Consider the following 95,932-nt stretch of genomic DNA (forward strand, 5'->3'; position numbering starts at 1 on the left):
CGAGAGTAGGGAACTGCCAGGCATCAAATAACGCAAGAGCCCATCCTCACGGATGGGCTTTTTGCATTTCTGCGCTAAACGATTTCTCTGCAAACATAATGCAATCAAGCATTAATGCTTTTCTCGCTATCCAGCCAGCCGATACAATCGGTGCCTTAAAATACTAACCATAACCAGGCCAGCCTTGTGAATATTCTGTATGTGACCCTTCGTAAAAATCGTATGAGCCTTCGCGAGCTTAAGAGCGGCAAAGAAGTCGTAGGCCACGGCAACTTCAGTAATGAACGTATACTTATCGGCGCTTTCTTTGCCGCAGAAAAAGTATTACGCGATCTGGTTGTTCAGGTTAAGCCAGCGGGCTTACTGTACCGGCTTTTCAAATGGCCGCGCTATGATATGGTTATCGATGCGCTGGAGATGAACGAAGGGGGTTTATCGCAGGTAGAAGAGCGCGCCATAATGGAAATGGCGGCAGGCGCAATGTCGATGAAATACCGACAAATGGTCGTCGCCTGTGCAACTCAGCCGCGAACCGATGATGAGGTTAAGGCATTACTTGCGCTAAGCCAGAATTAGCATTGATAGCGAAGATGCAACAGCGGATAAGGCCTGCCTTCGCTGTCCTTTTCGCTGCGCCCCGTTACACAGAACCCCATTTTTAGATAGAAGCCTGTTGCCTGCGCATTCTGTTCGTTAACGTCTGTTGTGAGCTGCGGTGCGAGCGCGCGCGCATGCGTAATCAACAAACGGCCCACCCCGGCGCCACGAAAATCCGGGTCGACGAAAAGCGCTTCAAGATGCTGTTCTGCCAAAAGCATAAATCCCACGGGAAGATCATCAGCCGTTACCGCCACCCAAAGCGGAGCATCCGGCAGAAAAGCCCTTACCTGCTTTTCAATAGCAATACGGTCCGCCGCCTGTAGAAAGTCGTGCGTAGCATCGACCGAACGACACCATATATCTCCCAGCGCCTGGCTTTCTTCCCGTCTGGCACGGCGTATCTTTATCATCCTCACTCCTGCTATTTGCTTTTTTGTTCTAACCTTTCCCGGTTCTTGAAACTTTCTCACCTTCAGCATGCAGCCTCGACATTCAGGCTGAACCTGGTTATTGTCAGCTATCTGGATGTCTAAACGTTTAAACGTATGCAGTGAGGATATAAGGTTATGCCTATTCGGGTACCTGATGAGTTACCAGCCGTCAATTTCCTGCGTCAGGAAAATGTCTTTGTGATGACCACATCACGCGCCATCAACCAGGAAATTCGTCCGCTTAAGGTACTGATACTTAATCTGATGCCGAAAAAGATTGAGACAGAAAATCAGTTCCTGCGTCTGCTCTCTAACTCCCCGTTGCAGTTGGATATTCAGCTTTTGCGTATTGATAGCCGCGAGTCGCGCAACACGCCGGCTGAACACCTGAATAACTTTTATTGCAATTTTGAGGACGTCTGCGACCAGAACTTCGACGGACTGATTGTTACCGGCGCGCCGCTGGGCCTGGTAGAGTTTAATGATGTCGCTTACTGGCCGCAAATACAGCAGGTGCTGGAGTGGGCGAAGGATCACGTTACCTCGACGCTGTTCGTCTGCTGGGCAGTACAGGCGGCATTGAATATTCTCTACGGTATTCCGAAGCAAACCCGGAAAGAGAAGCTTTCTGGCGTTTATGAGCATCACATCACACAGCCGCACGCTCTGCTGACCAAAGGTTTTGATGACACCTTCCTTGCGCCGCATTCGCGCTATGCTGACTTCCCGGCTTCCCTTATACGCGACTACACCGATCTCGATATACTCGCCGAATCGGAAGAGGGGGATGCCTACCTGTTCGCCAGCAAAGATAAACGCATCGCCTTTGTTACCGGTCATCCGGAATATGACGCCGGTACGCTCGCCAGCGAATATTTTCGTGATGTCGAGGCAGGTCTGGATCCGCAGGTGCCCTACAACTATTTCCCGAACAACGATCCGCAAAACAAGCCCCGCGCAACCTGGCGCAGCCATGGGAATCTGCTCTTCACCAACTGGCTTAATTATTTTGTTTACCAGATCACGCCATACGATCTTCGCCATATGAATCCTACCCTGGATTAAGCGATTCAGCCTGCCAACCTAAGCGCCTCCGGGCGCTTTTTTTATTTTAAAATTCAGCCCGTTTTCACCATTCATTTTAAATCTTTAATAATCAAACGCTTATTAGATATTTCTTATTAAAATGGAAATAGTTTTTGATTTTGAAAATAGATTGATTACTCTTACTTCTGCTGAACGAAAAACGCCCATCTTTGGTTTCGTTCGCGATCGCTTCTTTCTTTCCCGGATCAACAAAGAGGATCGCAGTCATGAATCAGCAGGCTACCACCACTGAACTGGCATTCAGCCAGCCATTTAACGAGCAGGAGCGACAAATCCTGACGCCTGACGCCGTTGAGTTTTTAACCGAACTGGTTACCCGTTTCACTGCGCAGCGCAACAAACTGTTGGCCGCGCGGGCGCAGGTACAGGCGGAAATCGATAGCGGAACATTGCCGGATTTTATTTCGGAAACCACTTCCATAAGAGAAGGCGACTGGAAAATACGCGGTATTCCTGATGACTTACAGGATCGTCGCGTTGAGATCACCGGCCCGGTAGAACGCAAGATGGTGATCAACGCTCTGAACGCGAATGTGAAGGTGTTCATGGCCGATTTCGAAGATTCGCTGGCGCCGAACTGGGAGAAAGTGATCGACGGACAAATTAACCTGCGCGATGCGGTTAACGGCACCATTACCTGGACTAACGAAGCGGGGAAAATCTATCAGCTTAAGCCTAATCCCGCCGTATTAATCTGCCGCGTCCGTGGCCTGCATTTGCCTGAAAAACATGTAACCTGGCGTGGCGAAGCGATTCCCGGCAGCCTGTTCGATTTCGCCCTCTACTTTTTCCACAATCACAAAACCCTGCTTGCCAAAGGCAGCGGTCCCTATTTTTATCTGCCAAAAACGCAGTCCTGGCAGGAGGCGGCCTGGTGGAGTGAAGTGTTCAGTTATGCCGAGACGCGCTTCAGCCTGCCGCGCGGCACCATCAAAGCCACGCTGCTGATTGAAACGCTGCCGGCGGTTTTCCAGATGGATGAGATCCTGCATGCTCTGCGCGACCACATCGTGGGCCTGAACTGCGGCCGCTGGGACTACATTTTCAGCTACATAAAAACGTTGAAAAATCACCCCGACCGCGTTCTGCCGGACCGCCAGAGCGTGACGATGGAGAAACCTTTCCTCAACGCCTACTCACGCCTGCTTATCAAAACCTGCCATCGCCGCGGCGCTTTCGCAATGGGCGGTATGGCGGCGTTTATCCCCAGCAAAGATACCCAGCGTAATAACTGGGTGCTGAATAAAGTGAAGGCCGATAAAGAGCTTGAAGCGGCTAACGGGCACGATGGCACCTGGATAGCGCATCCGGGCCTGGGCGATACGGTCATGGCGGTTTTCGACAGGGCGCTTGGCGAACATAAAAATCAGCTGCACATCACCCGCGAAGACGATGCGCCCATTACCGCTGAAGCGTTGCTGGCGCCCTGTGAAGGCGAACGTACGGAAGAGGGTATGCGCGCCAATATCCGCGTTGCGGTGCAATACATTGAAGCCTGGATCTCCGGCAACGGCTGCGTGCCGATTTACGGCCTGATGGAAGACGCCGCCACGGCGGAAATCTCCCGCACCTCAATCTGGCAATGGATCCACCATCAAAAAACCTTAAGCAACGGCAAGCCGGTAACAAAAGATCTTTTCCGCCAGATGCTTGCCGAAGAAATGCAGGTTATCCAGGAAGAGCTGGGCGAACAGCGCTTCAGCCACGGCCGCTTCGTGGAGGCCGCGCGCCTGATGGAGCAGATCACCACCTCGGATGAGCTTATCGATTTCCTCACTCTGCCAGGCTACCGCCTGTTGGCCTGACCCTACGCCACGCTAAAAATAAGGAGCATCTGCCTATGAAAACGACACGTACCCAACAAATCGAGCAGTTGAAACAGGAATGGCGGCAGCCGCGCTGGGATGGCATCCACCGTCCTTACAGCGCAGAAGAGGTGGTAAAACTGCGCGGTTCGGTAAACCCGGAATGTACGCTGGCGCAGCTTGGCGCGGCGAAAATGTGGCGTTTGCTGCACGGCGAGTCAAAAAAGGGCTACATCAACAGCCTTGGCGCCCTGACTGGCGGCCAGGCGTTGCAGCAGGCTAAAGCGGGCATTGAAGCAGTCTATCTTTCAGGCTGGCAGGTAGCGGCGGATGCAAACCTGGCCTCCAGCATGTACCCGGATCAATCGCTTTATCCGGCGAATTCCGTGCCATGCGTGGTTGAGCGGATCAACAACACGTTTCGTCGGGCGGATCAGATCCAGTGGTCCGCGGGCATCGAACCGGGGGATCCGCGTTATGTCGACTACTTTTTACCGATCGTGGCAGATGCCGAAGCGGGTTTTGGCGGCGTGTTAAACGCTTTCGAGTTGATGAAATCGATGATTGAAGCTGGCGCGGCGGCCGTCCATTTTGAAGATCAGCTCGCCTCGGTGAAGAAGTGCGGCCATATGGGCGGAAAAGTACTGGTGCCGACGCAGGAAGCTATCCAGAAGCTGGTGGCGGCGCGTCTGGCGGCAGATGTCATGGGCGTGCCGACGCTTTTAATTGCCCGTACCGACGCTGACGCGGCAGATCTCATCACCTCTGACTGCGACCCGTACGACAGCGAATTTATTACCGGCGAGCGTACCAGCGAAGGCTTTTACCGCACCCGCGCAGGCGTGGAGCAGGCCATCAGCCGGGGCCTGGCATATGCCCCTTATGCTGACCTGGTATGGTGTGAAACCTCCACGCCGGATCTTAACCAGGCGAAGCGTTTCGCCGACGCGATTCATGCCCGCTTCCCGGGTAAATTGCTCGCCTACAACTGTTCCCCTTCGTTTAACTGGCAGAAAAAGCTGGATGATAAAACGATCGCCAGCTTCCAGCAGCAACTGGCGGATATGGGTTACAAATACCAGTTCATCACGCTCGCCGGCATTCATAGCATGTGGTTCAACATGTTTGACCTTGCACATGCCTATGCGCAGGGGGAAGGGATGAAACACTATGTGGAAAAGGTACAGCAACCCGAGTTCGCGGCGGGAAAAGAAGGGTACACCTTTGTTTCTCACCAGCAGGAGGGGGGCACCGGCTATTTCGATAGCGTGACGACCATCATTCAGGGCGGCGCGTCGTCGGTCACTGCACTGACGGGATCAACCGAAGAAGCGCAATTCTGAAGCGCGCGCGCCAGCCTGCGCGGTGGGTAAGCGTAACCGCCGCCCGCCGTGCTTGCTGTTGCCACCGGCCTGTAGCGCCTTTCTCCTGACAGGGAAAGGCGCACGCCGTCACCAAGCCTGTCTTCCAACCCGGAGCCTGCCTATGCCGCGCGGACTGGAATTGCTTGTCGCACAAACTATCTTGCAGGGGTTCGACGCCCAGTACGGGCGCTTTCTGGAAGTCACCTCCGGCGCGCAGCAGCGCTTCGAGCAGGCCGACTGGCACGCAGTCCAGCAGGCGATGAAGCAGCGCATCCATCTGTACGATCATCATGTTGGGCTGGTGGTGGAGCAGCTTAAATGTATCACTGAGGGAAAAGGCGCCGACGCCGCTTTTCTGCTGCGCGTAAAGCAACACTATACCGCGCTGCTGCCCGATTACCCGCGCTTTGAAATCGCCGAAAGCTTTTTCAACTCCGTTTACTGCCGCCTTTTTGACCATCGCTCGCTCAGCCCCGAGCGGCTGTTTATCTTCAGCTCGCAGCCCGAGCGGCGTTTTCGCGCTATTCCCCGCCCGCTGGCGAAAGATTACTTCCCCCGTCAGGGGTGGCGGGAACTGCTCACCACGCTGCTTAGCGACTTGCCGCTGCGCCTGCGCTGGCAGGATCTGGCGCGCGACGTGGAGTACATCATTAAGCACCTGACCGAAACACTGGGTTCGCAGATGCTGGAAAAAGTCCACTTACAGGTGGCGAACGAGCTTTTTTATCGCAATAAGGCGGCCTGGCTGGTGGGCAAGCTGGTGCTGCCCGGCGGCAGGCTACCGTTTTTGCTGCCCCTTCACCGTTCGGATGAGGGCGAACTGTTTGTCGATACCTGTCTGACCACCAGCGCCGAAGCGAGCATTGTTTTCGGCTTCGCCCGCTCCTATTTCATGGTCTATGCGCCGCTGCCCGCCGCGCTGGTGGAGTGGCTGCGCGACATCCTGCCGGGTAAAAGCACCGCTGAGCTTTATATGGCGATAGGCTGCCAGAAACATGGCAAAACCGAGAGCTACCGCGAGTATCTCAACTACGTCACCCGCACCGACGAGCAGTTTATCGAAGCGCCGGGCATTCGCGGCATGGTGATGCTGGTCTTTACGCTTCCCGGGTTCGATCGGGTTTTTAAAGTGATTAAAGACCGCTTCGCGCCGCAAAAGGAGATGAGCGAGGCGCATGTGCGCGCCTGCTATCAGTTGGTCAAAGAGCACGATCGCGTCGGGCGCATGGCTGATACGCAGGAGTTCGAAAACTTCGTGCTGGATAAAAGACAGATAAGCCCGCCGCTGCTGGCGCTGTTGCAGCAGGAGGCGCCGCGTAAGCTTACGGACACCGGCGACCGGCTAATCATCAGCCATCTTTATATTGAACGACGCATGGTGCCGCTAAATCTTTGGCTCGAACAGGCCAAAGGCCAGCAGCTGCGCGACGCGGTGGAAGAATACGGCAACGCCATCCGACAGCTGGCCGCCGCAAACATCTTCCCGGGCGACATGCTGTTTAAAAATTTCGGCGTCACGCGCCACGGAAGGGTTGTGTTCTACGATTACGACGAGATTTGCTACATGACGGAAGTGAATTTCCGGGATATTCCGCCGCCGCGCTACCCGGAAGATGAGCTGAGCGCCGAGCCCTGGTACAGCGTGGCGCCGGGTGATGTCTTTCCCGAGGAGTTTCGCCACTGGCTTTGCGCCGACCCGCAAATCGGCCCGCTTTTTGAAGAGATGCACAGCGAGCTTTTCAGCGCCGCTTACTGGCGCTCCTTACAGGCGCGCATTCGCGAAGGGCATGTGGAGGATGTCTATGCTTACCGCAAACGCCAGCGCTTTTGCATGCGGCAATAAAAGCAACGCGGCACATTTCAGGTCGCCGCGTTTCGCGCTCTTCGTTAACGCACGCCGCCATAGGCCAGCGTCACTTCTTTGGCGGCTTTAATTACCAGCGCGCCCAGCTCCGTTACGCGGTCGTCGGTAATACGGGAAACCGGGCCGGAAATAGAGATAGCGGCGAACGCCTCGTGATGCTCGTCGTAGATGCAGGCCGCCACGCAGCGCAGCCCCAGCGCATGTTCTTCATCATCAAACGAATAGCCGCGCTTACGGGTCTGCGCTAAATCTTCTTTCAGATGCAGCGGCGAAACCAGCGTCGCGTGGGTGTAAGTATGCAGCCCCTGGCGGTGCAGCAGGCGGGTAACCTCATCATCGCTCAGCTGTGACAAAAACGCCTTGCCCGCGCCAGAGGCGTGCATTGGCAGTTTGCCGCCGATAGGCGCAGACATGCGCATCAATTGGGTACACTGCACCTGGTCGATAATAATCGCCTGATGATCGTTTTTATCCAGCACCGCGAGGTTCACCGTTTCGCCGGAGCTTTCCATCAATTTGCGCAGAATGGGATGCACGATGGCGAGCAGGTTGCGGCTTTGCAAAAAGCTACTGCCGACAATAAACGCGTGCGCGCCGATAGCCCAGTGGCCGAGGTCGCCAACCTGTCGTACAAAGCCCAGCTGTTGCATGGTGGTAAGCAGCCGGTGAGTGGTGGAATTGGGCAGGCCTGCCTGCTGGGCAAGTTCCGTTAATGCTACGCTGCCCTGTGATTCGGCGATCCATTCCAGTAATTTCAGCCCGCGCGTCAACGACTGCACCTGGCCGGTAGCCTGCGGCGCGGCGGCAGCGGCGGCGGCGCGGGGTTTCTTGCCGCGTTTAGCGGGAACAGCAGCGACCATGGCGGCCTCCTTTTCTGTATCGTGGAAATAATTTTCGTTTTATTTGCCGATAATGCAACCGCTGCGCCACTCATCGGAGGAGTGGATAGTGAACATGTCTCAAGTTGCCTTCGCTCGCCTTTTCCGCCCTGGCGGTTTATGCCAGTATGGTCTGCTGGCCTTTTGGGCCTCTGTGTGTAGCCGGGAGTGAATGTGAGTAGCAAAGTTGAGAAGCTGCGCCAGCAGCTAGCCGAACGTATTCTGGTGCTCGATGGCGGCATGGGCACCATGATCCAGAGTTACCGTCTGGAAGAGCAGGATTATCGCGGCGAGCGGTTCGCCGACTGGCCGTGCGATTTAAAAGGCAATAACGACCTGCTGGTGCTGACCAAACCAGAAACCATCGCCGCCATTCACTACGCCTACTTTGAGGCGGGCGCGGATATCGTTGAGACAAACACGTTCAACTCAACGACCATCGCCATGGCCGATTACCAGATGGAGTCGCTGTCGGCGGAAATTAACTTTGCCGCGGCAAAGCTCGCCCGCGCCTGCGCCGACGAATGGACGGCGCGCACGCCGGAAAAACCGCGCTACGTCGCAGGCGTCCTCGGCCCGACCAACCGCACCGCATCTATCTCCCCGGACGTTAACGACCCGGCTTACCGCAACGTGACTTTCGATCAGCTGGTGGAAGCCTACCGCGAATCCACCCGCGCGCTGGTGGAAGGCGGTTCAGATCTGATCCTCATCGAGACGGTTTTCGATACCCTTAACGCCAAAGCCGCCATCTTCGCTGTGAAAGCGGAGTTCGAGGCGCTGGGCGTTGATCTGCCGATCATGATCTCCGGCACCATTACTGACGCCTCCGGGCGTACCCTTTCGGGCCAGACGACGGAAGCGTTTTATAACTCTCTGCGCCACGCCGACGCGCTCTCTTTCGGCCTTAACTGCGCCCTGGGGCCGGACGAACTGCGACAGTACGTGGCGGAACTTTCGCGTATTGCGGAGTGCTACGTCACCGCTCACCCCAACGCCGGCCTGCCGAACGCATTCGGCGAATACGACCTTGATGCCGACGTGATGGCCGGGCAAATCCGCGAATGGGCGGAGTCGGGCTTTCTGAACATTGTCGGCGGCTGCTGCGGCACCACGCCTGAACACATCGCCGCCATGAGCCGCGCGGTGGAAGGTTTACCGCCGCGCAAGTTGCCGGAGATTCCAGTTGCCTGCCGCCTGGCGGGCCTGGAGCCGCTCAACATTGGCGACGACTCGCTGTTTGTGAACGTAGGCGAGCGCACCAACGTCACCGGCTCCGCTAAGTTCAAGCGCCTTATCAAAGAAGAGAAGTACAGCGAAGCGCTGGACGTGGCGCGCCAGCAGGTGGAAAACGGCGCGCAAATCATCGACATCAATATGGATGAGGGGATGCTCGACGCCGAAGCGGCGATGGTGCGTTTTCTCAACCTGATTGCCGGCGAGCCGGATATCGCCCGCGTGCCGATCATGATTGACTCCTCAAAATGGGAGGTCATCGAAAAGGGCCTTAAATGCATTCAGGGCAAAGGCATTGTTAACTCCATCTCCATGAAAGAGGGGATTGAGACCTTTACCCATCACGCGAAGCTGGTGCGTCGTTACGGCGCGGCGGTGGTGGTGATGGCCTTTGACGAAGTGGGCCAGGCCGATACCCGCGAGCGCAAAATCGAAATTTGCCGCCGGGCATACAGGATCCTCACCGAAGAGGTAGGCTTTCCGCCGGAAGACATTATCTTTGACCCGAATATTTTCGCCGTGGCGACGGGCATTGAAGAGCACAACAACTACGCCCAGGACTTTATCGGCGCCTGCGAAGACATTAAGCGCGAGTTGCCGCATGCGTTAATTTCCGGCGGCGTGTCGAACGTGTCGTTCTCATTTCGCGGCAATGACCCGGTGCGCGAGGCCATCCACGCGGTGTTCCTTTACTACGCCATCCGTAACGGCATGGATATGGGCATCGTCAACGCCGGCCAGCTGGCGATATACGACGACCTGCCCGCCGAACTGCGTGACGCGGTGGAAGATGTCATCCTCAACCGCCGCGCCGACGGCACCGAGCGGCTGCTGGAGCTGGCCGAAAAATACCGTGGCAGCAAAACCGACGAGGGGGCGAATGCCCAGCAGGCGGAATGGCGCTCGTGGGACGTGAAGAAGCGCCTCGAATATTCGCTGGTGAAAGGCATTACCGAGTTTATCGAGCAGGATACCGAAGAAGCGCGCCAGCAGGCGGCTCGCCCCATTGAAGTGATAGAAGGGCCGCTGATGGACGGCATGAATGTGGTCGGCGATCTCTTCGGCGAAGGGAAAATGTTCCTGCCGCAGGTGGTGAAATCCGCCCGCGTAATGAAGCAGGCGGTGGCTTACCTTGAGCCGTACATTCAGGCCAGTAAAGAGGTGGGCAAGAGCAACGGAAAAATCGTTCTCGCTACCGTCAAAGGCGACGTGCACGACATTGGCAAAAATATCGTCGGCGTGGTTTTGCAGTGTAATAATTACGAAATCATCGATCTCGGCGTGATGGTGCCGATGGATAAAATCCTCAAAACCGCGCGTGAAGAGAATGCCGATATTATCGGCCTTTCCGGGCTGATTACGCCGTCGCTTGATGAGATGGTGAACGTCGCCAAAGAGATGGAGCGTCAGGGCTTTACGTTGCCGCTGTTGATTGGCGGCGCCACCACCTCCAAGGCCCATACGGCGGTGAAAATTGAGCAGAACTACAGCGGCCCGACGGTTTATGTGCAGAATGCCTCGCGCACGGTTGGCGTGGTTTCGTCGCTGCTCTCCGACACCCTGCGCGACGACTTTGTCGCTCGTACCCGTAAGGAGTATGAAACCGTGCGTATCCAACATGGCCGTAAAAAGCCCCGTACTCCGCCGGTTACGCTTGCCGCCGCGCGGGAAAACGATCTCGCTTTCGACTGGGAAAGCTACACGCCGCCCGTAGCGCACCGGCTGGGCGTGCAGGAAGTGACCGCCAGCATCGAAACGCTGCGCAATTACATCGACTGGACGCCCTTCTTCATGACCTGGTCGCTGGCCGGCAAATACCCGCGCATTCTGGAAGATGAGGTGGTAGGCGTTGAGGCGCAGCGCCTGTTTAAAGACGCCAACGACATGCTCGACCAGCTCAGCGCGGACAAAGCGCTGAACCCACGCGGCGTGGTGGGGCTTTTCCCGGCGAACCGCGTGCTGGACGACGTGGAAATTTACCGCGACGAAACGCGCACCCACGTCCTGGCGGTAAGCCATCATCTGCGCCAGCAAACGGAAAAAGTCGGTTTCGCCAACTATTGCCTCGCTGATTTCGTCGCCCCCAAACGCAGCGGCAAAGCGGACTACATTGGCGCTTTCGCCGTGACCGGCGGGCTGGAAGAAGATGCGCTGGCGCAAGCCTATGACGCGCAGCATGACGATTACAACAAAATCATGGTCAAAGCGGTGGCGGACCGTCTGGCGGAAGCCTTCGCTGAATATCTGCATGAGCGCGTGCGTAAGGTCTACTGGGGCTATGCGCCCAATGAAAACCTCAGCAACGAGGAGCTCATCCGCGAAAACTACCAGGGCATTCGCCCGGCGCCCGGCTATCCCGCCTGCCCGGATCACACCGAGAAAGCGGCCATCTGGGCGCTGCTGGATGTGGAAACCCATATCGGCATGAAGCTGACCGAGTCTTACGCCATGTGGCCGGGCGCGTCAGTTTCCGGCTGGTACTTCAGTCATCCGGACAGCAAGTATTTCGCCGTCGCGCAAATCCAGCGCGATCAGGTAGACGATTACGCGCAGCGCAAAGGCATGAGCGTGACGGAAGTGGAGCGCTGGCTTGCGCCTAACCTGGGGTACGATGCGGATTAACCGCGCAGTTTTCGCAAGGCGTGCAACAAAACGTCATAAATCTGCCACACTTAACTAAAACCCGCCGGGTGCCTGCGCCCGGCCTTTTACGGGCGTTTCAGCCCGCTGTCATCAACTGATAACGCAATCCCTTTCCCTCGGCGGGAAGGGTGGTGCGGTTTTTCCCTCTTCCAGCCGCACCTCAGTTCGCTAAGGAAAACGTCAAACTATAAGGAGAAGCCGTGTTAACGCTGTTACACCTGCTGTCTGCGGTGGCGCTGTTGGTATGGGGCACCCACATTGTACGTACCGGCGTAATGCGCGTCTTTGGCGCGCGGTTAAGAACCGTGCTGAGCAAAAGCGTGGAGAAAAAACCGCTCGCCTTCTGTGCGGGCATTGGCGTGACTGCGCTGGTGCAGAGCAGCAACGCCACTACCATGCTTGTCACCTCTTTTGTCGCCCAGGATCTGGTGGCGCTGACGCCTGCGCTGGTGATTGTGCTGGGGGCCGACGTGGGGACCGCGCTGATGGCGCGGGTACTGACTTTCGACCTCTCCTGGCTTTCGCCGCTGCTGATTTTTGTCGGCGTTATCTTCTTTTTAAGCCGCAAGCAAACCCGGGCGGGGCAACTCGGGCGCGTCGCTATTGGCCTTGGGCTGATTTTGCAGGCGCTGGAGCTTATCGTGCAGGCGGTCACGCCGATCACCGAAGCCTCTGGCGTTAAGGTTATCTTCGCTTCACTCACCGGCGATATCATGCTTGATGCGCTGATAGGCGCGGTGTTCGCCATTATCAGCTATTCAAGCCTTGCCGCCGTGCTGCTGACCGCCACCTTAACCGCCACAGGCGTTATTCCTTTTGATGTGGCGCTTTGCCTGGTCATTGGCGCGAACCTGGGTTCAGGCCTGCTGGCTATGCTCAACAACAGCGCTGCGAACGCCGCCGCCCGGCGTGTGGCGCTCGGCAGCCTGCTGTTCAAGCTGGTGGGCAGCCTGCTGGTATTGCCGTTTGTGCATCTTATCGCCGCATGGCTTGATAAAATCTCGCTGCCGGAATCGGAGCTGGTCATCTATTTCCACGTTTTCTACAACCTCATTCGCTGCCTGGTGATGGTGCCATTCGCCAGGATGATGGCGAGTTTTTGCCAGCGGATGATTAAAGATGACCCGCAAACCGATGCGCGCCTGAAGCCGCGCCACCTTGATACCAGCGCGCTGGATACGCCAGCGTTGGGTCTTGCCAACGCGGCGCGGGAGACGCTGCGCATGGGCGACGCGCTGGAGCATATGCTGGAGCTTTACGGCAAAGTGATGCACGGCGAGCCGCGCCAGGAAAAAGAGCTGCGTAAGATTGCCGATGATGTGGATGTGCTTTACACCGCCATCAAGCTCTACCTGGCGCGTATGCCGAAAGAAGATTTGCCGGAAGCGGAAGCCAAACGCTGGGCGGAGATTATCGAGATGTCGCTGAACCTTGATCAGGCGGCGGATATTCTTGAAAGAATGGGCAGCGAAGTCGCGGATAAATCGCTCGCCGCGCGTCGCGCTTTTTCACCGGAAGGCATTAAGGAGCTGGACACGCTGCTTAATCAGCTTACCGCCAACCTCAAGCTCAGCCTGTCGGTCTTTTTCTCCGGCGATGTGCCGAGCGCCCGCCGTTTGCGCCGCTACAAGCACCGCTTTCGCATTCTTAACCGCCGCTATTCGCACGCGCACGTTGACAGGCTGCATCAGCAAAACGTGCAGAGCATCGAAACCAGTTCGTTGCACCTGAGCCTGCTTGGCGATATGAAGCGGCTTAACTCGCTGTTCTGCGCGGTGGCTTACAGCGTGCTGGAACAGCCGGACGACGATGACGAGCGAGTGGAATAACGCATTAGCGTTTGATGGTTAACCCGGGATCCAACGCTTTCACCACCGCCAGGGTGGTTTTACGCGTTGGGTTTCCTTTGTCGCTGAAAGAAGCGAATAACCTCTCACCTGTAGGCTATTAACAATTTGCTTGCTGCTATTAAGGCGAAAGCACGATTTACCGGAAAGCAACTCGCAAAGCGCGCGCTGGCTTCGTGACAACACGGCCCTCAAACTTTACTTTCTGATACAGCGCAAAACCTGAAGCGCCGGGAATGGGAAAATCCGTGCAGTACCGCAGATCAAAGGAGGCATCGTGCGCACCACAGTTCCGGTTATCACTGCTGCCCGCAGCCCGCTGGAAATAAAAATGACAAGTCACGCCAGAAGGCAAGAAAACGAATCCTCCGTCGTGTCTGACGGTATAAGCCAGCAAGAAAAAGGTCAGCATCATACCGAAGCAGAACGTCGGGAATATCAGCAGACCTTCAAAGCCATTAACCACTTTATTGAGGAGCATGGCGCGTTTAGTGAGTTTCAACGGTCATTCTGATGGAACCGTTCCGGCTATATCAGAACGAAGGGGCAGGCAAGCACGCTTACCCTTATTTTATTATTATTCAACAGCCTGTCGCTAATACTCTTCGGCATGTGCTGGTTGTGCCCGTGGTTGACAGGACACTTTTGCCCGGTACCCCGTTGTCGGCAAAAATATGTACTCTGGTTGAGATTGCAGGGCGCGCTTATGTGGCGATGACGCCTGTGATGGCGGGCGTGCCAATTAAGGAAGTTGGCGGTGAAGTTTTTGATTTTGCGCACTCTCGACAACCATTACGCGATGCAGTCGATTTTTTGCTTAATGGCTACTGATCTGTAGCCATTTTTTAGCGACCACGCGGCATGTGAATGCAAAGGTTATTACCTTCGCCCGCGCACTGGCGTGCTGGCGGACCAGGAGAAGGTGGACTCGCTGTCAGGCTTGTAAGCCTGCTGCTTCTTTATTTTGCGCGCCTGCTTCGCTGCTTGCTCGCGCTGCGCCATCAGTTTGTCGATGTACTCTTTCTTAACGTGATTCGCTTCGGAGTTGGTCAGCGGGCGACCATGGGCGATGCGGGCTCTGTCGAGCAGCGTTTTTAATTCCCGTTGTTCGCTTTCGGTCATCTCTTTTTGCGTCAGTCTGGCGGTGGACATGGCGGCTACCTCTCTGGAAAAGGACATTCAGTGTACGCGCTCGCGGTCAAAAACGCAGTGACGAGCCCGCTGAAATAAAAATGCCGGGCAGGTCCCGGCATTGTGAATTAATTTTCCTGCGCGGTTTCCCGCTTGCGCTTTTCTACCGGCTTCCCGGACCAGTAACCCGCCAGCAGCGAGCCTGAAAGGTTGTGCCATACCGAGAAGAGCGCGCCGGGCAGGGCAGCCAGCGGCGAGAAATAGATTTTACCGAGCGCGGCCGCAAGCCCGGAGTTCTGCATGCCGACTTCAATCGCCAGCGTGCGGCAGGTGGATTCGTCAAAGCCGAACAGCCGCCCGCCCCAGTAGCCGCCGAGCAACCCAATGCTGTTGTGCAGGATCACTGCCACTATCACCATCAACCCAACGGAAGCGATATGCGAAGCGGAACCCGCCACCACGGCGCTGATTATCGCCAGGATGCAAACCATCGAGAACGCTGGCAGGTAGGGCTCTACCGTTTTCACCCATCGCGGGAAGAGGTGGTGCACCACCAGACCCAGCGCAATCGGGATCACCACAATTTGCAGAATGCTGAGCAGCATGCCCATCACATCCACCTGGATATGCGCATCCACATAAAGGCGCGTCAGCAGCGGCGTGGCGAAGACGCCTACCAGCGTGGACACAGACGAAATGGTTACCGAAAGCGCCACGTCGCCCTTCGCCAGATAGATCATCACGTTGGACGCCGTGCCGCTCGCCACGCTGCCTACCAGCACCATGCCGGCGGAAAGATCGGGCGGCATATGAAACAGCATCGCCAGCAGCCAGGCAGCCAGCGGCATAACCAGATAGTGGAGAAAAATGCCTGCCGCCACCGGCGCGGGGCGCGACAGCACGCGTTTGAAGTCATCCAGCCTCAGGTGTACGCCCATGCCGAACATGATGAGCATGAGCAGCGTGCTGACCCAGGGGCCGATGGGCGTAAAGGTGGAAGGGGTGTAATAAGCCATAACCGAGAGCAGCAGCGCCCAGAGCGGGAACAGCCGCGTAAATGTTGCGAGCATGATGGTTCTTTTCCTTGCAGGTTGCGTCGTTGTGTTTCCCCTGCCGCTGTGAGCGCGGCGTTGCGTTATCGCTATACGGGGATAAAAGCCGGGAGCATGCCCGGCCATAGGTATTGTGTATCGTGCAAGGAAACGTTATTCAATAAAATTATCAGTTCCGCGGCGATTTCAAGGGTAATTCCGCTATACGCACGCGCTTGCATACTTCATGGCCGCGCCCGCGCTTAACGAAATTTCACTTAAGGTGTTTTCGTTTTTTAGTTTGCTCAGAAGCCTGCCATGACACTTACGATGTTTCTGTGGGAAACAGGGCTTTACTGCCAGAACGCAGAAACAGCGTATTTAAAAGCGCGGATAAAAAGCCGTTATTCGGCGCGTTTCACACTCTCCCAGCTAAGTCCGAAACGCGCCAGGTATTTGCGCAAGCGATCGGCATCGTTAGGGTTTGTCTTTTTTTGCCGCGAGACGGCGAAAAGCTCCCGTCCCGCTTGCGAAAGCGAGTCGCAGCGGCGACAGACGGCAATCACCGCCGCCAGCTGGTCCTGGTCGAAGAGATCAAGGGTCGCCGGGTCGAGGGGAAGATCAACACCGCCGGGCGTAGCGCGCCAGTTTTGCTGCAACCGCTGCACTTCTTCCGCCACCACCGCTTGCGTAATGCGTCCCTGGTCCGCCAGCGTCGCCATGCGCGCTACCGACGCGCCCAGTTCGCGGAAGTTGCCCGGCCAGCGCGCCTGGGGCGAGCAGGCAAAGTCGAGGTATTGCTCGCGGGCGGGTTTATCGAAGCGGATTAGCGATTGCTGTTCGGCGCAGAAGCGCTGCAATTCATATTCCACATTCGGCGCGATATCTTCGCGCCGCGCGGCAAGGCCCGGCAGCGCAAAAGCCCACATGTTGATACGGGCATAAAGATCTTCGCGAAAGCGCCCTTCGGCAACCCATTTCGTCATATCGCGATGCGTCCCGGCGATAAGCTGAAAATCGCTGCGAACCTCTTTATCGGAACCAAATGGCAGGAAAGTTTTTTCTTCTATGGCCTTCAGCAGCATCGCCTGCTCATCAAGGCCCAGTTCGGCTATCTCATCCAGAAACAGCACGCCGCCGTCCGCTTCACGCAACAAGCCTGCCCGCGCCTGCTGCGCGCCGGTAAAGGCGCCTTTGACGTGGCCGAACAGGGTAGACATGGCGTTGTCGCCGCGCAGCGTGGCGCAGTTCACCGCCACCAGCCGTCCTTGCACCAGGTGGCGCGCCTGGCGCAGCTGGAAGATACGCTTTGCCAGAAACGACTTGCCTGCGCCGGTGGGGCCGGTAAGCAGAATGGGGGCGGTGGAGCGCAGCGCCACGCGCTCTATCTGGTCAATAAGGCGGTTAAAGGTTGCATTGCGGGTGTCGATGCCTGATTTCAGAAACGAGACCGACTGCTGCTGTTCGCGCTGAAAGCGGCTGGTGAGCGTGGCGTAGCGGCTCAAATCCAGATCGATAACCGAACTGGTGCCCGCCGCTTTTTCGGCATCCGTCGCCTCGCCCCGGGCCGGGCTGGTTTGCAACAGGCTGGCAGGCAAGTAGCGCGCTTCGGTCAGCAGGAACCAGCAGATCTGCGCCACATGCGTGCCGGTAGTGATGTGCACCAGATACTCTTCATTTTCAGTATCAAAAGCGTAGTGCGTAGCGAAGTCGAGAAAGGCGGCATACACCTCTTCGAAGTCCCACGGGTCGAGAATAGTGATGGGGTGACAGCGCACGTCCGTTTGCGGCGAAACCACAGCGATATCCTCGCTAAGCTGTTCCGCCATGCCCTTATCGCGCGGCTGATGCAGCAATTCCAGCCGGTCGACAGTAAACCCCGGCTGCTGGCAAAGGCCGACGGTAGGCCGCCACTTTTTCCAGCGGTTCTCCCGCTTGCCGCGTTTATCCAGCACCGTGCCCAGCACGCCAATCACCACCCGCCGCTTTTGCATGTTTATCCTGAAAAATAAAAGCCGATATTTAAATATAAATTACCAGCTTACTGGTGCCTGTTCACGTGTAACGATTTATTTTTTTAACCATTAAAAATCAATGCGTTAATTTTTTATTTCTGCCTTATCCGAAACTGGCACGCTTCTGGCAATAACTATGATGTCAGCACGCTGGGCTCGCAGAAGGTATCGCCTTCGCCGGCGCACCGGGAACGGTAAAACGTTATCCAGGGGGCGTTCCGCCAGTGGAAAGACATTTTGCGAAAAGTCGGTTTTATCAGGTTCGAATCCTGAATTCGCCACCTCTTCTCCAGAGAGCTATGAAAGCAGTGCCCGGTGGTCAGGTTGTTTATGGCCGCCCCGAACTGGCGCCGGTAACGACGCCGGGTCGCAGGCAAAACGCGCAGGCAGCGACGGCGTGTTTCCCTGCGGCTCCGCATCCGCATCCGCGCCAGTAAGTGAAAAAAACAGGGAGATAAAAATGAATAACAAAATCACTATTCGAAAAGGCCAGTTAGGTTTACTGGCGAAACAGGGCGATTTTTACCAGGTGCTGGAAGCAGGCGAGCATCGTCTGCCCTGGTTCGCCCGTCCGGACGTCACGCTGGTGGCGTTGAACGGCGACGACGTGGCGCCGGATCTTAGCGACTATTTGCGCCGCTTTAAGCCGGAGTGGGTGGAGAAATATGCGCTGGCGGTAGATACCGCTGAGCAGGAAACCGCCGCGCTTTATCGCAATGGCGTACTGCTTGAAATTATCCCGCCTGGCGCGCGCCGTCTGTTCTGGCGCGATGGCGACAGCCTGCACGTCAAGCGTATGGATACCCGGGATGTTCATCTCCCTGGCGACGTAATGAATGCCGTATTGCAGCCGCGCGGACGCAACGAGGCGGTGAAAGGCCGTGAGGCGATCCTGACGGTGCAGGTGCCGGCCTGGCACGTCGGCGTGCTGAAAATCGACGGTGAAACCCAGGCGCTTCTGCCGCCCGGCTTGAGCGCATACTGGAAAATCAACCATCTGGTGGAAGCGGAAGTGGTGGATACGCGTTTGCAGGCGATGGAAGTCTCCGGCCAGGAGATCCTCACCAAAGATAAAGTAAACCTGCGCATTAACCTTGGCGCAAACTGGCGCTATCACGACGTATTGCAGGCATACAGCCAGCTGGCGAAGCCGCTGGAGCATTTGTATCGCGAATTGCAGTTTGCGCTGCGTGAAGCGGTAGGCACCCGCACCCTTGATGAGCTGCTGGAGAACAAGCAGGTAATCGACGACGTGGTGAGCGGGCAGGTAGTGGCGCGCATGGCGCCGTTCGGCATCGAAGTGGCGTCGACAGGCGTGAAAGACATTGTGTTGCCAGGCGATATGAAAACCATTCTGTCGCGGCTGGTGGAGGCGGAGAAATCCGCGCAGGCCAACGTTATCCGACGCCGTGAAGAGACGGCGGCGACGCGCTCCCTGCTGAATACGGCCAAAGTGATGGAGAACAACCCGGTGGCGCTGCGCTTAAAAGAGCTGGAAACGCTCGAAAGAGTGGCGGAGCGCATCGATAAAATCTCGGTATTCGGCGGTCTGGACCAGGTATTGCACGGCCTTGTAAACATTAAAGGAAATTCAAATGCAGCATAACGATTACCAACTGCTGGCGCGTGAAAACGGCGCGCCGGTAAAAATGTGGACCAACGGCGTGCCGGTAGAAGCGGAAGCGCGCGAACAACTGCTGAAAACCGCGAAGATGCCTTTTATCTTCAGTCACCTGGCGGTCATGCCCGATGTGCATCTCGGGAAAGGGTCGACCATCGGCAGCGTTATCCCAACCAAAGGGGCTATTATTCCCGCAGCGGTAGGGGTGGATATCGGCTGTGGGATGATTGCGGTGCGCACTTCGCTGACGGCGGGCGATCTGCCGGATAACCTCAGCGGGCTGCGCAGCGCCATTGAGCGCGCCGTGCCTCACGGGCGCACCAGCGCACGCGGCCAGCGCGATAAAGGCGCGTGGAACCGCGCGCCGCAGGAAGTCGATACGCACTGGGCGCACCTTGCGCCGCGCTTTAAGCGCATCACCGATAAATATCCGCAGCTGCTGAAAACCAATAACTATCAGCATCTGGGAACGCTCGGGACCGGCAACCACTTTATTGAAGTTTGCCTGGACGAGCAGCAGCGGGTGTGGGTGATGCTGCACAGCGGTTCACGCGGCGTGGGTAACGCCATCGGCACGCATTTTATTGCGCTGGCCCAGAAAGACATGCAGCGCCATATCGCGAATCTGCCGGACCGCGACCTTGCCTATTTTGAAGAGGGAAGCAAGCACTACGCGGATTACATCGAGGCTGTCGAATGGGCGCAGGATTTCGCACGCCATAACCGCGAAGTGATGATGTCCCGCGTGCTGGCGGCGCTGTCGCAGGTGATAAACAAGCCGTTCATGACGCAGCAGGAGGCGGTTAACTGCCACCATAACTATGTGCAGAAAGAGCGTCACTTCGGTGAAGATGTGCTGGTAACGCGCAAAGGGGCCGTTTCCGCGCAGAAAGGGCAGATGGGGATCATTCCAGGCTCGATGGGCGCGAAAAGCTTTATCGTCCGTGGTCTCGGCAACGAAGAGAGCTTCTGCTCCTGTAGCCACGGCGCCGGGCGCACCATGAGCCGAACGGCGGCGAAAAAGCGCTTTACCGTGGAAGACCAGATCCGCGCCACGGCGCACGTAGAGTGCCGTAAAGACAGCGATGTTATCGACGAAATCCCGATGGCGTATAAAGATATCGACGCGGTGATGGCCGCCCAGTCGTCACTGGTGGAGATAGTGCATACGCTGCGCCAGGTGGTTTGCGTAAAAGGATAAGAAAATGGAACACAACGGCGTGAGTACCGCCATGCGCGAACGCGTTCGGCAGGTTTTGAAAGAAGTGGAACAGCAATATGGCGTAAAGGTGCTTTACGCCTGCGAATCAGGCAGCCGGGGCTGGGGCTTCGCCTCGCCGGACAGCGACTACGACGTGCGTTTTCTCTATGTTCACCCGCCGGAGTGGTATTTGCGGGTCGACGCGCCGCGCGATGTTATTGAGTTGCCGATAGACGACACGCTGGATGTCTGCGGCTGGGAGTGGCGGAAAGCGCTGGGGCTGCTCAAACGCGCCAACCCGACGCTTATCGAGTGGCTTGATTCGCCCATCGTCTACCAACAGGATGAAACCTCCATCGGCGCGCTGCGCGAACAGGTGCCGCTGTGGTTCTCCGCCGACCGGGCGCGCTGGCATTACTATTCCATGGCGCGTAAAAACTTTCGCGGCTACTTACAGGGCGAACAGGTGCGGCTGAAGAAATACTTCTATGTGCTGCGCCCGCTGCTGGCGGTTCGCTGGATTGAGGCAGGAAAGGGCGCGCCGCCGATGCGGTTTGCCGACCTGCTGGACGTGACGGTGGATGACCCGCTGCTGCGCCGGGAAATAGACGAATTGCTGGCGAGGAAACAGCGTGCGGGCGAGGCGGAATATGGCTTGCCGATGCCCCGCCTGCACGCTTTTATCGCCGCAGAGCTGGCGCGTGGAGAGACGCCTTCAGAACTGCCGCAAAGCGAGCGTGCGCAAGCGGGCATATTAGACAGACTGCTTTATCAAACGGTAATGGCCTGACGCTGTCAGGCCATTTTTTTATCATTCGAACAGGTTGTGATGCAGCTTCTGGACGACTTGTTCCGCTTCAGCGCCCGGCACCAGGAAACAGAGGTTATGGCTGGAGGCGCCGTAGCAAATCATGCGAATGTTGAACGGCTCCAGCACGCCAAACACCTCTTTGCCCACGCCGCAGGCTTTGGAGAGGTTGTTGCCTATCAGCGCCACCAGCGCCAGGTTCTCTTCCACTTCCACACGGCAGAGCGAAGAAAGCTCCGTCAGCAACGCCTGCGTCAGCAGCGTATCGCCGGTTGAGGTGGAGCCGGTGGTATCCAGCGTCAGCGCCACGCTCACTTCCGACGTGGTAATGAGATCAACGGAAATATTGTGGCGCGCCAGGATGCTGAACACCTCGGCGAGAAAACCGCGTGAGTGCAGCATGTTCAGGCTGTGCAGCGTCAGCAGCGTTTGCTTGCGGCGCAGCGCCAGCGCGCGGAACAGCGGCGGGTTGGCGGTTTCGTTACACACTAGCGTGCCGCCCGCTTTCGGATCTTTGCTGGAGCCGACAAATACCGGAATATCGCTGCGCACGGCGGGCAGCAGCGTGGCCGGGTGCAACACTTTCGCGCCGAAGGTCGCCATCTCGGCCGCTTCTTCAAAGGCGATTTCATCAATGCGCTTCGCCGCAGGCACTACGCGCGGGTCGGTGGTGTAAATGCCCGGCACGTCGGTCCAGATATCGACGCGGCTCGCCTGTAGCGCTTCGCCAAGCAGCGCCGCGGTGTAGTCGCTGCCGCCGCGGCCAAGGGTGGTGGTGCGCCCTTTCGCTTCGCTGCCGATAAAGCCCTGGGTGATGATAAGCCCTTCAGCCAGACGCGGTTTAAGCTGTAAAGCCGCAAGCTCTGACAGCGCCGCCACGTCCGGCTCGGCGCGGCCGAAGCGGTCGCTGGTGCGCATCACTTTACGCACGTCGAACCACTGCGCTTCTGTGTTGCGCTCGCGCAGGATCTCAACAAACAGCAGCGTGGACATCAGCTCGCCGTGGCTGACCAGTTCGTCGGTTAAGGCATGGGAGGTGGCGAGCGACGCGGCCTCAGAAAGCGTGGCGATGTTTTCCAGCAGGCGGTCAATCTCTTCGCGGATAACCGTCGCGTTTTGCAGGCGATCGACAATGTCGTACTGAATTTTGCGGATGGCGTCGAGCTTTACGAAGCGCTCGGTCGCTTCCAGCCCTTCGGCCAGCGCCACCAACAGGTTGGTAACGCCTGCGGAAGCGGAAAGCACCACCAGGCGCACGGCGGCGTCGGAAAGCACCACGTCGGCGCTGCGGTTCATGGCGTCGAAATCGGCCACGCTGGTGCCGCCAAATTTAGCGACCACTAAAGAATCTGTCATAACAACCTCGTGTCAGGGGGCCATAGCGTATGGCGTATAAAGTATTCAGCCCTGGAACAAGGAGAGAGCGGTAAGGGGGCGGACGCAGGCGGGAAAACCACAACCACATACACCCAGAAGCGCTCCACCTTGCGAAACGTTCGACTGCGGACGTTTCGGGTGACAACCCAGAGGATTCAGCCCCTGTAGCCGATAGCGAACGTTGCCAGACGCCACGCTACCTCGGCGTCGCTCCCCCTCTCGTGCCGTCTGCGGATGGGCTCCTCAGACACGGTACCTGGGCGACGCGCCTCTTCTGGCGATACTCTGCGCCTTTCGTCCTGCCGCGGCGTTGGCTTTCCTCGCTCACCCCAGTCACATACTTTTGTATGCTCCCGGGGATTCGCTGCGTCGCCGTCTTGCGGCAAAACGAAATGCTGGAGTATCAGGATACTCTTCGCTTTTTCCTGCCGCGGCGTTGGCTTTCCTCGCTCACCCCAGTCACATACTTTTGTATGCTCCTGGGGATTCGCTGCGTCGCCGTCTTGCGGCAAAACGAAATGCTGGAGTATCAGGTTTGTTCAGTGGGCACAGCGTGACACCGAAACAACCTAAAACTTACCGGCCGATGACACGCATCGCGCCGGGACTTATTCATAAATAAAGGGTTGGCGGGGTTATTGTCAACGATACGGTCATGGGGATTTTTCATGTTGCGCCGCCTGCCAGGAAAATAACTTATAACGGCTATACTTTCGTCTTAGCCGGCACGGCGGCGCCTGGCCGCGTCATGATAAAAATCATCACAATTCCAGCCACAAGCGCTACAATCGACCGCAGTTTCAATTCTCAAATCACAAGAGTATTGCTATGAAAAACATCAATCCGAAGCAGACCTCCGCATGGCAGGCGTTAGAGCAGCACTATGCCGAGATGAAAGATGTAAAAATCGCCGATCTGTTCGCGAAAGACGCCGACCGCTTCAGCAAATTCTCCGCCACTTTCAACGACCTGATGCTGGTCGATTACTCCAAAAACCGCATTACCGAAGAGACCCTGAGCAAGCTGCAAGCGCTGGCGAAAGAGACCGATCTGGCGGGCGCCATCAAGTCGATGTTCTCCGGTGAAAAGATTAACCGCACCGAAGACCGCGCCGTACTGCACGTCGCGCTGCGCAACCGTAGCAATACCCCGATCCTGGTTGACGGCAAAGACGTTATGCCGGAAGTGAACGCGGTGCTGGAGAAGATGAAAACCTTCTCTGAGGCTATCATCTCCGGGCAGTGGAAAGGCTATACCGGCAAGCCGATTACCGACGTGGTGAACATTGGCATCGGCGGCTCCGACTTAGGCCCGTTCATGGTGACCGAAGCGCTGCGCCCGTATAAAAATCATCTCAACATGCACTTTGTTTCTAACGTAGACGGCACCCATATCGCCGAAGTGCTGAAGAAAGTGAACCCGGAATCTACCCTGTTCCTCGTGGCGTCTAAAACGTTCACCACCCAGGAAACCATGACCAACGCCCACAGCGCGCGCGACTGGTTCCTGAAAACCGCAGGCGACCAGCAGCACGTAGCGAAACACTTCGCCGCGCTCTCCACTAACGCCAAAGCGGTTGGCGATTTCGGCATCGACACCGCTAACATGTTCGAGTTCTGGGACTGGGTCGGCGGGCGCTACTCGCTCTGGTCTGCTATCGGCCTTTCTATCATTCTCTCCGTGGGCTTCGACAACTTTGTTGAACTGCTCAGCGGCGCGCATGAGATGGACAAACACTTCTCCACCGCCGCGCCTGAACAAAACCTGCCGGTGCTGCTGGCGCTTATCGGCATCTGGTACAACAACTTCTTTGGCGCCGAAACCGAAGCCATTCTGCCGTATGACCAGTACATGCACCGCTTTGCCGCTTACTTCCAGCAGGGCAACATGGAATCCAACGGCAAGTTTGTCGACCGCAACGGCAATCCGGTGGATTACCAGACCGGCCCTATCATCTGGGGCGAACCGGGCACCAACGGCCAGCACGCTTTCTACCAGTTGATCCACCAGGGCACCAAGCTGGTGCCGTGCGATTTCATCGCGCCGGCTATCACCCATAACCCGCTTTCCGATCACCACCAGAAGCTGCTCTCTAACTTCTTCGCGCAGACCGAAGCGTTAGCGTTTGGTAAATCCCGCGACGTTGTGGAGCAGGAATTCCGCGACCAGGGTAAAGACCCGGCGCAGCTTGAGCACGTGGTGCCGTTTAAAGTGTTTGAAGGCAACCGCCCGACTAACTCTATCCTGCTGCGTGAAATCACCCCGTTCAGCCTGGGCGCGCTGATTGCGCTCTACGAGCATAAGATTTTCACCCAGGGCGCGATCCTGAATATCTTTACCTTCGACCAGTGGGGCGTGGAGCTTGGCAAACAGCTTGCCAACCGTATCCTGCCGGAGCTTGGCGACAGCCAGGAAATCAACAGCCACGACAGTTCTACCAACGGCCTGATTAACCGTTATAAAGCGTGGCGCGCGTAATTAACGCGTTATGCGAAATAATGCCGGCCTGAGCGCCGGCATTTTTTTTATCAGATAAATCCCGTTGCGCGCCTTTTGCCGTCGGTGAGCTTTGAGGTTAATCTGAAAAAGTCTTTTCACGCTTTCCGTTTATCCTGGCGATTTAGGAATATCCGGATAAGCCCGTGCCTGGAATATATTTTAAGTCACTGAAAATAATTATTTTTTAATTAAATTTTTGCGTCCAGCGTTTTGATTTTATCTATTTATCCTAAAACCTGCCGCCTATTTCCCGATGCCATAAACCTGCGCGCGTTGTTGTGTATACTCGATGGCGCCTGAAACCCTTTCGGGCACATCTCCATTCATTCAATGAAGGGAAATTGTTATGAAAAAAATCGTTTATGGCATTTTTGCCATAGCAGCGCTGAGCGCGACTGCGGCCAACGCGGAGCCGGTAGCCACCGGTGACGCGGCGGGTGCGGCGGCGACGTCGGTGTCGGTAGGTACGTCTACTGCAACGACAACCAGCACTGTCGGGTCGGTTGTCGGCGTAGCGCTCGCTGCGACCGGTGGCGGCGACGGTTCTAACACCGGGACCACCACCACAACCACCACCAGCACCACGCAGTAACCTTCGGTGCTTTAACCATAACCACACTACGGTGTGGTTATTTTGACCCTGAGGAAATGTCGTGAAGCGACTCGCGATTGTGATGCTCTGCCTGCTTCTCCAGGCCTGTTCCTCCAATATCAAAGGAATGGCAACCTCTTTCTGGCGTGGCGTCACGGGCGCCGATGGCGTCCATCTGACAGACGAAGATATTCAAAATATGCCTTACGCCAGCCAGTACATGACACTAAACAACGGTCCGCAGCTGTTTGTGGTGCTGGCGTTTTCAGAAAACGGCCAACAAAAATGGGTGACCCAGGACCACGCCACGCTGATAACCCAGCACGGGCGGCTGGTGAAAACCGTTAATCTGCGCGACAACCTGATAAGCGTAACGAACATCAGCGACGATCCTTTACTGAAAGCGAACCAGATTATTGACGGTGCAGGCTGGACGCGCGTGATGGGCTGGACGGAGAACGGCCAGACGCGTTATGCCACGGCGCGCTCCACGTTTACCTGGGACGGCACAGACAGCGTGCAGGTGGGGAGCGAATCCACGCCGGTCCGCGTGCTGGACGAAGAGGTCGTCACGCAAGCGGCAAGCTGGCATAACCGCTACTGGGTCGACAGCGAAGGCGTTGTACGCCAGTCGAAACAGTACCTTGGCGCAGGTTATTTCCCGGTTACCACCATCCTGTTGAAGGCAGCAAAAGAATGAAAATAGCAGCCCTCGCCTCACTGATTTTAAGCCTCGGCAGCCTGTCGGCGTTCGCCGCAGGCACCATTACGGTTTATCCCGAACACACACAGCCCCTGAAAGTGACCGGCGCGCAGAAGCTCGCTGACCTCGTTACCCAGCCGCAGCTTGCGCAAAGCTGGTGGCCGGGCGCGGTGATTAGCGAACGTCAGGCCAGCGCCGTCGCGCAGCAGCAGCATCAGGCGCTGCTGGGAAGGCTGGCGGCGCTCGCGGCTGATGAAGACGCGGATGACGCCGCCGCCATCAACAGCGTGCGCCAGCAACTCGCTGCGCTGAAAGTGACAGGCCGCCAGTTTATTAATCTGGATCCGGACAGCGTGCGGGTAAGCCCGAGCAACAATGTGCCGCTGGAAGGCGAATACTCGCTGTGGGTCGGGCCGCAGCCCACCACGGTTACGCTAATGGGTCTGGTAAGTTCCCCTGGCCCGAAACCGTTCACGCCGGGAAAGTCGGTGGCCGATTATCTGGATGAAGTCAGCCGGCTTAGCGGCGGCGAGCGCAGCTACGCCTGGGTGGTCTACCCCGACGGACGCACGCAAAACGTCCCCGTCGCTTACTGGAACAAACGTCACGTGGAGCCGATGCCCGGCAGCATTATCTACCTGGGTTTCGCAGAGCACACTTTTACCTCTTCTTATGACGATCTGAACGAGCAAATACTTCGCTCCCTGACGCAGCGGATACCGGATTGATGAAGAAACGCTATTTTTACAGTTTGCTGGCGCTGTCGGTCTCCTGCGCCTGTCATGCCGAAACGTACCCCGCGCCGGTCGGCCCTTCGCAGTCCGACTTCGGCGGCGTGGGCCTGATGCAAACTCCCACGGCGCGCATGGCGCGGGAAGGGGAGTTGAGTCTCAACTACCGTGATAACGACCAGTACCGCTATTACTCGGCTTCTGTTCAGCTTTTCCCCTGGCTGGAAACCACGCTGCGCTATACGGACGTTCGAACCAGAAACTACAGCAGCGTCGAGTCGTTTTCCGGCAACCAGACCTATAAAGATAAAGCCTTCGATGTGAAGCTGCGGCTGTGGGAAGAGAGCTACTTTCTGCCGCAGGTGGCGGTGGGGGCGCGAGATTTGGGCGGTACGGGGCTGTTCGACGGCGAATACATCGTGGCCAATAAAGCCTGGGGGCCGTTTGATTTCTCGCTCGGCCTGGGCTGGGGCTACCTTGGCACCAGCGGCAACGTTAAAAACCCGTTCTGCGAATATGACGACAAGTTCTGCTACCGCGACCCGAGCTACCAGAAAGCGGGCTCCATCGACGGCAGCGCCATGTTCCATGGCCCGGCGGCAATCTTTGGCGGCGTGGAGTACCAGACGCCGTGGCAGCCGCTGCGCCTGAAGCTTGAGTACGAAGGCAACAACTACAGCGAAGATTTTGCCGGTAAAATCGACCAGAAGAGCAAATTTAACGTCGGCGCGATTTATCGCGTCGCCGACTGGGCGGACGTAAACCTGAGCTATGAGCGCGGCAACACGCTGATGTTCGGCTTTACATTACGCACTAACTTCAACGATCTGCGCCCTTCTTACAACGATAATCGCCGCCCGGAATACCAGCCGCAGCCGCAGGAGGAGATCCTTCAGCACAGCGTGGTGGCGAACCAGCTTACCTCGCTCAAATACAACGCCGGGCTGAACAACCCGCAGATCCAGGTGAAAGGCGACACGCTTTATGTCACCGGCGAGCAGTTCAAATACCGCGACTCGCAGGAAGGCATCGAGCGCGCGAACCGCATCATCATGAACGATCTGCCAGAAGGGGTGCGCACCATTCGCGTAACCGAAACGCGCCTGAATATGCCGCAGGTAACCACGGAAACAGACGTCGCGAGCCTGAAACGCCATCTGGAGGGCGAGCCGCTCGGCCATGAAACCGAGCTGGCGCAAAAACGCATGGAGCCTATAGTGCCGCAGAGCACCGAGCAGGGCTGGTACATTGAGAAATCGCGCTTTAACTTCTCGCTCAACCCGGTGCTGAACCAGTCTTTCGGCGGGCCGGAAAGCTTCTACATGTACCAGGTCGGCGTGATGGCGACGGCAGATTTGTGGCTTACCGATCACTTGCTGACGACCGGCAGCCTGTTCGCCAATATCGCCAATAACTACGACAAATTTAACTACACCAACCCGCCGAACGACTCGGCGTTGCCGCGTGTGCGTACCCACGTGCGTGATTACGTAGAAAATAACTATTACGTGAACAACGCGCAGGCGAACTACTTCCAGTACCTGGGCAATAGCTGGTACGGCCAGGTTTATGGCGGTTATCTGGAAACCATGTACGGCGGCGCGGGCGCGGAAGTGCTTTACCGTCCGGTAGACAGCAACTGGGCCTTCGGTCTGGATGCAAACTATGTGAAGCAGCGCGACTGGACCAGTCCGCAGAACATGATGAAGTTTACCGACTACAGCGTGAAAACCGGGCATCTGACCGCTTACTGGACGCCGTCATTTGCGCAGGACGTGCTGATTAAAGCGAGCGTCGGCCAGTATCTGGCAGGCGATAAAGGCGGCACGCTGGAGGTTGCTAAGCACTTCGACAGCGGCATTGTGGTGGGCGCTTACGCCACTATCACTAACGTCTCGCCGGATGAATATGGCGAAGGGGACTTCACCAAAGGGGTATACGTTTCGGTGCCGTTCGATCTCTTCTCCGGCGGCGCCACGCGCAGCCGCGCAGCGATTGGCTGGACCCCGCTTACCCGTGACGGCGGCCAGATGCTGGGACGCAAGTTTGATCTCTACAGCATGACCAGCGATAAGAGCGTGAACTTCCGTTAAGGCGACGCAGCCGTTGATCCTGACCCTCTCCCCGCCGGGGAGAGGGGAGAGTCAGCAAGCCGTTTCGCTTTCAGATAACGCTACAAGCGGCGTAAAAGCCGGGCCGGGTTGCCAGCGTAAACCCCTTTTTCGCTAATCGATTTGGTGACTACGCTGCCCGCGCCAATTACCGCGCCGTCGCAGACAGAAACCGCAAGAATGGTCGCGCCGCTGCCGATCGACACCTCATCGCCAATCACGATTTTCCCCCAGCTTTCACGGTCCGGGTTGGGCTTGCCTTCACGAAACATGTCGTTAGCGAACATCACGCCGTGGCCGATAAAACAGCGTTCGCCAATGGTCACCGACTCGCAAATAAACGCGTGCGACTGGACGCGGGTGCCGCGGCCAATACGGGTGTGGCTCTGGATCTCGACAAACGGCCCGATAAATACGCCATCGCCCAGTTCACAACCGTAAAGGTTAGCTGGCTCGTAAATCACCACGTCGCGGCCCACGGTAACGTTTTTCACGCCGACGCTGCGGCGCGTGGGTGTCTCAGGCATTGTCATCAAGCGCTTTCCCCATAATAAACAGCACGCTCTGCTGCGTGGCGCTGCTGAAAAGGGTCTGAGTGAGCATCTTCAGACCGCGAGCCTCGTAAAAGCGGCGCGCGCCCGCATTCGCTTCCAGCACCTCCAGCCAGAGCCAGGTCTCATTTTCGGCCCGCGCTTCGCGAAGGATCGCCTGCCAGAACGCTTCGCCGTAGCCTTTGCCCGTTTCGCCAGGCATCAGATAGAGCTTGTGCAGCAACGCGCCGGTCTGGTTACGCTCCGGCACGGGCCTGCGCCAGGAGAGTTTCGCGAAGCCTGTCGGCTGCGCCGCTTCGGCAATCAGCCAGCGCACACCGGGCGTGTTCAGGCTTTGTTGCAGCGCCGCCACGCTATATTCCGCCTCAAGAAACGCGCTCAGCTCGTTTTCGCTGTTCCACAGATGCGCGAAATGATGACGGTAGGTGCGAAAGCCCATCTCGCTGAGCAGCGCGGCGTCACTGGCAGTGGCGCGGCGAAATAGCAGTTCCATCAGGCCTGCGCACCGAAAATAGACTGAAGCCGCGTCCACTCGCGATGCAGCGCGCTGTGCGGGCTGGTCAGCACTTTCGGGTGCGTAATCCGGCTTTTTGCGCCAGCCATAGAAGCCTGCGCCAGCGCCACGCAGCCTGCGCCTTCATCCAGCGCCTGCTGCGCCCGTTCGGCTATCATTGCAAAGTACGCTTCAAGCTGGCCTGCTTTAAATGCATCCCAGGCCCCGGGAATCAGCTCCACCGCCAGCGGCGCGTTCGGCGCCACGGCGCGAAACAGCGCGGCGGTAGGTTTGATGGTGGTGGGGGCGGCGCACAGCACCACGACAGGCCCGCCCGCGCGTGCCGCTGCCGCTTCCTGCGCCAGCGCCAGGTCAACGCGCACAATGCCCGGATCCTGCGCCAGGTAGTTTGCCGCCGAACCCAGCGTTGAGCAGGTGAGCAACACCACATCAGCATCGGTACGCAGCTCCGCCAGCGCGGCGATGGTCTCTTTTTCAATCTCCGGCGTCATGCCGCCCGCCGCTTCCGCCTGCGCAAGCAGGTGCGGCATAACCTGATGGCTCAACGTTCCTGCCGGAATACCCACTTCCCGCGCCGCGTGTTCAAAAACGTCTACGTTGCTTTGCGCCGTATGCAGACAGGCAATTTTCATCGTTTTCCCTTTTAAAATAATGCGTAACAAAACCATTAACTGTGGTAGAGCGAAACGGCCTGCGCAAAAGATAAACAAAAAATATGGATCTACGTCACATTTTTCCCGTATAACAGCCTCGGGATCGCAGAAAACGAGGTGTTGCCATGATGTTCATCTCTTCGCGTGCACGGGTGGAGCTTATCTCTACCATCCTTCAGACGGTGCTTAACCTGGGGCTGCTAAGCCTCGGGCTGATACTGGTGATTTTTCTTGGCAAGGAGACGCTGCACCTTGCCGATGTGCTTTTCTCGCCCAACGAGCAGGCCAGCAAATATGAGCTGGTGGAAGGGCTGGTGGTCTACTTTCTCTACTTTGAGTTTATTGCCCTGATTGTGAAATATTTCCAGTCCGGCTTTCACTTTCCGCTGCGCTATTTTGTTTACATCGGCATTACCGCCATTGTGCGGCTGATTATCGTCGACCATAAATCGCCAATGGACGTGCTGGTTTACTCCGGCGCCATCCTGCTGCTGGTGCTGGCCTTGTGGCTGTGTAACTCGAAACGCCTGAAGCGGGAATAAAAATGGCGGCCCGCGGGCCGCCAAAAAACATCACAAGTCAGGGATAAGACTGAGGGTTACAGTGGCACAACAATGATGAAACTTTTTAACCTTTCACGCCGCCCGCCGTCAGGCCGCTAACCAGCCAGCGCTGCGCCAGCAGGAAGACCACAGTGATAGGGATAGCGGAAAGCACCGCCGCGGCCGCAAAGTCGCCCCACAGGTAGTTCTGCGGATTGAGGTATTGCTGCATTCCCACCGCCAGCGTGTAGCTGTTCACATCACGCAGCAGCAGCGAGGCGACCGGTACTTCGGTAATGGCTGCGATAAACGACAGAATAAACACGACCGCAAGGATAGGCACCGAAAGCGGCAACAGCACCAGGCGGAAAGCCTGCCACGGCGTCGCGCCATCCAGCGCCGCCGCTTCTTCAAGCGACCCGTCGATGGTTTCGAAATAGCCTTTGATCGTCCAGACGTGCAGCGCAATGCCGCCCAGATAGGCGAAGATCACCCCGCCGTGCGTGTTCAGGCCGATAAACGGAATGTACTGACCGAGCCTGTCGAATAACGCATAGAGCGCCACCAGCGACAGCACCGCAGGGAACATCTGGAATATCAGCATCCCTTTCAGCAACGCCGATTTCCCGGCGAAGCGCATGCGGGCAAAAGCGTAGGCGCAGGTGGTGGAGAGCGCCACGATGCCCACCGCCGTGATGCCTGCGATTTTCACCGAGTTCCACAGCCACAGCAGCACCGGGAAGGGGGGCGGCAGCACGCGGCCATCGGCATGCGTCACGCTAAAGCCGAGCGCCAGTTTCCAGTGTTCCCAGGAAACCTGGTCCGGGATCAGGCTGCCGGTGGCGAAGTTGCCGGGGCGCAGCGAAATGGCGATCACCATCAGCAGCGGAAACATAATGGCGGCGATAAACGCCAGCAGCAGCAGGTGAGTCACCAGCAGGCGCAGCTTCTGGGATTTCGGTTGAACCATAGCCATGTGTCGTCCTCCTTAATCGAACTTAATGCGCGTGGCTTTGAGGTTAACAATCGCGAGCGCGCCCACCAGCAGGAAGATCAGCGTGGCGATGGCGGCAGCGAGGCCGAAGTCCTGACCGCCGCCGCCTTCAAAGGCGATGCGGTAGGTGTAGCTCACCAGCAGGTCGGTGTAGCCTGCGGGGGTGGTGGTGCCGAGACGGTCCGGCCCGCCGTTGGTTAACAGCAGGATCAGCACGAAGTTATTAAAGTTAAAGGCGAAGCTTGCGATCATCAGCGGCGTTAGCGGCTTAATCAGCAGCGGCAGCGTGATTTTAAAGAAGTTCTGGAACGGACCGGCGCCATCCATCGCCGAGGCTTCATAAAGGTCGTCCGGAATAGCCTTCAGCAAGCCCATGCAGAGGATCATCATGTACGGGTAGCCAAGCCAGGTGTTGACGATGATGATCATGGTGCGCGCGGTGGTCGGGTCGGTAAACCAGGCGGGCTTAATGCCGAACAGCGCGCTTAACATCATGTTTATCTCGCCGAAGCTCTGGTTAAACAGCCCCTTGAAGATAAGGATAGAGATAAACGACGGCACGGCGTAGGGGAGTATCAGCAGCAGGCGGTATACCGCTTTGCCTTTCAGCGCTTCCCACTGCACAAGACAGGCCAGCACCATGCCGACCGCAACGGTTAAAAGCACCGTCAGCACCGAGAACACCACCGTCCAGACGAAGATGGCGAAGAAGGGCTGTTGGATGCCTTCATCAGTAAAGACGCGCAAAAAGTTATCCCAGCCGATGGTGACGGTATAGCCAGGGCTGAGTTTTTCATCGCCCCAGTTGCCGTCGGCGTTGATCGCCTGGTAAAAACCGATGTCGTTGTTTGGACGATACTTCACGCCGCTCTGGTTGTTGGTGAGCGTGCCGTCTTCAGCCTGCGTATAAAGCGGCCGGGTGCCGGAGAACTGGCGCAGCGAGCTCATCACCAGTTGGCTGTCGTCTGGCAGCACGGCGGTTATCTGGTTCAGCGACTGGCGGTTCTGGGTAATGACGCGAAGCGTCGCGCGTTCGCCCTGGGGCAGCGCCTGCGCCTCTTTCATTGCAAGCTTCTGCTCGCCGCCAAAACTGAAGGCGTCGGAGAGATAATTTTTGCCGCTTTCGCCGTCGGTTAACGCCAGCTGCCATTTGTCCCCCTGTGGATAGAGGCCGAAATTCAGGCTTTTCCCCGCCTGGTATTTGCGGTCCATCAACACTTCCTGCGCGCGCTCCTGGGTGAGCTGGTTGGTGCTGCTGTAGTTGGTAAACGCGATGGCGATAGTGCAGACCAGCGGGAAGAGGACGAACAGCCCCATGCCGGCAAAGCCGGGATAGACGTAGCGCCAGGCGTAGGCGCGACGGTTTGCAAAGATATAAAGGCCGGCGGAACTCAACACCAGCGTCATAATGGCGAACAGGTACTCCCCCTGGGCGTACATCAATACCACAAGATAAGCCACCAGCAGACCGAGCAGCGCGACAATCGCCCATTTCAGCGCATCGCTTTGCCACCAGTGGGTCTTTTTAACAACATCCATGGGGTTCTTCCTCAACAGCAATGAATACTTGTGTTGCCTGAGCGACGGCATCTGGCCGTCGGGTTAATGCGGGCGGACAACGCGCCGCCCGCCAGGGGCAAGTTACTTAGCGACACGACCCTGCGCGTCTTTCAGCGCCGCGTCGACGGTCTGACGGCCGCTTACCGCGTTAATCACAGCGGTACGAACGGCATACCAGAACGCGGACATCTGCGGCACGTTCGGCATGATTTCGCCGTTTTCGGCGTTTTTCATGGTGGCGGCGATACGCGGATCTTTCTCAAGCTTCGCCTGGAAAGATTTCAGCGCCACGGCGCCGAGCGGCTTGTCTTTGTTGACCTGATCAAGCCCTTCGTCGGTCATCAGGTAGTTTTCCAGGAACTCTTTCGCCAGCTCTTTGTTCGGGCTTGCCGCGTTAATGCCCGCGCTCAGCACGCCGACAAACGGTTTGGACGGCTTGCCTTTGAACGTCGGCAGGACGGCCACGCCATAGTTCACTTTGCTCTTGTCGATATTGGTCCACGCCCACGGGCCATTGATAGTCATCGCGGTTTCGCCTTTGTTAAAGGCCGCTTCGGCGATGGAGTAATCCGTGTCCGCGTTCATGTTTTTGTTTTTGATCATGTCGACCAGGAAGGTCAGGCCCGCTTTGGCGCCCGCGCTGTCCACGCCCACATCTTTCACGTCATATTTGCCGTCGGCATATTTAAAGGCGTAACCGCCATCCGCGGCGATAAGCGGCCAGGTGAAATAGGGTTCCTGAAGGTTGAACATCAGCGCGCTCTTGCCTTTCGCTTTCAGTTCTTTATCCAGCGCCGGGATCTCTTCCCAGGTTTTCGGCGGGTTTGGCACAAGGTCTTTGTTATAGATGAGCGACAAAGACTCCACCGCTACCGGGTAGGCAATGATTTTGCCGTTGTAGCGCACGGCATCCCAGGCGAACGGTACGATTTTGTCCTGGAACGCTTTATCCGGGCTGACTTCCGCAAGCAGGCCAGACTGCGCGTAACCGCCAAAACGGTCATGAGCCCAGAAGATAATGTCCGGGCCGTCGCCCGTGGCGGCCACCTGCGGATATTTCTCTTCCAGCTTATCCGGGTGTTCCACCGTCACCTTGATGCCGGTGTCTTTTTCAAATTTCTTACCGACCTCGGCCAGGCCGTTATAGCCTTTATCGCCGTTGATCCAGATGACCAGTTTGCCTTCTTCAATTTTGGCGAGTGCAGAGGCAGAGAACAGCATCGTCGTTAATGCGGAAAGTGCGAGGATGCGTGCGCCGGTTTTAATTTTCATAACTCCCATCCTTTTTGAGGGTTTGCGCGTGGATACACGTAATGGCTTTACCTGTACCAGTCTGGGCATCTGACAAGCGCTTCTCATCCTCCTTTGTTCTACGCCCCACCCCCTCAGAGTGTGATCGCGATTGCATAAATTCAGGTTATGTGGCGCAGCGCACGCAAATGCGCCTCGTTTTTTGAAGGCTGCATCACGAAAAAGCCCGCCAGCCGCGGCCTGGCGTGGCAGAGCCGAAGCCCTCATCCTCCCGTCTCCTCCCCCATAAAAAAGCCAGGGGGTGGAGGATTTATCCATTTTGTGAATACCGCATAGTCACGCCATCCTGGCTGTTTTCAGTGAAAAATTGGTAGTTAAAAGGGAGAGAGGGATGGCAAGCGTTCAGTTGCGTAATGTAACTAAAGCCTGGGGCGATGTGGTGGTGTCCAGAGACATCAATCTCGATATCGCCGAAGGGGAGTTCGTGGTATTTGTCGGGCCTTCCGGCTGCGGCAAATCAACGCTGCTGCGCATGATAGCCGGGCTGGAAACCATCACCAGCGGCGATTTGCATATCGGGCAAAAACGGATGAACGACGTGCCGCCATCTGAGCGCGGCGTGGGCATGGTGTTTCAGTCCTATGCGCTTTATCCCCATCTTTCCGTCGCTGAAAACATGTCCTTTGGCTTAAAGCTCGCGGGCGTTAAGAAAGCGACCATCAACCAGCAGGTGACGCAGGTCGCCGAAGTGTTGCAGCTTGCGCATTTGCTTGACCGTCGGCCGAAAGCGCTGTCCGGCGGCCAGCGCCAGCGCGTGGCGATTGGCCGTACGCTGGTGGCGGAGCCGGGCGTGTTTCTGCTCGACGAACCGCTTTCCAACCTGGACGCCGCGCTGCGCGTGCAGATGCGCATTGAAATTTCCCGCCTGCACAAGCGCCTGGGGCGCACGATGATTTACGTCACCCACGACCAGGTCGAAGCGATGACGCTTGCCGACAAAATCGTGGTGCTCGACGCCGGCCGCGTCGCCCAGGTGGGCAAACCGCTTGAACTTTATCACTACCCGGCGGACCGCTTCGTGGCGGGCTTCATCGGGTCGCCGAAAATGAACTTCCTGCCGGTGAAAGTCACCGCCACCGCCATCGATCAGGTGCAGGTGGAACTGCCGAACCGCCAGCATGTCTGGCTACCGGTAGACAGCGAGGGAGTGAACGTGGGCGCCAATATGTCCCTTGGCATCCGCCCCGAACACTTGCTGCCAAGCGATATTGCTGACGTAACGCTTGAAGGCGAAGTGCAGGTGGTCGAACAACTCGGCCATGAGACTCAGATACATATCCAGATCCCGGCCCTGCGTCAGAACCTGGTTTACCGCCAGAACGACGTCGTGTTGGTACAAGAGGGTGCCACATTCGCCATCGGCTTACCGCCGGAGCGTTGCCATCTGTTCCGAGAAGATGGCACCGCTTGTCGTCGGCTTCATAAAGAGCCGGGTGTTTAAGCATTCCGATTACAAAGAAAAGCAATGATCTCAGGAGATAGAATGATGATTACTCTGCGCAAACTCCCCGTGGCGGTCGCCGTTATGGCAGGCATTTTGTCTGCTCAGGCAGGCGCGGTTGATTTCAAAGGTTATGCCCGTTCCGGCATTGGCTGGACAGGTAGTGGCGGCGTGCAAGAATGTTTTCAGGCAACAGGTGCTGATGCTAAATACCGTCTGGGTAACGAATGTGAAACCTATGCGGAAATCAAATTAGGGCAGGAAGTGTGGAAAGAAGGCGATAAGAGTTTCTATTTTGACTCAAACATCGCTTATAAATCCTCACAGATTAACGATTGGGAAAATAGTGAAACTCCTGCGATTCGTGAATTTAACGTTGTTGGTAAAAACCTGATCGATTCTCTGCCGGGTGCCAATATCTGGGCAGGTAAGCGTTTCTATCAACGTCATGACGTTCACATGATCGACTTCTACTACTGGGATATCTCTGGCCCGGGCGCAGGCATCGAAAATATCGATGTTGGTGTAGGTAAGCTTGCCCTGGCGGCGACCCGCTCGAGCGAACAGGGCGGTTCTTCAGCCTTTGGCGATCGCAATGCAGATACCGGCGTACGTACTTACAATAACGAAGTGCCAAATGATGTCTTTGACGTTCGCTGGTCTGGTATCGAGACCAACCCGAACGGCGCTCTGGAGTTAGGGGTTGATTACGGCCATACCAATATTCCGGATGACTACTATCTGCAGCCGGGCGCGTCCAAAGATGGCTGGATGTTCACTGCAGAACATACCCAGACTATCGGCACTGGCTTTAACAAATTTGTGGTTCAGTACGCGACCGACTCTATGATTTCCCAAGGTAAAGGACAGGCTCGCGGCGGTGCGGTAGATAATGACGGCAGCCTGATCCGTATTCTTGACCATGGCTCCATTTCCATGGGCGATCGTTGGGACATGATGTATGTCGCCATGTATCAGGACACCGACCGCGACAACAATCGCGGCAACACCTGGTGGACTGTGGGTGTTCGCCCAATGTACAAGTGGACGCCAATCATGAGTACCCTGTTGGAAGTCGGCTATGACAACGTCAAATCTCAGCAGGTTGATGAAACCAATAACCAGTACAAAATCACCCTTGCGCAACAGTGGCAGGCAGGCGACAGCATCTGGTCTCGTCCGGCGCTCCGCGTGTTCGCGACCTATGCGAAGTGGGATGAGAAATGGGGTTATGTTAAAACGTCTAACGGATCCACGACTACTGAGGCCGTTACCTCTGGTACTTTCACTCAGTACGGTAACAGCAGCCGCGGCGATAACGATGAGTGGAGCTTTGGCGCCCAGATGGAAATCTGGTGGTAATCACACGGTATCGTAGCAACAAGAGGGGCGAAAGCCCCTCTTACCCCTCATTGAAAGCACCGATTTTCGGGAAACGCGCTATTGCCTGGCTACCGTTTCCCTTTCTATTCGAGGTCATAAAAATGAAAAAACGTCTCGTCGCATTATGCTTAAGCGCAGGGCTGCTCGCGGGCGCGCCTGTCGTCAGCTTCGCGGATGTCAATATCGTGCCGCAGAACACCTCCGCCGCACCGGCTATCCCGGCCGGTGAGTTACAGCGCCTGACCTGGACGCCGGTCTCGCAATCCCAAACGCAGACCACGCAAATTGCGACGGCGGGTCAAACGCTGAATGTGCCGGGCATTAGCGGCAAAGTGGTGGCTTACAGCGTGCCGGCCAATATCGGCGAACTGACTATCACGTTGACAAGCGTTGGCGAAAAACAAAGATCGATTTTCGCGCCGAACCTGCTGGTGCTGGACCAAAACCTTCAGCCTGCCGCCTATTTCCCGAGCAGCTATTTTGCTTATAAAGAGCCGGGCGTCGTTTCTGAAGACCGTCTTGAAGGCACCGTTAAGCTGATGCCTGCGCTGGGTCAGCAAAAACTTTATCTGCTGGTCTTCACCACGCCGCAGGATTTAACGCGCACCACGACGATGACCAACCCGGCGAAAGCCTATGCCAAAGGCGTGGGCAACGCGGTGCCGGATATCGCCGACCCGGTTGCCCGTCACACCACCGACGGCACGTTGAAGCTGAAAGTAAGCACTAACTCCGGTTCCAGCATTCTGGTCGGCCCGCTGTTTGGCTCTTCCGGCCAGGCCTCTGTCACGGTTGGCAACACCGCAGCCCCTGCCACCGCGTATGCGGCTCCGGCGCCTGCTGCGCCAGCGCCAGCAACGGCTTACGCCGCGCCTGCTCCGGCGCCAGCCGCGGCCCCTGCGCCTGCGGCGAAGAGCGAACCGGTGCTGAACGACACCGAAACCTATTTTAATCAGGCCATTAAGCAAGCGGTCGCCAAAGGGGATGTCGACAAGGCCCTGAAACTGCTGAATGAAGCCGAGCGTCTGGGTTCAACCTCCGCCCGTCAAACTTTTATCAGCAGTGTAAAAGGCAAGGGGTGATCGTCTCCCCGCATTGCTGATGCTTGCAAGACCTGGTGCGCTTCGGCGCACCTTTTTTATTGCCGCCGCTTTTTGTTGCTCTCCTGTTGCATTTTTGTTCGCCAAAGGGGGTTTGGCCGCCACCTTACGCTTTTTCTGCGCTACAATGCCCCGTCAAATCGCCCCGGAGAATGATGCATGTCCCACCCCGCGCTGATGCAGCTTCGCGCGTTGTCTTTTACAACCGATACCGCCTCCCTGGATGAGAACCTGCTCGACTGGCTGATGCTGGAAGATTCCATGACCAAACGCTTTGAACAGCACTGCCGGCGCGTAAGCGTGGAGCGGCTATTTGAAGGTTTTGTCGGCTCGCAGGAGATTGCGCAGGAGCGCGAGTGGCTGCCGCAGGAAGCACGCTACTGGCTGCGGGAAATCGTGCTGTGCGGCGACGGCGAGCCCTGGCTCGTCGGGCGCACCGTGGTGCCCGAGTCTACACTCAATGGACCGGAAATAGCCCTGCAAAAACTGGGGGAAACGCCATTGGGGCGCTATCTTTTTACTTCATCGACCCTGACGCGGGATTTTATCCATCCGGGCCGCAGCGACGACCTGTGGGGACGCCGCTCCCGGCTGCGTCTTTCCGGCAAACCGTTACTGCTCACTGAACTGTTTTTGCCTGCATCGCCATTGTATTAAGAGGAAGAAAAATGGAGTGGAGTTTGACGCACAATAAGCTGCTCGCTTATCACCGCCTGATGCGAACCGACAAGCCGATTGGCGCGTTGCTGTTGCTGTGGCCGACCCTGTGGGCGCTGTGGGTGGCGACGCCGGGCGTGCCGCCGCTGTGGATCCTGGCGGTGTTTGTGGCGGGCGTCTGGTTGATGCGCGCCGCGGGATGCGTGGTAAACGATTATGCCGACCGTAAATTCGATGGCCATGTAAAGCGTACCGCCAACCGGCCGCTGCCAAGCGGCGCGGTAACGGAAAAAGAGGCCAAAAATCTGTTTGTGGTGCTGGTGCTGCTCTCGTTCGCACTGGTGCTAACGCTCAACCTGATGACCATTTTGCTCTCCGTCGCGGCGCTGGCGCTGGCGTGGATGTACCCCTTTATGAAGCGCTACACCCATCTGCCGCAGGTGGTGCTGGGCGCGGCGTTTGGCTGGTCTATTCCGATGGCGTTTTCCGCCGTAAGCGAGTCGGTGCCGCTTAGCTGCTGGCTCATGTTCCTGGCGAATATCTTGTGGGCGGTGGCTTACGACACCGAGTACGCCATGGTCGATCGTGATGACGATGTAAAAATCGGCGTGAAATCGACTGCTATTTTGTTTGGCCGGTACGACAAACTGATTATCGGCCTTTTGCAGATTGCCGTGCTGGGGTTGATGGCGGTGATCGGCTGGCTGAATGGGCTGGGCATGGCCTTTTATCTGTCGATGGTCGTGGCGGCAGCGCTGTTTGTGTATCAGCAAAAGCTTATTGCCGGACGCGATCGCGACGCCTGCTTTAAGGCGTTTCTCAATAATAACTATGTAGGCCTGGCGCTGTTTATCGGGCTGGCGGTAAGTTACTGGCGATTGTGACGGTCGCTGCGTGAAATAAAAAAGGCGGGTTTCCCCGCCTTTTTTTATTCGCCTGCCTGTGCGGCGGCGCTTTCAATCGTCAACCGCACGTCGGAGGTCATCAGCTCCGCCAACAGCTGGTAAACCTTCATGGTTTGCGCCGGTTCGGCGTCGCCGGTATCGCTGATGTAGCCTTCATCACGCAGCGTCAGCACCAGCGTGGAGAAGACCGCTTTGTCGAAGAACTCCGGCGCGTTGATGCCGTGCAGCACGGACAAACGCTGCGCCACAGTGCGGCTCTCTTTTTCAAGGGTGCCGCGGTTGATGGACGGGTTAGCGCTCAACAGCCAGAAAGTGATGGCATAACGTTGCAGCGTTTCGCGCACGCCCGCCGCCAGCAGTTGCATGGTGCGTGAGCGGGCCGGGTTAAGCTGCACTTCCGTTGCCTCTTCCACAACCAGCCCCTGACGCGCCATTTCCGCAACCAGCGCATCCGTTACCGTCTGCAACTCTGTGCTTTCCCAACGCAGGAACAGCTCCGCTTTCAGCAGCGGGTAAAGCACTTCAACCTGACGCTGGAGCGCTTCGCGGCTGATGCGACGATGCTGGGTGATAATGGCCGCCAGCAGTGAAGGCAACACCAGCATATGCATAATGTTGTTGCGATAGTACGTCATCAACACCGCCTGCTCGCGCGGCAGAATGATGATGTCGCCAATGGTGTCTTTTTCCACCTCGAACTTATTCATTTGCAGCGCGTGGTCGATAAGCGCGCTGGCGCTGGCGTCCGGCACGGTGGCGTCGCTGGCGTAAGGCACGTTGCGCAGCAGTTGCAGATAGCACTCAAGCTGCTCCGTTAGCTGCTCGCGGGTAAGCGAGCGCTGGCGAGAGGCGAGCAGGGCGGTGCAGCAGAGGTTCATGGCGTTTGCCGCCCCGGCGTTGTTGATTCGCACCATCAGCTTAGCGGCGATATCGTTAACTGTCGGGGTCAGCCATGCCGGGCGCACCGCTTCAATCGGATCGATGGCGTCGCGCCACTCCGGCACACGCTGGTTAAGGTAGGTCATCAGCGGCATCGGCTCGCCAAAGTTAACGTAGCCCTGGCCCAGGTTGCGCAGCTTGCTTAAGCCGCGCAGCATTTGCAGCAGGTTCTCTTTTTCTTTGGTGGCGCCGCGCAGTTCTTTGGCGTAAGTGCCCACTTCCATTACGTGTTCATAGCCGATGTAAATAGGCACTAACGTAATAGGGCGAGAACCGCCGCGCAGCATCGCCTGGATAGTCATCGACAGGGTGCCGGTTTTCGGATCCAGCAGGCGACCGGTGCGCGAGCGTCCGCCTTCCACAAAATATTCTACCGAGTAACCGCGGCTGAACAGTTCGCCCAGATATTCCCGAAAGACGGTGGAATACAGCTTATTGCCTTTAAAGGTGCGGCGAATAAAGAAGGCGCCCAGGCGGCGGAAGATTGGCCCTGCCGGCCAAAAGTTAAGGTTGATGCCTGCGGCGATATGCGGCGGCACCAGCCCCTGGTGATAAAGCACGTAGGAGAGCAGCAGATAGTCCATGTGGCTGCGGTGGCAAGGCACATAGACAATTTCATGGCCGTCGTGGGCCAGCTGGCGTACGCGCTCAGCGTTATGGACGTTGATCCCCTGATAAAGCCGGTTCCAGGTAAAGCTAAGAATGCGATCGGAAACGCGAATCATCTCATAAGAGAAGTTAGCGGCAATCTCCTCCATGAGCGCCACGGCATTTTGCTGCGCTTTTTCATGGGAGATTTTTTTCGTGCGCGCTTCGTCTTCCACCGCGCGTGCGATGGCTTTCGACGCCAGCAGCTTGTTAAAGAGATCCTGGCGGGCGGGCAGACGCGGGCCGACGGCGGCAAGCCGTTGGCGGGCGAAATGCATGCGCGCTACGCGGGCGAGCTTTTGCGCGATAATTTTGTCAGTGCCGTGTTCCGTCGCCATACGGCGCAGGGAAACCGGCTGCGAAAAGCGCACAAAGCTGTCGCGGCCAAGCCAGGAAATAGCGAAAAACTTCTGTACGCCGTTCAGCAGGCGCAGCGGCGGGTTTTCTTCGCCTTTTTCACGCCCCGGCGCGCGGCCGAACATCACGGAAACCGGCACCATCTGTACATCGAGGCTGGGGTTGCTGCGATGCAGATCCAGATACTCGTGAAACAGCTTAATGGACTCTTCTTTCGGCGTGTACCAGGTAAAGACGCGCGGGCCGCCGTGAATAAAGATGTAGCGGGGCAGTTGCGTACCATCTATCTCCAGCGGTTCCAACGGGTCCGGTAAATCGTGCGCCAGGCACTGCGCGCGCAACGTTAATAAATCCGCTTTCGAGTTGTACGGCAAGACGTACATGATGGGGCGCGAGGTGTCGAGCCCCAATTCGGCGCAGGGATCCGCCGGAATAGACTTGCTTTTTACCAGCGTGCTTAATGGTAAATTCAGTAATTTGTAGTACATTCGTGGCCAACCGGACATAAACGATGTAAAGCCTCTGGTTAATAATGCAATGGCGCCGCCAGAATAGCAGAAACGATGCGGAATTTCTGTGGTGCTTCGTTGTTCAGACGCAATAGCATTGACGCTGATAATTCAAAAAGGTTTCTTTTCATGGCCAATAACACCACGGGACTCACCCGAATCATTAAAGCGGCGGGCTATTCCTGGAAAGGGATAAGCGCCGCATGGAAAAATGAGGCGGCGTTTCGCCAGGAAGGCGTGGCGACGATCCTGGCAGTGCTCATCGCCTGCTGGCTTGATGTCGACCCCATTACCCGCGTGCTGCTGATTGGCTCCGTTCTGCTGGTCATGATTGTGGAAATTCTCAACAGCGCCATCGAAGCGGTTGTCGACCGAATTGGCCCTGAATTCCACGAGTTATCCGGCCGCGCCAAAGATATGGGGTCCGCGGCGGTGCTGCTGGCGATTATCCTTGCTCTCATCACCTGGGTCACGCTGCTCTGGCAGCATCTGCGATAAGTTTTCCAGAATTTATCGCTGGTGCGCTTTTTTGCAGGCAAGGTGGTTTCAAAATCGCCTTTAGCTGTATATACTCACAGCATTCACTGTATATTCACCCAGGGGGCGGAATGAAAGCATTAACTACCAGGCAACAAGAGGTGTTTGATCTCATTCGGGATCATATCAGCCAGACCGGCATGCCGCCTACTCGTGCCGAGATCGCACAGCGTCTGGGTTTCCGTTCGCCCAACGCGGCGGAAGAGCATTTAAAAGCGCTGGCGCGTAAAGGCGTGATTGAAATTGTTTCCGGCGCTTCTCGCGGCATTCGCTTGTTGCAGGAAGATGAAGACGGGCTGCCGCTGGTGGGGCGTGTCGCTGCGGGCGAACCGCTTCTGGCGCAGCAGCATATCGAAGGCCACTATCAGGTCGATCCGGGTCTCTTTAAGCCAAGCGCGGATTTTCTGCTGCGGGTTAGCGGCATGTCGATGAAAGATATCGGCATTATGGATGGCGACCTGCTGGCTGTGCACAAAACGCAGGATGTTCGTAACGGCCAGGTCGTCGTGGCGCGCATTGACGATGAAGTGACCGTCAAGCGCCTGAAAAAGCAGGGCAACAAGGTAGAACTGCTGCCGGAAAACAACGAATTCAAACCCATTGTGGTTGACCTGCGCGAGCATAACTTCTCTATTGAAGGACTGGCCGTCGGGGTTATCCGCAACGGCGAATGGCTTTAACGCCCTTATAATCACACCGCAACGTAGCGCCCCTCGTTGCGGTGTTTTTTTATTCCTCTTATTTTCTCCGGCCTCGTCTCCATGCTTTTTTTCTCAAAGACTGACCGAGCCCTCTGGCGGCTTGCGCTGCCGATGATTTTCTCCAATATCACCGTTCCCCTGCTGGGCCTCGTCGATACCGCTGTTATCGGCCACCTCGACAGCGCCGACTATCTGGGCGGCGTAGCCGTTGGCGCCACCGCCACCAGTTTTCTCTTTATGCTGCTGCTTTTCCTGCGAATGAGTACCACCGGGCTGACTGCGCAGGCGCACGGCGCGCAGGATGCAACCCGGCTGGCGCGTGCGCTGGTGCAGCCGCTGCTGCTGGCACTGGGGGCGGGGGTTCTTATCCTGTTGTTGCGTACGCCGCTAATCGATTTGGCGCTGCATATTGTCGGCGGCAGCGAGGCGGTGCTGTTGCAGGCAAGACGCTTTCTAGCGATCCGCTGGCTTAGCGCGCCCGCTTCGCTCGCGAATCTCGTGCTGCTGGGCTGGCTGCTTGGGGTGCAGTATGCCCGTGCGCCAGTTATCCTGCTGGTTGTGGGCAACGTACTCAATATTGCGCTCGATTTATGGTTTGTTATGGGGCTGCGCCTGAACGTTCAGGGCGCGGCGATGGCCACCGCCCTTGCCGAATATGCCACATTTTTCATTGGCCTATGGATGGTGAAACGCGAGCTGACCCGTCGCGGCATTGGTTTTTCTCTGCTTGCTACGGCGTGGCGCAAAGAACTCAGGCGCCTGCTGGCGCTTAACCGCGACATCATGCTGCGTTCGCTGCTTTTGCAGCTTTGCTTTGGCGCAGTAACCGTGTTCGGCGCCCGTCTTGGCAGCGAAATCGTCGCGGTAAACGCAATCTTAATGACCTTCCTGACCTTTACCGCCTACGCGCTTGATGGATTCGCTTATGCGGTAGAAGCGCATTCCGGGCAGGCCTATGGCGCCCGGGACGGCAGTCAGTTGCTGGAAGTATGGCGGGCGGCGTGTCGTCAGGCAGGCATTGTGGCGCTGGCATTTAGCCTGTGCTGGGCTTTTTTCGGCGAGACGGTCGTTTCACTGCTGACTTCGCTGCCTGCCTTGCAGCAACAGGCGGATAGTTATCTTCCCTGGCAAGTCATACTGCCGGTCGTTGGCGTCTGGTGTTATCTGCTGGATGGCATGTTCATTGGCGCCACGCGCGCTTCAGAGATGCGCAACAGCATGGCGGTAGCGGCGCTGGGGTTTGCCGTCACGCTGCTTACGCTGCCCTGGCTTGGCAACCACGGATTATGGCTGGCGCTGACCCTCTTTCTTGCGCTGCGCGGAGTGTCGCTCGGGCTTATCTGGCGAAAACGCTGGCGCGAGCAGAGCTGGTTCCAGGCGGCAGACGAAGGGTAACGCTGTCTTGCCTTTACTCTACAGCGGCGGCGCAATATGCGCTGCCGCTTTTTTTATAGCGGGTTTATACGACTAAAGTCGTAACGATGGTTAAAAATTCTGAATCGATCCGCCATCACCGCATCGCGAACTATAATAATTATCACGTCCAGCAGATATTAAGCATTCATCAGGACGTTGAATGGAGTTTCACTTACACGACCGATCAAGAGGACCTTACAATGAACAGAGACGAAGCCGGCGGTAACTGGAAACAGTTTAAAGGTAAAGTGAAAGAGCAATGGGGTAAATTAACCGACGATGATATGACTATCATCGAAGGCAAACGTGACCAGCTGGTAGGTAAAATCCAGGAGCGCTATGGTTACGAAAAAGATCAGGCAGACAAAGAAGTGACGGACTGGGAAAGCCGTAACGACTATCGCTGGTAATACCGCGACCATCTCAAGTGTGATATCCCGCTGAGGTTATCCTGCCCGAGGTACAAGGATGTACCCACTCTCTCTTACCGCGCTTTTTTCTTTATCGCTACGCTATGATCGTGCCCGCACTTTTCCGGGTGACGACACGCTTCCACTTCCACGCAGGCCGCGCACAGACCATGCGCTTCAATCACATTATGGCGCAGCGCAAAACCCCGTTTAGCCGCCAGCGCATGCATAATGTCTTCCACTCCTTCAGCCCGCTCTTCTTTCACTACGCCGCAACGATCGCAAATAAACATGGCGGAAGTATGGGTTGGCTGGTCGAAAAGATGGCACAACACGTAGCTGTTAGTGGACTCAACCTTATGCACGAACCCTTGTTCGAGCAAGAAATCAAGCGCGCGATAAACGGTGGGCGGCTTCGCCTGCGGCTCGGTCTCCCGCAGCAAATCGAGTAAATCGTAAGCGCTGATAGCCCCTTCCTGAAGCGTCATAAGACGCAACACTTCGAGGCGCTGAGGCGTCAGGCGCACGTTGCGTTGCAGACAGAGCTTTTCAGCCTGCGTCAGCACCTCTTGCGAAAGTATTTTTTCCATCGGCATCCTCTCAGGTCAGGGGAAACGCCTATTTTATCATGAACCGCGCAAAACGCCGACCTTCACCCTTCTGTGTTATACCTCAATCACACACAAAAGGAGAAAACCATGCAACGACCAGACTTTATTCGCCACTGGCGGGAAGTGGAAGGGGAAGACGATTCACGCTATCCCGATAGCGAAGAGCTGTTTTCTGTCGGCGCGCCGCTGGGCCGGGAAACGGGGCTGACTCGCCTGGGCATTCATCACGAACGTCTGCCGCCCGGCAGGCGCACCTCTTATCCCCATGCCGAAAGCGATGAAGAAGAGTTTGTCTATGTGCTGGAAGGCTACCCGCATGTCTGGATAAACGGCGAGCTCTGGCCGCTTGAGCCAGGCGACAGCGTAGGGTTTCCCGCGGGTACAGGCATCTGCCATACCTTTATAAATAACACTTCAGGCGAAGTTCGTTTATTGGTGTTAGGAGAGGCAAATAAACCTAAAAATCGAATTTATTACCCACTTAATGCTAATTATGCCGCTACCCGCGAGGACAGATGGATAGATCATCCGCCGCAGCGCTTTGGGCCTCATAACGGCCTGCCTACAAGAAAGTGAAAGTCTCATCTATAAATATTGTGTAGTTATTGAATGACATGAAACCATGGATGGTGATGATTGATTAATGCGCGAATATGCGCTCTTTATTACCTCTTGTTCACAGCAATAAACCACCCTCCGGTATGTGATAACGGGCGGGGAAATTATCATCAGAGAAAAGACGGGTTAACTGTGAAAAAAATAATCAAACCTTCAGTGGCAGCCATAGCAGTATTGATGGCAACTCAGGCGAGCGCGGCGAATACCTGGGCGGAAGCGCGTAACGATGCAATGGGCGGCACCGGCGTGGCGGCAGCGAACTATGGCAGCGCGGCGTTTATCAACCCGGCCTTGTTAGCCAAAGCGCAACCGGAAGATGATATTACGGTGATTTTGCCTTCTGTCAGCGCGCAGATTACCGATAAAGACAACCTTCGGGATGAAATTGACGACATCAATGACCGCATCGACTACTACGACGATGTGGTGGATAACCTGACCGTACGGGATATTCTTCTCAATCCGGTCGGCACGCTCGATCAGTTCCAGGGCGCGGCAACCGAACTGGCCGATAAACTGGATTATCTGCGCGGTAAAACGGCCAGCGCCAACGCGGCGGCAGGCGTCACTGTCGCCATTCCTAACGATGTGCTCTCTGTCGCGTTTATTGCTAAGGGCTATGCGCATGCCCGCGTAAGCACCTCGATTGATTCGCAAGACATTACTTACCTTCGCGGCATTCAGAACAGCGAAACCACGGCTTTGATCGAAGCGGGGCGCGGGGCGCTGCTGGGTTCCGATGAGATCACCCGTAACCTGAACTCCGTCGCGTTCGGCCGCGTGGCGATTGTTTCCGATTACGGCGTTGCGCTGGCGCACCAGTTTGACTTCGGCGGCGTGCCGGTTTCTTTCGGTGTGACGCCGAAAATCCAGAAAACCTGGCTTTATAACTACACCGCGTCTATTTACGACTACGATACCGGCGACTGGAACAGCAGCCGCTACCGTAAAGATGACACCGGTTTTAACGTTGACGCCGGCATCGCGGCGGACTTCGGCCAGAACTGGACCGTCGGCCTGACCGGCCAGAACCTGGTATCCCGCGATCTGGATACCAAGAGTATTGAAATCCGCAACGGGCGCACCGGTGAAGTGACGAACTACAAAGACACCTACCAGATTAGCCCGATCGTTACCGCAGGCGTGGCGTGGCATAACGATCTGGTGACGGTAACGGCGGATGGCGATCTCACTGAAACCAAAGGCTTTAAGAGTGAAGGTAACTCGCAATTCGTCGGCGTAGGGGCGGAAGTGCGTCCGCTGGACTGGCTGGCAGTACGCGCCGGTTTCCGCGGCGATGTTAAGGATAACGAAAGCAACGTGTTTACGGCGGGCGTCGGCTTTGCGCCGTTTAACCGCGTGCACCTTGACCTCACCGGCCTTGTGGGCGAGGACGAAACCTGGGGCGCAGGGGCGCAGTTGAGCCTGACGTTCTGATAATCAGCAGGGGCGCGGCAGTGCGCCCCTGTGCAAGCTTTGTGCTATAGTAGCGCCCCTTTTTGTCTGAACCACACTACGCTTAGCTACTATGTCGCCTGAAACACAAAAATCGCCTTTCCCCCCGCACCGTTTTTCCATCGCGCCAATGCTCGACTGGACGGATCGCCATTGCCGCTATTTTCTGCGTTTGCTGTCGCGCAATACGCTGCTCTATACCGAAATGGTGACGACCGGGGCCATCATTCATGGCAAAGGCGACTACCTGGCATACAGCGAAGAAGAACACCCGCTGGCGTTGCAGCTTGGCGGCAGCGACCCGCAGGCGCTGGCCCATTGCGCGAAGCTTGCGCAGGCGCGAGGCTATGACGAAATTAACCTTAATGTCGGCTGTCCTTCCGACCGCGTGCAGAATGGCCGTTTCGGCGCCTGTCTGATGGGCGAAGCGCAGCTGGTAGCCGATTGTATTAAAGCGATGCGCGATGTGGTTTCGATTCCGGTGACGGTAAAAACCCGTATCGGCATTGACGACCAGGACAGCTACGCATTCCTGTGCGATTTTATCGGCACCGTGGCGGAAAAAGGCGGCTGCGAGATGTTTATCATCCATGCCCGCAAGGCCTGGCTTTCCGGCTTAAGCCCGAAAGAAAACCGCGAGATACCGCCGCTGGATTACCCGCGCGTTTACCAGCTTAAGCGTGATTTCCCGCAGCTGACGATGGCTATCAACGGCGGCATTAAATCGCTTGAGGAAGCCAAAGCGCATCTGGAACATATGGATGGCGTAATGGTCGGGCGTGAGGCGTACCAGAATCCAGGTATCCTGGCTTCGGTGGATCGTGAGATTTTTGGCGTGGATTGTCTTGATGCCGACCCGGTTGCCGTGGTGCGCGCTATGTATCCTTATATTGAACGCGAACTCAGCAACGGCACCTACCTTGGTCATATCACCCGTCATATGCTTGGCCTGTTCCAGGGGATACCCGGCGCGCGCCAGTGGCGTCGTTATTTAAGCGAGAACGCCCATAAAGCGGGCGCCGACATTAACGTGCTGGAGCAGGCGCTGCAACTGGTCGCCAATAAACGCTGAAAGTTAACCAAAACCTGGTGAAATTAACCACGCCCCGCCCAACAAAAGCGGGGCGTTGTCTTTTAAAATTAATAGCTTATAAGTTGGCATGAATCTTGTAATTCCCGTTTAGCGTTACTTTATTTTCGGGAGAGAACCATGTTTGAACTGCTGTTTGTGGTCGCGTTTTTTCTGATGCTGCTGGCAACAGGCGTTTCGCTGTTTGGCGTTATTGCGGCGATTTTCGTCGCCACATTAGTGATGTTTGTCGGCGGGTTATTCGCACTGATGATTAAACTTCTGCCCTGGCTGCTGCTGGCGGTAGCGGTGGTGTGGGCTATTCGGGCAATCAAAGCGCCAAAACTGCCGCGCTATTCGCGCTCCAACCGCTGGCGTTATTAAAGAGTTGCGGGGGCGATCACAACCTTGCAACTTTCCCGGCGCCAGATACTAAGCGGCCATATTATTTACTTATTAAATCTGTCACTATGACAATGTTGTGACACGAATTCATCGCAGCTGTACCCTACATACATCGCGAATAAAAAAGAAAGGGCTTCCTGCGGGAAGCCCTCATTATTTCTAAGGAATCAATAAGCTGGAGCCCTGTGTCGTACGGCTTTCCAGCGTTTCGTGAGCGCGCGCCGCATCCGCAAGCGGGAAGCGTTGTTGCTCTGTCACATCGACTTTAATCACGCCGCTGGCGATGAGCGAGAAGAGTTCGTTGCTCGCTTCCTCCATCTCTTCCCGGTTGGTTAAGTAACCATTCAGGGAAGGGCGGGTCACATACAGCGAGCCTTTCTGGTTGAGAATGCCGAGGTTGACGCCGGTCACCGGGCCGGAAGCATTGCCGAAACTGACCATTAAACCGCGGCGTTGCAGGCAGTCGAGCGAAGATTCCCATGTGTCTTTGCCTACGGAATCGTAAACCACGCGCACTTTCTTGCCGCCGGTCAGCTCACGCACGCGCTCCGGCACGCTCTCTTCGCGATAGTTGATCATCTGCCAGGCGCCCGCCTGCTTTGCGCGCTGCATTTTTTCCGCCGAGCCGGCGGTGCCAATCAGTTTGGCGCCCAGCGCTTTTGCCCACTGACAGGCAATCAGCCCCACGCCGCCTGCCGCCGCGTGAAACAGAAACATTTCATCCGGCTTGATTTCGTAGGTTTTACGCAGCAGATAAAAAACGGTCAGCCCTTTGAGAAACGAAGCCGCGGCCTGCTCGTAAGAAATCGCGTTCGGCAGCACAGCCACTTTATCCGCCGGAACGTTATGCACCTCGCTGTACGCCCCCAGCGCCGACTGCGCATAGACGACCCGATCGCCTTCTTTGATATGCTTAACGCCGCTGCCCACTTTGCTGACAACGCCTGCCGCTTCGGTTCCCAGGCCGCTTGGCATTGACGGCGGCGGGTAGAGGCCGCTGCGGATGTAGGTGTCGATATAATTAATGCCGATGGCTTTGTTCTCCACCTGCACTTCGTTTTCCGCGGGATCGCCGGGCGTAAACTCCGCCGCTTTCAGCACATCAGGCCCACCGTGCTGGCTAAATTCAATACGCGTCGCCATGGTAACTCCTTGTTTTATTCAGGGGGGAGGGGGAGTATCGTACGCGAGTGTAATTGAGCACTGCGCGACGCAAATCAGCTTGGTATACTCACCTTCTCTCAGATGATGACTTTTGGTAACTCCATTCACTATGGCAGGAAATAAACCCTTCAACAAACCCACTGAACCGCGTGACCCGCAGGTCGCCGGGCTGAAAATGCCGCCGCATTCCATGGAGGCGGAACAGTCGGTGTTGGGCGGTTTAATGCTGGATAACGAGCGTTGGGACGACGTGGCCGAGCGCGTCGTGGCCGAAGACTTTTATACCCGCCAGCACCGCATCATCTTCACCGAAATGCACCGGTTGCAGGAGTCGGGCAAACCCATCGACCTGATTACCCTGTCGGAATCGCTGGAGTTGCAGGGACAGCTTGAAAGCGTCGGCGGCTTCGCCTATCTGGCCGAGCTTTCGAAAAACACGCCAAGTGCTGCGAACATTAGCGCTTATGCGGATATCGTGCGTGAACGGGCGGTTGTGCGTGACATGATCACCGTGGCGAATGAAATTGCCGATGCCGGCTACGATCCGCAGGGCCGCAGCAGCGAAGATTTGCTCGACTTAGCGGAATCCCGCGTTTTCCAGATCGCTGAAAACCGCGCCAACAAAGACGAAGGGCCGAAAAGTATCGATCAGATCCTTGAGGCCACCGTTGCGCGCATCGAGTCGCTCTATCAGCAACCGCACGACGGCGTGACGGGCGTTGATACAGGCTACCAGGATCTCAACAAGAAAACGGCGGGCCTCCAGCGTTCCGACCTCATCATTGTGGCGGCGCGTCCGTCGATGGGTAAAACCACTTTCGCCATGAACCTGTGCGAAAACGCCGCGATGTTGCAGGATAAACCGGTTTTGATTTTCAGCCTTGAGATGCCAGGCGAGCAGATCATGATGCGTATGCTGGCGTCGCTGTCGCGCGTGGACCAGACCCGCATTCGTACCGGTCAGCTGGACGATGAAGACTGGGCGCGGATCTCCGGCACCATGGGCATTCTGCTTGAGAAGCGCAATATGTATATTGACGACTCCTCGGGCCTGACGCCGACCGAAGTACGCTCCCGCGCAAGGCGCATCTACCGCGAGCATGGCGGGCTAAGCCTTATCATGATCGACTATCTACAGCTTATGCGCGTGCCTTCGCTCTCTGACAACCGTACGCTGGAAATTGCTGAAATTTCCCGCTCGCTCAAGGCGCTGGCAAAAGAGTTGCAGGTGCCGGTGGTGGCGCTTTCGCAGCTTAACCGCTCGCTGGAACAGCGCGCCGACAAGCGCCCGGTCAACTCGGACCTGCGTGAATCCGGCTCTATCGAGCAGGACGCCGACCTGATTATGTTTATCTACCGTGATGAGGTTTATCACGAAAACAGCGATCTGAAAGGCATCGCGGAAATCATTATCGGCAAGCAGCGTAACGGCCCCATCGGTACGGTTCGCCTTACGTTCAACGGCCAGTGGTCTCGCTTTGATAACTATGCCGGCCCGCAATACGACGACGAATAAGTAATTTGGCTATTTTACTTGCGAGTTTGGGCTTGGGCAGTGCTCGCCATCCTCACGTACTTCAGTACGCTCCGGTGGCTGTGCGCTGGTCGCACCCAAACTCGCTGCGACAATAACGCCAAATTATTGATCTAAAAAGTAAAAGCAAAAACCTAAACAACAGCAAGGAAAGAACATGCAAGCGGCAACCGTAGTAGTAAACCGCCGCGCTCTGCGACACAACCTGCAACGCCTACGCGAACTGGCTCCGGCCAGCCGCCTGGTGGCGGTGGTGAAAGCAAACGCTTATGGACACGGTCTGCTGGAGACCGCGCAATCCCTTCCCGATGCCGACGCTTTCGGCGTCGCCCGCCTTGAAGAGGCGCTTCGCCTGCGCGAAGGGGGCATCACGCAGCCCATCTTGCTGCTGGAGGGCTTCTTTAACGCCGCCGACTTGCCCCTCCTCGCAGCACAACGTCTTCATACGGCTATCCATACCCCGGAGCAGCTTGCCGCGCTGGAGCAGGCAGACCTCCCTTCGCCTGTTGATGTCTGGATGAAGCTTGATACTGGCATGCATCGTCTTGGCGTGCGCACGGAAGAGGCGGAAGCGTTTTATGCACGGCTCTCGGCGTGCAGGAACGTCCGGCAGCCGGTCAATATCGTCAGTCATTTTGCCCGTGCGGATGAACCTGAGTGCGGCGCTACCGAACGTCAGCTCGATATTTTTAATAACTTCACCCACGATAAACCCGGTTTGCGTTCGATTGCCGCGTCCGGCGGCCTGCTGCTGTGGCCGCAGTCTCATTTCGACTGGGTGCGCCCGGGCATTATTCTTTACGGCGTTTCGCCCCTTGAAGGGGGTTCACGCGCAAGCGATTTTGGTTTTCAGCCAGCCATGACGCTGACCTCGAGCCTGATTGCGGTACGCGAGCATAAAGCGGGCGAACCGGTCGGCTACGGCGGCACCTGGGTAAGCCATCGCGATACGCGTCTTGGCGTCATCGCCATGGGTTACGGCGACGGCTACCCGCGCAGCGCGCCGTCCGGCACGCCTGTTCGCGTGAACGGGCGCGAAGTGCCTATCGCAGGACGCGTGGCGATGGACATGATTTGCGTTGATTTAGGCCCTGATGCGCAGGAGCGCGCCGGCGACAGCGTGGTGATGTGGGGCGAGGAGCTGCCCGTCGAGCGCATCGCGGCAATAACAAAAGTAAGCGCTTACGAACTTATCACGCGGCTGACGTCGCGGGTCGCCATGCGTTATATCGATTAACCTGAAGGCGAGCCGCGCTAAGCGGGTTCGCCTGGTTAACCTTCTTGCGGTACCTGTTTCAGTGGCGCTCGGTATGCCGTTAAACCGGCTAACCTGTCGGGTTTGCCGTGAAGCTTTACGGGCAGACGCCGCGCCAATATCCTTCTCGATCTCCTGACTTATCCGGTTTATTGTGGGTAAACATCACACCGCAAACCAGGAGATTTCCGCGTGTTTCAGAACGTTGACGCTTATGCCGGCGACCCCATCCTTTCGCTCATGGAGCGTTTCAAAGAAGATCCCCGCCAGGACAAAGTGAACCTCAGCATCGGCCTTTATTACAACGAAGAAGGGATCATCCCGCAGTTACAGGCCGTCGAAGAAGCGCAAGCGCGACTGAATGCTCAACCGCACGGCGCCTCGCTTTATCTGCCGATGGAAGGGTTGAACAGCTACCGCGGTTGTATCGCGCCGCTGCTGTTTGGCGCCGGGGAACCTGCGCTGCGCGAGGGCCGCATCGCCACTATCCAGACACTGGGCGGCTCCGGCGCGCTGAAAGTGGGGGCGGATTTCCTCAAGCGTTATTTCCCCTCTTCGCAAGTGTGGGTGAGCGACCCGACCTGGGAAAACCACGTCGCTATTTTTAACGGGGCTGGGTTCGAGGTGAAGACTTACCCCTGGTTTGATGAAGCGACTGGCGGCGTGAGAGTTGAGGCGCTGCTTGAAACGCTGAATACGCTGCCTGCGCAAAGCATCGTGCTGCTGCATCCTTGCTGCCACAACCCGACCGGCGCAGACCTTACCGATGCGCAGTGGGATGCGGTAACGGCAGTGCTGAAAGCGCGTGAACTGATCCCGTTCCTTGATATTGCCTACCAGGGTTTTGGCGCTGGCATGGAAGAAGACGCTTATGCTATTCGCGCAATGACCCGCGCCGGTTTGCCTGTGCTGGTCAGCAACTCCTTCTCAAAAATTTTCTCATTATATGGCGAGCGCGTCGGCGGGCTTTCCGTGGTATGCGAAAACGCCGATGCGGCAGGCCGCGTGCTTGGCCAGTTAAAAGCCACGGTGCGCCGCATCTACTCCAGCCCGCCCAATTTTGGCGCGCAGGTGGTCTCTGCGGTGCTCAGTGATGCTCAGCTTAAAGCAAGCTGGCTCTCTGAAGTGGAAAGCATGCGCAGCCGCATCCTGACCATGCGCCAGGCGCTGGTGGATGTTCTGAAGCAGGCGATGCCGGGGCGTGATTTTGACTATTTGCTTAAGCAGCGCGGCATGTTCAGCTATACCGGCCTGAGCGCGGCGCAGGTAGAAAGGTTACGCGAGGAGTTCGGTATTTATCTGATAGCGAGCGGACGTATGTGCGTGGCGGGCCTGAACAGCCGAAACGTGCAGCGCGTGGCGCAGGCATTTGCCGCTGTTATGTAATCCTCAGAAGGCGCTGCGCGCAGCGCCTTCCGCTTTCTTCAGACGCCGCTTTTTTGCACTAATCCCTCTTCCTGATTTTACCTTTCGCCCATCAGGCTACACACTTAACAGAATCGATTGCTTTTAAGGGAGTAGCTTATGTGGTTCCAACAGACGCTGACGCTGAATGCAAAGCCAAGGGGATTTCATCTGGTGACGGAGGAGATCCTCAGCCAGATTGAGGGGCTTTCGCGGGTTAACGTTGGGCTACTTCATCTGCTGCTTCAACACACTTCCGCCTCCCTGACGCTGAATGAAAATTGCGATCCTTCAGTCCGCCGGGACATGGAGCGCCATTTTTTGCGCGCGGTGCCGGACAGCGCTTCGTACGAACACGATTATGAAGGCCCGGATGACATGCCTTCGCATATCAAATCATCCACGCTTGGCGTTTCTCTGCTGCTGCCGGTTCATCGCGGACGCGTGCAGCTTGGCACATGGCAGGGGATTTGGCTGGGGGAACATCGGATCGACGGCGGTTCACGCCGGATTATCGCCACACTACAAGGGGAATAATGATGACCAACTCGGAGCTGTTGCAATACTGCATGAATAAACCTGGCGCCGAACAAAGCGTGCACAGCGACTGGAAGGCCACGCAAATCAAAGTAGCGGACGTGCTTTACGCCATGGTTCATGACGTGGAGGGGCGTCCGGCGGTGTCGCTGAAAAGCAGCCCGGAACTGGCCGAACTGCTGCGCCAGAAACATGAAGACGTCTTTCCGAGCGCCCATTTAAATAAAGCGCACTGGAGCACCGTTTATCTGGACGGTAATTTGCCCGATTCGCAAATTTATTACCTGGTGGATGCCTCTTATCAGCAGGCGCTGGGGCTGCTGTCTGAGCAAACGCGACAGCAACTTTCCGTGTAAAAAAAAGCGCCGTTGAAAACAACGGCGCGGGTAGATTACTTCAGGAGCGGTTTAAGGAAACGCGCGGTATGCGATTCTTTGCACTCCGCTACGGTTTCCGGGGTGCCGGAAACCAGAATTTCCCCACCGCCGCTGCCGCCTTCGGGACCTAAATCGACAATCCAGTCGGCGGTTTTGATCACGTCCAGGTTATGCTCAATCACCACGATGGTATTGCCCTGATCCCTTAACTGATGCAGTACTTCCAGCAGTTGCTGGATATCTGCAAAGTGCAGGCCGGTTGTCGGTTCATCCAGAATGTAAAGCGTTTGCCCGGTGCCGCGTTTGGAAAGCTCGCGAGCCAGCTTCACGCGCTGCGCTTCACCGCCGGAAAGCGTGGTGGCGGACTGGCCGAGGCGAATATAGGTTAGCCCTACATCCATCAGCGTTTGCAGTTTACGGGCCAGCGCAGGCACCGCATCGAAGAACTCGCGGGCCTCTTCGATGGTCATATCCAGCACTTCGTGAATGGTTTTGCCTTTGTATTTAATCTCCAGCGTTTCACGGTTATAGCGCTTGCCTTTGCACTGATCGCACGGCACATAAATATCCGGCAGGAAGTGCATTTCTACTTTAATAACGCCATCGCCCTGGCACGCCTCGCAGCGCCCGCCGCGCACGTTAAAGCTGAAGCGACCCGGCGTATAACCGCGCGAGCGCGATTCCGGCACGCCGGCGAAAAGCTCGCGCACCGGTGTGAAAACGCCAGTGTAGGTCGCCGGGTTAGAGCGCGGCGTGCGGCCAATCGGGCTCTGGTCGATATCAATCACCTTGTCGAAATGCTCCATGCCCTGCACGTCGCGATACGGCGCAGGTTCGGCAATGGTGGCGCCGTTAAGCTGGCGCTGGGCGATGGGGAAGAGCGTATCGTTAATCAGCGTCGATTTACCTGAGCCGGAAACGCCGGTCACACAGGTGAAAAGCCCCACCGGCAGCGTCAGCGTTACGTCCTTCAGGTTGTTGCCGCGGGCGCCGGTTAACTTCAGCACTTTTTCCGGGTCCGCCTTCACGCGTTCTTTCGGCACTTCTATTTTACGTTGGCCGCTCATGAACTGGCCCGTTAACGACTCCGGCACCGCCATAATGGCGTCCAGCGGGCCTTCCGCCACGACCTGGCCGCCGTGTACGCCAGCGCCAGGGCCGATGTCGATAACATGGTCGGCGGCGCGGATAGCGTCTTCATCATGCTCGACCACAATCACCGTGTTGCCGAGGTCGCGCAGGTGAATGAGCGTGCCGAGCAGACGTTCGTTGTCGCGCTGGTGCAAACCGATAGAAGGTTCATCCAGCACATACATTACGCCAACAAGACCCGCGCCAATCTGGCTCGCCAGACGGATGCGCTGCGCTTCGCCGCCGGACAACGTTTCCGCCGAACGGGAGAGCGTCAGATAGTTCAGGCCGACGTTGACAAGAAACTTCAGGCGGTCGCCAATCTCTTTCAGCACTTTTTCTGCGATTTTCGCACGCTGGCCGGAAAGCTTCAGATTGGTGAAGAAATCCATTGCATGGCCGATGCTCATGTCGGAAATCGTTGGCAGCGCCGTATCTTCGACAAACACATGGCGCGCTTCGCGACGCAGGCGCGTGCCTTCGCAGGTTGCGCATGGGCGGTTGCTGATAAACTTCGCCAGGTCTTCGCGCACCGCGGTGGATTCCGTCTCTTTATAGCGACGCTCCATATTGTGCAGCACGCCTTCAAACGGATGACGGCGCACCGAGGTATCGCCGCGGTCGTTGATGTATTTAAACTCGATAGTCTCTTTGCCGGAACCGAACAGCACCGCTTTTTGCACTGTCGCGCTCAGCGTATTCCACGGCGCTTCTACGTCGAACTTATAGTGATCGGCGAGCGAGCGCAGCATCTGGAAATAGTAAAAGTTACGGCGATCCCAGCCGCGGATGGCGCCGCCAGCCAGGGAAAGTTCGCCATTTTGCACCACGCGATCCGGGTCGAAATATTGCTGTACGCCGAGGCCGTCGCAGGTAGGGCAAGCGCCCGCCGGGTTGTTGAACGAGAAAAGACGCGGTTCCAGCTCGCGCATGCTGTAGCCGCAAATCGGGCAGGCGAAGTTTGCGGAGAAAAGCAACTCCTCTTCATTCGCATCATCCATATTCGCCACAACCGCCGTGCCGCCGGAGAGCTCCAGCGCGGTCTCGAACGATTCCGCCAGGCGCTGGGCCAGATCTTCACGCACCTTAAAGCGATCCACCACCACTTCAATGGTGTGTTTTTTCTGTAGCTCAAGCTTCGGCGGATCGGAGAGATCGCACACTTCGCCATCGATACGCGCGCGGATATAGCCCTGGCTTGCCAGATTCTCCAGCGTTTTGGTGTGTTCGCCTTTACGCTCTTTTATCACCGGCGCCAGCAACATCAGCCGTTTGCCTTCCGGCAGCGCCAGCACGTTATCCACCATCTGGCTTACCGTTTGCGCTGCGAGCGGCACGCCGTGGTCCGGGCAGCGCGGCTCGCCCACGCGGGCATAAAGCAGACGCAGGTAGTCGTGGATTTCGGTAATCGTCCCCACGGTGGAACGCGGGTTATGCGACGTCGACTTCTGCTCGATAGAAATCGCAGGCGAAAGCCCTTCGATATGGTCGACATCCGGCTTTTCCATCAGCGAAAGGAACTGGCGCGCATACGCAGAGAGGGATTCTACATAGCGACGCTGCCCTTCAGCATACAGGGTGTCGAAAGCCAGTGAGGACTTACCGGAACCGGAGAGGCCGGTGACGACAATGAGCTTGTCGCGCGGGATGACGAGATTGATATTTTTGAGATTGTGCGTGCGGGCGCCCCGTACTTCGATCTTATCCATTCACCTATCCTGGATTGAACGCTAATGCCTGGGTGTTTGAAGGACAACCGGCGGCCAGAAACGGTTAATTATGACACAATTTAACCTGAATGGATATCCAGTATTTATTTGCAACAGTGTATAATGGGTGAACATTTCTGGAAGCTGGCTCGCGGGTATCACTCCTGGGGGCTAGCGTGTTAGAATTGACTGTTTACACTATATAGAAACGATTTTCAGGAGACACGAACATGGCCAGCAGAGGCGTAAACAAGGTGATTCTCGTCGGTAATCTGGGGCAGGACCCGGAAGTGCGCTACATGCCGAACGGCGGAGCCGTGGCGAACCTGCGCCTGGCGACGTCGGAATCCTGGCGTGATAAGCAAACCGGCGAAATGAAAGAAGTGACCGAATGGCACAGCGTGGTGCTGTACGGAAAACTGGCGGAAGTCGCTGGCGAATACCTGCGTAAAGGTTCCCAGATTTATATCGAAGGCCAACTGCGCACCCGTAAATGGCAGGACCAGAGCGGCCAGGATCGCTACTCTACCGAAGTGGTGGTAAACGTGGGCGGCACCATGCAGATGCTGGGCGGCCGTCAGGGCGGCGGCGCACCGATGGGCGGCGGTCAGTCGCAGGGTGGCGGCCAGCAAGGCGGCTGGGGTCAACCGCAACAGCCGCAGGGCGGCAATGCGCAGTTCAGCGGCGGCGCGCAGTCGCGTCCGCAGCAGTCTCCGGCGCCCTCCAACGAGCCGCCGATGGATTTCGACGACGATATCCCGTTCTGATAAGCCAGCAAGCATACCGACAGGTAAGCGCATGCGCTGTCACGATAAGAACCCTGCTCAGGCGGGGTTTTTTTATGGGCGAGATATATTAAGCGCGTAAGGCTGCAAAACCGCAGAGGTAGCTTGCGCTACCCCTTAGTTAGCATTTCCCCACAGGCAGCAGGGTGTCATGCTTTTTCCTCCAGCCTGCCAGACGGTTTTTCCTGACAATCCCGCCAGCTACCGCCAGCAGGCATGACTGCTAAAGGGAAAAGAAGGATGACTGAGGAGGCTAACCCTTTCACTGCCGCCTGGAGCCGCAACGGTAATTTGCTCTGTCACGGCCACTGGATAATCACTTTTGCCGGTAAACCCGTAATTCTGCCGCAAAGCTGGCAGGAAAAAGCGATGGGAACGTATGGCATCTATTCCATTATTGATCCGGAAGATGAAACCTTTGCTGACGGGCTTGAAGAAGATGAATGGATTGTGGAACACGTCGACTGGCTGACAGATTGCTTTTATGAAAATCATATTCCACTGGAGGAACGCTATTATCGTTTTTTCTGGCGGGCAGTTAATTGCGCTGACTGGCGTTGCACCAGTTGCGCAGGCTGCATGTAAAATAAAAGCCTCTGATCAGAGGCTTTTATTTCATATCAAATTATTATCAGGTAATAACCATCGGCCATTCTGGCGGCGTATGGCTCATTATTTCCAGCATAACGTCTTTGGTATGTGTCCAGATGGCGGCAAAATCCAGCGATATTCCCAGCAAACCCGTGGCAAACCAGCAAGACGCTGCGATCCCAAGCCCGCTGCTGATAAAGGCCAGCGCCTGATAATCGGATTTACGAAATTGCACGTTGAGCGTGCTTGCCATAAACATTAATACCGCGCTTAAAATTTGCCAGCGCATCAGTACAACACTGGTAGCCAGGGTAGCCATCAACCGTTCCTCAAAGACACGTTTGCTACGTTCGCGCAGCGCCTTCGTCAGGGCGGCGTCGATCGTAGGCCAAAAGAATGAATTGCAGACTTGCATCAGAAGTGTGAACTATATCACATTTGCTTTTTTGTTGACCAGTCTGAATTTCTTATCACCTGACAACAAAAAATTTGAATGAATATAGCGATCATGGGCTAAATAAATTTAAGTAGGCTGCAATAACGTGCAGGAAACGGATTTTTAAAGAGACGTTAGATAATTAACCAGCAGACTTTAGTGGCGTGTTATTTACAGTTTACCTCTTATGGATTATGCTTCTGTGGCTCTTTGTTTTGTTCGCTTTTTAAATTAACAAGTTAGAGCCGGATTATTTTAAAAATACACTATATATTATATATGGCTTCATTCTTATTATCGTAAATCCGCATCGCTTTTAGTATTCACTAATAAGTATGCCTGCGGGCATGCCACGAGTGCGTAAAAAAGCGGTTGCAGTTAAAGACACACACAGCACCTAATAAAAGCAGTATGCCCGACCTGTCTAACCTGAATTGTTTTCCAGGCTGGACATTCTCCCGGCGAGCGGCTTGTTCCGCCGCCGGGTTTTACATTTGCTCCGTCAGGTTTTCCCTGAAGCTATCTTTGCTGTATCAAAAGCGACGCATAAAAAAGGTGTGTGAAACCAGCGCAAATGACATTTTTCACAAATGCGAGTGCGTACCGGGACATAGCAGGCGCTACGGGCGTTGCTTTAGCCATGCTTAGCGTTAGCACGTAAGCGGCACGCCAGAAGAGAGACAACCTCCGGCCATTTACCGCTTTTCGACAGGCGTCAGTTCTCATCGCATCGGAGCCTGCTACAGACGAAGCGCGGTTGCTGCGCGGCAGTAAAGTATTTAGCCCTGCGAATAATGATTATTTTTGCAGCAAATAAAACAAATTTGCATTAAATACTTATTTGACAGCAAATTGGCGGAAATTTCTCCTGTCTCATGCGGTGAATATTTTACTTAAGAAAAATTAAATCACCGCCACCATTTTCCCTACGGCAAATTTAGTTATCCAGGCTTAAATATTAGCTTTATAAATTGAAATCCCTATTGCCAATGTTCGTTGATTCATGCAACGTAATCACCTGTTTGCGAAAGTGTCCTTTCCGCCTAAATGTGTCACAGACAGCAGGGATATGAGGCCATAATGAATCACAGGGCACAACGTCAGGCGTTGCGAATTTTCGGTATCATCATGGTGATTTTGCTCCCCGTGATGCTGACGCTATGGTTTGCCCATTTACGCGCAGTGAATGACACGCGCGATCACCTGCGTTCGTTTGCGCAACTTGTACTCGATAAAACCGAAGTTGTTGTGCAGGATGCGGATCTGGCGCGTAGTGAGGCAGAGCAATATCAGGGGGCGGTTTGTACGCCTGCGCATCGCAATAACATGCTGGATATTGTGCGTGGCCAATTATATGTAAACGATCTTATTTACGCTGATGGCGATAATTTCCTCTGCTCTACCGTTATGGACGAGCCTTATACGATGTCGCAGGCGAATTATGTTCATAATAGTGATATCGCTATCTACTATTATCGTGACACGCCCTTCTATGCTGGCCATAAAATGGTTTATATGCGTAAGGGGAATTATGTCGCAGTAATAAATCCTCTCGCCTACGGCGAGGTGATGACCGATGACGCAGACTTAACTTATGGTGTTTATGATACAGCGACGCGGCAATTCTTTTCGTTAAGCGATCATGCGCAAAGCAATAAATTCCTGCCGCTGCTTACCCATAAAGAAGAAGTTTTTCAGCAGGATGCTCGCTTTTACGCCATCGCGCATTCGCCTAAGCGTCCGGTTGCGATTATCGTTTCCACCTCTGATATAAGATTCTATCAGGAGTGGCACAGACAAATTTCATTCATGTTGCCGTTGGGGTTCATCTGTAGCGCCATCATTTTGTTAATATGGTCAAGAACGCTGCAACAGTTTAATTCACCACGCCGGTTATTACAGCGCGCAATACAGAAAAGGCAATTACGGCTGCACTACCAGCCTATTATCGATATTCAGCGCGGGCTTTGCGTCGGCGCCGAGGCGCTACTTCGCTGGCCCGCCTACAACGGCCAGGTGATGAGCCCGGCGGAATTTATCCCTCTCGCCGAACAGGAAGGGTTAATCGCTAAAGTCACCGATTACGTAGTAGAAGAGCTGTTCAACGATTTAGGAAACTATCTTTCTTCACATCCGGAAATTTATATCTCAATCAACTTATCCGCTTCTGATTTTCACTCCTCGCGCCTGATTGCGTTAATTGAAGAAAAAAATAAGCAGTATGGTGTTCGTGCGCAGCAAATTAAGATTGAGGTGACAGAGCGGGGCTTTATTGACGTGCCTAAAACCACGCCGGTTATTCAGGCGTTTCGCCAGTCCGGGTTTGAAGTCGCGATTGATGATTTCGGCACTGGCTATTCCAACCTGCATAATCTTTATTCGCTGAACGTCGATATTCTGAAGATTGATAAATCTTTTATCGATACGCTGGCGACCAACAGCACCAGCCATCTTATTGTCGAGCATATTATCGAAATGGCGCAAAGCCTGCGGCTTAAGATCGTCGCCGAAGGGGTGGAAAGCGCCGATCAGGTCAGCTGGTTATTAAAGCGGGGCGTGCAATATTGTCAGGGATGGTATTTTTCAAAAGCGCTGGCCTTGCCGGAATTTATCGCCTGGCTGAATCAGAGTCCCGCCTCCTCTCAGCCAGTCTGTTCAACGCCTGGGGTCATGCATCAGGCGCTGTGACGGTAATCAGACGGCGTACGGTCGAATTCGCGTCTGAAAATCCGTGAGAAAGTTTGCTGTGAAACGTAGCCATAATCCATGGCGATATCAAAGATAGGCCGTCGGGTACTGCGCAACTCCTGCGCCGCCAGCAGCAACCGGCGCTGACGAATGTATTCGCCCAGCGTCTGACGCATCACCGTACGAAACATCCGCTGTAAATACCATTTCGAATAACCCGACTTTTTCGCCACCACGTCAATATTCAGTGGCTGGTCAATATGCTCATCAATCCATTCCGTCAGCGTGTGGATGATTTCCTGGTGCGACATAAGACATCCTCTTCATTGATTATCGATTAGCCGTGCGTTATGAGGCCGAGTATAATTCCTCAAGTTAACTTGAGGTAAAGCCCTATGGATAAGAAAATGCCCCGGCTTAAGCATCTGCTGACGCCCGGCGAAGTGGCGAAGCGCAGCGGCGTCGCCGTCTCCGCGCTTCATTTCTACGAAAGCAAAGGGTTGATAAAAAGCACCCGCAATGCAGGTAATCAACGCCGCTACTCAAGGGATGTGCTGCGCTACGTAGCCATTATCAAAATCGCGCAACGGATCGGCATACCGCTTGCCACCGTTGGCGAAGCGTTCGGCATTCTGCCGGACGGACACACCCTAAGCGCAAAGGAATGGAAACAGCTTTCGTCGCAGTGGCGCGAAGAGCTGGACCGGCGTATCAAAACGCTGGTATCGCTAAGAGACGATCTGGATGGCTGTATTGGCTGCGGCTGTTTGTCCCGCAGCGACTGCCCACTGCGTAACCCGAACGATAAACTGGGGGAGCAGGGCACCGGCGCGCGCTTGCTGGAAGAGGAATAAAAAACGAAAGCGCCCATAACGGGCGCTTTCGGGTTTTCCGGTCTTGGTCTTTCGCTCTATCCCGCTGTCTCACGGGAGGGTTTCCCCCGACATCGCGCCCCTCGGTAGTATCATGCTGGAGGGTCCGGGCTGCGCCGACACTGCAAGTATAGTTGATCCCCGCCTTTTTCAGGCAAATCCGGCGTTTTTTTATTCACTGCCGCCTCCGGCATGGCGGCCCGTTACCTATAGTGTATTTAACTGATTAAACACGAGGTTAGGCCATGCTGACTGTCCATCATCTTAACAACTCCCGTTCGCAGCGCATTCTCTGGGCGCTGGAAGAGCTAAACCAGCCCTACCAGATAGTGCGCTATCAGCGGGAAGCAACCATGCTGGCGCCCGAATCGCTGAAAAAAGTGCATCCGCTCGGCAAGTCGCCGGTACTGGAAGATAACGGCCATAAGCTGGTCGAGTCTGGCGCCATTCTGGAATATTTGCAGGAAACGTACGACAGCGAACAGAAGCTAAAGCCGCAGAACCCGGCGGAAAAACTCGATTACCGCTTCTGGCTGCATTACGCCGAAGGCTCGCTGATGCCGCTGTTAATGATGAAGCTGGTGTTTTCAAGCCTTGGCAAAAAGCCGGTGCCGCTTGGCTTTCGCACCATCGGCAAGGCGTTAGGGCAGGGGGTGCAAAAGGCTTATCTCAACAAGCAAATTGCCACGCATACGCAATTTATTGAAAACCATCTTAAACAACATCCCTGGTTCGCCGGGCAAACCTTCAGCATGGCGGATATTCAGATGAGTTTTCCGGTTATCGCGCTGCTCGCGCGCGGCGGGGTCAGCGATGTGCCGCAGCTGGAAGCCTGGAAAAAGAATATAGAGGCGCGTCCGGCTTACCAGCGCGCCATGGAAAAAGGCGGTCCTTTTACGCTTCCTGGCGCCTGAAGCATGCGAAAACCCTATGAGGCATGGCAAAAACAAAAACGCTATTGTGCATAATTGTTGCGAACTTGCGCATTAACGATATCGTTTGCGCATAACGCGACGATTAATTAACCAGCCAGCGGCGTTTTTCATGAAAAGCGGGAAAGTTATGTTGAAAATCCCCGCAGGAAGGCTGGATAATCGTTTGCCTTAAATTGACGAGCCGTTTTTACGCGCGGAGTTAAACGTTTGCTTTGCGTGGCCCCCACCTTTGCCACGCACTCAGCCAGGGAATTGACGTTTGATCGGCAGTGGGTTGTCCACCACGCGTAGAAGCGAAACCATAAAAATCTCAGGGGATGTTTCATTATGTCTACGCCTTCAGCGCGTACCGGCGGTTCGCTTGACGCCTTCTTTAAAATTTCAGCGCGCGGCAGCACCGTCCGTCAGGAAGTGGTCGCGGGTCTTACGACCTTTCTCGCGATGGTTTACTCCGTTATCGTCGTGCCGGGCATGCTGGGCAAAGCAGGCTTCCCACCTGCCGCCGTGTTTGTCGCCACCTGTCTCGTGGCCGGTTTTGGCTCCATCATTATGGGGCTGTGGGCGAATCTGCCGCTGGCTATCGGCTGCGCTATCTCACTGACCGCTTTTACCGCGTTCAGCCTGGTGCTCGGCCAGCAGATCAGCGTGCCGGTCGCGCTTGGCGCCGTGTTCCTGATGGGCGTGCTGTTTACCATTATTTCCGCCACCGGCATTCGCAGCTGGATTTTGCGTAACCTGCCGCAAGGGGTTGCGCACGGCACCGGCATTGGTATCGGCCTGTTCCTGCTGCTCATCGCTGCAAACGGCGTCGGGCTGGTTATCAAAAACCCGCTGGACGGCCTGCCGGTCGCGCTCGGCCACTTCGCCAGCTTCCCGGTTATCATGTCGCTGATTGGCCTGGCGGTGATCATCGGCCTGGAAAAACTGAAAGTTCCGGGCGGCATTCTGCTGACGATCATCGGCATCTCGGTAGTTGGGCTGATTTTCGACCCGGCGGTGCACTTCTCCGGCATCTTCGCCATGCCTTCGCTGAAAGATGAGCAGGGTCATTCGCTTATCGGCAGTCTCGATATTATGGGCGCCCTCAACCCGGTGGTGATCCCAAGCGTGCTGGCGCTGGTCATGACGGCGGTATTCGACGCTACCGGCACCATCCGCGCGGTGGCGGGTCAGGCGAACCTGCTGGATAAAGACGGGCAAATCATCGACGGCGGCAAAGCGCTGACCACCGATTCGCTCTCCAGCGTCTTCTCAGGCGTCGTGGGCGCAGCCCCTGCGGCGGTTTATATTGAATCCGCAGCCGGGACGGCGGCAGGCGGCAAAACCGGCCTGACGGCGCTGACCGTCGGCGTGCTGTTCTTGCTCATCCTGTTCCTCTCGCCGCTCTCTTATCTGGTGCCCGCTTACGCCACTGCGCCGGCGCTGATGTATGTCGGCCTGCTGATGCTGAGCAACGTGGCGAAGATCGATTTCGCGGACTTTGTGGACGCTATGGCGGGCCTCATTACCGCCGTGTTTATCGTTCTGACCTGCAATATCGTCACCGGCATCATGATTGGCTTCGCTTCGCTTGTTATTGGCCGCATCGTCTCCGGCGAGTTCCGCAAGCTCAATATCGGCACCGTAGTTATCGCCATTGCGCTGGTCGCTTTTTACGCAGGCGGCTGGGCTATCTAAGCGTTTCTTCTCAGACGGGCGGCATCGGCCGCCCGTTTTTTCCCGCTTTAAGGCACATCTTGTTTTCTTTTGATTGATGACGATGTTCTATTATCAGGGCACAACAGCGCATTTCTGATACAAAACACACCGTAATCGAAGGAACGCATGGAAATCTTTTTTACCATTCTCATCATGACCCTTGTGGTCTCCCTCTCCGGGGTAGCGACGCGAGTGCTTCCCTTCCAAATCCCGCTCCCGCTCATGCAAATCGCCATCGGGGCGCTGCTTGCCTGGCCGCGCTTTGGCCTGCATGTGGATTTCAACCCAGAACTCTTTCTGGTGCTCTTTATCCCGCCGTTGCTGTTTGCCGACGGCTGGAAAACCCCAACGCGGGAATTTCTTGAACACGGCCGGGAGATAATCGGCCTCGCGCTGGCGCTCGTCGTTATTACCGTGGTCGGCATCGGCTTTCTCATCTACTGGATGGTGCCGGGCATTCCGCTTATCCCGGCCTTTGCGCTGGCGGCGGTGCTGTCGCCGACCGACGCCGTGGCGCTGTCCGGCATCGTGGGCGAAGGGCGCATTCCGAAGAAAATCATGGGTATTTTGCAGGGCGAGGCGTTGATGAACGACGCTTCCGGCCTGGTGGCGTTGAAATTCGCCGTGGCCGTGGCGATGGGGACAATGGTCTTCACCGTAGGCGGCGCGACGGTCGAGTTTCTCAAAGTGGCGATTGGCGGCTTGCTCGCGGGTATCGCAGTAAGCTGGCTCTATGGTCGCTCGCTGCGCCTGCTGAGCCGCTGGGGCGGCGATGAGCCCGCCACCCAGACGCTGATGCTGCTGCTGCTACCGTTCGCCTCGTACCTGATTGCCGAACACATCGGCGTTTCCGGCATTCTGGCCGCCGTAGCGGCAGGCATGACCATCACCCGTTCCGGCGTGCTGCGCCGTGCGCCGCTCGCCATGCGACTGCGCGCCAACAGCGTCTGGTCGATGCTGGAGTTTGTCTTTAACGGCATGGTTTTCCTGATGCTGGGCCTGCAACTGCCGGGCATTCTGGAAGGCTCTCTCGCTCAGGCGGAGCTGGATCCGAATGTCGAAGTCTGGATGCTCTTCCTCGACATCGTGCTTATCTACGTGGCGCTTATCGCGGTGCGTTTCGCCTGGTTGTGGGTCATGAAGCGCTTTAGCCGTCGTTTCCTCACTAAAAAGCCGATGGAGTTTGGTTCTTACACCACGCGCGAGCTGTTTATCGCCTCTTTTGCCGGCGTGCGCGGCGCCATTACGCTTGCCGGCGTGCTCTCCATTCCATTGCTGCTGCCGGACGGTTCGCTCTTCCCGGCGCGCTATGAGCTGATTTTCCTGGCGATGGGCGTCATTCTTTTCTCGCTGATCGTCGGCGTTATTATGCTGCCCATCCTGCTGCAAAAAGTGGAAGTGGCGGATCACGCCCTGGCGCGCAAAGAAGAGCGCAAAGTCAGATCGCTTCTGGCTGAGGTGGCTATCACCGCTGTGCAGAAAAAAGAAGAGCGCCTGGCGGCAGATGTTAATGAGAACATCGATGACGACCTGCTGCGCGAAGTCAGCTCGAGGGTTATCGGCAACCTGCGTCGCCGCGCCGACGGGCGTAACGATGTGGAAAACAGCGAGCTTGAAGAGAGCCTTGAGCGGCGTTTTCGCCTGGCGGCGCTGAACGCCGAGCGCGGGGAGCTTTATCACCTGCGCGCCACGCAGCAGATAAGCAACGAAACGTTGATGAAAATGCTGCGCGACCTGGATCTGCTCGAAGCCTTGTTAAGCGAGAAAAACTAAGCCTTACTGGCCCGCTCCGGCGGGCCAGAACGTTTTACAGCAGGCTATCCACGCCTGCGCGCTCTGCGACAGATAAACCCCCTCGCGCCAGATCATTCCCAGCTCCCAGCGCAAATCGCTTTCCAGCGGCAGCCACATCAGCGTGGTTTTATCGAGCTTTTCACAAACAGGCTCGGGCAAGATGGCGACGCCTACGCCTGCCTGCACCATCGCCGCCAGAAAATCCCACTGGCCGCTGCGCACGGCAATGCGCGGCTTAATCTCATGCGCGCTAAAAAGCTGCATAAGCTGGCGGCTTAAGGCGAAATCTTCGTTGTAGATAAGCAGCGGTTCGCTCGCCAGCTGCTGCGGTTCGACAGACTTGCGGCGCAGCCAGATGCCGGAGCGGGGAGCGAGCACGCAGAGCGGATGGCTGAACAGGGGCAGGGCGGCGAAGCTGCTCTCTTCCTCAACGGGCAGCGCGGTAATCGCCAGATCGAGTTCGCCGTTGAGCACGGCTTGCTGCACGGTCAGCCCGCCGAATTCGGAAATTTTTAGCTCCACGCCCGGATAGCGCTGGCGGTAAAGGCTGATGGGGCCCGCCATCGTCATCCCCACCATGGGCGGTATGCCAAGGCGCAGCACGCCTTTGTTGAGGTGGTTAATGTCGCTGAGTTCTGATTCGAGCTGGCGAAATTCGGCAAGAATAGTGAGGCCGCGTTCATAGACCACGCGGCCGGTGTCGGTCAGCAGCAGCCTGCGCCCGTCGCGGATAAGCAGCGTGCAGTTAAGCTCGTCCTCCAGGTTGCGCAACATCTTGCTGATGGTGGGCTGGGTGACGAAAAGATTCTGCGCCGCGCGGGTAAAGCTTTGCTGGCGCACCACCTCGACAAAGTACCGCAGCGTTCTGATATCCATAACTATTCCTTCAAACTATAGCTGCAATGAGTTTAATTCATTTCGCCGCCGCAGTGGCGCTGCCTATACTGGCGCTCTGCCGTTTTTTCTGGAATGTTGACCATGATCCTGGCGTTACGTCGCTTTACGCCTGCCGTGACCCGCCCGCTGCAAATCGCGCTTCAGGTTCTTCTTTATGTCGGGCTATTTCTGCTTGCAGAAAGCCTGGTGAACGCGCTGCATTTGCCGCTTCCCGCCAACCTTGTCGGCATGCTGTTAATGCTGGCGCTGATTGTATTCCGCGTGCTGCCGCTGAGCTGGGTGCGGGCTGGCGCGCGCTGGCTGCTGGCGGAAATGCTGCTTTTCTTCGTGCCGGCCGTGGTGGCGGTGGTGAACTATGCGCAGTTGCTGATGGTTGAGGGCTGGCGCATTTTTCTGGTGATTGCGCTCAGCACGGTGCTGGTACTGGGCGCCACCGCCTGGGTCGTGGATAAAGTGTACCGCTTTGAGCTGGCGCGCGAGGCGCGCAAACAGGGGCGCCATGAGTAATTTCACGTTAAGCGCGCTCTGCCTGGTGGTCACCGTCGCGCTCTATTTCGCCAATAAAAAACTCTACCGTCGTTTTCGCGCCCTGCCGCTGATGCCGCTAGTGTTCACGCCGTTGCTGCTGGTGCTGATGCTGGTGTTCGGCCATATCTCTTATCAAAACTATATTGGCGAAACCCACTGGCTGCTCTGGCTGCTTGGCCCGGCGACCATCGCTTTTGCAGTGCCCGTGTACGACAACCTGGCGGTTATTAAGCGCCACTGGCTGTCGCTTTCCGCAGGCGTTATTACCGCGACGGTGGTGGCGGTAACCAGTTCGGTATGGCTGGCGCGTCTTTTTACATTGCCGGATGAGATCCAGCGCAGCCTGGCGGTTCGTTCTGTCACTACTCCTTTCGCGCTGGCGGCGGCCGGGCCGATTGGCGGGCAGGCGGACCTGGTGGCGCTGTTTGTGGTGATTACCGGCGTCTTCGGCATGGCGGTCGGCGATGTGCTTTTTCTGCGGCTTTCCATCAACGCCGGGCTTGCAAAGGGCGCCGGTTTCGGCGCCGCCTCGCATGGCGCAGGCACGGCGCGCGCTTATGAGCTTGGTCCGCAGGAAGGCACCATCGCGAGCCTGGTGATGATGCTCTCCGGCGTGGTGATGGTGCTTATTGCGCCGCTGGTGGCGCGCCTGATGTTCTGAACCGACGCTATTTTTGCAGCCGGCGAAGCAGTTCAAACTCGCTGAAATGCACCGGGCGCTGTTGCGCGATGGCGCGGTTGGCGGCAATGCCGGTCAGAATCGACAGCGCGCCAGCGCGGTGATCGGCGGCGCGCTTTAACGGGTCGTCGCCCGGCTCGCCGAAGAGATCCGCCAGCATGGCGTTATCGCCGCCGCCGTGCCCACCTTCGCCCATCGCGAATTCCGCTTTCCAGGGCGCCCCGAACAGCGGATAGACCGTGATATCGCAGCGATCAAGGCTTCCCTCTGCCTCGCGCAAGCCTCCGCCATTCACATACGAATTTTCCACCAGCTTCATCTCAAGCCGCCCGCGGCTGCCGTTAAACACCACGTTAAGCCCTTCCAGCGGCAGATAAGCGTTGAGCGAGTAGGTCAGTTGCGTCTGGTTCTGGTATTTCATCAGCACCGACATCGTATCTTCAATGGTAATGCCATCGCTAAAGACGCTCTGGTCGCGATAGTAGTTATCTTCATGTTCAGCATCGAGATACAACCCTTTAAGCTGCGGGTTATCCGCCATGTGCAGCGCGAACGGGTCGTCTTTCGCCGCCGCGTAGCCGTGGGCGCGCGGATAAAAATCTTTTACGCCGCGCTTTTCGGCATTTTCCCGGCCATAAAAGCGCAGGTCGCCCTCGGCATACACCCGCTGTGGATAGCTGTTCAGCCAGAAGTTCATCAGGTCGAAGTGGTGCGTGGATTTATGCACCAGCAGGCCGCCGCTGTTGCGTTTCTCCCGGTGCCAGCGGCGGAAATAATCGGCGCCGTGCTCGGTATTCAGCAGCCACTCGAAATGAACTGAAAAGACCTCGCCTATCGTGCCGTTCATCAGCAGTTCCCGCACTGTGCTGTGGTGCGGCGCGTAGCGGTAGTTGAAGGCGACGCGCACCTGGCGGCCCGTCTCTTCGATGGCGTCCAGAATGCGCAGCGCGCGCGGCTCGTCGATGGTCATCGGCTTTTCGGTGATGACATCGCAGCCTGCGCGCAGGGCGCGAACGATATACTCATCATGGGTGCGATCCATCGTGGTGACGATAATCGTCTCCGGGCGCGTTTCGCGGATCATCGCCTCAAAATGCTCCGCCTGCCACAGCGAAGCAGGCTGCGCGCCTGCTTTTTCCAGCAGACCATTGGCGTACTGCATGCGCGTCTGGTTGCTGTCGCAAAAGGCCACCAGCTTCGCGCTTTCACGCCATTTACCGCCGATCGCGTCAATGTAAAGACCCGCGCGCCCGCCGGTTCCTACCAGAGCATAGTGCTTCATAGCATCCTCGTTAGCTAAAATGAATTAACAGAATGAATAAATAAAAACACCGTTTCATTTTTCTAATGTAGCGCTATGGCGAAAGAGAGACAGAACAAGAGGGAGGAAATGTGATCCCCGGCCAAAATGACCGGGGAAGAAGGTTAGTGCGCGCGGCCCTGCTCAATGCCCAGACCCGTTTGCGAACGGATAAACTGGGCGCGGAACTGTTCGCGCTCAAGATTGCCCGACGCGCTGTTGTCGGTTATTGAGAAGAACCAGATGCCGATAAAGGCGACAGCGATTGAAAACAGCGCCGGATACTCATACGGGAAGACAGGCGCCGCATGGCCGAGCACCTGCACCCAGATCGTCGGGCCCAGAATCATCAACACTACCGCCGTCAGCAGCCCCAGCCAGCCGCCCACCATCGCGCCACGGGTGGTCAGCTTCGACCAGTACATGGAGAGCAGGATGATAGGGAAGTTGCAGCTCGCGGCGATGGAGAAGGCCAGCCCCACCATGAAGGCGATGTTCTGGTTCTCGAACAGGATGCCCAGCAAAATAGCGATGACGCCGAGCACCAGCACGGTGATTTTCGACGCCCGCAACTCTTCGCGCTCGGAAGCGCCTTTGCGGAATACGTTGGCGTAAAGGTCATGCGATACCGCCGACGCGCCCGCAAGCGTCAGCCCGGCTACCACGGCGAGGATGGTCGCGAAGGCCACGGCAGAGATAAAGCCGAGGAACAGGTTGCCGCCCACGGCATTCGCCAGATGCACCGCCGCCATGTTATTGCCGCCAATCAGCGCGCCGGTGGCGTCTTTAAACACCGGGTTTGCGCCCACCAGCATGATGGCGCCGAAACCGATAATAAAGGTCAGAATGTAGAAGTAACCCATAAAACCAGTGGCGTAGAAGACGCTTTTACGCGCTTCGCGGGCATCGCTCACGGTGAAAAAGCGCATCAGGATATGCGGCAGGCCTGCGGTGCCGAACATCAGCCCAAGGCCCAGCGACAGGGCGGAGACCGGATCTTTCACCAGCCCGCCGGGGCTCATGATGGCGCTGCCTTTCGGGTGCACCGCCATGGCTTCAGAGAACAGATTGTTGAAGCTAAAGCCGACGTGTTTCATCACCATAAAGGCCATGAAGCTTGCGCCGAACAGCAACAATACCGCCTTGATAATCTGCACCCATGTGGTGGCGAGCATGCCGCCGAACAGCACATACATCACCATCAGCACGCCGACCAGCACCACGGCGATATGGTAATTCAGGCCGAACAGCAGCTGAATGAGTTTGCCTGCGCCTACCATCTGGGCGATGAGATAAAGCGCGACCACCACCAGCGAGCCGCAGGCGGAAAGCACGCGAATCGGCCCTTGCTTAAGGCGATAAGAGGCAACGTCGGCAAAAGTATATTTCCCCAGGTTGCGCAGCCGCTCGGCGATCAGGAACAGAATGATCGGCCAGCCCACCAGGAAGCCCAGCGAGTAGATAAGCCCGTCGTAACCGGAGGTGAATACCAGCGCGGAGATGCCGAGAAACGACGCGGCCGACATATAGTCGCCCGCAATCGCCAGGCCGTTTTGCAGACCGGTGATATTGCCGCCAGCGGTGTAGTAATCGCTGCGCGTGCGGGTGCGTTTCGAAGCCCAGTACGTGATGCCAAGCGTGAACGCCACAAAGACGATAAACATGATGATCGCCTGCCAGTTGGTTGGCTGGCGCTGTACCGCGCCGCTCAGGGCATCGGCGGCGCGGCTGGCGAAGGGTGTCATAAGGAGCGGCGCGCTAAGCGCGGTCAGAATACGCTTCATGCTTTCACCTCGCGCAGCACTTCGCGGTTCAGGCGGTCAAACTCGCCGTTGGCGCGCCAGACATACACCCCGGTCAGAATAAACGAGATAACAATCACGCCGACGCCGATGGGGATGCCGCGGGTAATGCTGCTGCCGGGCGACAGCGGCGTACCGAGCCAGCCGGGCGCGAAGGCGATAAGCAAAATAAAGCTGACGTAAATCACCAGTACGATTAACGACAGAATCCCGGCGAACCGCTGTCGTTTCTCCACCAGCTCCCTGAAATGCGTACTGTCTTCTATCCTTTGATAAATTTGTTCATTCATCACAGCATCTCCAGAGGTATACCCCTTGGTCCTTCCTGTCGCAGCGTCCGGCTTCGACGGGCGGCCGCCTGCGTTGAGGCGGCGTCCATTCGTCGCCTTCCTGCGACAGCAACTTCTTCAGGGAGGGCAAGGTACAGGTTGGTCATTATCTCCTCTCCCCGGTCGGGGAGAGGCGTTAAGGTGAGAAGTTAAGACGGCATGGCGATGGACTGCTTCTCTTCGAGCAGTTTCTCCACCACGCCGGGATCGGCGAGCGTGGAGGTGTCGCCAAAGTTGCTGGTATCGCCCGCGGCGATCTTGCGCAGAATGCGGCGCATGATTTTGCCGGAGCGGGTTTTCGGCAAGGAGTCGGTCCAGTGCAGCACGTCCGGGGTGGCAAGCGGGCCAATCTCTTTACGCACCCAATTACGCACTTCGGCATACAGTTCCGGCGTTGGCTCTTCGCCATGGTTCAGGGTGACGTAAGCGTAAATCGCCTGCCCTTTTATGTTATGCGGAATGCCCACTACCGCGGCTTCGGCGATTTTCGGGTGCGAAACTAACGCCGATTCAATCTCCGCAGTGCCAAGACGGTGGCCGGAAACGTTCAGCACATCATCCACGCGGCCGGTTATCCAGTAATAACCGTCTTCATCGCGCCGCGCGCCGTCGCCGCTGAAGTACATATTTTTAAAGGTCGAGAAATAGGTCTGCTCGAAACGCTCATGGTCGCCAAACAGCGTGCGCGCCTGGCCGGGCCAGGAGTCGGTGATAACCAGGTTGCCCTCGGTAGCGCCGTTTTGCGGGTTGCCTTCGTTATCTACCAGCGCAGGCTTTACGCCGAAGAAAGGACGCGTGGCGGAACCGGCTTTCAGTTCGGTCGCGCCGGGCAGCGGGGTAATCATGAAGCCGCCCGTTTCCGTCTGCCACCAGGTGTCCATGACCGGGCATTTCTCGTTGCCGATTTTTTTCCAGTACCACTCCCAGGCTTCCGGGTTGATCGGTTCGCCCACGGAGCCGAGAATGCGCAGCGAAGAGCGGTCGGTGCCGTCAATGGCTTTATCCCCTTCGGCCATCAGCGCGCGGATAGCAGTCGGTGCGGTGTAGAGAATATTCACTTTGTGTTTGTCCACAACCTGCGCCATGCGGTTCGGCGCAGGCCAGTTCGGCACCCCTTCGAACATCAGCGTGGTGGCGCCGCAGGCGAGCGGGCCGTAAAGCAGGTAGCTGTGGCCGGTTACCCAGCCCACATCGGCGGTGCACCAGTAAACGTCGCCCGGATGGTAGTCGAAGACATATTTAAAGGTGGTAGCCGCGTAAACCAGATAACCGCCGGTGGTGTGCAGCACCCCTTTCGGTTTGCCGGTAGAACCCGAGGTGTAAAGGATAAAAAGCGGATCTTCGGCGTTCACTTCCACTGGCTGATGATGAGCGCTGGCTTTTTCCACCAGCTCGTTCCACCAGAGATCGCGCCCTTGCTGCCAGTCGATATTGCCGCCGGTGCGTTTGAGCACTACCACGTGCTCAACGCTCGTCACGCCCGGATTTTTCAGCGCGTCGTCGACGTTTTTCTTCAGCGGAATGGTGCGTCCCGCACGAATGCCTTCATCGGCGGTAATAACCAGCCGCGAGCTGGAGTCAATGATGCGGCCTGCCACCGCTTCCGGTGAAAAGCCGCCAAAAATGACGGAATGCACCGCGCCGATGCGCGCGCAGGCAAGCATCGCCACAGCGGCTTCCGGCACCATAGGCATATAGATCGCCACCACATCGCCTTTTTTAATACCGAGATCGGCAAGCGTATTGGCAAAGCGGCAAACGTCGCGGTGCAGTTCGCGGTAAGTGATATTTTTGCTCTGGCTGGCGTCATCGCCTTCCCAGATGATGGCCGTCTGGTCGCCGCGCTCGCGCAGGTGTCTGTCGAGACAGTTGGCCGCCAGGTTCAGCGTGCCGTCTTCATACCATTTAATGGAAATATTGCCGGGGGCGAAAGAGGTGTTTTTTACTTTCTGGTAAGGCTTGATCCAGTCAAGGATTTTGCCCTGTTCACCCCAGAAAGCGTCAGGATCGTGAACAGATTGCTGATAATAAGCGTCATACTGCTCCGGATTAATCAGGCAACGTTCCGCAATGTTTGCGGGAATAGGGTGTTTATGTATTTGGCTCATGGCTTTTTTTCTCCTTGAAGATGTTAATGATATGTCACGCAAAAGTTAATTGTAGGGCTATTGCCTGCTTTGTTTATTATTTGGGCGACAGATCACGCTAAGTTTTCGCTGTATGAAAATTCAGCAAACGAATCTTTCAGGGAAAATAATTCATAAGAATGATTATTTAACGCGTCTGATATTTTATTCGTTTAATAACAGTGCGTTATGAAATAAAACTGTCATAAACTCGGCGTTAATCGCTAATTTTCAGTGAATAAGACTGTTCTGGAAGGGTTGCGCAGCATGCCGTGCAAGTGGTACTGATTAAACGCGTTAAAAAACCCCACATCATCACCCAACGTTTGTCATACCCCTTTCAGTTTGTGACGTTCTCATTCGAGTACGCATGGGAATGGCGCTTTTGATTCAGGAAGTGTAGTCGTTATGAAAAACAGTAAAGTCAGCCTGGCCTGGCAAATTCTGCTGGCCCTGGTGCTGGGTATTCTTCTGGGCAGTTTCCTCCACTATCAAACCGACAGCCGTGAATGGCTGGTGGCGAATCTGCTTTCTCCCGCCGGAGATATCTTCATCCACCTCATTAAAATGATCGTGGTGCCGATTGTTATCTCTACCCTGGTCGTCGGCATTGCCGGCGTGGGCGATGCGAAGCAGTTAGGACGCATCGGCGCTAAAACCATTATCTATTTCGAAATCATTACCACGGTTGCGATCGTTCTGGGCATCACGCTCGCGAACGTTTTCCAGCCGGGCAGCGGCATTGATATGTCGCAGCTTGCGGCGGTAGATATTTCGAAATATCAGCATACTACCGAAGAGGTGCAGAGCCACGCGCACGGGTTGATGGGGACTATCCTGTCGCTGGTGCCGACCAACATCTTCGCCTCGATGGTGAAGGGCGACATGCTGCCGATCATCTTCTTCTCGGTGCTGTTTGGTTTGGGGCTTTCTTCATTGCCCGCCACGCACCGTGAACCGCTGGTGACCGTGTTCCGCTCCATTTCCGAAACCATGTTCAAAGTCACCCATATGGTGATGCGCTACGCACCGGTGGGGGTGTTCGCGCTGATTTCCGTGACGGTGGCCAACTTCGGTTTTGCGTCGCTGTGGCCGCTCGCCAAGCTGGTGATTCTGGTTTATGTCGCCATTCTGTTCTTCGCGCTGGTCGTGCTGGGCGCGGTGGCGCGGATGTGCGGCCTGCGTGTCTGGACGCTTATCCGCATCCTGAAGGATGAACTGATTCTGGCGTATTCCACTGCCAGCTCCGAGAGCGTGCTGCCGCGCATCATTGAGAAGATGGAAGCCTATGGCGCGCCTGCTTCTATCACCAGCTTCGTGGTGCCAACCGGCTACTCCTTCAACCTTGACGGCTCCACGCTTTACCAGAGTATCGCGGCTATCTTTATCGCCCAGCTTTACGGCATTGAGCTGTCGCTGGGTCAGGAGATTATCCTGGTGCTGACGCTGATGGTGACCTCAAAGGGCATCGCCGGCGTACCGGGCGTCTCTTTTGTCGTGCTGCTGGCGACCCTTGGCAGCGTCGGCATTCCGCTGGAAGGCCTGGCGTTTATTGCGGGCGTCGACCGTATCCTGGATATGGCGCGCACCGCGCTTAACGTGGTGGGCAATGCGCTGGCGGTGCTGGTTATCGCCAAGTGGGAACACAAATTCGACCGTAAAAAGTCGCTGGCCTACGAGCGCGACGTGCTCGGCAAGTTTGATAAAACGGCCAGTCGCTAACCTCAAACCCCGCTTCGGCGGGGTTTTTTATGGGCTTTCCTTCACAACCTGCAACGCGCGCCTGTGACGCGGCTTACACTTCCCGCATCAATCCGTAATAATTTTTCCTCACCGCTCTCGCCATCGCGCACACTCTTTGCAGGATAAATGGTTCCCGGCGGAGAAAACGATGAAACCTGCCATCATGGTGGTCGATGACGACCCGGCGATTTGCGAGCTGTTAACAGATGTTTTCAGCGAGCACGTTTTTGACGTCTGCCTCTGTCATAACGGCGGCGATGCGCTGCGCCTTGCGCAAATGCGCCCGGATATCGCGCTGGCGTTGCTGGATATGATGCTGCCCGATATTAACGGCCTGCTGGTGCTTCAGCAGCTGCAACGCCAGCGCCCAACGCTGCCGGTTATCATGCTGACCGGGCTTGGCAGCGAGTCGGATGTGGTGGTGGGCCTTGAGATGGGCGCAGATGATTACATCGCCAAGCCTTTTAATCCGCGCGTTGTGGTGGCGCGGGTAAAAGCGGTGCTGCGCCGCACCGGCGCGCTGCAAAACGACCCTGCGCCCGCTCGCGCCAGCGGCATGCATTTTAACGGCTGGTGTCTGGATACCGCCCGCTGCCTGCTTATTAACCCGCAGCAGCAGCCGGTAACGCTCACCCAGGGCGAATATGGCCTGCTGCTGGCGCTGTTGCAGAATGCAAGGCGGGTGCTCAGCCGCGAGCGCCTGCTGGAGCTGACCCACAGTGAAAGCCTTGAGGTGTTCGATCGCACCATTGATGTGCTGGTGATGCGCTTGCGCCGCAAAATTGAAACCAACCCGCATCAGCCTTCGCTGATCCGCACCATTCGCGGCCTGGGCTACGTCTTTGCCGCCGACGTGACCCAAACCGAACGCGCAGCATAAAGAAAGGGTGCGTTAAGGCCTCTGAACCCGAACAAGCCGGGCGAGGCGAACCCCGCCCGGTGAGTTTAGTTTCCTGCCGGGGTTAATGTTCCGAACAGGCTAACTTTGCCGCCACTTCCTGTACGCCATGCTTTATTTTTATTTCGCAAAGCGAATCGCGATAAAATAAAGAAAGTAACAGAACGGTTATACAAATAATTAACAGATACGCTAACCGGTATTTTAATGGCTTCATGCCTTTTACTCCTTGCCTTGCGACGAGTAATTGGCTATTCTCAACTTGTCGGAGTTGAGGGATAGCCTCGGGTTAATAGAAATATTGCCCGGGGCTTTTCTCTTTCTGTCCCTCACGTATGCTTAAGACAGAAAGCCTTAAGCACCCGCCGCTATAATAAGGGGTTCCGCTGGAAATAGAAATAATCTGTTTGATGTAATTTCTTTCTGCTAATTGCATTTCACTGGAATGTACTTCGCAAAAAAAGAAAAGAAATAAAATTAAGAATAATGCTCGCAGACATTAACCGATAAATTCCTTCTTGTTACAAAGAGGGAAAGCAACGCCGGGCTGGCAGAAAAGAAAGGGTGCGTTAAGGCCACATCCACTGACCCACCGGGCGGGGAAGGCCCCGCCCGGGAAGGATCACCTGCTGTCGCAGGCAAGTATCGCCGCCACTTCCTATGTACCGCTCCTTATTCTTAGTTCGCAAAGGGAATCGCGATAAAATAAAGAGAGCAACAGAACGGTTATGCAAATAATTAACAGATACGCTAACCGGTATTTTAATGGCTTCATGCCTTTTACTCCTTGCCTTGCGGCGAGTAATTGGCTATTCTCAACTTGTGTGGAGTTGAGGGATAGCCTCGGGTTAATAGAAATATGCCCGGGGCTTTTCTCTTTCTGTCCCTCACTTATGCTTAAGACAGAAAGCCTTAAGCACCCGTCGCACAGCCTATATAAATTCCTGGTGTCGGGGAAATGAAATTATTTAATGAAACAAAACGGGCTTGTTTGCATTTTTTTGGAATGAAAGCCGCGCATTTATTTTTTAATACGGCATCGCGTAATCGATTTATTTAACCGGCTTCACTTATAAAAGCGGTTAATTCCGCCAGGGTTTTCGCGCCGTCAATTGCATTGGCGCAAAGTAAGCTGGCGCGCGCGCAGGCGTGAGCGAGCTTAATGCTTTCCGTCAGCGGCCAGCGTTCATGGCAGCCGTAGAGCAGGCCCGCGCAGAAAGCATCGCCCGCGCCAACGCTACCGACAATTTCCGCTTTCGCAAGCTTCCAGGATGGCACCCAGACGCCTTCGCTGCCTGCTTCCTCGCCCCATGCGCCTTCCGGGCAGTGGATCACTACCCGCTGACGCACCCCTTCTTCCAGCAAACGGCTTGCCGCCGCCGCAATGTTATCGGTGTGCGGCGTACCGTCAGCGTGGCGTACCGGCAAGCCGCTAAACTCGCCTGCTTCCAGTTCATTGATGACCAGATAATCCAGCCAGCGCAGCGCAGGCATCACCAGCGGTTGATAGCGCGGGTCGCCCTGGCGGGAGACAAGATCCAGCGAGGTTTCATACCCTTGCTGCTGCATTTGCGCCAGCAGTCTCGCGCTGCGCGTACCGTATTGCTCATCGGGCATGTCGAGGCTGTCGAGCAGCAACAGGTAGCCAAGATGAAAAATACGCATCCCTGGATCCAGCCTGTCGAACGCTGGCAGGTCGAGCAACCGGTTAGCGCCGGGCGAATGAAAAAATGTGCGCTGACCGTCCGGCGTGGTCATCACCTGCGACATGGATGTCGGGGCAAAGGCGGTGCGGCGTACATGCTGTCGGTTAACGTGGTATTGCTCCAGCATCGCCAGAATATAGTCGCCATCGGCATCTTCGCCCGTCAGCCCCACCGCCTGCAACGGCAGGCCGACGTGCAGTTTAGCCAGCGTCAGCAATACGTTCAGCGGCGCGCCGCCGGTGGCGCGTTCGCTGTGGGTTATCTCAGCAAGCCATCCCGGCTGCGGCCAGCCGTTTATCTGATGAACATGGTCGACCAGCATATTGCCCGCCGCGATAATGCCTTTGCGCTCGCTCATACCGGCTCCTCACGCTTTGCCGTTGCTGCCGAAAATACGCATCTGCCGGGCCACAACGTCAGTTATCGCCTCTTCAATGCCAAGCAGCAGTTCGGCAAACTCGTCATAAATGGGGCGACGGTTTGTCATCCGCTGCTCCACCGCGCCCAGCGCCGCCTGCGACATGCCGGTGTAAAAGTTGATTTTATGAATGCCGAGCGAAATGGCCTTGCGGAAATCGTCGTCGCTGATGCCGGAGCCGCCATGCAGCACCAGCGGCAGGCCGGTTTGCTGACGAATGGCGGAAAGGCGGTCGAAATCCAGTTTCGGCTCGCCCTTATATTTGCCGTGCGCGTTGCCGATGGCGACCGCCAGCGCGTCGATGCCGGTTCGGTCCACAAAATCTCGCGCTATCGCCGGGTCGGTGAATTTTGCCTCGTCCGCCTCGCCGTAAAGCGCGCCGCCTTCGTCGCCGCCTACCGCTCCCAGCTCCGCCTCTACCGAAACGCCCACGGCGTGGCACATTTTCACCACCTCGCGGGTCTGGCGGATATTTTCATCGTACTCAAGCGTTGAACCGTCAAACATGACCGAGCTGAAGCCAAGCCTCAGCGCCTGCACTACCGCGTCAAAATGCAGGCCGTGATCGAGGTTAAGCACCACGGGAATATCGTGACGCGCCGCCTCAAACTTTACCGCTTCCACCAGCGAAGGCAGGGAAAGGTATTTAAAGTGCACCTCGGCGATATTAATAATAAAAGGCGAACGCTCCTCGCGTGCAGCGGCAAACAGCGCGCGCAGAAAGTGACTGTCGAGCACATTAAACGCGCCGAGCGCATAACCATGTTCGCGGGCGTGCGCCAGCCCGTCGGCGAGGGAAATCAGCGGCATTGTCGTCTCCTGTTAGCGGTACACGTCATAGTCGTTGCACAGCAGCAACTGGGCGGTTTCGTCTTCTTCGATTGTGTTAAAGCGCGCCAGCGGTTTTAAGAAGCGGTTGTCGCGGTCATCATCATTAACCGATGACACTTCGCCCACTAAAACGTCGCCAAACCCTGCTTCGCCCCAGAAGCTGTGATACAGGCCCGGCGTCAGACAGATGCTCTCCCCTGGCGAAAGGCGCAGCTGGCTGCCAGCGGCGTGGGTTTGTCGGCAGCCATCGATAACAACCGTCACGTCGTTCACCGTGGTCTGTTCAAACTCGTCGCTGCCCCATAATTCGATAATTAAATTGCCGCCGCCGCGGTTAATAATGTCCTCGCGCTTTCGCCAGTGGAAATGCAGCGGCGTAAGCTGGCCGTCGCGCACGTGCATGATTTTTTCGGCATAGCATTTGGCGTAAGGCGCGCCATCGGGCGAACCGTTGCGCAGCGTGAAAAGGGTTAGCCCCTGAGCGGCGAAATCCTGGCCGCCGAAAGCGGTGACATCCCAGCCGAGCTTCAGATCAAATACCTCGCGCCAGTCGTGGGCGTTAAGCTGCCGCCATTTCGCCGGGCTGAAGCTGGCGAAAGGCGGCAGATGCACGTCGTGGCGGGAGAAAAACTGCCGCGTATGGCCGAGAATTTCGTTGATTGCGGAGCGTTTCATAAAGCTTCCTCTGTGCGTCAGCCTCTTGATTTTTCCCTCTCTCCCGCACAGGGGAGAGAGGGAGAGGCGGCCTTATTTCACCGTCCAGCCCTTATAATTGCCGACGTTGTTTTTATCGATCATCGTCACCGGGATCAGCACTGGCGCTTTCGGCGCAGGTTTGCCTTGCAGGATGTCGTAGCCAATCTCCACCGCTTTCGCCGCCATCACCTGCGGGTCTTGCGCGGGGGTTGCCACAAACAGCGAGTTACCGCGCTTGAGCGCCTCTTCCGCATCCGGCGAGCCGTCCACGCCGACGATAAAGAATTCGTTGCGCTGCGCCTGCTTCGCCGCCAGATCCGCGCCGATCGCCGTCGGGTCGTTGATGGCAAACACGCCGTCAATCTTCGGGTTCGCCGCCAGCAGCGAGGTCATTACTTCAAGCCCGCCTTCACGGCTGCCTTTGGCGTTCTGGTTCCAGGAAAGCACTTTTATGTCCGGGTGTTTTTTAAATTCCGTCTGGCAGCCTTCCACGCGGTTTTGCACGGCGGAGACCGGCGGCCCGTTGATGATCACCACGTTGCCTTTGTTTTTCAGGCGATCGGCAATGTATTTGCAGGCCATTTCCCCCGCCTGGGTGTTGTCAGAGGTGATCGTGGCGTCCGCCCCTTCAGCGGCGACGTCTACCGCCACCACCACGATGCCCGCTTCTTTGGCGCGCTTCACCGCCGGGCCGATGCCTTTGGAGTCGGCGGCATTAAGGATGATCATGTCGACTTTCGCGGCGATAAAGTTATCAATTTGCGATACCTGCTGGCCGAGGTCGTAGCCGCTGGAAACCAGCGTCACTTTGACGTTATCGCCCGCCAGCTTGCGCGCTTCCAGCTCCGCCCCTTTGGTTATCTGGACGAAGAAAGGGTTGGCGAGGTCGCCTACGGTAACGCCGATTGACTTCAGCTCTTTTGCTGCCTGGGCGAACGGGCTGCCGGCAAGCAGCGCGCCGACGCACAGGGCGGTGACAAGAGGTTTCAAACGCATGCTGTTCTCCTCAGTTTGTAGGGTATTTTTGTTATGCACTTTGATGGTGTCGGGTACGGTATTTGTCTATCAGCACCGCAATGATGATCACCGCCCCTTTGATCACCAGTTGCCAGAAATAAGAGACGCCCATCAGCGTCATGCCGTTGTTGAGCGTGGCGATAATCAGCGCGCCCACCAGCGTGCCGGTGATAGTGCCAATGCCGCCGACGAAGCTGGTGCCGCCGAGGATGACCGCCGCGATAGCGTCCAGCTCATAACCGACGCCCAGGTTGCCGTTGGCGCTGTACAGCCGCGACGCGCTCATTAACCCGCCAAGACCGGAGAGCAGCCCGCTCATGCCATAGACAAAGAGCAGCACCAGCCACACTTTAATGCCGGTAAGCCGCGCCGCCTGCATGTTGCCGCCCACCGCGTAGATATGCACGCCAAGGGTGGTGCGCCGCAAAATGAACCAGCAGATTGCGATCACCAGCAGCGCAATCACCACAAGCCAGGGGAGCGGCCCCAGATAGGCATTGCCGATCCATTCAAAATTAATGCTGGAGTTAATGACCGTGGTGCCGTCCGCCAGCAGATAGGCGGCTCCGCGCAGGGCGGTATAGGTACCCAGCGTGACGATAAACGGCGGCAGCCCGGCGAAAGCCACCAGCGCGCCGTTGAACAGGCCAAGCGCGAGCCCCAGCAGCAGCGCCGCCGGAATGGAAAGCATGGAAAGCTCCGGCATCAGCGAAACCACCATTGCCGCCACCGCCGTGGTGCCAAGAATAGAGCCGACGGAAAGATCGATGCCGCCGGTCAGAATGATAAATGTCATCCCGGCCGCCAGGACGATATTAATGGAGGCCTGACGGGTGATATTCAGCAGGTTGCTTTCGGTAAAAAAGTTCGGCGCGATAAAGCCGAAAACGGCCACGATCAGAATAAGAATCGGCAGAATACCGACCGTTTGCGTCAAATCGCTGAACAGCATTTTCTTCGCCGAAGCGGTTTTTACGGCTTCCCGGCCAGAAGAGGTCACGGTGGTGTTCTTTTGTGTGGGGGAAAGTTTAGTCATGTTGCACCGCCTGTTGATGCGCTTCGGTAACGCCGGTCGCCAGCGTCATGATCTTCTCCTGGGTAATGTCGCCGCCCGTCAGCTCGCCGGCGATATGGCCTTCGCGCATGACATAAACACGGTCGCTCATGCCCACCACTTCCGGCAGTTCGCTTGAGATCATCAGGATCGCCACGCCGCGGCGCGCCATCTGGTTCATGATCCGGTAGATCTCGCTTTTGGCGCCCACGTCCACGCCGCGCGTGGGTTCATCAAGGATCAGAATGCGCGGGCCGATAGCCACCCAGCGGGAGATCAGCAGCTTTTGCTGGTTGCCGCCGGAGAGCCCGCCTGCGCGCACCTGGGCGTGCGGTACGCGGATATTCAGCGAAGCGATGGCGTCGTCGGAAATGGTCTGCGCTTTTTTCCGGTCAAGCAGGCCGTAGCTCGCGTCGCGCTCAAGCGTCGCCATGGTGATGTTTTCCGCCGCCGCCATCTCCAGGAACAGGCCTTGCTCTTTGCGGTTTTCCGTCAGAAAGCCGATGCCGTGATCGATGGCTTCGCGCGGCGAATGGATAACGACCGGCTCGCCGTCAATCTCAATGCTGCCGCCGGTCGCTTTACGCACGCCGAAAATCAGCTGCGCCAGCTCTGAGCGGCCTGCGCCAACCAGGCCCGCGAGGCCGACAATTTCCCCTGAGCGCACCAGCAAACTTGAGGGCTGCACTTTTTTATCATCGGTAAGGTGATGCACCGCCAGCCGGGGACTGCCGAGCGGAATATCCCGCTCCTTGTTAAAGAGATCGCTTAGCGGGCGGCCCACCATCATGCGCACCAGTTCAGAGGCGTTGAGCTTGTCGCGCGTCAGGCTGCCTACGTATTGCCCGTCGCGCAGCACGCTTACCCGATCGGAAAGCTCATAAACCTCCGCCATGCGGTGGCTGATATAAATAATCGCCATGCCCTCGTCGCGCAGGCGCATAATCAGCGCAAATAAACGCTGGGTTTCTCGTGAGGAGAGGGCGGCGGTAGGTTCGTCCATCACCAGCACCCGGCTGTTGCGGTGCAACGCGCGGGCGATTTCCACCTGCTGCTGTTCGGCAATGGTGAGCTTCATTACCCGATCGCTGGCGTTAAACTGCGCGCCGAGGCGGTTAATGACGTTTTGCGCCTGCAACACCATCTCTTTACGCTGCACCAGCCCGCCGCGGGAAAGCTCGCTGCCAAGAAAAATGTTCTCCGCCACCGTCAGGTTTGGCGCAAGCTGCATCTCCTGGTAAATCAGGGTGATGCCTGCCGCCAGCGCATCTTTCGGGCCACGTATCGGGTGCGGCTTGCCATCAATAAAAATGTCGCCGCTGGTGGCGGTGTAAGCGCCAGCGAGAATTTTCATCAGCGTGCTTTTACCTGCGCCGTTCTCGCCCATCAGGGCATGGATTTCGCCGGGGTAAACCGTCAGGCTGACGCCCTTTAGCGCGTAAAATTTGCCGAACGCTTTGGCGATGTCGCGCATTTCAAGAATAGGGGGGCTGCTCATGGCGTACTCCTGCGTAAGGTCGTAGCGCCACTCCACCATTGCGCGGTAAACAGAACATGTCATCCGCTGTTCATAATTGTCATAGTGTTGAATAGTTAACCGCGATCACATTACCGCGACGACAGCGTTTCACTTTTATACGGCTCGCCGATAGTGAGGGAAATTCACCAGGCGGAGCCGCCCATGAGCACGAGCAGCCGTTTTTTTTCCAGCGCCCGCGGACGGCTGCTGTTTTTCAACCTGCTGGTGGTGGCGGTTACGTTAATGGTGAGCGGCGTGGCGGTGTTCGGCTTTCGTCACGCAAGCCAGCTTCAGGAACAGGTGCAGGAGCAGACCTTAAGCGATATGGGCGGCAGCCTGGCGCTGGCGCGCGATACGGCGAATGTGGCGACGGCGGCGGTACGCCTTTCCACCGTCGTGGGCGCGCTGGAGTACCAGAGCGAGGCGGCGCGCCTGAAGGCGACCCAGCAGGCGCTGGAACAGTCGCTGCGACAGCTGGCCGAGGCGCCGCTGGCGCAGCTTGAACCGCGGCTGGTCGCCAGCATTATTCGCCGCAGCATTGAACTGCAAAGTAGCGTTACCGGCATGCTGCAACGCGGCCAGCGCCGTCATCTGGAGCGCAACGCGTTGCTAAGCTCGCTCTACCAGAACCAGAGCTACCTGCGCCATCTTCAGGCGCTCAACCAGCGCGATGGCAATAACGTGCCCGCGCCAGCCCTGCTCGGCGAAATGGATCGGCTCATTGCGGCATCGATACGCACCCCAGCGCCAAAAGCCGCTATTGAACAGTTGAATGAGGTGATGGCAGGGTTGCCTGAAAGCGCGCGCAATCCGGTGCAGAATGCCATTTTACTGGACTTCAACCGCGAACTGCGCCGCCTGGCGCCGCTTTCGCAAGCGCTGGACGACAGCGACCTGGCGATAAGCTGGTACATGTACCATATCAAAGCGCTGGTGGCTTTTCTCAATGCCGATATTAACCACTATGTGCAGCGGGTAGCGCAGGAGTCCCAGGCGCGCACTGCCCAGAGCCACCGCGAGCTGCGCTCCATCATTCTGTTTATTTCCGCCTTTGCTCTACTGGCGCTGGTCATAACCGGTTTTGCGGGCTGGTATATCTACCGCAATCTGGGATCGAGCCTGGCGGCCATCTCCGGGGCGATGACGCGGCTCGCTCGCGGCGAACATGATGTTACGGTGCCCGCCCAGCAGCGGCGCGATGAACTCGGAGAGCTGGCACGGGCGTTTAACGTCTTCGCCCGCAATACGGCCTCGCTGGAGCACGCCTCACGCTTGCTTAAGGAGAAAAGCACGCAGCTGGAAACCACCTTCCACGCCATGCGCGACGGTTTTGCGCTGTTTGACAATCAGGGCGTGCTGGTGGTCTGGAACCCGCAGTATCCGGTGTTGCTGGGGCTGGCGGCAGATAAGCTGCAACGCGGCATGCATTACCAGACGCTGCTGCGCCAGGTCGCGCCGCAGCAACCGCTGCTGCCGGATAACTTTTTACGCCCGCGCCCCAGGCCGCAGGAGTTGCGGTTGCACGATGGCCGCACGATTGAGCTGCGCTTTAGCCCGGTGCCGGGGCGCGGCATGGTGAACGTGGTGCTGGACCGCACCGAGCGTAAAGGGCTGGAAGAGGCGCTGGTGCACAGCCAGAAAATGAAAGCGGTGGGGCAGCTTACCGGCGGGCTGGCGCATGATTTCAACAACCTGCTGGCGGTTATTATCGGCAGTCTTGAGCTGATCCCGCCCGGAACGCCAGAAGAGGCGCGCATTAACCGTGCCCTAAAAGCCGCCGGGCGCGGCGCGCAGCTTACGGCGCGGCTGCTGGCTTTCTCCCGCAAACAATCGCTGAACCCGCGGGCGGTGGCGATGAAACCCTTGCTGGAAAACGTGCAGGAGCTGATCCGCCACTCGCTGCCGGCATCCGTAACGCTTGAAACCGAAGCGCAGCAGCCTGCCTGGGCCGCCTGGATAGACGCAAACCAGCTGGAAAACGCGATCATCAATCTGGTGATGAACGCCCGGGATGCGATGGAAGGCCGCGAGGGAGTCATTAAACTGCGGACCTGGAACCAGCGGGTTACGCGCGGCGACGGGCGGCGTCAGGATATGGTGGCGCTGGAGGTTATCGACAGCGGCTGCGGCATGTCGGCCGAGGTAAAAGCGCAGGTGTTTGAACCTTTTTTCACCACCAAACCCACCGGCAGCGGCAGCGGACTGGGGCTTTCCATGGTGTATGGTTTTGTCCGCCAGTCTGGCGGGCGGGTGGAGATTGAGAGCGCGCCCCGGCAGGGCACCACGGTGCGTTTGCAACTGCCGCGCGCGCCTGCGCAGGCCAAAGCGGAAAACCGCAAAGAAAGCGCGCAGCGCGTTCACGGCGAAGCGCAGCTTGCGCTGGTGCTGGAAGATGAGCCTGACGTGCGCCAGACGCTGTGCGAGCAGCTTCATCAGCTCGGCTGGCTGACGCTTGAGGCGGAAAGCGGCGAAGAGGCGAAACGCTTGCTGGATAGCGCGCCTGATATCCGGCTTTTTATCAGCGATCTGATGCTGCCGGGGCGCCTTAGCGGCGCGGACGTTATGCATTATGCCCGGGAGCGTTACCCGCATCTGCAACTGCTGTTAATCAGCGGCCAGGATCTGCGCCCCGACAGCACGCCCCGCCTGCCGGACGTTACGCTGCTGCGTAAGCCTTTTACCCGCGAAGCGTTGGCAAGTGCGCTGCATGAACAAAAGCCCAGCTAAGGATTTGAGAATCGTCCGCTTCAGAACGCGGCGGGGTTTTTGCAAAGTCACACGCAGTCAACCGCTGAGACTGACGCTATGAAACATTACCTCCGCGCCCTGTTTTTTGGCGCGCTTTCGCTAAGCTCCGTGCATCTGGCGCAGGCCGATAATCTCGACAATATTCTGGATAACACCGTCAATTCTATCTCGCAGGCGATTAACGACGCTTATACGCCAGCAGACGACCGCTATGAAGAGGACGACCGCCGTCGTGACGAGGAGCAACGTCGCCGTGACGAAGAAGATTATCGCCGCAGCGATGAAGCGCGCCGTCAGTATGAGGACCGCCGTCGCCAGCTGGAAGACAGGCGTCGTCAGCTGGCCGACCGGCAGCGGCAGCTTGATGACGAGCGCCGCCAGCTTGAGCGCGAGGAGCGTCGTCTTGAAGAGGAGTATGACCGTTAAGTTACGCCGGGCGGGAAGGGGATAACCCCAGAACCGCAGGAACCGTTGCGTTCAGGATGTCGATAAGTTCGGTGGACATGAACAGGTAATCGTCAGGAATATCGAGCACATGCAGCGGTTTATGCTCAATGAGCCGACGCCAGTCGGCGACAAGCCGCTGTTTGTGCTTTTGCTCCATCACGCAAATGACGTCGGCCCATTTGAGAAGCTCTGCCGTGACGACATTTCTGGCATGGCGGCTGGTGCCGGCGGAACGGGCGCAAAGGCCCGGATAACGGCGGAACAGCTGTTCCGCCGTGGGGCTTCGCCATTGATTACGGCTGCAAATAAACAGGACATTCATTAACGAGGCGGTATTCTTCCAGGCCTTCGCGCGCAAGTTGCTTGTTGGTGATGCGCGGGTAGGTCATTCCCAGTTGCGCCGCGCGGGCAAGCTTGCAGGAACGAAGATAAAGCATCTTCCACTGCTTTTCGCCGCGAAAGCGCAGCAGGGCGGTGTGCACATCACGGGACTGGTTGCGCCGCTTTTGGCTAAGCCGCCAGGCCCGCGTACGGGATGGTTCCATCATTTTCTCTCTGGTCAGATTTATCGGGTTCAGCAGCCGCGATAATACAGAGAGGCTAAGCGGGGCCATTTTAATGCAGGCTGAGGAGAAGTCATCCCCCCTTTTTTTGTTAGTCCAGCGCTATCACCATGCCGTCAAACCCCGCTTCGAAGCCTGCGGGCAGCGGATTGCGCATCATCCAGACGTCGAACTGGTGGCTGATATGGTTCAGCACGACGCGCGGGCAGCGGATCTGCTCATTAAGCGCGATGACGGTGTTCAGATCGCAATGGTTAGCCGGCGTCTGCGGACGCGGCTCATGGCTACAGTCGATCACTATCACATCAGGGCGACTGGCCTGTAAGAACTTCAGTGATTTTTCCGGCAGCCCGGCGGTGTCGCAAAGCCATGCCACGCGGCTATGCGCGCTTTCCAGCAGATAACCGAACGTAAGCTTTGAATGAATGAGCGGCACGGGCGTCACCTGCAACCCTTGCAAATCAAACACCACAAACGGCTCGACGGTATGGCTGAAATCAAGCACGCCAGGGTGTTTGAAAAGATCGTCGCAGCCCGCTTCATCAGGGGGGCCGTAAACCGGGATCTTCTCGCCTGCGCCCCAGCGCAGCGTGAAAAGCGCCTGCACATGATCCATATGGTAGTGCGTTAGCAAAAACTGGCGGAACTCGCCCGGCTGCCAGCGTTCTGCTAAATCCGGCATGCCGGCATCCAGCAGCGTAACCGACGTATTAAACTTCACTACCGCGCTACAGGGCCTACGGCGATGCGCAGGCGCTTCGCGTGCCCGCTCGCAGGCGGCGCAGCGGCAGCCCCAGACGGGCACCCCCTGCGCGCCGCCTGTGCCGGTCAGGGTTATTTTCAGGCTCATCGACCCTCCTTACAGCGGCTTGGTGAAGCGAAAATGGCTCTGTGTATACCCTTCACGCTGGTAAAAACGGTGCGCGTCCACGCGCGTTACGTTAGTGGAAAGCTCCGCCATCTCAGCGCCCGCCTCCCGGGCCTGCGTTTCGGCCCAGGCGAGCAGTTGGCTGCCCACGCCCAGCCCGCGCGCCTGCGGCATCACCACCAGTTCCTGAATCTCGCCAATCCAGTTTACATGGTGCAGATGAAATTGCAGATGCAGGCCAATCATCCCCACAATGTCGCCTTCAAGCAGCGCCAGCTGGTAACGCAGGTTCGGGTCGCTCAGGTTGGCGGCGAAGCCGACATTAAACTCGTGATGGTCAAAAGCGTGCTGTTTCAGCTCGCAGATAAGAGCGTAAACGGCGTCGCTGTCTTCAATCGTCGCGCGGCGGAGTTCACAAGCTGGCATGAGGTTTCTCCTGGAGGGATGATCGCCGGGTTAAAAAACGTCGACTGACTGTAGCAGACTCCCGGCTGTTCAACCTCCGCCAGAATGCTTAACGCAGGCCGCCAGTACTAGCAGGCTTCCACATGGGTAGCATGAGGAATAGCCAGCAGGCGCTCGCCGCAGGTAAGTATGAGATCCAGGCCAGGCGCAAGCGCGTACGGATGTTCATCCAGCATATGGATCAGGCTTTCCGGCAGTTGCGGCGCCACCATGCGCTCTTCGGTGATACCCGCGCCGGTCAGGCGCAACATGCGCCCGCCGCTCAGGCTCGCCACTTGCATAATTAAGGTGATGCCGCTTTCCGGCATGCGCGCGCTTGCCTGTGCAAGCACCGCGAAGGTTTCGGCGTTCATCTTCTCGTCGGTCACGGCGAAAATGGCGTGCTCAGGCGCTTCGCACAGCGGCGCGCCAGTATGAAGGCGCAGGTTCTGGCGCACCATGTCGTTGGCGAAAGGCGGGGCGAGCCAGACCGGCGTGGCGCTGTCGGCAAGCGTCAGCAGCAGGCTGCTGGTGGCGACGCCAAGCGGTTGCCAGCCATGGCTGACCTGCGAAAGCGAAACAATAACGCCCGGCTCGCTCATGGCTTTAAGCAGACGGCGAAAGCTCTGTTGCGCATCGTGAAGGGTGGCAGGGTAATCAGGGGTCAAGATCATGCAATTTCTCCGCGCATCGGCGCAATAAAAAAAGCCCGGCGGCGTTTGCCGGGCGATAAAAGGCACACAGAAAGTCAAAGGGACAGTGCGATACGCAGGGCGCGCCGGCTGGCTCATTCGTGTTCCATTGTGAATTCGATCATGTCGGCGCGGTTGAGGCTCACGGAATACTCCGCCGCCCGGGGTTCGCCTTCGCGATGGTTAAGCGTGCGCACGCACAACAGCGGCGACAGGTTGGGAATTTCAAGCCAGCGGCTCTCTTTCGCCTGGGCGGGACGGGCGCTGATGCGCGTCCGGGTGCGCATCAGCGCCACGCCGAGCCGGTCGTTAAGAAAATCGTGCAGCGAACCGCTGGTAAACTGCCGCAGCTGCGGCCACCAGCGCAGTTCGGCAAAATAGTGATCGATTAAGCAGACAGCCACGCCGTTGACCCGACGAAGCGTACGCAGATGGATAACGTTTTCGCCTTCCGCCACGCCAAGCGCTTGCGCCACGACAGAGGAAGCGGGGCGCAGCACCGCCAGTAATTTCTCGCTGGTGGGGTGGCTGCCCTGCTCAAGCAGGTTCTGGCTAAAGCGCGTGCGGGCATTGAGCGGGTAATCGAACGGGCGCATAAGCACCAGCACGCCGACGCCCTGGCGCCGCTGCACCCAGCCGCGCTCGACCAGCTCATCAATAGCGCGGCGAAGGGTATGGCGGTTTACCTGGTAGCGGGCGGCAAGCTGGCTTTCCGCAGGCAGGTAATCGCCGCAGCGGTAATGACGAAGCTCTTGCTCAAGCCGGGCGGCAATTTCCTGATAGCGCGTGGGAAAGCTGGTCGGATGTCTGGATAAGTGCATGGTAAGCGGTGCCTCATGGTCATGCAGGAAAAGACCGGGGCCGCCAGCGCAGGGATCTGGTTCAGCCATAAAGCCATGCTGAGCGCAGAAGATGACGATTAAGTGAAACTGAGATTGCAGCGCGATGAAAAAGCAGGCCGCCGGGGCAGCCCGCTTTGAAAATCAGCGGAATACCGCGACCGCGTCGGCAAGCCGGGTTGCCTGGCTTTTTACGGCGGCGGAGGCCTGCGCCCCCTGTTCAACCAGCGTCGCGTTTTGCTGGGTAATATCATCCAGCTCGTCCACAGCGCGGGTAAGTTCACTCAGCCCCTGCGCCTGATGCGCGGTGGCGTCGCTTATCTGGGCAATCAAACCGCTGACGTTTTTCACCCTGTCGACGATGTCATGCATGGTCTGGCCCGCCTCCTGCACATGCACCGCGCCGGACTGCACTTTGTCGGCGCTGGCTTCTATTAACTGGCGAATATTGCTGGCGGCTGTGGCGCTGCGGCTTGCGAGGCTTCGCACTTCGCCCGCCACTACGGCGAACCCTTTGCCCTGCTCGCCTGCGCGGGCGGCTTCCACCGCGGCGTTAAGCGCCAGGATATTGGTCTGGAAGGCAATGCTGTCGATAAGCGAGGTGATGCTGCTGATTTCAGCCGTGCTGGAGGCGATTTGATCCATCGTCGTTACCAGCGTCTGCATCGCTTCGCCGCCGTTTTGCGCCGCCAGGCGGGCGCTGCGGGAAAGGGTATTCGCCTCCTGCGCGGTTGCCGTGTTGCTTTGTACCGTGGCGGACATCTGGTTCATGGTCGCGAGCGTTTGCTGAACGTTAACCGCGGTCTGGCGAGTTCGCTCGTTCAGTTCATCATTGCCCTGCGCCAGCCGGTCGCTGCCGTTGCGTACGCAGTGCACCTGACTTGAGACATCGTTAATCAGCCAGCGGAACATCAGGCCCAGCTGGCTGATGGCGCGCAGCATGACGCCCGTTTCATCGGCGCGCTGCGTATGATCCACGCTATGGCTGGCGCCCGTCGCGACGCGTAATGCCTGCTGGCATACTTTCTCCATTGGGCGAACCACCTGCGCTTCCAGCCAGACGCCCAGCAGCAGCGCAGCCAGCAGCTGGCCGCCGAACAGCGCGCCCGCCAGATAAAGCGGCAAGCCCGCCCACCAGAGCGCCAGGGCGCTCGCCGCCAGCAGCGCCAGCAGCGGCACGCGCAGACGCCAGCGCAGCGACAGCGTTCTGAAAGGCGTAAGCAGGGCGCCGGCGCCGCGACGCACCAGTAAACCGCGATGAAAACGCCAGCCTTTTAACCGACCGCTGTTCATCGCCTGGTAAATTCGCTGCGCCTCTTCAATCTCTTCGCGGCTGGCTTTGGTGCGAATCGACATAAAGCCCTGGGTTTGATTGTTGCGCACAATGGGAACGGCATTTGCCCGAACCCAGTAAAAGTCGCCGTTCTTACGGCGGTTTTTAACAAGGCCCGTCCAGGGTTCGCCTTTTTTCAGCGTCGCCCACATGTCTTCGAAAACTTGCGCAGGCATATCGGGATGGCGCACCAGATTATGAGGTTGTCCGATAAGCTCGTCGCTTTCGAAACCGCTGGCCTCAATAAAACTCTCATTGGTATAAGTGATATAACTGCGGGTATCGGTTGTTGACATTAAGGTCGCATCGTCATGCAGAATATATTCTGTATCCGTTACGAAGAGAGACTTGCGCATAATTTCACCAGGGGCTTTTCATTAACGTTGCTTATTATTTTTATTTTCGGCGAAAGTGTTCAGTACTTTAGGCTATAAAGAAAAAATGTTTTACCGGTAACAGATCGGGGAAATAAAAAAGCGCAATAAGTTAAGTGTGGGTAATTAAAATTTAACCATTGCTATAATTGGTTGATTGTAAAAGGTTTTATCTGAAATGCGCGGCATATGGTTTTTTATGGAATAAATAATAAATTGGTAATGACTCCAACTTATTGATAGTGTTTTATGTTCAGATAATGCCCGATGACTTTGTCATGCAGCTCCAC

General features: G+C 56.8%; 88 protein-coding genes and 1 riboswitch. Of the genes, 49 read left to right on the top strand and 39 right to left on the bottom strand.

All coding sequences use genetic code 11. The features are described from left to right. Positions 1-186 precede the first annotated feature (186 nt). Positions 187-576, top strand: coding sequence for a YjaA family stress response protein (locus tag DW56_RS01845; RefSeq protein ID WP_024553543.1), 390 nt, complete (start codon positions 187-189; stop codon positions 574-576). Here DW56_RS01845 and DW56_RS01850 read toward each other — a convergent pair. Further along, positions 573-1,010, bottom strand: coding sequence for an acetyltransferase (locus tag DW56_RS01850; protein ID WP_024553544.1), 438 nt, complete (start codon positions 1,008-1,010; stop codon positions 573-575). The two genes, DW56_RS01845 and DW56_RS01850, sit on opposite strands and share 4 nt — an antisense overlap. A 156-nt stretch (positions 1,011-1,166) precedes the next feature. Here DW56_RS01850 and metA point away from each other — a divergent pair, with 156 nt between their 5' ends. The 4 genes from metA to aceK all read left to right on the top strand — a co-directional run bounded on the left by metA (position 1,167) and on the right by aceK (position 7,150). Further along, positions 1,167-2,096 carry a homoserine O-acetyltransferase MetA gene (metA, locus tag DW56_RS01855; protein WP_024553545.1) on the top strand — a complete coding sequence of 310 codons (930 nt, stop codon included), beginning with the start codon at positions 1,167-1,169 and terminating at the stop codon, positions 2,094-2,096. Between the two features lie 248 nt (positions 2,097-2,344). Beyond that, positions 2,345-3,943: a malate synthase A gene (gene aceB / locus DW56_RS01860; protein WP_024553546.1), complete on the top strand. Its 1,599-nt coding sequence runs from the start codon at positions 2,345-2,347 to the stop codon at positions 3,941-3,943. 35 nt (positions 3,944-3,978) lie between these two features. Continuing rightward, the gene (gene aceA / locus DW56_RS01865) at positions 3,979-5,286 is read left to right on the top strand and encodes an isocitrate lyase (protein ID WP_029589714.1); all 1,308 of its coding nucleotides are present in this window, start codon (positions 3,979-3,981) and stop codon (positions 5,284-5,286) included. 142 nt (positions 5,287-5,428) lie between these two features. Then, positions 5,429-7,150 (top strand): bifunctional isocitrate dehydrogenase kinase/phosphatase, encoded by a 1,722-nt coding sequence (gene aceK, locus DW56_RS01870; protein WP_024553548.1) that lies wholly within the window; start codon positions 5,429-5,431, stop codon positions 7,148-7,150. A gap of 44 nt (positions 7,151-7,194) precedes the next feature. Here the strand turns inward: aceK and iclR are convergent, their stop codons facing one another. Beyond that, the gene (gene iclR, locus DW56_RS01875; protein WP_024553549.1) at positions 7,195-8,031 is read right to left on the bottom strand and encodes a glyoxylate bypass operon transcriptional repressor IclR; all 837 of its coding nucleotides are present in this window, start codon (positions 8,029-8,031) and stop codon (positions 7,195-7,197) included. 192 nt (positions 8,032-8,223) lie between these two features. Between iclR and metH the strand changes: the two genes are divergently transcribed. From metH to DW56_RS01895, 4 genes are all read left to right on the top strand, one after another. Further along, the gene (gene metH / locus DW56_RS01880) at positions 8,224-11,907 is read left to right on the top strand and encodes a methionine synthase (RefSeq protein ID WP_024553550.1); all 3,684 of its coding nucleotides are present in this window, start codon (positions 8,224-8,226) and stop codon (positions 11,905-11,907) included. Positions 11,908-12,128: 221 nt separating this feature from the next. Continuing rightward, positions 12,129-13,757 carry a Na/Pi cotransporter family protein gene (locus DW56_RS01885; protein WP_024553551.1) on the top strand — a complete coding sequence of 543 codons (1,629 nt, stop codon included), beginning with the start codon at positions 12,129-12,131 and terminating at the stop codon, positions 13,755-13,757. 349 nt (positions 13,758-14,106) lie between these two features. Then, positions 14,107-14,289 carry a type II toxin-antitoxin system CcdA family antitoxin gene (locus DW56_RS23090; protein WP_411431235.1) on the top strand — a complete coding sequence of 61 codons (183 nt, stop codon included), beginning with the start codon at positions 14,107-14,109 and terminating at the stop codon, positions 14,287-14,289. Further along, on the top strand, positions 14,289-14,606 hold the full coding sequence (locus DW56_RS01895; protein ID WP_024553553.1) for a CcdB family protein: 318 nt from the start codon (positions 14,289-14,291) through the stop codon (positions 14,604-14,606). Before DW56_RS23090 ends, DW56_RS01895 begins: the two co-directional genes overlap by 1 nt. A 48-nt stretch (positions 14,607-14,654) precedes the next feature. On the opposite strand, the gene DW56_RS01900 is transcribed toward DW56_RS01895, so the two are convergent. From DW56_RS01900 to rtcR, 3 genes are all read right to left on the bottom strand, one after another. After that, positions 14,655-14,927 (bottom strand): YjbD family protein, encoded by a 273-nt coding sequence (locus DW56_RS01900; RefSeq protein ID WP_024553554.1) that lies wholly within the window; start codon positions 14,925-14,927, stop codon positions 14,655-14,657. A gap of 107 nt (positions 14,928-15,034) precedes the next feature. Continuing rightward, positions 15,035-15,976 carry a ketopantoate/pantoate/pantothenate transporter PanS gene (gene panS / locus DW56_RS01905; RefSeq protein ID WP_024553555.1) on the bottom strand — a complete coding sequence of 314 codons (942 nt, stop codon included), beginning with the start codon at positions 15,974-15,976 and terminating at the stop codon, positions 15,035-15,037. A 365-nt stretch (positions 15,977-16,341) separates the two neighbouring features. Further along, complete coding sequence (gene rtcR, locus DW56_RS01910) at positions 16,342-17,931, bottom strand: RNA repair transcriptional activator RtcR (RefSeq protein ID WP_024553556.1); 1,590 nt, start codon at positions 17,929-17,931, stop codon at positions 16,342-16,344. A gap of 481 nt (positions 17,932-18,412) precedes the next feature. On the opposite strand from rtcR, the gene DW56_RS01915 reads away from it, so the two are divergent. The 3 genes from DW56_RS01915 to DW56_RS01925 are packed head-to-tail and all read left to right on the top strand — an operon-like array spanning position 18,413 to position 21,564. Continuing rightward, entirely contained in the window at positions 18,413-19,558 is a 1,146-nt protein-coding gene (locus tag DW56_RS01915) for a slipin family protein (RefSeq protein WP_024553557.1), read from the top strand. After that, positions 19,548-20,774, top strand: a complete 1,227-nt coding sequence (locus tag DW56_RS01920; RefSeq protein ID WP_024553558.1) for an RtcB family protein — start codon at positions 19,548-19,550, stop codon at positions 20,772-20,774. The genes DW56_RS01915 and DW56_RS01920 overlap by 11 nt, the downstream gene beginning before the upstream one ends. 4 nt (positions 20,775-20,778) lie before the next feature. Then, positions 20,779-21,564 (top strand): nucleotidyltransferase domain-containing protein, encoded by a 786-nt coding sequence (locus DW56_RS01925; protein ID WP_024553559.1) that lies wholly within the window; start codon positions 20,779-20,781, stop codon positions 21,562-21,564. Positions 21,565-21,585: 21 nt separating this feature from the next. Here the strand turns inward: DW56_RS01925 and lysC are convergent, their stop codons facing one another. Next, a complete protein-coding gene (gene lysC / locus DW56_RS01930; protein ID WP_024561943.1) occupies positions 21,586-22,938 on the bottom strand; it encodes a lysine-sensitive aspartokinase 3 in 1,353 nt (450 codons plus the stop codon). Between the two features lie 109 nt (positions 22,939-23,047). Continuing rightward, a riboswitch (Lysine riboswitch) is annotated at positions 23,048-23,241 on the bottom strand. A gap of 546 nt (positions 23,242-23,787) precedes the next feature. Here lysC and pgi point away from each other — a divergent pair. The 5 genes from pgi to DW56_RS01960 all read left to right on the top strand — a co-directional run bounded on the left by pgi (position 23,788) and on the right by DW56_RS01960 (position 29,577). Beyond that, positions 23,788-25,437, top strand: coding sequence for a glucose-6-phosphate isomerase (gene pgi, locus DW56_RS01940; protein WP_024553562.1), 1,650 nt, complete (start codon positions 23,788-23,790; stop codon positions 25,435-25,437). Between the two features lie 367 nt (positions 25,438-25,804). Beyond that, complete coding sequence (gene yjbE / locus DW56_RS01945) at positions 25,805-26,050, top strand: exopolysaccharide production protein YjbE (RefSeq protein ID WP_024553563.1); 246 nt, start codon at positions 25,805-25,807, stop codon at positions 26,048-26,050. Between the two features lie 61 nt (positions 26,051-26,111). Continuing rightward, the gene (locus DW56_RS01950) at positions 26,112-26,750 is read left to right on the top strand and encodes a YjbF family lipoprotein (protein WP_024553564.1); all 639 of its coding nucleotides are present in this window, start codon (positions 26,112-26,114) and stop codon (positions 26,748-26,750) included. Further along, a complete protein-coding gene (locus tag DW56_RS01955) occupies positions 26,747-27,481 on the top strand; it encodes a capsule biosynthesis GfcC D2 domain-containing protein (protein WP_024553565.1) in 735 nt (244 codons plus the stop codon). Before DW56_RS01950 ends, DW56_RS01955 begins: the two co-directional genes overlap by 4 nt. Further along, positions 27,481-29,577 (top strand): YjbH domain-containing protein, encoded by a 2,097-nt coding sequence (locus DW56_RS01960; protein ID WP_024553566.1) that lies wholly within the window; start codon positions 27,481-27,483, stop codon positions 29,575-29,577. The genes DW56_RS01955 and DW56_RS01960 overlap by 1 nt, the downstream gene beginning before the upstream one ends. Positions 29,578-29,657: 80 nt before the next feature. Here the strand turns inward: DW56_RS01960 and DW56_RS01965 are convergent, their stop codons facing one another. Genes DW56_RS01965 through DW56_RS01975 form a run of 3 tightly spaced genes read right to left on the bottom strand, consistent with a single transcriptional unit; the run spans position 29,658 to position 31,292 of the window. Then, the gene (locus DW56_RS01965; protein WP_024553567.1) at positions 29,658-30,128 is read right to left on the bottom strand and encodes an acyltransferase; all 471 of its coding nucleotides are present in this window, start codon (positions 30,126-30,128) and stop codon (positions 29,658-29,660) included. Further along, positions 30,115-30,639 (bottom strand): GNAT family N-acetyltransferase, encoded by a 525-nt coding sequence (locus DW56_RS01970; protein WP_024553568.1) that lies wholly within the window; start codon positions 30,637-30,639, stop codon positions 30,115-30,117. Before DW56_RS01970 ends, DW56_RS01965 begins: the two co-directional genes overlap by 14 nt. Further along, positions 30,639-31,292: an aspartate/glutamate racemase family protein gene (locus DW56_RS01975; protein ID WP_024553569.1), complete on the bottom strand. Its 654-nt coding sequence runs from the start codon at positions 31,290-31,292 to the stop codon at positions 30,639-30,641. Before DW56_RS01975 ends, DW56_RS01970 begins: the two co-directional genes overlap by 1 nt. A gap of 149 nt (positions 31,293-31,441) precedes the next feature. Between DW56_RS01975 and psiE the strand changes: the two genes are divergently transcribed. Beyond that, positions 31,442-31,855 carry a phosphate-starvation-inducible protein PsiE gene (psiE, locus tag DW56_RS01980; RefSeq protein WP_024553570.1) on the top strand — a complete coding sequence of 138 codons (414 nt, stop codon included), beginning with the start codon at positions 31,442-31,444 and terminating at the stop codon, positions 31,853-31,855. Between the two features lie 85 nt (positions 31,856-31,940). Here the strand turns inward: psiE and malG are convergent, their stop codons facing one another. The 3 genes from malG to malE all read right to left on the bottom strand — a co-directional run bounded on the left by malG (position 31,941) and on the right by malE (position 35,681). Next, positions 31,941-32,831: a maltose ABC transporter permease MalG gene (gene malG / locus DW56_RS01985; protein WP_024553571.1), complete on the bottom strand. Its 891-nt coding sequence runs from the start codon at positions 32,829-32,831 to the stop codon at positions 31,941-31,943. Positions 32,832-32,843: 12 nt separating this feature from the next. Next, complete coding sequence (malF, locus tag DW56_RS01990; RefSeq protein WP_024553572.1) at positions 32,844-34,388, bottom strand: maltose ABC transporter permease MalF; 1,545 nt, start codon at positions 34,386-34,388, stop codon at positions 32,844-32,846. A 102-nt stretch (positions 34,389-34,490) separates the two neighbouring features. After that, on the bottom strand, positions 34,491-35,681 hold the full coding sequence (malE, locus tag DW56_RS01995; protein ID WP_024553573.1) for a maltose/maltodextrin ABC transporter substrate-binding protein MalE: 1,191 nt from the start codon (positions 35,679-35,681) through the stop codon (positions 34,491-34,493). Between the two features lie 370 nt (positions 35,682-36,051). On the opposite strand from malE, the gene malK reads away from it, so the two are divergent. The 5 genes from malK to ubiA all read left to right on the top strand — a co-directional run bounded on the left by malK (position 36,052) and on the right by ubiA (position 41,185). Further along, positions 36,052-37,161 carry a maltose/maltodextrin ABC transporter ATP-binding protein MalK gene (malK, locus tag DW56_RS02000; protein ID WP_024553574.1) on the top strand — a complete coding sequence of 370 codons (1,110 nt, stop codon included), beginning with the start codon at positions 36,052-36,054 and terminating at the stop codon, positions 37,159-37,161. Between the two features lie 42 nt (positions 37,162-37,203). Next, positions 37,204-38,523, top strand: a complete 1,320-nt coding sequence (locus DW56_RS02005; RefSeq protein ID WP_024553575.1) for a maltoporin — start codon at positions 37,204-37,206, stop codon at positions 38,521-38,523. 122 nt (positions 38,524-38,645) lie between these two features. Next, positions 38,646-39,626 (top strand): maltose operon protein MalM, encoded by a 981-nt coding sequence (gene malM, locus DW56_RS02010; protein ID WP_029697207.1) that lies wholly within the window; start codon positions 38,646-38,648, stop codon positions 39,624-39,626. Positions 39,627-39,803: 177 nt separating this feature from the next. Further along, positions 39,804-40,301, top strand: coding sequence for a chorismate lyase (ubiC, locus tag DW56_RS02015; RefSeq protein WP_024553577.1), 498 nt, complete (start codon positions 39,804-39,806; stop codon positions 40,299-40,301). An 11-nt stretch (positions 40,302-40,312) separates the two neighbouring features. Then, positions 40,313-41,185: a 4-hydroxybenzoate octaprenyltransferase gene (gene ubiA / locus DW56_RS02020; RefSeq protein ID WP_024553578.1), complete on the top strand. Its 873-nt coding sequence runs from the start codon at positions 40,313-40,315 to the stop codon at positions 41,183-41,185. Between the two features lie 44 nt (positions 41,186-41,229). On the opposite strand, the gene plsB is transcribed toward ubiA, so the two are convergent. Continuing rightward, entirely contained in the window at positions 41,230-43,656 is a 2,427-nt protein-coding gene (gene plsB / locus DW56_RS02025) for a glycerol-3-phosphate 1-O-acyltransferase PlsB (protein WP_024553579.1), read from the bottom strand. Between the two features lie 132 nt (positions 43,657-43,788). On the opposite strand from plsB, the gene DW56_RS02030 reads away from it, so the two are divergent. The 4 genes from DW56_RS02030 (at position 43,789) to DW56_RS02045 (ending at position 46,723) form a co-directional block, all read left to right on the top strand. Next, complete coding sequence (locus DW56_RS02030) at positions 43,789-44,157, top strand: diacylglycerol kinase (RefSeq protein WP_024553580.1); 369 nt, start codon at positions 43,789-43,791, stop codon at positions 44,155-44,157. Between the two features lie 110 nt (positions 44,158-44,267). After that, a complete protein-coding gene (gene lexA / locus DW56_RS02035) occupies positions 44,268-44,876 on the top strand; it encodes a transcriptional repressor LexA (RefSeq protein WP_024553581.1) in 609 nt (202 codons plus the stop codon). 81 nt (positions 44,877-44,957) lie between these two features. Beyond that, a complete protein-coding gene (dinF, locus tag DW56_RS02040) occupies positions 44,958-46,292 on the top strand; it encodes an MATE family efflux transporter DinF (RefSeq protein ID WP_024553582.1) in 1,335 nt (444 codons plus the stop codon). A gap of 221 nt (positions 46,293-46,513) precedes the next feature. Beyond that, positions 46,514-46,723, top strand: a complete 210-nt coding sequence (locus DW56_RS02045; protein WP_024553583.1) for a CsbD family protein — start codon at positions 46,514-46,516, stop codon at positions 46,721-46,723. Between the two features lie 74 nt (positions 46,724-46,797). Here DW56_RS02045 and zur read toward each other — a convergent pair whose 3' ends face one another. Next, complete coding sequence (gene zur / locus DW56_RS02050) at positions 46,798-47,313, bottom strand: zinc uptake transcriptional repressor Zur (RefSeq protein WP_024553584.1); 516 nt, start codon at positions 47,311-47,313, stop codon at positions 46,798-46,800. Positions 47,314-47,421: 108 nt separating this feature from the next. Between zur and DW56_RS02055 the strand changes: the two genes are divergently transcribed. The 4 genes from DW56_RS02055 (at position 47,422) to pspG (ending at position 50,860) form a co-directional block, all read left to right on the top strand. Continuing rightward, the gene (locus tag DW56_RS02055) at positions 47,422-47,910 is read left to right on the top strand and encodes a cupin domain-containing protein (RefSeq protein ID WP_024553585.1); all 489 of its coding nucleotides are present in this window, start codon (positions 47,422-47,424) and stop codon (positions 47,908-47,910) included. A 219-nt stretch (positions 47,911-48,129) separates the two neighbouring features. Further along, entirely contained in the window at positions 48,130-49,389 is a 1,260-nt protein-coding gene (locus DW56_RS02060; RefSeq protein WP_412093691.1) for a conjugal transfer protein TraF, read from the top strand. 91 nt (positions 49,390-49,480) lie between these two features. After that, positions 49,481-50,479 carry a tRNA dihydrouridine(20/20a) synthase DusA gene (gene dusA, locus DW56_RS02065; RefSeq protein WP_024554212.1) on the top strand — a complete coding sequence of 333 codons (999 nt, stop codon included), beginning with the start codon at positions 49,481-49,483 and terminating at the stop codon, positions 50,477-50,479. A 138-nt stretch (positions 50,480-50,617) separates the two neighbouring features. Then, positions 50,618-50,860 (top strand): envelope stress response protein PspG, encoded by a 243-nt coding sequence (pspG, locus tag DW56_RS02070; protein WP_024554213.1) that lies wholly within the window; start codon positions 50,618-50,620, stop codon positions 50,858-50,860. Positions 50,861-51,040: 180 nt separating this feature from the next. Here pspG and DW56_RS02075 read toward each other — a convergent pair whose 3' ends face one another. Further along, positions 51,041-52,024 (bottom strand): quinone oxidoreductase, encoded by a 984-nt coding sequence (locus DW56_RS02075; RefSeq protein WP_024554214.1) that lies wholly within the window; start codon positions 52,022-52,024, stop codon positions 51,041-51,043. A 130-nt stretch (positions 52,025-52,154) separates the two neighbouring features. On the opposite strand from DW56_RS02075, the gene dnaB reads away from it, so the two are divergent. The 5 genes from dnaB to DW56_RS02100 all read left to right on the top strand — a co-directional run bounded on the left by dnaB (position 52,155) and on the right by DW56_RS02100 (position 57,131). Next, positions 52,155-53,561, top strand: coding sequence for a replicative DNA helicase (gene dnaB / locus DW56_RS02080; protein ID WP_024554215.1), 1,407 nt, complete (start codon positions 52,155-52,157; stop codon positions 53,559-53,561). Between the two features lie 175 nt (positions 53,562-53,736). Then, complete coding sequence (gene alr, locus DW56_RS02085; protein ID WP_024554216.1) at positions 53,737-54,816, top strand: alanine racemase; 1,080 nt, start codon at positions 53,737-53,739, stop codon at positions 54,814-54,816. Positions 54,817-55,026: 210 nt separating this feature from the next. Beyond that, positions 55,027-56,220 carry an amino acid aminotransferase gene (locus DW56_RS02090; RefSeq protein ID WP_024554217.1) on the top strand — a complete coding sequence of 398 codons (1,194 nt, stop codon included), beginning with the start codon at positions 55,027-55,029 and terminating at the stop codon, positions 56,218-56,220. 138 nt (positions 56,221-56,358) lie between these two features. Beyond that, entirely contained in the window at positions 56,359-56,775 is a 417-nt protein-coding gene (locus DW56_RS02095; RefSeq protein ID WP_024554218.1) for a secondary thiamine-phosphate synthase enzyme YjbQ, read from the top strand. Between the two features lie 2 nt (positions 56,776-56,777). After that, positions 56,778-57,131 (top strand): MmcQ/YjbR family DNA-binding protein, encoded by a 354-nt coding sequence (locus tag DW56_RS02100; protein ID WP_024554219.1) that lies wholly within the window; start codon positions 56,778-56,780, stop codon positions 57,129-57,131. Between the two features lie 35 nt (positions 57,132-57,166). Here DW56_RS02100 and uvrA read toward each other — a convergent pair whose 3' ends face one another. After that, positions 57,167-59,992: an excinuclease ABC subunit UvrA gene (gene uvrA, locus DW56_RS02105; RefSeq protein WP_024554220.1), complete on the bottom strand. Its 2,826-nt coding sequence runs from the start codon at positions 59,990-59,992 to the stop codon at positions 57,167-57,169. A gap of 230 nt (positions 59,993-60,222) precedes the next feature. On the opposite strand from uvrA, the gene ssb1 reads away from it, so the two are divergent. Together ssb1 and DW56_RS22595 are read left to right on the top strand one after the other, a co-directional pair. Next, a complete protein-coding gene (ssb1, locus tag DW56_RS02110; protein ID WP_024554221.1) occupies positions 60,223-60,759 on the top strand; it encodes a single-stranded DNA-binding protein SSB1 in 537 nt (178 codons plus the stop codon). Between the two features lie 258 nt (positions 60,760-61,017). Beyond that, positions 61,018-61,362: a hypothetical protein gene (locus DW56_RS22595; protein ID WP_024554222.1), complete on the top strand. Its 345-nt coding sequence runs from the start codon at positions 61,018-61,020 to the stop codon at positions 61,360-61,362. 46 nt (positions 61,363-61,408) lie between these two features. Here the strand turns inward: DW56_RS22595 and DW56_RS02120 are convergent, their stop codons facing one another. Further along, positions 61,409-61,687, bottom strand: a complete 279-nt coding sequence (locus tag DW56_RS02120) for a YjcB family protein (protein WP_024554223.1) — start codon at positions 61,685-61,687, stop codon at positions 61,409-61,411. 1,197 nt (positions 61,688-62,884) lie between these two features. Here DW56_RS02120 and DW56_RS02125 point away from each other — a divergent pair. Next, entirely contained in the window at positions 62,885-64,492 is a 1,608-nt protein-coding gene (locus DW56_RS02125; protein WP_029589715.1) for an EAL domain-containing protein, read from the top strand. Here DW56_RS02125 and soxS read toward each other — a convergent pair. Next, positions 64,480-64,803, bottom strand: coding sequence for a superoxide response transcriptional regulator SoxS (soxS, locus tag DW56_RS02130; RefSeq protein WP_024554225.1), 324 nt, complete (start codon positions 64,801-64,803; stop codon positions 64,480-64,482). The two genes, DW56_RS02125 and soxS, sit on opposite strands and share 13 nt — an antisense overlap. An 84-nt stretch (positions 64,804-64,887) precedes the next feature. Here soxS and soxR point away from each other — a divergent pair, with 84 nt between their 5' ends. The 4 genes from soxR to DW56_RS02150 all read left to right on the top strand — a co-directional run bounded on the left by soxR (position 64,888) and on the right by DW56_RS02150 (position 69,770). Continuing rightward, a complete protein-coding gene (soxR, locus tag DW56_RS02135) occupies positions 64,888-65,346 on the top strand; it encodes a redox-sensitive transcriptional activator SoxR (RefSeq protein ID WP_024554226.1) in 459 nt (152 codons plus the stop codon). Between the two features lie 263 nt (positions 65,347-65,609). Then, entirely contained in the window at positions 65,610-66,278 is a 669-nt protein-coding gene (locus tag DW56_RS02140; RefSeq protein WP_024554227.1) for a glutathione S-transferase family protein, read from the top strand. A 348-nt stretch (positions 66,279-66,626) separates the two neighbouring features. Next, the gene (locus DW56_RS02145) at positions 66,627-67,976 is read left to right on the top strand and encodes an NCS2 family permease (protein ID WP_024554228.1); all 1,350 of its coding nucleotides are present in this window, start codon (positions 66,627-66,629) and stop codon (positions 67,974-67,976) included. Between the two features lie 147 nt (positions 67,977-68,123). After that, complete coding sequence (locus DW56_RS02150; protein WP_024554229.1) at positions 68,124-69,770, top strand: Na+/H+ antiporter; 1,647 nt, start codon at positions 68,124-68,126, stop codon at positions 69,768-69,770. A 3-nt stretch (positions 69,771-69,773) separates the two neighbouring features. Here the strand turns inward: DW56_RS02150 and DW56_RS02155 are convergent, their stop codons facing one another. After that, positions 69,774-70,667 (bottom strand): LysR family transcriptional regulator, encoded by an 894-nt coding sequence (locus DW56_RS02155; RefSeq protein ID WP_024554230.1) that lies wholly within the window; start codon positions 70,665-70,667, stop codon positions 69,774-69,776. A 102-nt stretch (positions 70,668-70,769) separates the two neighbouring features. Here DW56_RS02155 and DW56_RS02160 point away from each other — a divergent pair, with 102 nt between their 5' ends. Beyond that, positions 70,770-71,195, top strand: a complete 426-nt coding sequence (locus DW56_RS02160; protein ID WP_024554231.1) for a CidA/LrgA family protein — start codon at positions 70,770-70,772, stop codon at positions 71,193-71,195. Further along, positions 71,188-71,877 carry an LrgB family protein gene (locus DW56_RS02165; protein ID WP_024554232.1) on the top strand — a complete coding sequence of 230 codons (690 nt, stop codon included), beginning with the start codon at positions 71,188-71,190 and terminating at the stop codon, positions 71,875-71,877. Before DW56_RS02160 ends, DW56_RS02165 begins: the two co-directional genes overlap by 8 nt. Positions 71,878-71,884: 7 nt before the next feature. Here the strand turns inward: DW56_RS02165 and DW56_RS02170 are convergent, their stop codons facing one another. From DW56_RS02170 to acs, 4 genes are all read right to left on the bottom strand, one after another. Further along, positions 71,885-73,177: a Gfo/Idh/MocA family protein gene (locus DW56_RS02170; protein ID WP_024554233.1), complete on the bottom strand. Its 1,293-nt coding sequence runs from the start codon at positions 73,175-73,177 to the stop codon at positions 71,885-71,887. Between the two features lie 143 nt (positions 73,178-73,320). Continuing rightward, complete coding sequence (actP, locus tag DW56_RS02175; RefSeq protein WP_024554234.1) at positions 73,321-74,979, bottom strand: cation/acetate symporter ActP; 1,659 nt, start codon at positions 74,977-74,979, stop codon at positions 73,321-73,323. After that, entirely contained in the window at positions 74,976-75,287 is a 312-nt protein-coding gene (locus DW56_RS02180) for a DUF485 domain-containing protein (protein WP_024554235.1), read from the bottom strand. Before DW56_RS02180 ends, actP begins: the two co-directional genes overlap by 4 nt. Positions 75,288-75,475: 188 nt before the next feature. Further along, positions 75,476-77,434, bottom strand: a complete 1,959-nt coding sequence (gene acs, locus DW56_RS02185; RefSeq protein ID WP_024554236.1) for an acetate--CoA ligase — start codon at positions 77,432-77,434, stop codon at positions 75,476-75,478. A gap of 426 nt (positions 77,435-77,860) precedes the next feature. Between acs and gltP the strand changes: the two genes are divergently transcribed. Together gltP and DW56_RS02195 are read left to right on the top strand one after the other, a co-directional pair. After that, on the top strand, positions 77,861-79,174 hold the full coding sequence (gene gltP / locus DW56_RS02190) for a glutamate/aspartate:proton symporter GltP (protein WP_024554237.1): 1,314 nt from the start codon (positions 77,861-77,863) through the stop codon (positions 79,172-79,174). A gap of 169 nt (positions 79,175-79,343) precedes the next feature. Next, positions 79,344-80,075, top strand: coding sequence for a response regulator (locus DW56_RS02195; RefSeq protein ID WP_024561945.1), 732 nt, complete (start codon positions 79,344-79,346; stop codon positions 80,073-80,075). 82 nt (positions 80,076-80,157) lie between these two features. On the opposite strand, the gene DW56_RS02200 is transcribed toward DW56_RS02195, so the two are convergent. From DW56_RS02200 to DW56_RS02230, 8 genes are all read right to left on the bottom strand, one after another. Further along, a complete protein-coding gene (locus DW56_RS02200) occupies positions 80,158-80,310 on the bottom strand; it encodes a Hok/Gef family protein (protein ID WP_035889373.1) in 153 nt (50 codons plus the stop codon). A 441-nt stretch (positions 80,311-80,751) separates the two neighbouring features. Beyond that, positions 80,752-80,868: a Hok/Gef family protein gene (locus DW56_RS21180; RefSeq protein ID WP_071789762.1), complete on the bottom strand. Its 117-nt coding sequence runs from the start codon at positions 80,866-80,868 to the stop codon at positions 80,752-80,754. 281 nt (positions 80,869-81,149) lie between these two features. Further along, positions 81,150-82,157, bottom strand: a complete 1,008-nt coding sequence (locus DW56_RS02205) for a carbohydrate kinase family protein (RefSeq protein WP_024552964.1) — start codon at positions 82,155-82,157, stop codon at positions 81,150-81,152. Positions 82,158-82,166: 9 nt separating this feature from the next. Beyond that, positions 82,167-83,027 carry a ketose 1,6-bisphosphate aldolase gene (locus DW56_RS02210; protein ID WP_024552965.1) on the bottom strand — a complete coding sequence of 287 codons (861 nt, stop codon included), beginning with the start codon at positions 83,025-83,027 and terminating at the stop codon, positions 82,167-82,169. Between the two features lie 12 nt (positions 83,028-83,039). Further along, the gene (locus tag DW56_RS02215) at positions 83,040-83,723 is read right to left on the bottom strand and encodes a D-lyxose/D-mannose isomerase (RefSeq protein WP_024552966.1); all 684 of its coding nucleotides are present in this window, start codon (positions 83,721-83,723) and stop codon (positions 83,040-83,042) included. A 72-nt stretch (positions 83,724-83,795) separates the two neighbouring features. Next, positions 83,796-84,740 carry an ABC transporter substrate-binding protein gene (locus tag DW56_RS02220; protein WP_024552967.1) on the bottom strand — a complete coding sequence of 315 codons (945 nt, stop codon included), beginning with the start codon at positions 84,738-84,740 and terminating at the stop codon, positions 83,796-83,798. A 31-nt stretch (positions 84,741-84,771) separates the two neighbouring features. Beyond that, the gene (locus DW56_RS02225) at positions 84,772-85,713 is read right to left on the bottom strand and encodes an ABC transporter permease subunit (protein WP_110876693.1); all 942 of its coding nucleotides are present in this window, start codon (positions 85,711-85,713) and stop codon (positions 84,772-84,774) included. Between the two features lie 76 nt (positions 85,714-85,789). Beyond that, complete coding sequence (locus DW56_RS02230) at positions 85,790-87,313, bottom strand: sugar ABC transporter ATP-binding protein (protein WP_024552969.1); 1,524 nt, start codon at positions 87,311-87,313, stop codon at positions 85,790-85,792. A gap of 183 nt (positions 87,314-87,496) precedes the next feature. Here DW56_RS02230 and DW56_RS02235 point away from each other — a divergent pair, with 183 nt between their 5' ends. Continuing rightward, a complete protein-coding gene (locus DW56_RS02235) occupies positions 87,497-90,061 on the top strand; it encodes an ATP-binding protein (RefSeq protein WP_024552970.1) in 2,565 nt (854 codons plus the stop codon). Between the two features lie 78 nt (positions 90,062-90,139). Next, positions 90,140-90,508 carry a DDRRRQL repeat protein YjdP gene (gene yjdP, locus DW56_RS02240; protein WP_024552971.1) on the top strand — a complete coding sequence of 123 codons (369 nt, stop codon included), beginning with the start codon at positions 90,140-90,142 and terminating at the stop codon, positions 90,506-90,508. Between the two features lies 1 nt (position 90,509). On the opposite strand, the gene DW56_RS02245 is transcribed toward yjdP, so the two are convergent. The 8 genes from DW56_RS02245 to DW56_RS23095 all read right to left on the bottom strand — a co-directional run bounded on the left by DW56_RS02245 (position 90,510) and on the right by DW56_RS23095 (position 95,932). Then, positions 90,510-90,851: a low molecular weight protein tyrosine phosphatase family protein gene (locus DW56_RS02245; RefSeq protein ID WP_024552972.1), complete on the bottom strand. Its 342-nt coding sequence runs from the start codon at positions 90,849-90,851 to the stop codon at positions 90,510-90,512. After that, positions 90,823-91,077 (bottom strand): hypothetical protein, encoded by a 255-nt coding sequence (locus tag DW56_RS02250; protein WP_234409203.1) that lies wholly within the window; start codon positions 91,075-91,077, stop codon positions 90,823-90,825. The genes DW56_RS02245 and DW56_RS02250 overlap by 29 nt, the downstream gene beginning before the upstream one ends. Before the next feature lie 106 nt (positions 91,078-91,183). Next, the gene (gene phnP / locus DW56_RS02255; RefSeq protein WP_024552974.1) at positions 91,184-91,942 is read right to left on the bottom strand and encodes a phosphonate metabolism protein PhnP; all 759 of its coding nucleotides are present in this window, start codon (positions 91,940-91,942) and stop codon (positions 91,184-91,186) included. Positions 91,943-91,951: 9 nt separating this feature from the next. Continuing rightward, positions 91,952-92,386, bottom strand: a complete 435-nt coding sequence (gene phnO / locus DW56_RS02260) for an aminoalkylphosphonate N-acetyltransferase (RefSeq protein ID WP_024552975.1) — start codon at positions 92,384-92,386, stop codon at positions 91,952-91,954. A gap of 107 nt (positions 92,387-92,493) precedes the next feature. After that, positions 92,494-93,078, bottom strand: a complete 585-nt coding sequence (gene phnH / locus DW56_RS02265; protein WP_024552976.1) for a phosphonate C-P lyase system protein PhnH — start codon at positions 93,076-93,078, stop codon at positions 92,494-92,496. Positions 93,079-93,191: 113 nt separating this feature from the next. Next, the gene (gene phnF / locus DW56_RS02270) at positions 93,192-93,917 is read right to left on the bottom strand and encodes a phosphonate metabolism transcriptional regulator PhnF (protein WP_024552977.1); all 726 of its coding nucleotides are present in this window, start codon (positions 93,915-93,917) and stop codon (positions 93,192-93,194) included. Positions 93,918-94,079: 162 nt separating this feature from the next. Beyond that, on the bottom strand, positions 94,080-95,624 hold the full coding sequence (locus DW56_RS02275; RefSeq protein WP_024552978.1) for a methyl-accepting chemotaxis protein: 1,545 nt from the start codon (positions 95,622-95,624) through the stop codon (positions 94,080-94,082). Between the two features lie 251 nt (positions 95,625-95,875). After that, the gene (locus DW56_RS23095) at positions 95,876-95,932 is read right to left on the bottom strand and encodes an IS1 family transposase (protein ID WP_003032489.1); all 57 of its coding nucleotides are present in this window, start codon (positions 95,930-95,932) and stop codon (positions 95,876-95,878) included.

The sequence above is a fragment of the Franconibacter helveticus LMG 23732 genome (assembly GCF_000463115.2).
GTDB classification, from domain to species: Bacteria; Pseudomonadota; Gammaproteobacteria; order Enterobacterales; family Enterobacteriaceae; genus Franconibacter; species Franconibacter helveticus.

Coding starts and splice junctions, on each gene's coding strand:
- DW56_RS01850 (WP_024553544.1), bottom strand. CDS start 1,010: ATGATAAAGATACGCCGTGCCAGACGGGAAGAAAGCCAGGCGCTGGGA.
- metA (WP_024553545.1), top strand. CDS start 1,167: ATGCCTATTCGGGTACCTGATGAGTTACCAGCCGTCAATTTCCTGCGT.
- aceB (WP_024553546.1), top strand. CDS start 2,345: ATGAATCAGCAGGCTACCACCACTGAACTGGCATTCAGCCAGCCATTT.
- aceA (WP_029589714.1), top strand. CDS start 3,979: ATGAAAACGACACGTACCCAACAAATCGAGCAGTTGAAACAGGAATGG.
- aceK (WP_024553548.1), top strand. CDS start 5,429: ATGCCGCGCGGACTGGAATTGCTTGTCGCACAAACTATCTTGCAGGGG.
- iclR (WP_024553549.1), bottom strand. CDS start 8,031: ATGGTCGCTGCTGTTCCCGCTAAACGCGGCAAGAAACCCCGCGCCGCC.
- DW56_RS23090 (WP_411431235.1), top strand. CDS start 14,107: ATGACAAGTCACGCCAGAAGGCAAGAAAACGAATCCTCCGTCGTGTCT.
- DW56_RS01895 (WP_024553553.1), top strand. CDS start 14,289: ATGGAACCGTTCCGGCTATATCAGAACGAAGGGGCAGGCAAGCACGCT.
- DW56_RS01900 (WP_024553554.1), bottom strand. CDS start 14,927: ATGTCCACCGCCAGACTGACGCAAAAAGAGATGACCGAAAGCGAACAA.
- panS (WP_024553555.1), bottom strand. CDS start 15,976: ATGCTCGCAACATTTACGCGGCTGTTCCCGCTCTGGGCGCTGCTGCTC.
- rtcR (WP_024553556.1), bottom strand. CDS start 17,931: ATGCAAAAGCGGCGGGTGGTGATTGGCGTGCTGGGCACGGTGCTGGAT.
- DW56_RS01915 (WP_024553557.1), top strand. CDS start 18,413: ATGAATAACAAAATCACTATTCGAAAAGGCCAGTTAGGTTTACTGGCG.
- DW56_RS01920 (WP_024553558.1), top strand. CDS start 19,548: ATGCAGCATAACGATTACCAACTGCTGGCGCGTGAAAACGGCGCGCCG.
- DW56_RS01925 (WP_024553559.1), top strand. CDS start 20,779: ATGGAACACAACGGCGTGAGTACCGCCATGCGCGAACGCGTTCGGCAG.
- lysC (WP_024561943.1), bottom strand. CDS start 22,938: ATGACAGATTCTTTAGTGGTCGCTAAATTTGGCGGCACCAGCGTGGCC.
- pgi (WP_024553562.1), top strand. CDS start 23,788: ATGAAAAACATCAATCCGAAGCAGACCTCCGCATGGCAGGCGTTAGAG.
- yjbE (WP_024553563.1), top strand. CDS start 25,805: ATGAAAAAAATCGTTTATGGCATTTTTGCCATAGCAGCGCTGAGCGCG.
- DW56_RS01955 (WP_024553565.1), top strand. CDS start 26,747: ATGAAAATAGCAGCCCTCGCCTCACTGATTTTAAGCCTCGGCAGCCTG.
- DW56_RS01960 (WP_024553566.1), top strand. CDS start 27,481: ATGAAGAAACGCTATTTTTACAGTTTGCTGGCGCTGTCGGTCTCCTGC.
- DW56_RS01965 (WP_024553567.1), bottom strand. CDS start 30,128: ATGACAATGCCTGAGACACCCACGCGCCGCAGCGTCGGCGTGAAAAAC.
- DW56_RS01970 (WP_024553568.1), bottom strand. CDS start 30,639: ATGGAACTGCTATTTCGCCGCGCCACTGCCAGTGACGCCGCGCTGCTC.
- DW56_RS01975 (WP_024553569.1), bottom strand. CDS start 31,292: ATGAAAATTGCCTGTCTGCATACGGCGCAAAGCAACGTAGACGTTTTT.
- psiE (WP_024553570.1), top strand. CDS start 31,442: ATGTTCATCTCTTCGCGTGCACGGGTGGAGCTTATCTCTACCATCCTT.
- malG (WP_024553571.1), bottom strand. CDS start 32,831: ATGGCTATGGTTCAACCGAAATCCCAGAAGCTGCGCCTGCTGGTGACT.
- malF (WP_024553572.1), bottom strand. CDS start 34,388: ATGGATGTTGTTAAAAAGACCCACTGGTGGCAAAGCGATGCGCTGAAA.
- malE (WP_024553573.1), bottom strand. CDS start 35,681: ATGAAAATTAAAACCGGCGCACGCATCCTCGCACTTTCCGCATTAACG.
- malK (WP_024553574.1), top strand. CDS start 36,052: ATGGCAAGCGTTCAGTTGCGTAATGTAACTAAAGCCTGGGGCGATGTG.
- DW56_RS02005 (WP_024553575.1), top strand. CDS start 37,204: ATGATGATTACTCTGCGCAAACTCCCCGTGGCGGTCGCCGTTATGGCA.
- malM (WP_029697207.1), top strand. CDS start 38,646: ATGAAAAAACGTCTCGTCGCATTATGCTTAAGCGCAGGGCTGCTCGCG.
- ubiC (WP_024553577.1), top strand. CDS start 39,804: ATGTCCCACCCCGCGCTGATGCAGCTTCGCGCGTTGTCTTTTACAACC.
- ubiA (WP_024553578.1), top strand. CDS start 40,313: ATGGAGTGGAGTTTGACGCACAATAAGCTGCTCGCTTATCACCGCCTG.
- plsB (WP_024553579.1), bottom strand. CDS start 43,656: ATGTCCGGTTGGCCACGAATGTACTACAAATTACTGAATTTACCATTA.
- DW56_RS02030 (WP_024553580.1), top strand. CDS start 43,789: ATGGCCAATAACACCACGGGACTCACCCGAATCATTAAAGCGGCGGGC.
- lexA (WP_024553581.1), top strand. CDS start 44,268: ATGAAAGCATTAACTACCAGGCAACAAGAGGTGTTTGATCTCATTCGG.
- dinF (WP_024553582.1), top strand. CDS start 44,958: ATGCTTTTTTTCTCAAAGACTGACCGAGCCCTCTGGCGGCTTGCGCTG.
- DW56_RS02045 (WP_024553583.1), top strand. CDS start 46,514: ATGAACAGAGACGAAGCCGGCGGTAACTGGAAACAGTTTAAAGGTAAA.
- zur (WP_024553584.1), bottom strand. CDS start 47,313: ATGGAAAAAATACTTTCGCAAGAGGTGCTGACGCAGGCTGAAAAGCTC.
- DW56_RS02055 (WP_024553585.1), top strand. CDS start 47,422: ATGCAACGACCAGACTTTATTCGCCACTGGCGGGAAGTGGAAGGGGAA.
- DW56_RS02060 (WP_412093691.1), top strand. CDS start 48,130: ATGGCAACTCAGGCGAGCGCGGCGAATACCTGGGCGGAAGCGCGTAAC.
- dusA (WP_024554212.1), top strand. CDS start 49,481: ATGTCGCCTGAAACACAAAAATCGCCTTTCCCCCCGCACCGTTTTTCC.
- pspG (WP_024554213.1), top strand. CDS start 50,618: ATGTTTGAACTGCTGTTTGTGGTCGCGTTTTTTCTGATGCTGCTGGCA.
- DW56_RS02075 (WP_024554214.1), bottom strand. CDS start 52,024: ATGGCGACGCGTATTGAATTTAGCCAGCACGGTGGGCCTGATGTGCTG.
- dnaB (WP_024554215.1), top strand. CDS start 52,155: ATGGCAGGAAATAAACCCTTCAACAAACCCACTGAACCGCGTGACCCG.
- alr (WP_024554216.1), top strand. CDS start 53,737: ATGCAAGCGGCAACCGTAGTAGTAAACCGCCGCGCTCTGCGACACAAC.
- DW56_RS02095 (WP_024554218.1), top strand. CDS start 56,359: ATGTGGTTCCAACAGACGCTGACGCTGAATGCAAAGCCAAGGGGATTT.
- DW56_RS02100 (WP_024554219.1), top strand. CDS start 56,778: ATGACCAACTCGGAGCTGTTGCAATACTGCATGAATAAACCTGGCGCC.
- uvrA (WP_024554220.1), bottom strand. CDS start 59,992: ATGGATAAGATCGAAGTACGGGGCGCCCGCACGCACAATCTCAAAAAT.
- ssb1 (WP_024554221.1), top strand. CDS start 60,223: ATGGCCAGCAGAGGCGTAAACAAGGTGATTCTCGTCGGTAATCTGGGG.
- DW56_RS22595 (WP_024554222.1), top strand. CDS start 61,018: ATGACTGAGGAGGCTAACCCTTTCACTGCCGCCTGGAGCCGCAACGGT.
- DW56_RS02120 (WP_024554223.1), bottom strand. CDS start 61,687: ATGGCTACCCTGGCTACCAGTGTTGTACTGATGCGCTGGCAAATTTTA.
- DW56_RS02125 (WP_029589715.1), top strand. CDS start 62,885: ATGAATCACAGGGCACAACGTCAGGCGTTGCGAATTTTCGGTATCATC.
- soxS (WP_024554225.1), bottom strand. CDS start 64,803: ATGTCGCACCAGGAAATCATCCACACGCTGACGGAATGGATTGATGAG.
- soxR (WP_024554226.1), top strand. CDS start 64,888: ATGGATAAGAAAATGCCCCGGCTTAAGCATCTGCTGACGCCCGGCGAA.
- DW56_RS02140 (WP_024554227.1), top strand. CDS start 65,610: ATGCTGACTGTCCATCATCTTAACAACTCCCGTTCGCAGCGCATTCTC.
- DW56_RS02145 (WP_024554228.1), top strand. CDS start 66,627: ATGTCTACGCCTTCAGCGCGTACCGGCGGTTCGCTTGACGCCTTCTTT.
- DW56_RS02150 (WP_024554229.1), top strand. CDS start 68,124: ATGGAAATCTTTTTTACCATTCTCATCATGACCCTTGTGGTCTCCCTC.
- DW56_RS02155 (WP_024554230.1), bottom strand. CDS start 70,667: ATGGATATCAGAACGCTGCGGTACTTTGTCGAGGTGGTGCGCCAGCAA.
- DW56_RS02160 (WP_024554231.1), top strand. CDS start 70,770: ATGATCCTGGCGTTACGTCGCTTTACGCCTGCCGTGACCCGCCCGCTG.
- DW56_RS02165 (WP_024554232.1), top strand. CDS start 71,188: ATGAGTAATTTCACGTTAAGCGCGCTCTGCCTGGTGGTCACCGTCGCG.
- DW56_RS02170 (WP_024554233.1), bottom strand. CDS start 73,177: ATGAAGCACTATGCTCTGGTAGGAACCGGCGGGCGCGCGGGTCTTTAC.
- actP (WP_024554234.1), bottom strand. CDS start 74,979: ATGAAGCGTATTCTGACCGCGCTTAGCGCGCCGCTCCTTATGACACCC.
- DW56_RS02180 (WP_024554235.1), bottom strand. CDS start 75,287: ATGAATGAACAAATTTATCAAAGGATAGAAGACAGTACGCATTTCAGG.
- acs (WP_024554236.1), bottom strand. CDS start 77,434: ATGAGCCAAATACATAAACACCCTATTCCCGCAAACATTGCGGAACGT.
- gltP (WP_024554237.1), top strand. CDS start 77,861: ATGAAAAACAGTAAAGTCAGCCTGGCCTGGCAAATTCTGCTGGCCCTG.
- DW56_RS02195 (WP_024561945.1), top strand. CDS start 79,344: ATGAAACCTGCCATCATGGTGGTCGATGACGACCCGGCGATTTGCGAG.
- DW56_RS02200 (WP_035889373.1), bottom strand. CDS start 80,310: ATGAAGCCATTAAAATACCGGTTAGCGTATCTGTTAATTATTTGTATA.
- DW56_RS21180 (WP_071789762.1), bottom strand. CDS start 80,868: ATGAAGCCATTAAAATACCGGTTAGCGTATCTGTTAATTATTTGCATA.
- DW56_RS02205 (WP_024552964.1), bottom strand. CDS start 82,157: ATGAGCGAGCGCAAAGGCATTATCGCGGCGGGCAATATGCTGGTCGAC.
- DW56_RS02210 (WP_024552965.1), bottom strand. CDS start 83,027: ATGCCGCTGATTTCCCTCGCCGACGGGCTGGCGCACGCCCGCGAACAT.
- DW56_RS02215 (WP_024552966.1), bottom strand. CDS start 83,723: ATGAAACGCTCCGCAATCAACGAAATTCTCGGCCATACGCGGCAGTTT.
- DW56_RS02220 (WP_024552967.1), bottom strand. CDS start 84,740: ATGCGTTTGAAACCTCTTGTCACCGCCCTGTGCGTCGGCGCGCTGCTT.
- DW56_RS02225 (WP_110876693.1), bottom strand. CDS start 85,713: ATGCTGTTCAGCGATTTGACGCAAACGGTCGGTATTCTGCCGATTCTT.
- DW56_RS02230 (WP_024552969.1), bottom strand. CDS start 87,313: ATGAGCAGCCCCCCTATTCTTGAAATGCGCGACATCGCCAAAGCGTTC.
- DW56_RS02235 (WP_024552970.1), top strand. CDS start 87,497: ATGAGCACGAGCAGCCGTTTTTTTTCCAGCGCCCGCGGACGGCTGCTG.
- yjdP (WP_024552971.1), top strand. CDS start 90,140: ATGAAACATTACCTCCGCGCCCTGTTTTTTGGCGCGCTTTCGCTAAGC.
- DW56_RS02245 (WP_024552972.1), bottom strand. CDS start 90,851: ATGAATGTCCTGTTTATTTGCAGCCGTAATCAATGGCGAAGCCCCACG.
- DW56_RS02250 (WP_234409203.1), bottom strand. CDS start 91,077: ATGATGGAACCATCCCGTACGCGGGCCTGGCGGCTTAGCCAAAAGCGG.
- phnP (WP_024552974.1), bottom strand. CDS start 91,942: ATGAGCCTGAAAATAACCCTGACCGGCACAGGCGGCGCGCAGGGGGTG.
- phnO (WP_024552975.1), bottom strand. CDS start 92,386: ATGCCAGCTTGTGAACTCCGCCGCGCGACGATTGAAGACAGCGACGCC.
- phnH (WP_024552976.1), bottom strand. CDS start 93,078: ATGATCTTGACCCCTGATTACCCTGCCACCCTTCACGATGCGCAACAG.
- phnF (WP_024552977.1), bottom strand. CDS start 93,917: ATGCACTTATCCAGACATCCGACCAGCTTTCCCACGCGCTATCAGGAA.
- DW56_RS02275 (WP_024552978.1), bottom strand. CDS start 95,624: ATGCGCAAGTCTCTCTTCGTAACGGATACAGAATATATTCTGCATGAC.